This window comes from Drouetiella sp. (assembly GCF_059504425.1).
The window spans coordinates 1-88683 of the sequence record NZ_JCACIN010000009.1 but is presented as its reverse complement, the minus strand read 5'-3'; the positions used below and the strand labels follow the sequence as shown (position 1 = coordinate 88683).

The following is an 88683-nucleotide window of genomic DNA, read 5'->3' as shown; positions in this document are numbered from 1 at the left end:
GCTCCGCTCTCGCTTCGCTTCGTCCCCCCTCGACCGCTTTATCAATATAGCGGAGGTTTCCAAGCTCTGTCAACTGGTAATTGAAAGTAATTTTGCATATGCCTGGTTTTGATGAGGAGAAGCATCCTTGTGAGCGACTCATAATCGCGACTAGCCATAGATCCAAAGCAGCGATAGGTTGTGAGCCTGACTCTTCTGAACACGTATAGCTGTGTTCAGAAGAGCATGATGAACACAGCTATATCACAGAGCTTTAGAGCAAAGCAGGGAGTAGAGCATCTTGTAGCAGGGCAAACGCATACTCTCAGATAGTCAAGAGTGCATGAGAGTATAGACATTGGATTTTTATCCATCTTCCGTTGCCCCGACATCAGTCGATGTTGGCTGGCTCAGGCACCAAGCCTATGGGTTGCGCCTGAGCCATCTCCTGCTTCATAGGAAGGACGCGGGGTCTTGCCATCACACAATGATGATGGTTTCGTCTGGAATCAGGAGTGCTATCACTTTCACCCAGCCCAAGAAGCACTCCTACAGCATTTGAGGGTTGAGAGCGGCAAACAAACGCTCAATTGTGTTATGAGATTGAGATGCCGCCCGATAATGGTAGAACTTGCCGCAGCCATTCTTCCTTGGCTGCGGCAAGTTCTACCATTATTGACTCAGCTATCTCCCCTGCACGCGCAGAGGCTCAGGGCAATGACATCGAGTAATCGATTCTTTACTCGCGGGTCTTCTAGATGTTTGAAGTGCTCTATCAAAGACACAGAGGACTAAGATGGCTGGAACATGAGTGGTGTCCCAAATTATCACCACCGATCTTCACATCTAAAAGTATGCGTTTGCCCTGCATCTTGCAAGTTTTAATCAGCTGTCTCTGCTTCTTACGGTAGGATCAGTGAGGCGTGTATTTAGGGAGAAGCGATCGTGGCAAGAACTGCCTCAACAATGTTGGCATTGGGAACTTCGGCTCCTGACTTTCAATTGCCGGACGTGGTGACGGGGGCAACAATCTCACTGGCAACTTTTGCAGGGAAGAAGGCGCTGTTGGTAATGTTTGTTTGTCAGCATTGCCCCTTTGTCATTCATGTACGGGAAGAGCTCGCTAGGTTGGGGAAGGACTATAGCGATCGCAATGTTGGCATAGTTGCCATTAGCGCTAACGATGTCGCCAATTATCCGGATGATTCGCCTGACCACCTTAAGGCAATGGCAGAGACGTTGGGCTTTACATTTCCTGTTTGCTACGACGAGAGCCAGGAGACTGCTAAAGCTTACACGGCAGCCTGTACACCCGATTTTTTCTTGTTTGATGGTGAGGGCAAGCTTGCTTATCGAGGACAGCTAGATGATAGCCGTCCGGGAAATGATAAACCCGTGAATGGTCAAGATTTAAGAAAGGCGATCGATTCCTTACTGTCAGATCAGCCAACTCTTGTGGACCAAAAGCCTAGTATCGGCTGCAACATTAAGTGGAAGCCGGGAAACGCACCGGATTATTTTGGGTAAAAAACAGATTGCGAAGGCAAGCTTTGTTCAACCGAGTTACAGTTTCAGCTGAGGCAGGTCTGCAAGCAACGTTGTAGCAACGTCGGCAGCTTGCAGACCTGTGGCTTCGATCGGATAAATTTTGACGTTGCGGCGTTGCAAATCGTAGGTATAAGTCTTATCGTAGTAGCCCAGGATAATATCAAAGGCTTCCGTTAGTTGATTGGATTGAATCAGCTCGATCGCTTCTTTGGTGCGCTGCCCGCCTAGCCTTTTTTGGATGCGCATCGTAGCACTAATCAAATCTTGACGATCGGCACTTCCATAGACTTGAACTAGCGTTGATAGACGTTCTGAACGCGATCGCTTAATTTCTAGCACGGTAGCTTGATTCATCTGAAGAAACAAAGATTCGGGGACTCGGCAGGTGCCAATGCGATTGCTTTCCGCCTCAATCCAAACAGGCTGGTTGGGATCAAAGGCTGCCCAACGTACCGCAATTTCATTTTCAAATTGCTCATTTGTAGGCTGAGGCGGCAATCCTAAGCTGCCATAGCTGCTGCCTCGATGGCTGGCTAACCCTTCCAGATCCAATACCTGCGCTTTTTTGTGATGCAGAGCCGCAAGGATGTTGGTTTTGCCTGTACCCGTCATACCGCCCACGATCAGAATGGGTTTGGGTGGCTCGAAAATGGCGATCGCCCAGCGGCGAAACATTTTGTAGCCACCTGCTAGCGTGATTAACTTAAATCCTGCGGTTTCTAGCACCCAGGCGACTGCGCCACTTCGCATCCCACCCCGCCAACAGTGAATTCGGACGTGGCGATCGGGAGAGAGCTGTTTTGCATCGGCAATAAACTGGGAAAACTTGGGTCCTGCGATCGCAAATCCCAACTCCACAGCTTCATCTCGCCCCTTCTGCTTATAGCAGGTACCCACCTGGGTGCGTTCTGCATCCGTAAATAGAGGAAAACTGACGGCTCCTGGAATATGCCCTTGCTGATATTCAGCGGGACTACGCACATCAAGAATGATACCTGGTGCGCTCAAAAAACTCTCTAAAGACGTTTGAATCAAGTGAGCTAAGCTGTTCTGCTGAATGAGACCAATACTAATCTACTCATAATCTTGTACACATTGCCGATAGGCGGAAATCTGCAATTCGCGCGAGATCAATGCACCTACCAACAATCCCTCGATCGCAGTGCTAATCTCTAGATCCGAGCAAGCTCCATAGAAGCTGTTATTTAGCAACTAATATTTTCTTGTTACTGCTCTCACATAGACAGCCAAAATACTTCTAGGTAGAACAATTAATACTTGCAATGATTACTCTCGCCAATGCCGCAGCAAAAGAATCCTTTCTGCCGACCATGCGTGAGTTGGCACGGGCTTATCAGGTGTTTTCTGCCTGTTCGGAGACCCACCTGCGCCAGCTCGATCTGACTCCGGCTCAGTTTGATGTCATTGCCACATTAGGAAACACAGCAGGTATGTGCATGGGAGAGCTAGGTGAAAAGACGCTGATTACAAAAGGAACATTAACTGGAGTAATCGATCGCTTGATACAAAAACAATTAGCGGCGCGAGAAATCCCAGGAGATAATCGTCGTAGCGTCATTGTGCGGCTCACGCCAGCCGGAGAGAAGGTATTCGAGCAAGTCTTTCCAGCTCATATTGCTCATTTAAAACAGCGGTTTGAGCAGCTTGAACCTTCAGAACTGGAGCTGCTTAGGGTTCTGCTAAGTCGCCTCCGCCAAGCTTTTCAACCTGGATAGGAGCGTTGTGTTTCTTGACAAGCTCAGAAATCATGTGATAGTTTTAGACCATACAGTTCTAGTAAGTACAGTTTTAACCCGTATAGTTTTAAACAAGGATTTTCTGAAGAAGGAAGGATGTATGGAGCAATTCCCAACTTTATTTATTTCTCATGGCGCACCTGATCTATCTACCCACGAGGGGGAAGCACACAGCTTTCTGAAGCAGTTGGGTCAGCAGTTCCCAAAACCTAAGGCAATTTTGGTGGTTTCAGCCCACTGGAATACTTCTCACCCAACCGTGAGTAGGGCACTACAACCTCAGACAATCCATGACTTTTCTGGTTTTCCGGCATCGCTGTATCAACTGACCTATCCTGCACCCGGTGCACCCGATTTGGCAGACCGAGTCGCGACATTGCTGAATCAGCACAGTTTATCGGGGACAGTTCACTCTAATCGCGGCTTAGATCACGGCGCTTGGGCACCGCTACTCTTGACATATCCAGAGGCAGATATTCCCGTCACTCAGCTATCCATTCAATATGATGCAGATCCCACGCATCATTTGCGCGTTGGGAAAGCGCTAGAACCGCTGAGACGGGAAGGGGTATTAATCCTTGCTAGTGGCGGAGCCACCCATAACCTGCAAGCATTTGGCGCTAGCAGCGATGCGAATCCGCCCACCTGGGTCAAGAGGTTCGATGAGTGGCTGGCGGCGACGATCGCTCAGCATGATCTTGCTTCACTACTCAGCTATCGTCAGCTTGCGCCCTATGCCAAAGAAAATCACCCAACAGATGAGCATCTGCTACCGCTATTTGTGGCGTTGGGGGCAGCAGGGGGAACTGCAAAAGGAACCCGCCTCCACAATAGCTATACCTATAGCGTGTTTAGCATGGCAGCTTATGCCTTTGACTAGGGCTATATGGCAACCGCCAAGGCGGTTAGGACAGGGACATTTTTGGTGGGGCGCGAAGCGCCCCACCAAAAATGTCCGAAGCAAACTGGCGACAGTTATAGCTTCGAGTTTAGATTAATGGCGATCGCCTCCATCCCATTCACAGTCACCATCAGTTCGCCCTTAGCATTGACGATCATTGGCTCAGGTAAAGCTTCTTCTGCGATTAGGTTGCGATATTGTCCCGCAGGTAAGTTAGTCTGAAACGTTTGAGTTAGCAGCTGGTTCTCACGATTGATCACCACAAACCCTTGACTACCACGACCGAAGGCAATTTGATTATTGCCATTACTCCACCAGTGAGTTACGGGCGCATCAGGTGCAACCTGATTGCGAAATTTCACCATAGGGGCGATCGCTCTATGGCGATGTTCGCAGACCCACTGCTTCAAGCAGGTGGTTTGACCGTTCACGTACACTGCATCAGTTTGCCCTTGAGCATTAGCAGGAGGACCTTGATCAGAATCTGTGAAAACATAGCTAGACATCACCTGCGGCGTGCCATAGGGAAACGCCAGCATAAAGACATTGGCAAGATCGTAGAGTTTGCCGTTTTTATAGGTTAGATAGGTGCCTCCACCCGCATGTCCGCGCTGCTTGTCGTGGTTGTCGATAAAAACGATCGCCTTTTCGTTAGGCATCAGCCCCCAAGCTTCACCCAAGGTCTGGAGCTGAGACAAGGTTTGACCGCCAATGCCAAGGAATTTTGCCCCCAGAAATTTCCCATACTCAGATTCAATGACCTTGCCGTTGGGATAATATTCGCTTTTACGAACAGCTTCATTCCCAGGATCAATGACTTCCTGATAGATAAACGGCTTGACATTTGTGGCGTTTTGCAGCAACTGAACGATCGCCCCGATATCTTGCGTGTCCATGTGCTTAGCCGCATCTACTCGGAAGCCATCTACACCCAGATGCACCAAGTCTGCCAGGTAATTAGCAATTTGCCGCCGCACTTTGGGCGAACTGGTATCTAAATCAGCTAAGCCTACTAGCTCGCACTGAGTCACTTCTTTATGAATGCCGTAGTTTTTAATGTTGGCTTTACAAGTATGAAAATCACTGGGCTGATACAGACCTGGATAGTCATATTTGGTGAAAACGGAACCCGCGCTGCCTACGCCACCCTCTATACCTGCCATGTGGTTAATCACCGCATCAGCATACACTTTCACTCCTACGGCATGGCATCGAGCAATCATTTGGGCAAACTGAGAGCGATCGCCACTGCGGCTGTTGATCTTGTAACTGACAGGCTGATAGCGCTGCCACCATGGATTTTGGGGAGCCAGAATATGCTCAGTAGCGGGCGAAACCTGTACCGCACCATAGCCATTGGGCGCTAAGAAGTTCTCGCACTCTTGCGCCACGTCATCCCATTTCCATTCAAATAGGTGAACAAAGACAGAACGCTCGGAAGAAGAGGTTGGGACTGGTGAAGACACAGATGAAGATACCGCGAAGAAACCATCAAAGCTTTTGGAGGTCAGCAACAGGGGCAACACCAAAAAGCTGAAGAATAATGCACTACACCAGAATTTCTTAAACCTCATGAGATCTAGCAGTCAGACATGATAGATAGCTAAATAGGGCGATGCGTCAACCATCCCAGGTAATGCAGTATTCCCGCTCTGTAAGCTGAAATCCCATATCTTCCATTGCCATCACGAGCTTGACTAGACTGGAGAGGGTTTTGAGCCTAAATATTTTCGATACGCTGATTTTGCATTCTTTATAACGTTGCGCTTCAAAAAATCAGCATATAAAGGCTTGATATGAAGTGAATTGTAGGCAAGATGCGGCAAATCCTGACGCTTTGTGAACACTACAAATACTTCGTTGGCAAAAACAGGCGCATAGCCTTGAGTGAAAAACTTGAACAGTAAGGCCCCCGTGCGATCGCCCTTACCTTTGTGCACTACCGCCCAAGATGCCGTGTCTCCGCGTAAAAACGCATCATAGCTGACGATAGACCGAGGCACCGCAGCTCGAAAAATTAGAGGAGCAGCGATCGTTTCCTCAGCTTGGGCTTGCTGCTGAAGAAACTCAGCCGTCATTTTCCAGGCTGGAGAATCAAACGTGGAAGCCAGGGAGCTTTTTTGATATTGCAGCTTTGCTGGAAACACCTGCATATAATTGAAAGCCAGCCCTAGAATTCGGGCATCTGGATTATTGGGAAAAAGCTCCTGTAGTGAAGCAGTGCGACAAACCTGAAACGCAAATTCCGTGAAGACGCGATCGCTTTTCAGCACTGCACTAGGAATAAACCCGTGGTAAAAGCGAGAGCCTTGGTCATTATGGAGAATGTCTAGGGCGATCGACTGCCCATTGACTGCAACAGTCAGGCTATTGAGAATGTCTGGAGCCACAAGATGGGTATGCAGAACCCGAAACTCAATTACCAAGTCAGTCTCAGGGTTAATTTGCAGCGGTAGATCCAGGGTGGCGATCGTGCCAGGACCCATCCAGCGGAAGCCACCTAGCTCTGGCGATCGCTCTCGGCGCTGCCAGCCCGAACCCCGCAGAGGTTCAGCGAAATTGTAAGAAGTCTGCTCAGAGGTAGGAATCCGCCGATCTGCATAGCGCTGGTTGTAGTGCTTGTCGAGCAGTTTAGCTAGCGCTTCTGAAGAGATCGGCTCTGAAGAAGGCGGTTCTGCCTGACTCAGGTACTTTTGCCGCAAATCTTGCTCCATCTGATCAAACCGCTGCTCAAAAATATCTTTGGCGTACTGATAAAGCTCGATATCGTAAGCGCTATTTTCCTTAAGGACTTCTAGCGTTGTCGCCGGGATTTCATCTAGCGGGCTTTTAGATTTAGCAGCATTCTCTCGGCGCGTATTGATAATGGGATTCCAGCCAAAAATATAGGATAGGAGATAGAGCGAATCTTGAAACCGCTCTACCAAACCCACGAAGGCGCACTGATCTAAACTTTGCTTAGCAAGCTCAAAGATTTCGTCAGGTGGCGTTTGCGACAAATCAAACTTGATTAGCTTAGCCAAATAATAAGTTTGCAAATTTTTCTTGAGGCTGCCTGCTGGGAGCTTATGGGCAAACTCCTCTAGGGTCATGTCTTTGACAGCTTCATAAAAAGGATCTCCCGGCATTCTGCGGATGTACTCGTAGTGAGAAATGACGCGAGCGATCGGCTCTCGCAGCACAGTCACGTTAATCATCCGCTTACCAGGAGGCAGCAGTTCCGGCAGATTTGTGTAGGCTAAGTGCCCACGAAACAGGCGATATTTTGCAAACTCCTCGGATGGAATAGGCTTGATTTGCGCATTCAGAGTCGCAGGGCAGGTTTCCTCGTCCCGAAACTGATCTTCGACGATCGTTCTAAAGGTCATGCCTGCGGTTTTAGGGATGTGCGAGAAGTTCAAAACATCCTGAGGTTGCAATTGATATTGCGCCGGAAAATTTCTCATGAATCAGCCTGACACTTTTACTGAATAAACTTTTGAGCGACACAACGCTTGTCTACAAACTTGTGGTGCTGAGTTCACCTTTAGTCGGAACTCCCAAATCGACTTCTACGCCTGCCGCCTTGCAATATTGCTCAGCAATTTCATAGGGATCGCCAATCATTCTGACGACGTGATCTTCGATCCAGAGGGCGCGATCGCAAAGTTTGGCAATGCTGGCGATCGAATGCGTCACCAGCAGCAGCGTCACCCCACTTTCTTTGAAGCTCAGCATCTTCTCCTGACACTTCTTCTGAAAACGGATATCGCCAACGCCCAGGATTTCGTCGATCAGCAAAATCTCTGGATCAAGAGAGGCGACGACCGCAAAGCCCAGCCTTGCCAGCATTCCCCTAGAGTAAACCCGAATGGGGCTATCAATGAACTCGCCCAACTCAGCGAAATCAATGATCTCATCCATCTTTTTCATAATTTCGCGCCGAGTCAGACCCATCAGCACGCCATTAAGAATAATGTTTTCTCTGCCCGTCAGCTCCGGATGAAATCCTGCCCCCAGCGCCAGCAGAGGCGAAATTCTGCCTCTCACCACAACCCTGCCGCGTGTGGGTTCTAGAACTCCAGCAATCAGCCCCAGCGCCGTACTCTTTCCGGCGCCATTGTGACCGATAATGCCAAAGTTTTCGCCCTTATACACATCAAACGAGATGTCTCGTAGCGCCTCATACTGAGCATTTTTAATAGAGGCTAAGCTGCGGTGCAGATTAAAGGCAAAGTTCTTGATACCCGTAATCTGCCGATAGAAAGCATAGGACTTGCTAACATTCTGAAAACTAATGACCGGCTCTCTCACTGTCTCTCTCATATAACTTCCGCAAATTTCCAGGAAAGCTTGCGATAGACCCAATATCCGATCGCAAAAAACAGCAGGGCATAACCCAAGCTCACTCCCAAGTTCATAGGATCTAGCTTTCCCTGCAAAATCAGCTCACGCCAGCTCACCATTAGAGGTGCAACAGGATTAAGGTAAAGTGCGTCTCTAAATCGCTTAGGCAGATTTTCCAGGGGGTAGAGAATCGGCGTGATGTAGAAGACAAAGTGGAGAACAATGCCGACTAACCGCTCTAAATCTCTAAGAAAGACATTGAGGGATGCTAGCAGCAGGCTAATACCGTAAACCATGATGAACTGGATGGTCAGTAGAATGGGAAACCCATAAAGCCAGGATAGCGTTGGCGACTTGTGGAATATAAACAGAAACAGCAGGATAACCGGAATAGAAACGATGTAGTGGATTAGATGATTTAGCCCACCTGAGAGCGGCACAATCTGCTTAGGAAAGTTTACTTTCTTAATGATCGACGAGTTTCCGACAAACAGCCCAGTCGATGAGCCTACGGCATTGGTGAACCACTGCCAGGGAAACACGCCCGAAATCAGCACCAGCGGGTAGTCTTCAATCTGAACCCGCATGAAAACCTTGAACGCAATGTAATAGATCAGCGCAGAGGATAGAGGATTGGCGATCGACCACAAATATCCTAAAACCTTGTTGTTGTACCGAACTTTCAGCTCTTTTTGAACTAAAACCAACAAGAGATCTCGATAGCTCTCCCAACTCCTCTCACTGCCATGGTGCTGCACCTTACCTCTCGCAGTTGCCAGCCTGACATCTCCACTTGCCACTCACGCCACTCCTCTGAAATCGTTAATGCTCAACCACTTAATGCTGATTCTGTCTCAAACTCTCCTAGAAACCATCTCTATCGTACTCTACACAGATTTCAGTATTGGTTTTACCCGAAACCCACACATACGCCACAAAGCAAGATAATACTCTACTCTGGCAGGATGCAAAATATGTTGCAGGAGTAGTGCGTGATTGCATAGCTGTATTCACAGCAATTAGGAGGGGGACATTTTTGAGGGCGCGCTCCGCGCGCCCTCAAAAATGTCCTAAACCCAATAATTATGGCTATATGAAGCTGTATGGTCTCACAAAGACAAAGAGACGATCGCTATTTTCTAGAGTTCCAAAGTAATGATCAGCTCACCTTCCTGTTGAACACGAGAGGAGCAGGCAGCTGAGATTTAGAGGATTTCAGGCACGGTAGGGGCAGGCGCAATAGAAGCAGGCGTGGCAGGCGGCATCAAAACCGAGAAAACCGTTGCAGAGTAAAGCATCCAAAACATATTGTTCTGAATCATCAAGCTGCTTTCAGTCAAATTAGCCAAAACCATGTAGGTGAGGTAGAGCATTGGCCATACTGCCTCCGGTCGGGGATTGAGTCGTATCCAGGCGATCGCCCTTACCGCACTCGTCCAAAAACTGAACAGGAAAAGAGTAACTCCTACAGCCCCCAACATCAACCACACATCAAGCAGCCCGTTGTGCGAATCCGGAACTTCCCATCGAGCAGCCTGAGCGATGTAGGCAGACTCGTCGCTAACGCCATTCCAAAAAGCGTTGTAGCCGTACCCCAGCCAAGGACGCTTAGCAATGATTTCCACAACTATGGGCCAAAAATCGGTGCGACCTGTCAGGCTAGGATCTTTGCCCAGCAGATTAAAAAAGGTATCTGAATTAAATATCAGCAACGTGTAGGAGCCGACACTAGCAAAGAAAAGCGCAAACAAGGAAGGAACCAAAAGAGTGTATCGCCATCGAAAAGCGCGATAGATCTGTAGGGCAGCAACCAGAATTAGGGTATTGACGACGGCAGTTGTAGACTCTGCCAAAATCAGTAGAGCCACCGTAACGGCGCAGCTTCCCCACAGCAAAACCCGATATTTAGGAGTATCGATCGCCAACAGCGCAAAAACAATTACCCCAGGCACCATAATTTTGCCAAAGCCATTTTTGTGGAGATGAATGCCTCGGAATGCGCCCGCATGAACACCGCCCATAATGCCGTAATGAGGCGGAACGATCGCAAATAGAATACTCAACACGACAGAAATACCGTACATCCACGCCAAAAGCTGAAGCTGCTCTTTGAGGGTGTACCGGGTTGCGAAATAAAGCCCAAACAGCGTTGTGATCAGTAACGCAATCCAGCTGCTAATAGTTTTTGAGGGAGCTAAAGACCAGGAAAACGAGAAGATAGCAAATCCAAGCAGTAGCCATATCCAGCCGTCTTTTAAGCTAGTATGCAAAACTTTTTTCCAGCGAATAAATAGCAAAAAAAATGTCAGCAGGTAAATGACAAAAAAGATTTGTAGATTTAGAGAGTAATCAAATGAGCTGCTAGAAACGTTATCGCCCTCACTGACTCCTCTACGCAGAATCAGCGGTAGCGCTCCCTGAGAGTAGTGAAACAAGCACAGTACGGTGAGCGCGGGTTCAACCCGGTGTTTGAGCCAATTCATAGCGCGATCGTCCGGATGGATTTACCAAAGCCTCTTGGATTCAGAGTTCCCGGATCAGCCCGAATTAGCAAAGTGAGATCTGCTAAGGTTTGGGGCATATTAATTTCAGATGAAAGGGAGAATTTACATAGCTTTATGGAGTCTCGAGATGCTTTGGATGTGGACTTTAGCCGTTATCGAGAGGCGTTGTGCCGCTCTTGGATACCCGCTCTAGCAGCTTTTGTAACAACCGTGCTTCTGTCAGCCTGGTATACAACGCGGCTCAAACCTCTATACCAAGCAGATGCCAAGTTACTCTTTAAAGCAGACAGAGCTTCTGCCCTAACGGCTCTTACTAAAAATCCGCAGGACGGCGAGGCGCTGAAATCGTTGTTACAGGAGCAAAGTCCCTTGAACTCAGAAATTGAGATTCTGTCTTCTCGACCGTTACTTCAGCAGACGATCGCCAAGCTAAACCTCAAAGCCAACAACGGCAAACCGCTAGATGTTCAAGGACTGGAGGCAAGATTAAACATCAAGATTGTAGGTGCAGCAGATGTCATCCAGATGATCTATCAGGGTGAAGATCCGCAGGAGGCAACCGCAGTCATTAATACTCTGGTCGATCTTTACATTAGAAGCTCTACGCTGGCTGGTCAGTCGGAGACGGTTTCTGCGCGAGAATTCTTAGCCAGTCAGACTCCGCAATCAGAGGCAAACGTGCGATCGGCAGAATCGGCGCTACGGGACTTTAAAGAGCAGAATCAAGTCGTGGCGCTGGACAAAGAGGCAGAGTCAGCCGTGGCGATTTTAGGAAATCTGGATAGTCAAATTTTGTCTACTCGTGCCGAGATGGAAGAGACCTCAGCGCGAACCCTTTCGTTGAGGGATCAGATTGCGTTAGATCCTAGATCGGCGATCGTCGTTAGCGCCCTTAGTCAGTCTCCGGCAATTCAGAGCATACTCACCGACCTTCAGCAGATCCAGCGACAACTTGCCGCCGAACGCTCCCGCTTCAGCGATGCTAGCCCGATCGTCCTGCGTTTAAATGAGCGTGAGGCTTTGTTGCGTAGCCTATTGCAACAGGAAGTGGCGAAAGTAGCGGGCAGTCCAACCTCAGTTCCTGAAGGTCTGCTTCAGATTGGCGAATTGAAGCAAAGCCTAATTACCGCCTTTCTCACTGCTGATGTGCAGCGCTTGAGCCTAGCAAGAAAGCTGGATTCTTTACAGAATTCCAAAGCACAGTACCAACAGCGCGTTTATAGTCTACCTGAGCTAGAGCAAGAACAGCGTGAGCTAGAGCGACGGCTGACTGCGGCTCAAAACACCTACGAGGCACTCCTAGCCCGCCAGGAAGAGCTTCAAGTCAAAGAGCGCCAGGTGGCAAAAAACGTGCGGGTGATTGAACCCGCGATCGTACCCACTCAGCCCTTAGCCAGTAAAAAGATCATGGTTTTGGGGTTAGGCACCGTTGCCGGGGCGTTGCTGGGCTTGACGATCGCCCTAATCTCGGAGTTTCGCAGCACCTATGGCAAGAAAAAGCTGCCCTCCGATCGGAAATTTAGCCCTGAAATAGAGAAGCATGAGGAGAAGTTAGAAATTCCTACAGCGACAAAGCTTGAGCCGTAACACCCGCGACACCACCTGCTAACACCAGCCATGCAGAATTTACCCGATACCGAAAGATTGCTACCAAGCTAAGCAAAGCTAAAGCAACGGTGAATCCATTTATTAAAGCGGCTTGCCCCAATTGCCAGGTCACGACTGCCATCAGCCCTAGCGAAGCGGCATTTACCCCATCCAGAAAACCGCTTGCCCAGGCAGACTGGCGCAATTTGGGCACAAAGGGATTAACCAACGCCACGAAAACGAAGGCAGGGAGAAAGATGCCGAGAGTAGCCGCGATCGCTCCCCCATTTCCCGCCAGCAAATAGCCAATAAAAGTTGCCGTGGTAAACACAGGCCCTGGCGTAATTTGCCCGACTGCAACAGCATCTAGCAACTGCTGAGAGGTGAGCCAGTGCGATCGCTCCACCAGATCTCGCTGGAGGAAGGCAAGTAGCACATAGCCGCTGCCATACAGCACTGAGCCAATTTTGAGAAAAAACAGGAAAACATTAATGCTGCTGGCTGGAGCCACCGTTGGTGGAGCCTGAACTGAAACAGGTAATACGCTAGCAACAGGCAGCAACAGAGCAAAGTTGGCTCTTATTCGATCGCGATTTTTCACGAGCATGACGCTCAATCCTGCCCCTAACAGCAGCAGAATTTCATTAATTTTAAGGAAAGAGCAGAGAATCACCATCACTCCTGCCGCGATCGTCGGCAGATCCTTGAGCGCCGACTTACCCAGTTTCCACAGCGCCTGAATGACGATCGCCATAATCACAGGCTTGATGCCATACAGCAATCCTTCTACTTGAGGTAAAGTTTGATACTGAACATAAATGGCTGCGATCGCCCAAACCATCAGCGTGGCGGGCACAATAAAGCAGAATCCGGCTACTATTAGTCCTTGCCATCCGGCACGTTCATAGCCAATGTGGATCGCTAGCTCAGTTGAGTTGGGCCCCGGAATCAAATTAGTAATTCCCAACAAATCCAGCAGCTTTTCGCGGCTCATCCACTGCCGCCGCTTCACCACCTCATCGTCCATCAGCGCAATATGTGCAGCTGGGCCACCAAAGGCGATCGTGCCCAATTTCAGAAAGACTGGCACTAGCTCTTTGAGCTTCTGACGCTGTAACTTTACGAGTTCAGCAGAGTTAGGAAGGCGATTGTCCTCCATGGTTGCGACCTGTTTGCAGTTTTTACATTCAGAGCTTACCGAAGTTTTGAGCGAGTCTGCTATAGAACTTTAGATTTTGGATTTTGCAACCCTTAAGCATCACTTATGAGTTTTCGGTGAAGCTCAGTGCTAACACTGAGTTAAACACAGTAGACAGGTATAATTAGTGAATTATGTACTTGGGTTACTTGCTTAAGAAATAGCGGGTGAGCCTCTAAGAAAGAGCTTTCTCAAAATCGCTGGGGTGTATGTTATTCAATTCTTTTGAGTTTCTATTCGCATTTTTGCCGGTGGCGCTATTGGGCTTTTTTCTGATCGGTCGAGATCGACAGCCGATCGCTCAACGCCGCGCCATTTTGTGGCTAGTGGTTACTTCTCTGTTTTTCTATGCCTGGTGGAATCCGGCGAATCTGGCGCTGCTAGGCTTTTCAGTCATATTTAATTACTGTTTGTCTCGGCAGTTGGGGCAGGCGGAGCGATCGCCCAGCACCCGTAAGCTGCTGCTGTCTTTCGGAATTTTTGTTGACTTGGCGCTGATTGGCTATTTCAAATACGCCAATTTCTTTGTGGACACGGTGAATCAGACGGCTAGAACAGAGTTTCATCTGGCTAAAATTGCCCTACCGCTAGCGATTTCGTTCTTCACTTTTCAGCAGATCGCCTATTTGGTGGATACTTACCGAGGAACGGCGCAGCGATACAAATTTCTGGAATACACCCTGGTTGTCACCTTTTTCCCGCACCTAATTGCGGGGCCGATCGTTCGGTATCAAGATATCTTGCCGCAGTTTGCTAAAGAATCGGTTTATCGGTTCAGCGGACAGTGTTTTTCCATCGGCTTGACGGTGTTCATGGCAGGGCTATTCAAAAAAATGGTCTTTGCTGACCGCATTTCAGGATTTGCTAACGCTGCATTTGGGGCGGCAGCTCAAGGCGTGTCGCTTACTTTCTCAGAGGCCTGGGCGGGAGCGTTGTCCTACGCACTACAGCTTTATTTCGATTTTTCCGGCTACTCCGACATGGCGATCGGGCTAGCGTATATGTTCGGCATTCGATTTGGCATCAACTTTGACTCGCCTTACAAAGCCATCAGCATCATCGATTTTTGGCGACGCTGGCACATCACCCTTTCCAATTTTCTGCGGGACTATCTATACATTCCCCTGGGCGGCAGTCGCCAAGGCACATTTCGACGGCACCTAAATTTGATGATTACCATGCTGCTAGGCGGACTGTGGCATGGCGCAGGCTGGACGTTTGTGGTCTGGGGCGGGTTGCACGGTGCCTACCTGGTGATTAATCACCAGTGGCGATCGCTTCGGCGCAGCCTAGGGCATGACCTCCACCAAGATCCGGCATGGTTACGAGGTATGGGCTGGCTAACAACATTTCTGGCAGTCGTGATTTCTTGGGTGATTTTTAGGGCGCACAATCTCCAAACGGCAGGGGCAATTTTAGGCGCAATGTTGGGCATGAATGGCTTGGCGCTACCGCAATTTCTGGAGGCAAGACTGGGCTTTCTTCGCAGCGTCGGAGCCACCTTTGACGGGTTTACAGTCAATGTCGGCATTAGCCAGCAGTACGCCGTTTTTGGCATTGCGATTTTGCTGGCAATCGCCTGGTTTACGCCTAATACGCAGCAGTGGATGGGTCGATACAGCCCCACATTAGATCAGCCGATCGCTGCCAATCATCCTGTCTGGTTTGAGCAGTTTTGGCAAAAGTTATCTTGGCATCCCGGCAAAGTTTGGAGCGCGATCGTGGCTTTGTTGACCGCCGTTTCCCTACTTTGCTTCACGCGAGTCAGCGAGTTCCTATATTTCCAGTTCTAATTCTGTCTTCCTAAAAACTATGCACCTCAACTTTTCCACCAAGGCGCTGCTTAGAGGCATTCGACGATCGCAATCACCGCTAGAGAGGCGCGATCGCCCTACACCACCACAGGTTTCTAATCCACAGACTGCTAAATTCGACTTCTGGCTATACTCCATCATTTCGGTAATCATCTTCTCAGGAGCCGGATTATTGAACTGGTTAATTGATCCGCTTTGGTATAGCCATGGGAATCAGTTGACGAACAAAAACTTTGCGTTCAATGAACGGATTTCTAAAACAAATTTATTTTTACGAACCAAAGATTCAGGATACGATTGCCTGATCTTGGGCAGCTCTAGGGCGATCGCGCTCAGAGCCTCTGCCTTCAAAAATCAGCGCTGCTTTAACTACGCCATCAAAGGCGGAAATATCAGAGACTTTATTGCCTATGCCAAGTTTCTAAAAGAGCAGGGTTTGATTCCCAAAACAGTCTATGTTGGCGTAGATGAGTTCAACCTAGTTGCTGGACAAGAAATAGAGAAAGCAGGAGAAGATGCGGAACATATTGCCACTCCTTCTGTCTACCATGCGTTCTTTTCAGCTGATGTTTTTCTGTTCTCGCTGATGACGCTGGCAGGAGTCAGCCCGGATAAGGCTCAGTATTACGATCGCAATTTTGAAGTGGCAGATTTTGAGCATCCGCCACAATATACACCGCAGTTCACCCAAAAGCTTTCTCCTCAGCAGTGCAATTTATCAAAGGTTGGTTTATTTAATCAGCTTAGAAACATATTCCCAGATGCCAAATATGTGGGTTATGTACCACCACGATCGGCTTGGAGTGTTGTGAATGAAACCTACAGCCGCAACCTGACAGACTGTACTCTACAAGGGTTCTATCAGATATCTCAAAGCTATGACGTTTTTTATGACTTTTCAATTCCCTCAGCTGTTACCCAAGAGCCGCGCAACACGTTTGACGGCAGCCACTTCTTTACGCCTACCAACGATCGCATTGCCGCCATTCTTCAGGCTGAAAATCAGGCTTCAGCCTTTGGCATCCAGGTGAATGCATACAAATTTGAAACCTATAAAAAGCGCTACAAAGATCAAATTCAGGCGTTTTTGAAGCAGGAAAATGCACTCGATCGTTGGCAAAACTAGCTCATTTCGGTAGTGGTATTTAGGTAAGGATTTTTTTGTTGCTTGGGCTTTGCCCAAGCAACAAAAAAATCCTTACCCTTTAAGAAATACCCTCATTTCTTGTCCGAATTTGCGCTAAAGCGACCGGGCTGCATATGAGCCGGGAATCCCTTAATCGGCTTGGGCGAGGGCACCTGATAAGTTAGAGCCTTGCTGTTCTGTTTGTGCAATGAGACGATCGCCTCTGCCATTTTGACGGCTGCGGCAACGGAGTCAATCACTGGAATCCCCAGCCGTTTTTCCAGCGCGTGATCTAAGCCGCTCATCCCAGCACAGCCGAGGCAGAGAGCTTCTGCTTTGTCTTGGGCGATCGCCAACCGCCCAATTTGCTCCAGAGCGTCCGTTGTTGCCTCGCGCGCCGTTTCGGTTTCTACCACAGGAATACCCGTCGTGCGAATCGAAACGCACCGATGGGAAAATCCAGTTTTGTAAATAGTTTTCTCAATCATGTCGAGGGTACGGTGCTGGGTGGTGATCACGCCCCATCGTGCCGCAACCATATTGGCAACATACATACTGGCTTCCGCAATACCAATCACAGGCTTTAGGGTAATCTCTCTCGCTGCCTCAACACCGGGATCGCCCCAGCAGGCGATTACAAAAGCATCAAATTCGTCCCCAGATAAAATAATTTCCTCAAGAATTCCAGGAATCGCCAGATACTCGTCATAATAGCTCTCCACCGACTCTGGTCCCGCTTTAGGTTGAGTCGTGACAATTTCTGTGTCTGGAAACCGCGCCGCCTGAGCAGACTGATCGATGCCCTGTGTCATAGACTCAAAGGTATTGCCGTTAATCACTTTAATTCGCATAGATGTCTCTATAAATTGATTGTCTGCAAAGGGTGCCGTGCACCTGTTTGAAACAGTGAACATTACACCCAAGCCATTCTATGAGCCTGACCGAACAAATTCTGTCACAAATGCCAGGAAATCCCTTCGCCGGATTGCGACAAGCCGATCGCCTCTGGCAAGCCTACCGGGAAGCCAAGATTCCCCCGTCTGAAGTGGTTCAAGAAACGTCTGAGCCGCTAGCGATCGACTGGGATGTAGTCATTTGCGGCGGCACGTTAGGAATTCTCATCGGCGCAGCGCTTGCCCAACGCGGCTGGCGGGTGGCAGTTTTGGAGCGCGGCAAGCTACGCGGACGTGACCAGGAATGGAATATCTCGCGGCGAGAGTTACAAGCCTTGGTGGAGCTGGGCTTGCTGACTGAGGCAGAGCTAGAAGGGACGATCGCCACCACCTACAATCCGGGCTATGTTCGCTTTCACGAGGGTATTGAGCTACAGGTCACCGATGTGCTAAATATCGGCGTTGATCCAGTCGAGCTGCTTGACACCCTCAAAACAAAATTCTTGGCTGCCGGAGGGCAGTTGTTTGAAGACACAGCGTTTAAGGGGGCGGTCGTCCATCCCAACGGCGTCACCGTTCAGGTTGCGGAGACACTGTTTACAACCCGCCTTTTACTGGATGCCATGGGTCACTTCTCGCCCGTTACCCAGCAGGCACGACAGGGAAGGTCACCCGATGCCGTCTGTTTAGTCGTCGGCACTTGTGCTCAGGGCTTCCCTGAAAATCCTACAGGCGATCTGTTTGCCACCTTTACGACGGTGCAGAATCAGTGTCAGTATTTTTGGGAGGCGTTTCCGGCGCGGGATGGCAGAACTACCTACCTGTTCACGTATTTAGATGCCCAGCCAGAACGCCCCAGCCTAGAAACCCTATTTGAAAGCTATTTCCAGCTTTTGCCGCAGTATCAGGGGATAGAACTCGATCGCCTCCAATTCCAACGTGCCCTGTTTGGCTTCTTTCCCTGCTACCGTCAGAGTCCGCTAAAGCCCGCCTGGAATCGGATTTTGCCCATTGGCGACAGTAGCGGCAATCAATCACCCCTCAGCTTTGGCGGATTTGGAGCCATGATTCGCCATTTGAAACGGCTAACCGCTGGCATTGATGCGGCGCTGGCTGAAGATTTGCTCGATCGCTCTGCCCTTGCCCTGCTCCATCCCTACCAGCCCAGTTTGGCGGTAACTTGGCTATTTCAGCGATCGATGAGTGTGGGCATTCACCAGAAAGTTGCGCCCAACCAGATTAACGCTCTGCTGTCCGCCGTATTTGAGGAAATGCAGCAGTTGGGCGATCGGGTGCTAAAGCCTTTCCTGCAAGACGTGGTGCAGTTCTCGGCGCTGGCTCAGACGATGCTGCGTGTGGCGATCGCCCATCCCTGCCTGATATTGGCAATCATTCCCCATGTAGGCTTGTTAACGTTACTGACCTGGATGGGGCATTTCCTGGCGCTGGGTTTGTACGCGGCTTTGTGTCCTTTGGCGCTGAGGTTGAAGCCCTGGACTAAGTCACTGCCAACCGCTTGGCAATATTATGGCGATCGCTGGCTGGAGGCATTGCAGTACGGCTCTGGCAATGATTACCCCTAGATGAATAGCTCGGTACGGGCTTGGCAATGCCAAGCCCCTTCATAACTGCATGTGCCTTACAAACTGTTTCAATCGGACTTGAATTTTAGTCCGGTCAGGGATTAAAGTTTTGCGAAAAATACGTCATCGCCAGAGCGATCGAGCCTTCACAAATTTCCAGAAAAACTCCTTGACATGAAGAAAGCACTTTATATGCTGGCAGCATTCAGCGATCGCGACTTCGATTGGTTGATGACAGCGGGTCGAAAGAAATCGGTGGCAGCAGGTAACACGCTGATTCGGGAAGGCGAACCCACCGATGCGCTGTACATTGTCTTGGAAGGTGCTTTGGTAGTCTCTTTGGAAGCGGCAGGCAAGGAGATTGCTAAGCTAGGCAGCGGCGAGGTAGTGGGAGAAATGTCATTTGTCGATTCCCGCAATCCTTCGGCTACCGTCAAATCAGCGATCGATTCTCTGGTCTGGGTAATTCCGCGATCGCAGCTTGCCACCAAGCTTTCCCAAGATCGAGACTTTGCCAGCCACTTTTACCATGCGATCGCGGTGTTTCTGTCCGACCGATTGCGCGATACGATGAATCCGCAGGGCGATCGAAACAGCTCTGATGACATGAGTCCGCAAATTGCCAAGAATATTGAACTCGCCGAGGCGCGGCTGGGCTGGCTGCTCAGTCGTCTGAAGCAAACTTTCTAGCCTCCTCATTACTCGCAAGCATGAATTTTTCTCTAGGATCTTCTCTGGCACGGCAGCGCTTCTATCAAGAAATTCATCAGCCCCCTGACCAGATTGATCTGGCAAAAGCAGCCCTATATCTGGCGCAAGAGGAATACCCGGATCTGGATGTCGAGGAGTATCTGAGCGCCTTGGATGCCATGGCGGTAGAAGTGCGGGAACGTCTGCCCAGAGAGCCATATCCGCTGCGTATCATCCAAACCCTGAATCGCTATTTCTACGAAGATCTGCAATTTCGAGGCAATACCGAACGCTATGACGACCCGCGCAACAGTTATCTAAATGAAGTAATCGATCGCCGTACAGGCATTCCGATTACGCTATCCCTAGTGTATTTAGAAGTTGCGGGTCGAATTGATTTCCCCATGGTAGGGGTAGGAATGCCGGGGCACTTTCTCGTCCGGCCGATCGGCGACGACATGCAAATTTTTGTAGACCCGTTTCATCAGGGCGAGGTGCTGTTTGCGGAAGACTGTCAGGAGCGGCTTAGCCAAGTCTACGGCAGACCGATGGCGCTCCGCCCCGAATTTTTGGAGGCAGTTAGCCCACACTATTTTTTGGCGCGGATGCTGACTAACCTAAAAGGGGTCTACCTGAAGCAGGAAGATTGGTCAAGGGCGATCGCCGCCATCGATCGGATCTTGCTGCTGCTACCCCATTCCTGGATGGAGCAACGGGATCGTGGTTTACTCTACTATCAGCTCGGACGCTGGGCAGAGGCACAACAGGATTTGGAACACTACCTGATTTGTGCGCCCTCCATGGTGTCAGATGCTCCCAGGATTCGAGATCTGCTAAAACGGATAGATGAAAATAAGAAGGGATAGTTCGCTACAAGTAGCGTTATTTAATACTTAACGCCAATCTCAACGCTATTAGTAGCATAATCTTGAAATCTGTTCTACACTTAACCTGACAATTCACGCTCTATCTGGGTCGTAAGTGACCCATTTGACCTGATCTCTTACTTTTCTTAGGTTATTTTGCTTAAGATAGGCGGAGATTAGGTCAATTCCTCATCTGTACTCCTAATGGCGAATTCTTCCGAACGGACATCTGTCGATCGCTTGCATAAATGGTCAAGTCCTAGCGCCTCAGGTCATGAAGTACTAAATCAGGCGGTTTTGAGACGATCGACCCCAGGCAGTCCCATAGACTACGTTGCCATCAAAGGTCTAACTTCCTGGCTGCTTTGGGGAATTGCCCGTAGCGCCTACGGAGCTATGCGCTTGCTAGAAGGAACTCCCGCTCGAATCTTGCAGTCTGACGAGAGCTGGCAAACTGGAATTTTGCGCCTAGTCGCTCAGTTACAGGTCAAGACTCCGACGCTGTCTGACAAGTTCGATTTAGTCACACAGCAACCCCTATCAGAACTTTTGACAGACGATCGCCTGATTCAGCTCGGCGATTCTACCCTCTATCCCCAGCCGACAACGATCGCTGAGGCAGTTAATTTATTAAGTCGGCAAATTCAGATCACGACACTTGCTCTAATGCCTTTTCTGGAAGGCACCCAGACTGAATTATTGATTCCTCAGCAGCCTTGGCAACCCGCCACGCTTCACCTCAGCCTGGGGTTTGAGTTCACGACAGCGCCAACGCCTCCGGCAACCCCGGCTCAGCCCAGCCTCAAATTTACGGACGCAGCCTGGATTGAGCAGTATCGAGGGGCGATCGCTCCCCCAGTTTCAGGAATAGAGACAGCCGACGATCGCCTCCACACTGACCTGACCCTGACCAGCCGCAATTTTCTTCAGCCAGAATGGCAAACGGACGAGCTGGCGTTGCGGCTGCTCTGGTGCTTTAGCCACAGTTCTTACGAAGTGATGCAGCTGATGAGCGGCATTTCTGTGACCTTGCTCCAACCCGATCGCCCGTGGGAAATGGGAATCCTGCGTCTGTGGATTGGCTTGACGGTGCAAACGCCAGAACTAGACTGGAGCTTGGATTTGATGACAGGGCATGAGATTGGAGGCTTCTCTACCATTGAGCTACCTGAGATTGCGCCTACGGTGGTTGAGCTGAATAGCGTGGTGCGATCGCCCGATCTGTTCTGGCTTCAACAGCCCGCGTTGCTGGAAACTTTGGAGGCTCAGGTGCAGCAGCACATCGCCCAAACCACGCCTGAGCTACTGCTATTACTGCAAGGTACGGAGGTTGACCTGATAGACCAAGACGGTGAATGGCAGTCGGGATGGATGCGGCTAAGCATCAGCTTTGAATTTATGGCTAACCTGTAAGCTACCTAATGACTTAGCGACGCAATTCGTCTGAGAAACGATCGCCTTTCGACAAATCACCAAAGCTTTATCGATATCGCGCACCTTGATCGCCCGGAGCGCCGTCAGGATCGATCGGATTAAGACGACTTCATCATCGGAGAGTGTGACCATAAGTAAGTTTCCTTGGTTCCTGCCTTAGATTGATTGGACTTGATAGCTAATATACGTCATTGTGGCAGTTGCCACAATACGGTAGATGAAACATTTTGCAGCTGTGATCAGAGAGAATAACTGAGATCAATACAGGTGCCCCCAGTGGCTGCGAAGAAAAGGAAGCCAGAAATTAGAGTCTTTGTTGAGGAGGATTTAGATCGTCTCCTCAAGGCACTGGCAGGTATCAGAGACACCTCATTGAGCGGCTTAGTTAATGAGGCAATCGAGTTCTACATCAACCATAATGCTGACGTGCAAAACCTCATTGAGCGGTTTAATCTGGAAGACTTGAGTAATTTGGAAGAATGAGGGCGATCGAGCTATGGATACATCGAGTGGTAGAACAATCGCTCACATGGTAGTAACGATCGCTTGTATTTGTCCGAAGCTCACAATTGAGAGCCATCTCAAAGCAGGGCTTACTCGAAGCACTAGCCGAAAATCTGACGGATTTTTGGGTAATAGCAGGACAGATAACCGCCTCATAAACTGAGTCTGACAAGCTATGCTGAGCATAGAGTTCATGCGATCGGATGTCAGGGGTTTTCAATGGCTTGCTGAATGCAGAAAACTTGCTAGATGTAGAAAAGGTGATAGCTTTATGATTCCTCTATTACAGAAGCCGCTTTTGGTTGGCGGATTAGGTTTAACAGCCGGAGTTTGGTTGCTGGGTAGTCTAGATCCCCATATGATTGGCATGGGTAGCAGCGCTGTATGGAGTGCTGTCGCTCTAGGTTCGGGTCTATGGTGGCTTAACCAAAAGCGTAGGGTCGAGCGTCCCCTACTGTCCTTTACGCCTGTCGATCGCACGGCAGTAGAAAAGGCATTGGCGGAAGTAGAGGTGCAAATCAACCATCTCTCCACCGAGCTGAATGCCAGTCTGCCTGAGACAGCCGTTCTCATCGTGAACTTGCGCCAACAGCTAGCGGCTCTGGCAACTGAACTAGAGCGCAAAAGCATCCGCCTTGCTTTCTTAGGAGAGCGATCGGTCGGCAAAACAACGCTGACTCAGCTTTTGAGCGATAGCTCCATTAGTGTTCAAAAAACTAGCATTCAATCAACAGCTTCAGCCTTAGATCAGCCAGAGTTCTATAGCGCTGATTCTGCTGTAGCAGATGCTGAGAATGCTGATCTAGTTATGTTCCTAACAACGGGTGACATCACCGACTCTGAGTTTCAAACCCTCAAGAAGCTACTCGTTAAAAATCACCGGATTTTGCTGCTGTTTAACAAGCAAGACCAGTATTTGATCGCCGACCGCCCCGTTATTCTTCAGCAAATCCGCGATCGGATGGCAGGTCTGCTGGCTACAGAAGACATTATGGCGATCGCTGCTCAGCCCGTCCCGATTAAAGTCCGCAAGCATCAGCCCGATGGAACCTTTGAAGAGCGATTTGAGCAACCTGCCCCTGATGTTGCCATTCTTCAACAGCGGCTTCAGCAAGTCTTGACCCAAGAATCGCAACAGCTCATCTTGGCAACCGTCAAGCGGCAGGCTCAAGCCTTGAGTGCTGTCGTTCAAACTGAACTCAATCAAGTTCGCCGCCAGCGCGCTTTACCCATTATCGAGCAATACCAATGGGTTGCTGCGGGTGCTGCTTTTGCAAACCCTGTTCCCAGTCTCGACCTACTCGCTACTGCCACAATCAATGCCCAGCTTGTGGTTGACCTTGGCGCAATCTATCAGCAACAGTTCTCTTTGGATCAGGCAAAAACCGTCATGGGCAATCTAGCTAGCCAGATGGTGAAGCTGGGTCTAGTGGAAATGGCGAGTCAGGCGATCGCACCTCTCCTCAAGAGTCATGCTCTTACCTATGTTGCCGGAGGTACGCTCCAAGGAACCAGCGCAGCCTATCTGACTCGAATTGCAGGGCTGAGCCTAGTTGAATACTTTGAAGAACAGAGCCTTGACCCCGCTTTAGAACCTAACTTCAAGGTCGATCGCATGCTGCAAAAAATCAAAGCCGTTTTCGATGCCAATCAGCGATCAGAATTTCTGCACTCGCTCGTTAAGCAAAGCTTGGGTCGATTTGCTCCAAGTCCTCTAGTCCCAGCTACCACTCCTACTGTCTAGGACCCGCAAGGCCAAGACAAACTTAAGCAGGTTAATGAGAAGAGGCTCTTTCTCAGAAAGAGCCTCTTCTTTATTTGTATAGCTGTATTCATCTGGGTTAGGACGGGGACATTTTGGGTGGCGCGCTCCGCACACCACCCAAAATGTCCTAAAGAAATTGAATACGGCTATAAAAATCTCTAAAAATATTAATTATTGATGCAATTCATATCTAAGGGAGGGCATTCTTTGGTAGAAGTTCACCTAGATTTGAAATCATTGACAAGTTATTAAGGAGAAATTTTGGTGTATACCCCAGCTTTACTTGCCGCTGTTCCTAACACTCTGGAGTGGTCTCCCACAGTCGGTTTTATCATGATTGCTTGCAATATTCTGGCGATCGCCATTGGCAAGCTAACCATTCAAAAACCTAGTGAAGGACCTGCTTTACCTTCATCTAATCTATTTGGCGGGTTAAGTTTGGGCGCTCTATTGGGAACCACATCTCTTGGGCATGTTCTAGGAGCTGGAGTGATTTTGGGACTATCTAATTTAGGTGTCATCTAGGGAGATCTAGCCATATTATCGCGGTCTGTGCACTCTAGTATGGCGCGCAGACCTTCCAAACCTTTGAATAGGTTAACGAGCAGCTACCCAGCACGCTGCAAATCTGACCGAGAGATAATGCCACTCTCTAAGGAGTTACTAAACACAGCGATCTACTATGTAGAGTGCTGTGTCTCTCTGGGTCACAATTCTGCAACAACCCTTTGGCTATTGCCAACTTATTTGAACTTGTGTTAAGTTTATTTACACAAGGTTGATTTTAAGCGAGGCATAAGCAGTCATGGAAAACCAGCAAACTAAATTTGGCTTCACTCAGTTCGCTGAAACCTGGAACGGTCGTTTGGCAATGATGGGGTTTGTGATTGGTCTGGCTACAGAATTTTTGACAGGTCAAGGGATTCTTTCTCAAATTGGCCTAATGTAGAACGTAGAGCCTGGTAGCTCGGTTTGAATATCAATTTTAAGTGGGGATGCAGTACATGCGTCCCCATTTGTAGCGATAGCGAGATTCTCCACAACTCCAGTGCTCAAGAGTCTGGTATGTTTGGCAAAAGTCAAGGTACATTCGCCACTTTTGTGATTAAGATTAAGCAAACAATTGGGTCAGGTCGCTTCGTGCCCTGACCCAATTGTTTGCTTAAGTGAACTAGGGAAGAAAGCCTAAGAAATATCGCCTCCAGATTCCTCAGATTGCCAGCCGCGCTGTCGTACAGCCCTTCGCTCATTTTGGCTGCTTTCTCGTTCTCTTGGCTTCATAGCTAGAGTCGCAATCCCGCCACATGCCAAAATATAAATGGGGTTGATCATAGCGTTAAGGATGCAGTCCACCATGTACAACGTGATAATCACTGCCAGCGCTGCTGCTGATGCAACCTTGCGATTAAACCATAGGCTAGCAGGATAGCGCGTTGAGAAGAGTGCAATGACAGGCGAAAGCATTGAGGCAAAGCAGCTTATCAATCCAACTATACCGAACTGACCCAAGGCAATAACCCATAGACTATCCTGAACAGTCATACCGCCAAACTCATCAATAACGACTCTTGATCGGCTCCAGCCGCCCCAGCCAAAAATGAATCTTTCTCTGGCGTGATCTACCAAGATTTCCTCATTGTTCAATCTGAATATGTAAGATTGAATTCGATCAGGCGGAAATATATCAGACAAATAGGCAACAAGCTGATCAGAAGAATAGGTTTCAGTCCCAGCGTTGACGTAAAGGTAAACGCCCATGCCTATCATCAGGAGAAAGACGGGCAGCGCTGTACGAAATTGCTTGGCGATAAACAAGGTACCAACGCCGACAATAAATAAGGTATAGGCTCCATAGGACTTGAGCAAAGCAAAGGTGATGATTAAAATCCATACTAGCCAGGAAATGGGAATATTCCAGACTTGCTTAACCACGCCAGACTGCCAAAACCAAATGCCAATCAAAGTAGCTGCCATCATGAAGGCTGACAGCATTAGCCCTGATTCCATAAATACGTTGGGTCTATAGCCTCCATCTCGAATCATTTGAGCGAAAGAGTGAGGAAAATCTCCATAGACAATCCTGTGTAGCTGAGGACTAATTCTCACCTCAATTAGGCACAGGGGAACGTATACCAGCCCACCTATGAAGATTCCCATTGCTAGCTGCTTCAGCCCATCCAGAGTGTTGAAGTAGATGCGTCCTAGGAAATAGGGTACACCCCAACTCATTGTTTGGTCTAGAAGGGTTGAAAAGCCGTCATAAGGACCCAAGTCGTTGGTTATGGATGAGATGAATGGACAAAAACACCAAATTGCCATGGGTACATCTACCCAGCCAAATTTGAATGTGCGAAAGCGTCCAACATCAAAAATAAAGGTAGCTAGCAGAATGCCGTAGCAGGTTGCTGATATTTTGTCATAGTCTGGGATGCTAGGCAGTGTAAGGCTAGCCTGAGGCAAAAACAGCCACGCTCCTAAGAAGCTAGCAACAACTGCTTTTCTGGCAGGAAACCGTGAAAATAGGTAAAGAACGACTGGAATCCAGAGAAACATAACTATGGGAACGGTGATCGCCGCATACCCTGCTGGATTATTAGGCAATGTAAATCCCATAGTGACCTCTTTTTCACAGTTAAGTTGGTTTAAGCTTCATGTCAGGCACTGGGTTGCAAACCTGCTATCGTTTCAAAAGTAAATTTCAAAAATCAACAGCCGATCGACAACATTACTCGCAACAGGCTACCTGTCTTTAAGCAAAGCACTGGATAAAATTTCTGAGCTATGAATCCAGGGTTCACTCAGATCGCGGCAATTAATCCTTGGCAATGATGGGAAGCAGCTTCTTAATCGATGACTTGACTCGAGCGCCAATTGGCTCTTTCTCAATGTTGATTGTTTCACCAGGTCGAGCACGGAATAAAGTTGAGTGTCCAGCCCCCCCTTTACGAATTTCTGAAGCGGGTCTGCCGTTACTGTAATAGTAAAGCGCCAGAGACTTACGAGTTTCGCCTTCAGGGCAGGTTAGTGGCTCAGGGTGACCGTGGAACGAAAAATCGGTTGTAGTAAAGACCACGCATCGATTGAAGATAGGAAGGATTTTTTTGCTGCACTGAGTTACTTCTTTGTCCCACAGCTCTAAATATCCACCATACTCTTCTTCCCAATCTTTGTTGAGATAAATTAGCAGATTGAGGCGGCGATCGAGGCGCAGTCGCTCATGGCGGTTGAAGTCAACATGCATTTTCAAGAAGCCACCTGGCTCGATTTGATGTAAACCACCCCCAACGAAATGAGGATCAGGAATCAGTCCATCAACGCCAGTCAAGCGCTCTAGAAAGGTAATAAATGTGGAGGAATTAAGCTGGTACAGCAAAAAGCGAGTCATTTCTCCCATCTGGAGTTCTGACTTGGAAGCCAGTTTTTTCTCAGCCGCCGCATCAAATTTCTGCCATTCGATCGCCCCAGCTTTAGGAAATTCTTCAAGAATTGAATCCAGTAGGGTTTCCGGTAGAAAATTGTCAATCACCGCATGGGGAAAGGGTTTAGCGCTCTGATAGTCGTCCCGATATTTTTCAGCGAGGTTGCTCAGGTAATCTGAGTCGAGGTAGTACGTTGAACTTAGCTTCATATTTTTCTCCTAGTACACTTCTTTCATCACTCTTAGGGACTGATTAGCAGAATCAGAAGTATCCTAATTTACAACTTACTGATAAGTAGAGGATATCAAAGTCCTTTTCATCTCCTAGGTCAAAATTTGTTGCCTTTACGAAAACTTTGCTAGACACACAAAAAATTCAGTTTTGTCTAAAGTTGTGGCTAGGTTCAAGCTAGTGGATTCTCACTTCATGCAGCAACTAACTTTTACTGGCTAGTAGAGCGACTGCGATCGCTCCATGGCGGTGGAAAGGGCTGATTCAAACAGCTCTATTGCCATCTCTAGAGTGTAGCTTGTGGCTTTTGTGTAGGCAGTATTAGACATAGCCTTCCACTGATCTTCTGAAATTTGACAGATTTTGACGATTGCCCGTGCCATGTCTACTGGATTTTCCAGATCAACCAGCACTCCTGCCCCTCCTGAAAGTAGTTCAGGGGCAGCTCCTGCAGGGGTACCAATGACTGGGGTGCGGCAAGCCATAGCTTCCAAAATAGGCAATCCATATCCCTCAATACGGCTGCCAAAGAGCCAAGCATCACACTCAGAATAAATTTTTTTGAGCTGTTCTTGAGAGGGACTGAGGTGGAACTCTGTATCCGCAGGTAGGGGTAAATCAGGTGTAGGTTGCTCGCTACCAAAAGATACAAGGCGCAAATCAGGTATTTGCTGAGCAGCGATCGAGAAGGCTGCCAGACTAATATCACACCCCTTCCAGGGAATGTCAGAATAGGTCAAACCTACAGTAGGAAATGGCTGTTTACCACGAGGAGGAGCAAAAAATTGGGTGGTGTCAACGCTATTGGGTACCAGAGAAACATGAGGATCTTCGTACTGAGTTTTCATCAAGTCTACGAGCCATTGTGCGATCGTAATTTTGTGCAAAGGCAGTCGGTAGCTTGCTTCAACCTTTTCTTTAGGTAAATAGTCAAAAACCTCGTGATGCTGGATAAAGTACGCCTTTGCCCCCTTACCTGGAGAGAGATTGGCTACCCATTCAGCCGTTTCCCACCAAGTTGCAATCACAACATCCGCATCAGGCAGATCATTATCTCCAACCGGACCAAAGTGGTTAGTCAGGCGACAAGGAACATCTAGATGATCGAAATGAGAAGGATATTTTTTCTTATCTGGTAGCCATCCCTGACCCTTCAGGAGAGAACGTACGCGTTCAGACAATGTAACTGGGATGCGAGGGCGAGAAACCACCAGAACATCGTGACCTCGCTTGTGCAGACCTTCAGCGTAGGTTGCCACCACGCGATCTCCACCTGTGAGCGTAAACCCACTTGCCATAACAAACGTAATTTTCATAATGATCGGCAGAGCATTGCACTCAAAGTTCTCACATTAACAAAGCTTAACTTGCACCCTAGCAGACCTTACCTAATATCTCCAGGCTAAAGGTACAGCGCTCCATAGCAGGGTTTGAAGGAGGAGAGAGGCTATGCAGAATTAGTAGTGGATTGACCATAAAGTTCCCATTTAGTCTGAGAAACAAGCGGAGCTGTCTTGTGAAATACCGACTGAAACACCGATACTTACGCCTTAGCTCTAGATAGCGGCAAGGGCATTAAAGCAGACGGTAGAACAAACAGTAGACATAGAGCCAGTTGTCCGATTGTCTTAGCAACCATTGCTGTGGGCGGGTGAGTTTGGTGGGTGACTAAGATAATGAGTGCAGAAGCAGTTAGCAAGCCTAAGAGACAGCTGCGAATCAGCCCTTGCTCAGAGATTTGCCGGACTGCACTGCCGATTCTATCCATCCGAGCAGCAAGAAAAAAGCTGAGGGCAAGGATGGCGATCATCACCCAATAATATGCCGCAGGCTGAATTGCTCGCAGTCCTAGCCAAAACCCTGTGTCAATGAGGAAGTAATGGATAGGAACGATAGCAAGGGAGCTAATGCCCTTTAGCGACAAGAACCGAGGCCCAAATTGGGGGCAGAGATTGCTACAAAGCATGAGTGAAAAAGCAACACAGACTGCAAGGGCAGTAAAGCTAATGATATAAAATGCTAGGCTCACCGTTCCCCACCGGAAGAAAACGGCTCCTTTGAGCGCCAGATACACAGCAATTATTCCTGGTACGATCGCTACCGCCAGCAGACCTAGAGCTGCCCTCCATCGCTGCTCCTCAACCCTAGACCTGAAACGATCGATCGCAACACCTACCAAATATCCCAGGAATGGATAGGCAAGCCACGGAGCCAAAGGATAGGAAACACCTGGCGTAATCTCAGTTCCCAGCAGAAAGCTTAAACCCCAGATTTGCTGATCATAGCCAAACTCATGGGCGATCGGTCCAATCAGATAGCGCAGTAAGGAAACTGCACCCAAGCCAACTGCACTAGCCACAACAGGTGATTTTGAATTTCTAACACATTCCAAGATCAATATACATAGACCAATGAAACTTAAGAAATCAAGTCGCCACCAGCTGCCTCCGCTCCATGCCATCAAGAAATCAGCCAGCACTAGAATCCCAACTTTGTTAATGACGCTAAACCAGCGGCTTGCTTGTTTTTTCTGACCGGACTGAATCCCAGCCCCCACACCTGTGATAAAGAAAAACATTACGGGTGCGAAACTGCCGACAAAGAGCACTGCTTCTGTGAGGCCGCTTTCAGTATGTTGAGGACTGAGAAACTTAACGCCAACGTGATTGGCGATCATCATGACAGCGGCAATGCCTCGTAAGACATCAAGTTCTCTCCAGTGCCCTTGAACTTTGCCCTTGTCGGCTGTATCGGCATTCGATCGCGTCATATATCGCGTCATATGTAGTGAGGTGACTTTGATAGGCTGACCCAAAGTTTCAAACTGATGACTTTCAAACTGATGACATCGTGGCTATCCTAGCCTAGCCTCAAGCCAGGATGCAGCTATCTATAAACTCTTCATCAGGGGGTTGATAATTGTAAGGCGGAAGCTCATGAAATTACCTAGTGCATCCGTTGCCACCTGAATCTTGGTACTCAATCCACCTTTGGTGAAGCCAATGGCTTCTGATTCTCCCTCTTCGCGAAGCCCCGCAGGATATTGTCTGTTCAAGGGATTTCTATAGCGCTACGCGCTTAGATCCAATGAGTTATTTTTTGAGAGCCGCGCTCCGCGCGGCTCTCAAAAAATAACTCGTCCTAAACTCAATTACGTAGGGCTATATTATCAATGTCAAATATTTCGATTTGTAAAAAGTATGGAGTACTAGGCACTTTATTTGCTGATGGCTGAGCGTGAAAAGCAGACGGATAAAGGCTTTGAATTTTGAATTATTGTAAACCTGCGCTGAGTTCGACCGGATTACAGATCTATAATGCTCGTCAGTACCTCCCCAAGCCGTTGATGTTGCGCTGAGAAATCTTGGATCTGTTCTTAAGACCTAATCCAGAATCTCACAGGCGGTTAACTGCAACCCGTTTTTTCGAGAGCCAATGTAGGCTTCAGACTGATCGACGCTCCCCCCTGAGTCTGAAGCCTGCTTGGTAAGTCGCTATCATCTGATACGTTTTTAGAAAAACGCTGCTGTTAGACGCGAACTTAGGCGGTTTGGGAATAGGATTTATCTCGTCCTTGTCTAGAGAGGAGAGTCTCGAATGACAACTACCCCACGCGGGCAGTCGGAAAAGGTAAAAGTTGTGGTAGACAGAGATCCGGTACCTACTTCTTTTGAGAAGTGGGCTCAGCCAGGTCACTTCGATCGCACGCTAGCTAAGGGTCCGAAAACAACGACCTGGATCTGGAACCTTCACGCTGATGCCCACGATTTTGATAGCCACACCAGTGATTTAGAAGACATATCCCGTAAAATTTTCAGCGCTCACTTTGGTCATTTGGCCGTTGTGTTTGTCTGGCTCAGCGGCATGTACTTTCATGGCGCTAAATTTTCAAATTACGAATCTTGGCTGGCAGATCCCCTCAGCATTAAGCCTAGTGCTCAGGTGGTTTGGCCCATTTTTGGTCAAGAAATTTTGAATGCAGATGTTGGCGGCGGCTTTCACGGAATCCAGATTACGTCTGGACTGTTTCAACTGTGGAGAGCTTCCGGGTTTACCAATACCTACCAGCTTTACTGCACCGCGATCGGCGGTCTAGTAATGGCGGGTCTGATGCTGTTCGCCGGCTGGTTCCACTACCACAAGGCTGCTCCAAAACTGGAGTGGTTCCAGAATGTGGAATCAATGATGAACCATCACTTGGCTGGATTGCTGGGTCTGGGCTGCCTCGGATGGGCAGGGCACCAGATTCACGTCTCTCTGCCAATTAACAAGCTGATGGATGCGGGTGTCGCCATTAAGGACATTCCGTTGCCGCATGAGTTTATTCTCAACCCCAGTTTGATGACGGATCTCTATCCCAGTGTGGATTGGGGCTTCCCTAGCGGCTTAATTCCCTTTTTCACGTTGAACTGGGGCGCATACGCTGATTTCCTCACCTTCAAAGGTGGCCTGAATCCGGTAACGGGTGGTCTGTGGCTCTCTGATACAGCGCATCACCATTTGGCTTTGGCGGTGCTATTTATCATTGCGGGTCACATGTACCGTACCAACTGGGGTATCGGTCACAGCATGAAGCAGATCTTGGAAGCTCACAAAGGTCCGTTTACGGGTGAAGGTCACAAGGGTCTCTACGAAATCTTGACGACCTCCTGGCATGCACAGCTCGCTATTAACCTGGCGATGTTGGGTTCGGTCACGATCATTGTGGCTCAGCATATGTACGCCATGCCTCCCTATCCGTACATGGCGACTGATTATCCTACTCAGATTTCGCTGTTTACTCACCACATGTGGATTGGCGGCTTTCTGATTGTGGGTGCGTCTGCTCACGGCGCGATCTTCATGGTGCGGGATTACGATCCGGCTCAAAACGTCAATAACTTGCTCGATCGCGTTTTGCGTCAGCGAGATGCGTTGATTTCTCACCTCAACTGGGTCTGTATTTTCTTGGGCTTCCATAGCTTTGGTCTATACATTCACAACGACACGATGAGTGCTTTGGGTCGCCCTCAAGACATGTTCTCGGATACGGCGATTCAGCTCCAGCCTGTGTTTGCTCAGTGGATTCAAAATCTGCATACGCTGGCACCAGGCGCAACGGCTCCGAATGCGATCGCTCCCGCTAGCTATGCTTTTGGCGGCGGTGTGGTTGCAGTCGGCGGTAAGGTGGCTATGATGCCGATCGCCCTAGGCACGGCAGATTTCATGGTTCACCACATCCATGCCTTCACGATTCACGTCACGGTTTTGATTCTGCTAAAGGGTGTGCTGTATGCCCGTAGCTCTCGTCTGATCCCAGACAAAGCTAATCTGGGCTTCCGCTTCCCTTGTGATGGCCCCGGTCGGGGTGGCACCTGCCAGGTTTCTGGTTGGGATCACGTCTTCCTCGGTCTGTTCTGGATGTACAATGCCATCTCGGTTGTAATTTTCCACTTTAGCTGGAAGATGCAGTCAGATGTCTGGGGCACGGTTGGCTCGGATGGTACGGTGACGCACATTACGGGCGGAAACTTTGCTCAAAGTGCCATTACGATTAACGGCTGGCTGCGTGACTTCCTCTGGGCACAGGCGGCTCAAGTGATTGGCTCTTATGGATCGGCACTTTCGGCTTACGGTCTAATGTTCTTAGGCGCACACTTCATCTGGGCGTTCAGCCTGATGTTCTTGTTCAGCGGTCGGGGCTATTGGCAAGAGCTGATCGAATCGATCGTTTGGGCCCACAGTAAGCTGAGGGTGTCTCCTGCAATCCAACCTCGCGCTCTGAGCATCATTCAGGGTCGTGCGGTGGGGGTTGCTCACTTCTTGCTTGGAGGAATTGCGACCACCTGGGCGTTCTTCCTGGCTCGGATTATTGCAGTAGGCTAGCGTTGGCTGATCGCTAATCTCTCTAGATTAAGTGTGGGCATAGGTTAATCTATGCCCTTTATCTAACTCAGGGAAATTAGGCGAGAGGCGATCGCTAATTGAGAACTTCAATTAGGACTTATGGCAACAAAATTCCCAAAATTTAGCCAGGATTTGGCTCAGGACCCGACCACGCGTCGGATCTGGTATGGGATTGCCACCGCCCACGACTTTGAAAGCCATGACGGCATGACGGAAGAGAATCTTTACCAAAAGATTTTTGCTTCCCACTTCGGTCATATAGCAATCATCTTCTTGTGGACTTCCGGCAACCTATTCCACGTCGCCTGGCAAGGTAACTTTGAACAGTGGATTAAAGACCCTCTGAACGTTCGCCCGATCGCCCATGCGATTTGGGATCCTCACTTCGGTCAAGCAGCGGTAGATGCCTTCACCCGTGCAGGTGCTTCTAACCCTGTCAACATTGCTTATTCTGGTGTCTACCACTGGTGGTACACCCAGGGGATGCGGACGAATGCTGACCTGTACCAAGGCTCTATCTTCTTGCTATTCCTGGCGGCAGTGATGCTGTTTGCAGGCTGGCTGCACCTTCAGCCGAAGTTTCGCCCTAGCTTGTCCTGGTTTAAGAATGCAGAGTCTCGCCTTAACCACCACCTAGCGGGTCTATTTGGCGTTAGCTCTTTGGCTTGGACAGGGCACATGGTTCACGTTGCCATTCCCGAATCGCGGGGTGTGCATGTGGGCTGGGACAACTTCCTATCGGTGAAGCCTCATCCTGAAGGTTTGATGCCCTTCTTTACCGGAAATTGGGGCGTGTATGCCCAAAATCCGGATAGTGCGAACCATATTTTTGGCACCTCTCAGGGCGCTGGAACTGCAATTCTCACTTTCTTGGGTGGCTTCCATCCTCAAACTGAGTCGCTGTGGTTGACGGATATTGCGCATCACCATCTGGCGATCGCCGTTCTGTTCATCATTGCGGGTCACATGTACCGCACCAACTTTGGTATTGGTCACAGCATCAAAGAAATGCTGGATTCTAAGAAGGGTCTGCTCAGCGCCAAGAGTGAAGGTCAGTTCAACCTGCCTCACCAAGGTCTGTACGACACTCTGAACAATTCGCTGCATTTCCAGTTGGCACTGGCATTGGCTGCGCTGGGCGTAATCACGTCTTTAGTGGCTCAGCACATGTACTCGCTGCCTCCTTATGCCTTTATGGCACGGGATTACACGACTCAGGCGGCGCTTTACACCCATCACCAGTACATTGCTGGTTTCATTATGGTGGGGGCGTTTGCTCACGGCGCGATTTTCTTGGTGCGGGATTACGATCCGGCTCAGAACAAGGGCAACGTGCTCGATCGCGTTCTGAACCACAAAGAGGCAATCATCTCTCACTTGAGCTGGGTATCTCTGTTCTTGGGCTTCCATACGCTGGGTATCTACGTCCACAACGACGTGATGCAGGCCTTTGGTACGCCTGAGAAGCAAATCTTGATTGAGCCTGTGTTCGCACAGTTTATTCAAGCTTCCCATGGCAAGCTGCTGTATGGCTTTGATACATTGCTCTCAAACCCTGACAGCATTGCTTCGACGGCTTGGCCCAATCACGGCAACGTGTGGCTGGCTGGCTGGCTAGATGCCATCAACAGCGGCAAGAACTCTTTGTTCTTGACCATTGGACCTGGCGACTTCTTGGTTCACCATGCGATCGCTCTGGGTCTACACACCACCACCTTAATCTTGGTTAAGGGTGCGTTGGATGCTCGTGGCTCCAAGCTGATGCCCGATAAGAAAGACTTTGGCTATGCCTTCCCTTGTGATGGTCCCGGTCGTGGTGGTACTTGCGATATCTCAGCTTGGGATTCCTTCTACCTCGCCATGTTCTGGATGCTGAACACTTTAGGTTGGGTCACCTTCTACTGGCATTGGAAACACCTGGCGGTCTGGAGCGGCAACGTGGCTCAGTTCAATGAGTCTTCAGTGACGATCATGGGCTGGCTGCGGGACTACCTCTGGCTCAACTCTTCGCAGTTGATCAACGGGTACAACCCCTATGGCATGAATAACCTGGCGGTCTGGGCTTGGATGTTCCTATTTGGACACTTGGTTTGGGCGACGGGCTTCATGTTCCTGATCTCTTGGAGAGGTTATTGGCAGGAGCTAATCGAAACGATCGTTTGGGCACATGAGCGGACTCCGCTGGCGAACTTGGTTCGTTGGAAGGATAAGCCTGTGGCGATGTCGATCGTTCAAGGTCGCGTGGTTGGCTTAGCTCACTTTACGATCGGCTATGTCTTAACCTACGCTGCCTTCTTGATCGCTTCGACAGCAAGTCGATACGGTTGATCGGTCAGTGTTGAATAGATGAATGAAGTCCCCTGCTGAAAAGCAGGGGACTTTTTTACGGGGCTAAGTATTGAGTTAATCGATGAACTTGAAGTCGGCGTTTAATTGAGCATTTACTAATACCAATTTAAATTGATGAGGCAGCAGATGATTTTCGAGAGCCGCGCTCCGCGCGGCTCTCGAAAATCATCTGCCCTGTTTGGGTCTTAAATTAGTATAAGTTTTGAACAATACCAATCTGATCTCTGTTGCCAAACGCGTCTATGTAATAAATTTCAGTATCTTTGGCGCTAGCGCCAAAGATACTGAAGTGTGCTTCAGATCATATCGGCTAATTTTGCCTTTCACTTCAATTCATTTACTGGGTTTCAATCTTGGATGACTGCATAGCTATTTTCAACGTAGGAAGCGCCCCAGACACCGCCTAATATGAAGTAATCGCTACCTGTTTTGCCTCCATCAGGTTATCGAACTGTAAGTCGTTGGTTCGTACGGTGCCGTACCCATTGAGAGGATAAGTATAGGTATGGATTATTCGATCGCCCAAACTACTCTCAAGCAAGCTGATCCGATCTTGGGAACAGTGATCGATCGCGTAGGAAACTGCACGTTGAATCAGGAGCCGCACCAAGGTGAACTGCTTGACGCTCTGGCAAGGTCTATTATTTATCAGCAGCTTTCTGGCAAGGCAGCTGCCGCAATTCATCGCCGCTTTCTTCAGCTTTACCCTGAACTTAATTTGCTTACCGCAGAAGCCATCCTCAGTACCTCAGATGAGACTCTTCGGAGTGTAGGGCTGTCCCGCTCCAAAGTGCTGTACATCAAAGACTTGGCGCAAAGAATCCAGGTGGGGCTGCCGCCGATCGCTCACCTAGAAACTCTAGACAATGAGTCAATCATTCAGTTACTGACGCAGGTTAAAGGCATTGGGCGTTGGACAGTGCAAATGCTGCTGATTTTTCGTCTGCACCGCTGGGACGTTTTGCCTGTCGATGATTTGGGCATTCGCTCAGCTATCCGCAAGCTTTATGGGCTGGAAGAATTGCCAGATAAGAAAACCGTTGAGCGAATTGGACAAGTCTGGAAGCCTTACCAGACGATCGCCTCCTGGTATCTTTGGCGCAGTTTAGACTGAGGGATAGCAGCCCTCGTCTAAATCTCGTCATGAACTGTAGAGGACAAAGTTTCTGGGTCTAAGGTGGGGCGATCGGGCGCATACTCAATCAGGTCGAAGGGTGTGCAGTTTAGATGGGTGCAGAGCGCATTGAGCATATCTCCACCGATGCGCGGCATTTTGTCTTGATTTTTGAGAGATGAGATGGCATTTGGGTGAACACCAATAAGTTCGGCTAAGCGTTTGTTGGTCATACGCTGCCTTGCCATTACTTCTCTTAGTCGCCAGCGGACGGTCAATTTCTGAATCTCACAGAGATTATTAAGCTTGTGCCTACACAAATAAGAGCTGGAGGTACATAAATAATCAGCAGTAGACCAATGTTTAACTTTTTTAGTACATGGTCGAACTGTGTGATAATATTTAACCAACTAGCAAGCCAGTGCGTCCCCTGGAAAGTTCTGCACTGGCTCTAGCTCCAACTTGCAATGGAGACAATTTATTATGACCTATGAACGTCGCATCAAGCGATGGATTGTCGTGCGGATGTTGCCGAATTTGCGGCATGTCTATGTGGCTCGGTTTTACAGATTCTCGGATGCTGAGGGCTATGCCCAAGTTTTGCGGCAGCTCCATCCCCAAGCACGATATGAGGTGATGTTTGATGGGGGAGAGGGCTAGAGGTAAAGTCAGCGGCTTCCGCCCTCAAAACAACCACGATCGCCTTTCAACCCTCATTCTCCAGCCTCACAACTCGAAACTTTCGGTTTGAAGCAGAAAACTCTGGCTTTGTGTTCAATTGATCTTATACCAGTTTGAATTAGAACCACGACAGATCCCGGTATGGGCTTGGCAATGCCAAGCCCCTTCTGAGGTTCGATGTGCCCACAAATTCGTTTAAATCAGCATTACTTACAGCGAGAGAAATCTCGCTTTTTGCTCAGTCGATCGTCTTTTCAGCTAAAACAACCGCACTTCTTGCTCAAAACCGTGCCCTTACTGGGGAGCAGTTGTCACACAGTTAAGCATTCTCAACGTTGCCGCCGCTGCATAGTTGCGCTGAGCTTCCGCATTAGGGGCAAAGTTGGTGCCGATCTCGTTGTAGGGCGAAGCTACGCCGCAATAGGTAGACATGGCGCTGATCAGAGCTTCGCCCCAGTGCCCTGAAATATCGGTAAACGGCTGAGGGGCTTGGGTAGAGGGTAGATCAGGACTCAGTTGACGGAGCGATCGCCCATATTCGGCAGTGCGGCTCAAGATCGCCATCATCTCGGCACGGGTGACGGGATTGGTCGGACGGAAGGTGCCATCTTCGTAACCGCTAACGATGTTGTTGCGGCGGGCAAATTCAATCTTGGCGGCGCTCCAGCGAGTCATTTCCACATCGCCATAGGGGGCAGATGCCGCAGTGCTAGGTACAGTCAAGGTGACTCCCGGCAGCGTCTTCAAGGACTCTAACGCCATAGATACCAACTGCTCACGGGTGAGCGATCGCTGGGGACGAAACGTACCGTCCTCAAACCCAGCAATAAAGCCGAGCTGAACGGCTTGCTGAATTTCGGTGGCGTAAGTATCGCCGCCCACATCCCTGAAGGTCAGCGTGTTGGGGTTAGGCGGCGGTACAGGAGTCGGCACGGGCGCATAGGCAATCGGGCTAGGAGGGAAAGTGCCCTCATAGGTGAGATAGATATGCCCTAAGGGGCGATCGTCCAGCACACGGCGAGTAAATCGCCAGCCCGGATTGAGCCTAATCTCAGTAAAGTCAGCACTCAGTCCGTTAGCATGACCAATATCAAATTCGGGGTTGGGGCATTTACTGCGATCGGGATTGTAGCAGCCGAGCGGATCGCCCACTAGCACTAGATTTTGGTTGCGGCGAATCACGCGAACGCTATAGGCCAGAGCCAAGTCTTGACCATTGACTCGAATCGAGTAGCCGTTGGCATCGATGCTGCGTCCACAGATCCCGTTGAAGTCAAAAGTCCGCAACACCGGATCAACAATAATCGGGGTGCCCCCCAAAACATTCCAGCAGGGGCGTGTGTCCTTTACCTGCTCCAGAATCAAGAGCTGGTGAGCTGTTCCACCGGAGTAGGGAGCAGCGATCGCAATGAAACGGCTTTGCTCAACTTCTTGTTGTCCAAATCCAGCGGCAAGGGCGTAAGAGGCTGTCCAGGCGGTGCTCAAGGTGGCGACGGCAACCGCAGTTAGGCGTTGAATCAGCAGGTTCATACAGTGAGAAATTCCAGCAATTTGGCAATTGAAAGTGAATAGATGACTCCTCAGCCTTGAGAAGCTTAGCGGTCAGTCGATCAGAAGTCAACCGCAGGCGCTTCGGGCAAATAAACCACTACCGCAGTGCCAGGAGCTTGACTGGAATCTTGACTGGGAGCTTGACTGGGGGCTTGACTGGGAGACTGGTTAAGAGATTGGGGAGCGATCGGCTCATCCCCATCATTAGCTAAGCTACTGGGCTGCGTCAATGCGCAGGTGGCAGCAGGACTAAAGATCTCGATTTCGCCCTGCATTTGCAGAACCAACTCGCGAGCGATCGCCAACCCTATCCCCGACCCTGGAATATCAGTCGCTGCCTGTACCCCTCGATAGTGACGCTCAAACAGACGCTCTAAATCTTGAGGAGGAATACCTGGCCCATTGTCAAAGATAGCGATCGCCTGCCGATGACCCAAAGCCGTTGAGAATCGGTGCACCCTCACCTCAATTTTCCCGTTGGCAGGGGTGTACTTGAGCGAGTTATCAAGCAGATTACTCAACACTTCCCGCAGCGCCCGGACATCCATCTGCACCGGGGGCAGGTCGGGAATATCCGCATTGAGTTCTAGCTGTCGGTCTTGAGCGATCGCTTTTACCGACTCCAGCATCGGCTTTAGCACCTGTGCGATCGAACAAGTTTCCAGACGGATGGATGTGCCGAGCAAGATATGATTGCTAGACGGCTTATTGGGCGAGGCGCTGCCAGACGAGCTGCTACCAGACGAGCCGCCATCCGGCAAATTATCGCCGAGGGCAGCGCTGAGCAAAGGCATAGAGCGCGGGGTCAGCTCTGGACGGGTAGCATCAGGGCTTTCAGAATCGGTCGCGCTAAGCAATCGCCGCAGATCGGTTTCATCAAGATCGATGGCTGCATCAAACTCTTTCAGCAGGTCTTGTAGGCGATCGCTCTCCCGCACAATGCCCTCAGCCGCCGTGTGATTAGCATCTTCAGGGCGAATTCTTCTGGTCAGCAGCTTGCCAAACGTGCGCATGGCAGTCAACGGATTGCGAAACTGATGCAGCAGATTATCAAACAAGTCGCGGCGCTGCTCGCGAAGCAAACGCTGCTGCCGCGAATCTTGCAGGAGCCACTGCGATCGCTGATCTAGCACACACCCCAGCGCCAAAGCCTTGGCAATTTGCTCGATCTGCTCTTGTTCAGCTTCTGTCCAGGCACGATCGGCTCTTGCCGTCACCAGCAAACCCATCACAACCTCCTCGTGAATGATAGGCAGCACAACCTGCTGCTGACGTGAGAAAGATCTGTCCGTCGGTTCTAAAGGACGCTCTGAGGAAAGCGGGTCATAGTGAGAGTCACGAGCGCGATCGTCGGAGCCAGAATAGGGAGGCAACAGAGCAAACTGAGGCGAAGTATGGGGCTGGAGCGATCGCACCTCAGCATTGCCCGTGTAGCTATCGTAGGAGTGGGCACCGTAGGAGCGGCTGTCATAGGACAAATTGCCCCGCGACAGCAAAGAGAGAATTTGCTCCTCACCCCAGCCCGCGACAGCCTCTGGGTAAGCCACCACAGGCACCATTTTGGACTCTGCGACCTCCGTCAACTCTTCAGTCAGATAAATAATACTCAAGGTCGCTTTCAGCCCCTGGGTCAGCAAGGCAACCTGTGACTGGCAAAGTGCAACAAATTCCGAACTGGCGGGCATCAACATGCGATAGGTTAACCTGGCTTCAAAAAACGTTGGCTTAGTAACGTTGGCTTAGTAGCATGGGGCGATCGAATCTGCAATAATTTTTTACGATCGCCCTTAAAATCATCTCTACAAAATATTCAGCACTTTTCGCTAGCTTATACAATTTGACTTTGTAGTCTACACTACGTAATATAAGGTGCCTTTAGCTTTTGTTTCAAAAGTTTAAATGAAGTTGAAATTAAATTTTTAACTCGGTATACTTTGCTCGGTCTAGATTTTGTAACGAAGGTTACAGAGAGCCTGTTTTGGTCACTATAGACACGTTAGGAGGTGGGTTAGGTTGGCAAGAAGACGTAAGCGTAAAAGTCGTCGCCGATTAGAGGGTCGCCGCATCCTGGAATTGGTGCCTCAGTACAGCATTGAGAGCGGTGAAGATAAGCCCGTAACTGCTGCCCGTAAGTTTATTCAATCTGAGGGCATTGCGCCACCCGCACTTTTGCTGGTGAAGCGGAATGAGCATACCACGGATCGATACTTCTGGGCAGAGAAGGGACTATTTGGCGCGCAGTATGTTGAAGAAAATCATTTTCTGTTCCCAAGTTTAAGGGTTCCAGAAGATGAAGAGTCAGATACTCTGGCAGTTGCAGCTCGCTAGTTTCCACAGGTATAAGGAACTGGTTCAGATTCATTCTCCGTCTCAAATTTGCCTCTTTAGTATTCTAAACGTCCATGTATTGATATCACTATTTGATAGCGATACTGCCTCATTTAGGTCTTACTGAGATAGGTCGCCACAAAAAGGTCGAATTATTGAATGGAGAAAAGCTGAGCTGGTTCAAAATCTGAGGTTTTACAGCGTAGGTAACGTGTGCTGCTTAGGTATCGAAAGAATCGAATATTCGACCCAGCGAGCGAGATCAGATTTGACCTCGCTTTGCTGTTTTTATACGTATTAGGATTTATTGGTATTAAGATTTATAACGACAAAGTTTAGGCATACGAAAATTTAGATATCGGAACAGCGCTATAGAAACACTGGAATTAGGAGTAAGAGTCATGAACCAAATTAAAACCATTGGGCTATTGGGTCTGCTGAGCGGATTGTTTGTTGGGATTGGCTACTACTTGGGCGGAGCTAGTGGCGCGTTAATGGGGCTAGTGTTTGCGGCAGTTACGAACTTATTTTCCTGGTACTCATCCGATAAAATTGCGCTTGCCGCCTACCAGGCGCAACCCCTAGAACCTACCGACGCACCCGAACTGTATGCCAGCGTCAAGAAGCTCTGCGATCGCGCTGAACTGCCCATGCCCAAGCTGTACTTAATTCCCACCGAAGGTGCAAACGCCTTTGCCACCGGACGTGACCCGCAACACGCCGCCGTTGCCGTCACCCAAGGCATCGTCAATATGCTGCCCAGCGACGAGCTAGAAGCCGTCATTGCCCATGAGCTAACCCATGTCAAAAACCGTGACACCCTAACCCAAGCCGTTGCCGCCACCGTTGCTGGAGCCATTTCCTACCTGGCACAAGTGCTGCAATTTGGCGCGATGTTTGGCGGCATGTCCCGGAACGATCGCCAAGGCAACAGCAACCCGATCGCCCTAATCGCCACCATTTTTCTAGCCCCCCTAGCCGCCAGCGTCATCCAAATGGCGATCTCCCGCACCCGCGAATTTGAAGCCGATGCCGGATCAGCCCGGATCACAGGCAACCCCCGCGCCCTAGCTCGTGCCCTACAGCGCCTCGAAGCCAGCGCCCGTCAGATGCCGATCGCCGCCAACCCCGCCTTCGAGCCGCTCCTAATCGTCAATGCCTTACCCAAGCAAACCTTCGGCAACCTCTTCTCCACCCATCCCACCACAGAAGCCCGGATCGAGAACTTATTGAGAATAGAAAAGGAGCTGTCAGGTCAATCTAGCAGCAACCTACCTGAGTCGCCGCTGAGCTTCTAGTGATCTGTCAATTATTGGTAAAGGGGTAGAGGGGTAGATGTTTTGGAAGCCGCAGTATATTTACGCCCGATCGCCCCACGCATGCAAAGCGCCCCCTGCCGCATATCTAGTGCCTTATGTGGAGGGGGTGTGGGGGACGCACCCGTCCCCTGCCGGGGGTTTGGGGGAGACCCCCAAGGCTGTTGGCTATTTCCCAGCCCGTCCATCCCCTACAGGCAAACTCTCCACCCCAAATTTAGGCAAGGAAAGGATTTTATTTCATAACCCAACCCTTCCCCAGATAGAATAGGGCTGACAGCTAGCTATCCCCTATCCCATTAGCCTCTATGCGTACCCACTACTGCGGTCAACTTCGAGCCGAACATGTCGGACAAACCGTCACCCTGTTTGGTTGGGTCGATCGCCGCCGGGATCATGGAGGTGTCATATTCATCGACTTGCGCGATCGCTCCGGCATCTCCCAAATCGTCAGCGACCCCGAACGCACCCCAGAGTCCTACCTTCCTGCCGGAGACTTGCGGAACGAATACGTCGTCAAAATCACAGGTCGCGTTACCCAGCGCCCCCCCGACTCCCTTAACCCCCGCATTCCCACAGGCGAAGTCGAAATCTACGCCGATCAGATCGAGCTGCTCAACGCCGTCCGCAAGCCCCTTCCCTTCCAGATTTCTGTCTCAGAAACCGAGTCTGTGCGGGAAGAATTGCGTCTGAAATATCGCTACCTGGATTTGCGCCGCGAACGCATGAGCCACAACTTGCAGCTTCGCCATCAGGTGATCAAAGCCATCCGTCGTTTCCTGGAAGATCAAGAAGGCTTTATCGAAGTCGAAACCCCGATCCTGACGCGATCGACCCCCGAAGGAGCCAGAGATTATCTGGTGCCTAGCCGCGTCAATCCCGGCGAATTCTATGCCCTCCCCCAATCGCCCCAACTCTTCAAGCAGTTGCTAATGGTGTCAGGATTCGATCGCTACTACCAGGTGGCTCGCTGCTTTCGAGACGAGGACTTGAGAGCCGATCGCCAGCCCGAATTCACCCAGCTCGACATGGAAATGAGCTTCATGGATCAGGAAGAGGTGCTAGCCCTCAACGAAAAGCTCGTTTGCCATATCTTCAAGCAAGTCAAAGGCATTGACCTCCCCTCCCCCTTCCCCCGTCTCACCTATGCCGAAGCCATGGATCGATACGGCTGCGACAAGCCCGACACTCGCTACGGACTAGAGCTAGTGGATGTCTCGGACTTGATGAAAGACTCCGGCTTCAAGGTCTTCTCAGGGGCAGTTTCTAGCGGCGGTGTGGTCAAAGTGCTGCCGATTCCAGACGGCAATGCGGCGATTTCTAACGTTCGGATTAAGCCAGGGGGCGACTTATTCAGAGAGGCGGCCGAAGCCGGAGCCAAAGGACTTGCCTATATCCGGGTGCGCGAAAACGGCGAAATAGATACGATCGGCGCGATCAAAGATAATCTCAGCGAAGCGCATAAGCAGGCATTGCTAGAGCGCACGGGAGCCACCGAAGGACACCTGCTGCTGTTTGGAGCCGGAGACTCGCCTACCGTCAACAAGACACTCGATCGCATCCGTCAGTTTGTCGCCCGTGAACTCCAGCTCATCGATCCCGAAAAGATTAATCTGCTGTGGGTAACAGAGTTTCCCATGTTTGAATGGAATGCCGATGAACAGCGGCTAGAAGCCATGCACCATCCGTTTACCTCGCCATTCCTAGAAGATGCGCACGATCTGAAGACTGCCCGTGCCCAAGCTTACGACATTGTGTTTAATGGCTTCGAGATTGGCGGCGGCAGTCTGCGGATTTATCAAACTGAGCTTCAGAAGCAGGTATTTGAGGCGATCGGTCTTTCTGATGAAGAAGCCCAAAGCAAGTTTGGCTTTTTGCTAGAAGCCTTTGAGTACGGCACGCCTCCCCACGCCGGAATCGCTTATGGTCTAGACCGACTGGTCATGCTGCTGGCAGGTGAGGAATCGATTCGAGATGCGATCGCCTTCCCCAAAACCCAGCAAGCCCGCTGTCTGCTGACCAATGCCCCCTCCGAGGTCGATGGGAAGCAGCTTAAAGATCTGCATATCGCCACAATTCAAAAGCCCAAGACTTAACTAGCATGGCTTAATCGGGGGATGAATTCGAGAGGGGCACTCCGCGCCCCCCTCACACAAAAATTTACCTCTAAAATTAGCAACGCCGCTTAACTTACCAAAACGACTCAAGATTAAGGAAAAACCCTGCCAGAACTGCCTCACCCGACAAGGTAACTGGCGCTTCTAAAACTTCCTTCTCGCGATTTGACCTGTAAATTTCAACCTGTCGGTCTTGATAGTTGAAGAGCCAACCCAAGCGCGCGCCATTGTCGAGATATTCCTGCATTTTGTCTTGCAGGGGCTTGAGGGCATCGCTAGGAGAGCGGAGTTCAACCACAAAATCTGGGCAGATGGGCGGAAATTTCTCCTTCTGCTCTGGCGTGAGAGTATTCCAGCGCTCGCGGGCAATCCAGGCAACATCAGGCGATCGATTGGCTCCATTAGGAAGCGTGAAGCAGGTAGAGGAGTCAAAAACCTCGCCCAGTTCAGTCTGTTCATTCCAAATGACAAATCGAGCCGTTAGCTTGGCGTTACGTTTGCCCGTTTCCCCTCCGGTAGGCGGCATAAGGATCAACTCTCCGATAGCAGTACGCTCGATTCTCAAGTCACGATTGATCTGACACAGCTCATAAAATTGCTCGTCAGTCAGTTTTGCTGAGGCAGGAACGTTGAGCGTGAGGGACATCATAGGATTAATGGATTTTCACCTATCAGTTTTAATGTCTTGTCTCTTCTATCCATTGTGTGATTCCCTCCGCGATCGCATCCGCCAATTTCTCCTGCTCCTGAGGATTGGTAATCCACTCAAACTCTTCAGGGTTGGTCATGAAGCCCAGCTCTAGCAAAACGGCAGGAGCGACCGTAGGGCGGGTGAGCGCCAGGTTGTCCCAAAAGATGCCATAGGACGGGCGATCGAGACGGGTAACTAACATATTGTGCAGAGAATCCGCAAGGCTATGTGCCTGAGTGTTGTACCAAAATGTGCTGACACCGCGAGTGTTTCGGGCATCACCGCTGTCGGGTAAGGCGTTGTAGTGGAGGCTAATCGCGATCGTCGGCTCCATCTGATTAATCAGGTTAGCGCGATCGTTTGGATACAAATCAACATCCCCCTCACGAGTCATGTAGACCGTTGCGCCCTGGGCAATCAGGCGATCGCGCACCAAATTCGCCATGATCAGCGTCACATCCTTTTCGGGATAGCCCGTCGGCCCTCGCGACCCCAAATCTTCAGGCCCTCCATGCCCTGGGTCAAGCAAGATACTGACACCGGATAGGGGCTTCTGATGGGTCAGTTGGGGCAGATGCTTCAGCGACAGAATCAGCGTGGTGCCTTCGTAGCGCAGCTTGTATCCCCAGGGCTGCGTCTTAAGCTGAAAGGTATACTGTACCTGCCCAGGGGCGATTTGTTGCCAGTCGAGTCGGGCGATCGCCGGATCGGTTTCCAGGGCAATAATATCGGTCTGAGCCGTGGTGTTGTAGAGGGTGAGGGTGAAGGTGCGATCGCCCTGCTGCACGCTCAGCGGCACCGGAACCTGGAGCGGAAAAGCAATTTCCGTCCAGTCGCCCTCTTGGCTAGCACGGACGCTACGGATCAGGGTTTGGGGCAAGACGGCATTAGGAATAATCTGAGTTTCAGCCGCCTTGATCCAGCCGCCGTAGTCGAGCCGCAGCCATTCGCCTTCTTGGGCAGTCACCGCCGCGCGAGTACCTTTAGGTAAGGGCGTGAGCCGGGAGTAATCAGTGCTGGCCCCTGTACGAGCCGTGCCGGATTCGGTAATCACTTCCACAACGGGCAGTGTGGCGGGGGACAGGATTTCGACTTTGCCTTTGCCCTGTTCCCTTACTGTTTCGCCATTGAGCGCAAGCTGAAACAGCGGATAGCCCAAATCGAGGCTCGTAAGACGGTTCCCTCCACTGCTGCTCGCCACGTTACCAGCCTCATACCAGAGTTCGCCCGTGATGCAGCCTTGATAGCTTTGGGCTGTGGTCAGAGTAGGCTGATTTTGCAGCGTCAGAACGGCAGAGTTAGGGGGCAGTTCTGAGATGTTGGACTGCGGAAAAAGCGGGATAGTCTGTTGGTTAAGGGTAACGGCAACCTGGGCATTGGGAGGGGCGATCGCTCCAAAGCAAATTGGCTCACGGGGCAGGCGGGCTATATCAACGGCAGGAGTGAGAGAGCCTTCTGCAAAAGTTCCTACAGGCACAGCAGCACTATCCGCTAACCGCTTGACGCGCAGAGTGACAGCCTGATTTTGATACTTCAGCGTAAACAGATTCTCGCCCACTTGCAGCGGCAAACTAGGGGCAAAATGTCCAGCAGGGCTACGATCGATCGCCATGCCATTGACCGTTACTTCACCTTGAGCCGGAGCCGTGCCAATCAAAAAAATCTGAGCCGAGGTGGTTTCGTGCCCATCGGGTGGGTAAGAAACGAAAAGGGGCTGCTCTGCCCAAGCGGCTGAGGTGATGCCGATCGTACCCATCATTAATCCACTGCCGAATCCTATCCATTTCAAGCCGTGAGTCATGAGGTCGTGCCTTACAGCGCTTTGCGCTTGGTTAAGTATGGGTTATTTTTTTAGAAGCCGCGCGGCTTCTAAAAACAACTGCGGTTTATGCAATTAAAAATTGCTGTGGGAGTTTGCGGTCGCTAAGTCCGTATATCGAGACAGTATACGGGACGGAAGACGGCTATTTTGGCAGTTCCAAGGCTGATTTTCAACTCTTGATCCTGTTTGAGGAGGCGCGATCGAAGCCAAATCAGTTAATCTGATGATGCGCTTGAGAAACGCTATACCCCAGAAATTTCTGGAATGGATTGCTGAAAATGCGATCGCTCAATTGCTTCTGAGCCTAAAATTCTAGACCTAAGACTGCCGAACCTAGACGCATTGCTGTACTTCAACGGATAAATCTCATGAATTCTGATAACCTACTCCAGCTTGCTCAAAAAAGCCTGCGCGTTACTCTAGGCGCAACGGCAACATTTATCGAAACGCTACAAGACCCGCAACAGCGAGATGTTAATCTGGCAAAGCTTAAAACAGAGCTGAGCCAACTCACGGAAGAATGGGAGGCTAAAGGCGAAAGCGCAGAGCGAGAAGCGCGTGGATTTGTAGATTCGCTGATCAATCAAGCTTCTAGTCGAGTCAGCCAACCCAACGCCACCAGCACAGTCTCCACGCTAGCGACTTCAGTTTCACCCGCCGCACAGCAAGACTTACAAGAGCTAACTGAACAAATTGCCGCCCTACGAGCCGAAATAGAAAAGCTACGAGCACAAGACTCATAGCTTCTTCCAAATGGGTACTCTAGATCTTGCCATCTAGTTCTTAGATAGCTGATCGACATATATAGCAACCGCTAAGGCGATTAGGACGGGGCATTTAGGGTGGGGCGCGAAGCGCCTCACCCTAAATGCCTTAAGCAAAAAGTGCCCTAAGCAGGCTGCGACAGCTATAAGCAGCAGATATAGAGTTCTTCTAATCCGCTGAGAAATCCAGACTTTGGAAATCAGCGGAATTTTTGTGCAAAGTTTTGTCTAGTCATTTGTCCAATCTTCACGACCGATCAAATCGCCGATTCGATCTCTCAGAAGGTAGTCATTGTTCTCTAACACGCACTCCACACAAGACCATTCTCGAGCTGGAATATATTTGCAGAGAACATAGATAGGCTGCTGGCGGTTAACTACGCCTGTCTGCACCAACTGACGTGCCTCATCCTGAATCAAACTCATTGAATATTGAAGTACATTAATCATGATTCACCCTCCATTTATCAGACTTGGAAACTGCGACAGAGTGAAGAGTAGAGCTAATGTCTACCCCCGAAAGCTGCCTAATATTTAATTAAATGGCTCACTTTGTGATCCGGTATACTGAATAATTTCTATTCTTGCGCCACTACCCTCCTGATTATATTAATAAACATTGCAAAAGTCACTGAACCTTGACAATGTGATAGCCCCGAAGAAAATTTAGAGGTGGCTGATCTGAAGAATTGCCTGGGATGCTCCCATCTCAGCGATCGGCACGATGAACCCAGACCCTATGTTGAGATCATAGATCTGCATTGTGCAGAGATGCCTCGCGTTAATAGATGCACTTCATGAACAATCGCGGTAACAGTTTGCAGGTGCAGTACCAGATCGCAGTAGGAGGCGTAATGAACTCAATTGCTAATGTCAAAAGTATACAACGTAACTAAATTGAGCGGGAATTTGGCTCAAGCCCCTTCTCCAAATCCAGATTAGTTTCGTATTGAGGCAACACACGGAGGAACATTCTTTGGCATCGCTGGCTTTATGTGTTTGAAAGGGGCGCTCCGCGCCCCTTTCAAACACATAAAGCCAGATTCAGCACGTTTCTTGAGCTTTAGTCACGTGATTGTTAAACCATTCAAACCTTCAAAGCAGGAAGCCCCTAGCCAAGGAGTAAACACAGTTTTGAAGTGCAACATACCGCTTCCACCGTTAATATTGCACTTCAGTGGAAGTTTGTCTTCAGAGGGCTGCCTGAATTTGGCAACAAACTGTATCTTGGCATCCGTAAGATTACGGTTGTTAGACAGGACGAGTCATGGATGCAATCGTCTCCCCACCGCGTACAAGCCGCTGTTGAGTTAGCTCTGCCGCCAGCAAAATAGCCGATTTCATGCTGGTCGCATCGGCAATTCCCTGTCCCGCAATATCAAAAGCCGTCCCATGATCAGGAGAGGTACGGACAAAAGGTAGACCAATCGTTGTATTCACTGCTCGATCGAAGGCCATCAGCTTCACAGGAATTAGCCCCTGATCGTGATACAGCGCTAGGTAAGCATCATGAGCCGTCTTAGAAACTTTCTTAGAGTCGGCACTGCCATACCAAACTTGCCCTGGGCGCACCCAAAGGGTATCAGGGGGCACAGGGCCTTGCAGCGAGGCATCTGGAAATCGATCGCCCATTTGTCGTATCCAAGGAATTAGCCAATCTTGTTCTTCTCGTCCAAGCTGCCCCTGTTCGCCGCTGTGGGGGTTGAGTCCAGCGATGGCAATGTGGGGATGCTGAATGCCAAAGTCTTGCTGCAAACAGTCCAGGAGCAGCTCTAGCTTGCGGGTGAGCAGATCGGGCGTGAGCGCCTCTGGGACTTGCCGCAAGGGAATATGAGTCGTTGCTAGCAGCGTTCGCAATGTCCAGCCTGTATGGGGCGATCGCGCCACAAACAGCATCCCATAGCGCTGCACCTCCGATCGCTCTGCCAACAGCTCCGTTTGTCCCGGATACAGATGCCCTGCTGACTTCCAGGCAGATTTAGAAATGGGTGCCGTGACAATGCCTGAGACTTCCCCTGCGAGAGCTTGAGCGATCGCCTTCTCCAGAAAACGAAAGCTTGCCTCTCCACTAGCTACATTTTCCTGACCTGGAGCAATTGTGTTAATCGCCGCCGCATCCAGAGGCACGTCCACAATGGAGAACTGTGTTGGGTCAGCCAAAGAGACACCTGCACCGAGCCGTTGAGACAACGAGGCATAGGACTGGCAGAGCAGCGATCGATTGCCTACCAGCACTACGTCACAGCATTGCGTTACTGCCGGATCGCTCAATGCCTTCAGCGTCACCTCAGTGCCAATTCCGGCAGGGTCGCCTAGAGCGATCGCTAACTTAAGACGAGAAGGCAAGGAGATCGAAAGCGGAGTTGAACTTGCTGAATGCGCCATAGATGGCTGAATATGTCCTAAAAGTGCGTGATGGAACTTGGGGAGAGGGCGATCGCGGCACACTTGCCTTTGTGTTGCCCTAAAATTTGCACCCCGAACTGTTTTACAATGCTCTAAACGGTTTTATTAAAGACTTGCCCATCTACTTGGCGCTGTTGCACCTTGCCGCCACAGCAGCAAACAAAGGGAGATAGATAAAGTCTTAATTTTTGTAAAACTTCCACCTTGGAGAATTTCACCCCATGAATATCGAAATTTTTAGAGCTGCAATCCTGTCTTCATCCTTAATTTTAGTGGGTCTTAGCTTGGGCTTCTTAATGCTCAAAATTCAAGGCGGTGAAGAGTAAGCGCAGTTTTTGGGGTCTACTTCAGACCTCTAAGCAAATTTCCCAGAATCAGAAAGCCATGCAAAGAGGCAGCTTGAGGAATTTTTAAGCTTTCAGGGTTTAAGCCTCTAATCTTCTGGCTCATCTAAGTGCTCCGCAACTTCTCGATATAGATTTGCGACATGGCTATCTTTCAGGTAGTAGAAGACATTTCGCCCCTGCTTACGGTAGCTTACTAGCCGCATAGCCCGCAAAGCCCTAAGCTGATGAGAAACTGCTGACTCTGTCATCTTTACGACGGCAGCCAGATCGCAAACGCAAAGCTCCTGATGGGTTAATGCTGACAAAATCCGCAGACGGTTGGCATCTCCCAACAGGCTAAAAAACTCTGCCATTCGCTGAGCTTTCGCAACATCTAGAATATCTTGATGGACTTGACGGACATTGTTGAGATCAACCGGATGCTGAACCTCACAGTTTGGAGCGGAATCAGGAGTTGTGGAGGCAAAATTCATAATGCAGAATCAACTCAAGTGCAGAATCGACATCGCTCAAGGTACAGGGTGCCTTTCGAAAAGGTGAAACCCCGATGGCACCCTAAGCCTAACATCTATTACTACGGCACTTGATTCAGCACTTACAGCGCTTTGCACTCGGTTAAGTGTGGGTTATTTTTGTAGAAGCCTCGCTCCGCGAGGCTTCTACAAAAATAACTGTGGTTTACGCAATTGAAAATTGCTGTAATGGTTGAGGCGCTTCCAAGACTGAGGCAGATGCAGTCAAGATGCAATCAAAACCGCCTTGTCAAAGCAGGTGCATTTCAGGGTATCTTGTATATTAACGAAGTTTAACAATTCTTTACGGTATCCCTCATGAATATACTGGTTGTCGGTGCCACTGGGACTTTAGGAAGGCAAATTGTTCGCCGCGCGCTGGATGAGGGATTTCAGGTGCGGTGTTTGGTGCGCAGCTTTAGAAAAGCATCTTTCTTAAAGGAATGGGGTGCAGAGCTAGTTCAGGGCGATCTACGTTACCCAGACACTCTGCCTCCTGCTCTAGAGGGCATGACAGCTGTGGTTGATGCTGCTGCCGCCAGACCTACAGATGCCTCTATTCGCCAGGTGGATTGGGATGGCAAAGTGGCGCTGATCCAGGCAGCAAAGGCGGCAAACATCGATCGCTTCATCTTTTTCTCGATTTTGGATTGTGAGAAATACCCCCATGTGCCGCTGATGGAGATTAAGCGCTGCACTGAGCTGTACTTGGCAGAGTCTGGATTAAACTACACGGTCTTGCGACTCTGCGGCTTTATGCAGGGATTGATCGGGCAATATGCGATCCCAATTTTGGAAAAGCAGGCAGTTTGGGTGATGGGGGACGGTGCGCCCACGGCTTACATGGACACGCAAGACATCGCCAAGTTTGCGGTGCGATCGCTCCAGGTGCCAGAAACTGGGAAGAAGTGTTTCCCTGTGGTGGGTTCACGAGCTTGGGGAGCCTACGAAGTCATTCGACTGTGTGAACGGTTGTCGGGGCGAGAGGCAAAAATTACCCGAATGCCGATCGGAGTCTTGCAAGCTGTGCAAAAGATAGCTCGCTTCTTCCAGTGGACTTGGAATGTTGCCGATCGCCTTGCCTTTGCGGAAGTCGTGGCTGCCGGACAGCCTCTAACGGCATCCATGGATGAGACTTATACCGCGTTTGGCATCGATCCTAAAGACACTACTACGCTCGAAACCTATATGCAGGAATACTTTGGGCGCATTACCAAGAAGCTGAAGGAGCTAGAGTACGAGCGCGAAAGAGCGAAAGAACGCAAAAACAAGAAGCGGAGTCCGTTTAAGCCCATGAATGCTAAAGAGGCGATCGCTAAATCTGCTGCTGCCCGATCGGCAACTCAATCGACTGCCATTAGCGATCCGACCAAAGAAGAGTCCTAGGGGATTGAGAGGGTTTCAGATGGAAGGGGTAGCGGTGTAGCTTTACGCCTAGCCCCTAATCTACTCCTTCGTTGACGGGGAAGCGATCGATCGCCCGAATCGCCAACTGTGCGCTTTCTTTCAGCTCACCTGGGAGGTAAGGCGCATGGGGCACCTGAGAGAGGAAGTCCACCGTCCGCCGCAGGATTCTGACGATATCGCCCTCATCTAGGCTCGTGTTACTGCACAGCTCAATCCAGTCGGCTCCCATCGCCCATTGCTCTACCAGGGCGACCCAGTCCGCCTCTAGCCAAATGGGTAGCGCCACCTGGTAGCGACGCTGGAGCTTAAACAGCTCTCGGCGCAGCCCTCGCAATCCGCCCAAAGCCTCATCAATTTCTCCAGAAGCTTCGTATCGCGTCCAGCTATCGGGGCGCGAAACCTCTGTCACCAGCGCTGCACAGGCGGCAGCTAAGTGCTGCGGCTCTAGGCGATCGAGTTCCCCAGAAGCTAAGGCTAGACCCAGCCACAGCTCATTATCGCCTCGGATGGCAGCAGCGATTTCGCCTAATGAAGTTGGCTGCCACTGTTCGCCCGATCGAGAACCGATCGCCTTGGCGGGGTTGCTGTCTCCCGGCTGATCCTCAATTTCAACAGGTCTGAGACAGCCAAAGTAGCGCAGGATTTCCATGAGATTGAGGAATTCTTGCCAGTAGCGCTGAGAATACTGATTCAGCTTTTCCTGACGATCCTGAAGATCTTTTTGCAGCTTGCTGACTCGGCTGTAGCGTTTTAGCAAGTTACCTGGATCGCCAAACTGTCGGAGCGGATGGGTCTGAAGCTGGGTTTCTAAGGCGTTAACTCGTCCTTGCTGCGTTCGGACTTCAGGCGGCAGATCTAGCTCGGCATCTAGCGGCGGAATTTGTTGAACGATCGCCCTTGTGACTTCATCCCCTTTACGGATCGATCCAGCTCTAGGGGCTAGCTCTAGAGGGGGCACTAGCTCATCGGCTTGCACCAATCTGGGAAACTCAGCATGCAGCCCCACCACATCTGAAACCGTCACCACATACCAGCGGTTGTCTTGCCCTAGGCAAACCAGATGAGGAAACTGCCCAGAACCCTGCATTTTCATCACCAGAATGGCGGGTAACGGGGCAGATAGGGGCACATGCTTACCCTTAAGGCTCACCACCGTTCCGGCAACCGCATAGGAAATGGCGATCGCCATATTGTCGGCGGTAATCTCTAGAGCCTGCTGCTGCAAGACCTTTAGCAGCCGTCTTTCTTCCTTCAGGCGATCGTTTAGCTTCTCATAGCTGCTCAGCAGAGCCGGGTCAACGGCATCAATCTGAGTCTGCTGCTGGCTCAGCTCGGCATTAAGTCGGGCGATTTCCTGCTGCTGCGGACGCAGATGAATCGTGGACAGATAATGTCCAAAGCTTCGCTCTACGAGATTTTTAGCTTCTTCCAGCGTATGGGTTTGCAGCAGATTGAGCACCATGCCATAGCTGGGCGTAAATTGGCTGACCAGCGGATCGGCTTTAGAGGTCGCCAGATAGGCTGCTTCCGAGGCTCCTTCAAAAGGCGTTTGTGCCGTGACCACATAGCCAATCTCATCCATGCCTCGCCGCCCCGCCCGTCCTGCCATTTGCAGAAACTCAGATGCGGTTAGAAGCCGATGTCCGCGATCGGTGCGCTTGGACAGGCTGGAAATCATCGTGGTGCGGGCAGGCATATTGATTCCTGCTGCCAGGGTTTCTGTGGCAAAAACCACTTTAATGAGTCCCTGCTGAAATAGCTCCTCGATCAAGGTCTTCCAGGCAGGCAACACCCCTGCATGGTGCGATGCAACGCCTCGATAGAGCGCCGAAACATGACCATTTCTTGCCGCTTCGGGGTTGCGCTCCAGAAAAGCATCAATTTGTTCTTTAAGAATGGCGGCTTCGCGATCGCTCACTAAAGAGAAGTTATTCATTTCCTCCACCGCCTTATCGCATCCTCGACGGCTGAAAATGAAATAAATGGCGGGCAGCATATCTCGCTGCTGAAGCTGGCTGACAGCAAAGCCAATATGGGGCGGCTCCTGCCTGCCGCGCTGCTTACCGCCTTTAGGCTTCAGCCGAGCATTGATGCCCTTGCCGCTGTCATTGAGCAGAGGAAACAGCCCTTTGGGACTGCAAAAGTGAAACTCTAGGGGCACCGGGCGAAAGTCCGAATAAATCAGCTTTGCCGAACCATGAACCTGGTTGATCCAGTCAGTCAGCTGGTCGCTGTTGGCGATCGTGGCAGACAGCGCCACAAGCTGAATTCCGGGCGGCGCATAGATAATTGACTCTTCCCAAACGGTGCCGCGCTGACGATCGTTCATGTAGTGACATTCGTCTAACACGACGGCTTCTACATCCACCATCGAGGCTCCCACCTGCCCGATCGGCGTGCCGTAAAGCATATTGCGAAAGATCTCGGTAGTCATGACCAGGATCGGTGCGTCTCGCTGCACCGACATATCTCCCGTCAATAGCCCCACGCGATCAGCCCCAAATCGATCGCGGAAGTCTCGCAGCTTTTGATTGGAGAGTGCCTTCAATGGCGTGGTGTACAGAACCCGCTTGCCTCTAGCCAACGCCCGATGAATGGCATATTCACCAATCAGAGTCTTTCCAGAGCCAGTTGGGGCACACACCACAACCGATCGATCAGCATCTAGTGCCTCGATCGCTTCCCTCTGGAAGTCATCTAGCGGAAAAGGAAACAGCCTGTTTAAGTCAAGTCCAGGCGAATCATGTCCAGGCAAGTCGAGTTCAGCATTAAAACCAGAATTGGGGGAAACACTCACAAATTTAAGGATGCGATCGCAATCATGAATCAGACAAAATCACATAGACACCGCTATTGTAACCCTGGATTCAAATTCTCCTCATTTCGGGCGATCTATACGTATAAGCTGTCTGGGTTTGGGCGTTGCTGGTTAACGGTGTGTAATTTTAAAAAAAGGCGCCGATCGCCTCTTTCAAAAAAATCATACCCAGATTCAGCAATGCCTGGGGATGATGTCTGAAATTTAGGAGTTTTCAGTCTTTTGGGCGATCGATACAGCCAGTCCATGATACCGACGCGGATCTCCCTCTGCTAACACAAGCCGCTCTTGCCCTTTGCGGCTGTATAACCCTTCTAAAATGACCTGCCAATCTGTAGAAGAGAGAGGCGATCGGTCCTCAACAGGTGGCACAATAGCGCCTGCCTGAATCTGCTGTTGCGCCATCCAGACGCGGGCACGCACTGCTGCACTCTGATCATGATTCGCCATGTACTCAAATTGAGAGTGAATGCGCGATCGCCACTCTGAATAAGTCTCGTCAACGGCACCCGTCAGCGACTGCAAACCCACCACGGCAGCATAACGCACCACCCATTCATCATCCTGCTGAGCTACAAACAGCAGGGCTTCTAGCACCTCCTCCTGGGCAACTTCCAGCAGATCGGCAGGGAACCAGTGCCATTTCATCATGCCCAGCCCACGAGCCGCCGCCCGTCGGACGCTGAGGGAAAAGTCGGCGGTTGCCACTCCCAGCAAAGTCACCAGCCCTCTGGGATCGCCAATGCCTGCCAAAGCGCGAATTGCCCAAGAGCGAGCGGTATAGTTGTGCAGATCAAGCAGCTCAATCAGCGCAGGAACGGCTGGCTCTCCCAGATGAATGAGTCCTTCCACTGCCGCCACTGCCGCTCCCGGATTGTTGTAGCTCAATGCCGCAATGAGCGTAGGAATAGCACCTGTCTGACGAGCTGCCGCCAAATTTTGCACCGCTTCTGTCAATAGCGTAGAAGAATCTGCGGCTTCTACAGCCCGAATCAAAGGGGAAAGAGAGTCAGACATGGCAAGGAAAACGATCGATAAATCCTGTCTTCATTGTGACTCCTGCTACAACAATTCATCCATAATTGTCATGACTTTAATCGCGCCCGGAGACAAATGGGGTGGCGAAGTCAACAACACCTGTTTTTCTAGCAAGCCCTTCAGCGAAATTAGCTTCAGGCTATTCTCGGCCAGAGTCTGAGCAATAGCATCAGCAGCACCCAGATAGCCGATCGCCCCCAAATCTGCCAGCACAGCGCGACGGAGCTGCAAGTCATCGTGAGATAGGGCTTGAACCAAGCGATCGCCGTATTCGTCCGCCATTCCAGGTTCAGATAACTGGTACATGGCGCGCGCGGCTGCATACTGAACGCGCGGCACAAAATGGTCTAAGAAGGGGCGAATATCCGGAATTGCCTCGACTGCGCCCAAAGTCCCCAACGCCTCCAAGATGGCATCGAAGGGTTGAGTCAGCTGAGGCGGTTCGGGAGCAGGATGCGTTCCGGCAACGCGATCGTTCAACAGCTCCACTAACAGGGAAATACTGGAGCGATCGCCTAACATTTCCAAAGACTGCGCCGCCGCCTCTCGCACATAAAAATCTGAGCAGGTCAAAGCATGGAGCAACACGGGAACCGCACGACGATCGCCCAATTTTCCCAATGCCCTTGCCGCATTGCGCCGCAGCGGATAGCCGCCCGTATGGGTGCGATCGTCCTCATCTTCCAGAGCCGCCATCAGCACATCGATCGCTTCTGGCGCATCGACTCGAAACCGCCCCAGCCACCAGGCCGCATAGACTCGCAGCCCCAGATCTTCTCCCTGAAGATTGGCGATCGCCTGTTCTATGGTGAGTTGAGTATCGTCCTGAATCCCAGATTCGCTGTTCATGTTGAGCCGTAACAAAGTCTGTGCTTAATAGCTTGCCATTTTTTTAGCAGGCTGCCTCTTTAAAGACGATGCCCGGAAGCGTAAACAAAGACCAACCTGAGCTGGCTACTGCTTACCCCTCCGGGCAAAATCGTTCACTTAATCGGCTTCATGCCAACCCAATACCTAGCTCAGCGCATTGATTGCGTAGTCGAGGTAGGAATTTGCTTCAACAGCAGGGTCGCCGCTCAAGCCGTGGTTAGCCTTGATGTGCTTCAAAGCTTCAACATACCAGCTAGGAGACAGATCGAAAGTGCGGTTGATTTCAGCAATGCCGCCGATCAGATAGTCATCCATGGGACCTGTGCCGCCCACAACTAGGCAGTAGGTGACCATGCGCAGGTAGTAGCCGATGTCACGCACACACTTGTCTTTGCCCACTTGCGTAGAAGCAAAGTTAGGCCCAGTCATGCTGGTGGTGTACGGAAACTTTTGGTACACAGCATTTGCCGCGCCAGAAGCCAGGGTCGAAGCCTTAGAGCTTAGAACTTTTGCTGCTTCCAAACCAGCAGAAGCCTGACGGAAACGACCAAATGCAGTTTGGATCTCGGTGGAGCTTAAGAAGCGTCCTTGGGAATCAGCAGCAGAAACTGCTTCGGTTAAGGGGGTTTTCATGTTCAGATTCTCTCCAGTTAATCTTGTATTTTGAAATGACCTCAGGCAACTATCTCAGATGCCAACGGACTGAAAAACTTGAGGCGCAGCTTAAGCAACCGCAGAAGCAGCCTTGTCAAAGTAGCTAGCCACTTCACCCATTAGGCTGGCACAGTCGCCTTTGGTCACGCCATCAGGATTGTTGGCGATCGCCAAAGCAGCATCCTTCATTTTCTGAACGCCAACTGCCACAGAAGCGCCGGGGGTGCCCAGAGCCAAGTAGGTTTCTTTCAAACCATTGAGGCAGCGATCGTCCAAGATGCTGGCATCTCCTGCGAAGATTGCGTAGGTGATGTAGCGCAAGATGATCTCCATATCGCGGAGGCAAGCTGCCATCCGACGGCTGGTGTAGGCATTGCCGCCGGGGGTGATGAGCTGAGGCTGTTCTGCAAACAGCGCACGAGCTGCATTTGCCACGATTGTCGATGAATTGCTGGTGATCCGGTTAACGGTATCCATGCGCTTGTTGCCTTCAGCAACCATTGCGCTCAGAGCGTCTAGCTGATTGGTGCTGAGGTACTCGCCCCGTGCATCAGCCTGAGAAACCACCTTTGCAAATGCGTCTAACATAAACTAAATCTCCTAGTTTGTTTGTAATGAAACGGTTTCCTTATCTTCCAATGAGGAAGCTTGGAATATTTTACAATTCTTAAGCGATTTGAAGAACCTGCCTCATCAGATAACAGGTAGCCCGCATCTGCTTTGCACAACACTTCAACATCTCTGTTTATACTATGTCGTTGGATCGTTATTTATTACAAATTGTCAAGGATAGTGCCTTTAAGCCGAGAAGTCTCAGATTTGCAGGTCGCCCTTAAACACTCAATAACCCGCCCATTCAGGTGATTAGGGGCATTCTTTCCAGCGCTACAGAGGGGTGCGCTTTTCCAACATGCGGAATTCAAAGCCTCAGAAAAATAATTGAGAATATGAAGAAGTGTTAACAATCTAAATTCTTTATTAAGGGCATCAGCGGCTAAGCACCCTCTTTCTTTCTAGATCGAACAAAAATCCGTGGATATATTCCTCTGTCCATTCAGCGCCATAGAAGCGCGTCAGCATTCCCCTTGCCGGATCTTTTTCGGCTCGATAGCGAAGGTAGCGGAGTTGCGCTTGCTCTATGTCTGCTAGGAGCTGAGGCTGGGTGACGGGCTGTGCCTGCTCGACAAAGTTTAGATAGGTCTGAAGATAATCTTTGAAGGCAGCAAACACATAGGTTTCTACATCTTCAACTTGCTGGGGGCGCGTCCAGAGAAAGGCAGGTGAGAAGAAGGGACGAGCCTCATCTGGGAAGTCGCCACCCCAAGGCAGATGCGATCGATGAGCCTCAAACATCGGCAGAATCGGCTGGGTATATTTTGCCTGGTAGCCCTCATCATCTCGAAACAGCGGCTGCATATCTATCGCGATCAGATGTCCGCCCGGTAGCGTCACCAAATCCGCGCCAAAGAAGGGCAGATCGTAATTGAGATGAGGAAAAATTACAAAATTTAGCACTTGAAACGAGTTGCTCTGGACATGGGCTGCCCGGATTTGCCGCAGTTTTTGCGTTTGGTAGGCATAGCTAGTGGTCAAGATCTCATCCTGATGCTTGCCTTTGCCGACGATCGCCGACTTCGTTTCAAACCCAGCCGGAATCGGGTAAGGCTGTAGGTCTGGGCATTCTTGCAGAAGGGCGATCGCGTAGTCGAGAAAGGGCTGATAGAGGGTCATGGAGTATTTTTAGTAACAGATTAGACCGCCGCAGTCGCTAACGACACGGCATCTTCAAACAAAAAACCATGTAGGAAGCGCTCTGACCAGTCCTGTCCGAAGTAGCTGCCAAACAAGCCTGATGCAGGGTCGCGTTCAGCGCTGTACTGATCGTAGTCCTTCTGCGCTTTGACAATTCGCTGAATATCTTCAGGATCGGTTAAGGGTTGCGCGTTTTCCAGCATTTGCCAGTAAAGATTCAAATAATCCGTGAACGCCTCAAACACTCTGGTTTTCACGGTTTCGGCATCAGTTTTGGCAAACAGCAGATATTTCGAGAAATACTGGTTTGCGTCGTAAAACTTCATTTCCAAGTCTTGCGCCAGGTCTGGATATTTTTCATGCAGCACCTTCAGTGGATGAATATATTTCTTCAGATAGGCTTCATCTTGGAACAGCGGCTGAAAGTCCATCACAATCAAGTTTTTGACCTGACCAAAAGATAAAAAATCAATGCCCAGCAGGGGCAAATCGTAGTGGCATCCAGGATAAATTACGCTATTGAAGATCTGAGCGCTTGCCCCGGCATCAATGTAGGTGTAGCGAATTTTCCGAAACTCTGGACATTGGTAGCACCAGCTTTGAATGGTAGCGGGGTTGCGACCGCGATCGCTCACCCGATACTCTAGCCCTGCTGGAATCGAGCGACTCTGCAAATCAAACTTTTGAAACAGCGATCGTTCCAGATGCTCAAGAAAAGGTTTGTACATGAAAAGATTTGTATACGGGTCTATAGGGAGAAGATTAAGCTTGATATCTCAGACCCCTGACATTACGGGATTCATAATCGGCTTGTCCCGAATCAAGCAGAGAAAGTAACGATTTTTAATGTATGTAGCTGATGGCACAAAATTACTGACTCATTTTGCAGCTTTATAATTTAGCCTTGGCACCTCCTTCCTCCTAATGCTTTTCCAATGTCTATCATGGATTGTATGTTTCCTGATTGAGGCTGCTGCATGAGTCAAATCCATAAGCTTGATACGGTTTACTCAGAGGCAAAGTCCGACCCAGATTGTCTCGATTTAGAGGTAGGACAGCCTCGTCAAGCTTTCATGGGAGCCTATAATCTTCATCTGTCGGATAATCTCTTGCATCTGAACGAGCAAAAGTTTTTTAAAGCCTTTCAAGAGTCCTCCCAACTGACGGCTCTGCTAGATGCCTTTGGCACGGTATTAGAAGCCAATCGAGCTTTGCTGAAGTTTGTGGGCGTGCCGATCGCCGAAGTTGTGGGGCAACCTTTTTGGGAAGTTTGCGGTGGGTCGGAGTCTACTGCTCGGACGCAGCTACAGCAGGCGATTGCTGCCGCCGTGAGCGATGAAGCCGTGTCTTGCGAAGTTGATCTCGTGGCAGGCGATCGGGCAATGACGATCGATTTGTCGCTCAAGCCTATTTGCAGCGACGAAGGCGTAGTCTTGCTGCTGCTAGCAGAAGGCAAAGATATCACTCAATATAAAAAAGCGGCTGAAGCAGCTGCCCAAGTTACCCCATGTACCCCAGCGGAAATGCAGCTTTACACAGATATTGTTCAAGCGATGCAGGTTGGGGTACATGTTTGGCGTTTAGCCGATCGCGCTGATCCCTATTCGCTGGAGCTAGTCACCTCTAATCCTTTGGCTGAGCAGATGGCAAACCGCCCGACTAAAACCCTGGTGGGTAAGCGGATAGCCGATTGTTTTCCCGCCATTCCTCCAGAAGATGTCGAGATCATTGCCAGAGTTGCCCGATCGGGCGTTGCAGAAACCAAGCCCGAAGCTGAGTATAGCGATGATCTTGTCAGCGGTATCTACAGTTTTAGAGTCTTTCCATTGCCTAATCAATGTGCTGGGGTAGCCTTTGAAAATATTATGGAGCGCAAGCAAACTGAGAAAGCCCTTCAGGAAAGTGAACTCTTGTTTGCGACGTTAGCGCAACGCTCTCCAGTGGGCATCTTCCGTACTGATCCCCTAGGCAAGTGCCTTTATGTCAACCAGCGCTGGCGAGAAATCTCAGGATTTTTAACGGGTGATATCGAAGGCGAGGGTTGGACGAATGCCCTCCATCCTGACGATCGCGATCGCGTAATTTGGGAATCGCAGGAGGCAATGAGTACCAAGCAGGCGCTTTATACCGAGTGTCGCTTTCAGCATCCCGATGGGCAGGTTGCCTGGGTATTAGGTCAGGCTTTCCCTGAAACTCTGGAGGACGGCAGAGTGGTGGGCTATGTGGGCACCATTACTGACATCACCGATCGCAAGCAAACCGAGCAGGCTCTGCGGGAAAGCGAACACCGCTACGCCAACTTGGCGCGGATGTCTCCGGTGGGCATCTTCAAAACCGATCGCAATGGCAAATACCTCTACGTCAACGAACGCTGGACAGAAATTGCGGGATTGACCTTTGCCGAGGCAAGAGGCAGCGGTTGGCGGCGAGCCATCCACCCCAACGATCGCCGTTCGCTCGTTAAAAACTGGTATGAAACCGTGCGCGCCCGTCTGCCGTTCCAGGCAGAGCTGCGGTTTCAGCACGCTAACGGTGAGCTAGCCTGGGTGGTCTGTCAGGCTTTGCCCGAAATGTTGGATAACGACGAGATCATTGGATATGTGGGCACCATTACAGACATTACCGATCGCAAGCAAGCCGAAGAAGCTCTCCGGGAAAGCGAACGCCGCTACGCTACGCTCAACCAGATCTTACCCGTCGGCATGTTTCGAACCGATCTCGACGGACGAGCCACCTACCTCAACCAATACTGGGCAGAAATTGCCGGAGTGCCAATCTCGGAAGGGCTAGGAGAGGGCTGGCAGCAATCGATTCACCCCGACGATCGGCAACACATGGTGACAGAGTGGCTTGCCTCGGTTAAGAATCGATTGCCCTATCAGGCAGACTACCGCTATCAGCGACCAGACGGCAGCTTTACTTGGGTCGTTTGTCAAGCGCTGCCCGAAGTTCTCGAAAACGGCGAAATGATTGGCTATGTGGGCACCATAACGGATATTACCGATCGCAAGCAGACCGAGATGCAGGTTCAAGAACGTGCCAATGAGCTATTTCAGGTCAATGGTTTGCTGACAAGCACCACGCTGCTATTGGAAGAGCGCAACCGCGAACTTGATCAGTTTGCCTATGTTGCCTCCCATGACCTGAAAGCCCCTCTGCGAGCGATCGCCAATCTCTCAGAATGGATTGAGGAAGACTTAGGCGATCGCCTCCCTGATGAAAATCAGCACCAGATGCAGCTTTTGCGGGGGCGCGTTCACCGCATGGAGTCTTTGATCAACGGGCTGCTGCAATACTCACGAGTGGGGCGTACCCAGGTTGCAGCCGAAACGCTGTCTGTCCAGACTTTGCTCAGTGAAGTGATTGATTCTCTGGCTCCACCCGAATCTTTCACGATTCAGGTCGCGCCAGATATGCCGACTATTCTCACCAAACCCCTCCTTTTGAGACAGGTTTTTTCTAACTTAATTAGCAATGCTATAAAGCATCATCCCCGCGTTGACGGATCTGTGGCGATCGCCATTCAGGACAAAGGCTCAATGTACGAGTTCACGGTCACTGATGACGGTCGCGGCATTGCCCCTGAGCACCACGAGAAGATCTTCGCGATCTTCCATACGCTTGAGTCGAGAGATATCAAGGAGAGTACAGGGATCGGGCTATCGATCGTCAAAAAAATCGTGGAGACAGAAGGGGGAAGCATTCAGATTGAGTCTCAGTTGGGTGCGGGCACCACTTTCCGATTTACCTGGCCCAAGCGTCCTAGAGGCTGAGTTTAGAAGATGTGAGGCGATGCCTGAATAAGCGTTGCCTGAATAAGCGTTTACGGGGGTAAGCGAATGGAGTTGTGAGGCTAGGTGGGCGGTTGCACAGAGGTTATGGATGTATAAAATTCCTGGAAAGGGCTTAACTAATTTTTGGGCAAAGCTGCCCACTCGTCAGAGGGCAGCAATTGTCATTGCCATTCCGGCGGTCTGTATTGCCATTACGCTAGCAGGCTGGATCTGGTCAAGAGACAGCAATCTCATGGTGCAGCAGCAGTCAGATTCTACCGAGCAGGTCATTGTTGAGAGCAATACCCTCCTGCTAGAAATGCTGAATGCCGAAACGGGTGCGCGGGGATATATCATTACCCGAAACGAAGATTTTCTAGCCCCTTATAACCAGGCGATCGAGCAGGTGCCGATAGAATTGCAGAAGCTAGATGCCTTACTGCCAGACGATACCTCAGCACAGAGTCAGCGATTGCAGACGATCAGTCAAATGTCGCAGCAACGCCTTGACATCGTGACAGAAGCTATTCGCCTCATTCAAAATCAAACTTCATCCGATTCATCACAAATCATTCAACGGGTGTTTGAAGGCAAAGTGGCGATGGATCAGCTCCGGTCTGCCATTGGTGAGTTTCAAGCCGATGAACGGGCGCTGCTTGAGCAATACAAGTCAGACAAAAACAATGTGCAGCAATTTACTAACACGCTGCTGTGGTCGGCGGTGCTAGTTAGCATCATGGGCACGGGGTCTGCCCTGTTTTTGTTTAGCAACCTTGACCAAGAGCTAAGAACTCGCGAGCGACTGCTCCGCGAAAGTCGATCGATGCTTCAAGCGATCGCTACCCACGTTGTGGATGGCGTAATTATTTTGGATGATGATCGCGAGATTGAGCTTTTCAACCCGACGGCTTCCAAAATGTTTGGCTATGAGGCGATCGAGGTTAAAGGTAAGCGGCTCAATATGCTGTTTGCCGATCCAATTTTAAAGAGCTATGAGGAAGATAAGAAAAGGCGCTTTGTGGGCAGTCAGCAGTCGAAGACGATGGGGTTGCGTAAGGTGGGTTCTCCTTTCCCGGCTGAGATTTCCATTAGCGATCTTCAGGTAGAAGATCGGCTGATTGTGATTATCCGAGACATTTCTGTCTTTGAAGACGCTCAAGCTAAGCTGCAAAGCCGAGCAGATGAGTTAGTCCGACTGGCATCTGTCTTGGCTCAAACCAACAATACTTTGGAAGATCGCAACAAGGAGCTAGAGCAGTTTGCCTACGTTGCCTCCCATGATCTGAAAGCACCCCTAAGGGCGATCGCCAATCTTTCGGAATGGATTGAGGAAGACTTAAGCGGACAGCTTCCCCCCGAAAATCAGCACCAGATGAAGCTGTTGCGGGGGCGAGTCATGCGCATGGAGGCGTTGATCAACGGTCTGCTGGAATATTCGCGCGTTGGACGCAGCAAAACTCCAGTTGAAACGGTAAATGTTAACGATCTGATTGTGGAGGTGCTAGATTCTCTCGACCCGCCGCAGCTTTTCAATATCAAAATTCAGTCCAATATGCCGCAATTCAAGACAAAGCGCATCTTGCTCCGCCAGGTTTTCGCCAATCTGATCGGCAACGCCATCAATCACCATCCCCGTGCCGATGGCTCGATCGATATTTCTTGCCGAGAGCAGGATAAATTTTACGAATTTGCCGTCTTAGATGATGGGAGCGGCATTGCACCTGAGTATCACGAGCGCATTTTTACTATCTTCCAAACACTACAACCTAGAGACACAAAGGAGAGTACCGGAATTGGCTTAGCGATCGTCAAAAAAATCGTGGAGACGGAGGGCGGCATGATTTGGGTAGAATCTCAGGTGGACAAAGGCGCAACGTTTTACTTCACCTGGCTCAAAGAATCTCTCCCATTCCCAATAGAAACTTAAAAATTTGCTTAAAAATCGGTTGAGCGATCGGGTAAATACATAGAAGTCATACAAAAACTCATACAGACCGTATAAGTTGCGTGATTTCAACAAGTTGTGCAAGATTCGTCCAGGCTGAAGCTAAATATGGGCGATCGATAGAATGTCCTTCCCCAAAGCTTTCTAGCTATAATTGGCTTATTGCGTTCTGGATAAGAATGTATAAGTTGTATAAGAATATGGTCTACTTACATAAGTTAAGCCAATATCTAACTCATGGGCTAGAAAAAAGGTGATGCTTTTAGATATCTTTTATACATAGAAACTTAATTAACTGGGTTAAACGTTCTTTTTCAAGTGTGATTTAATGATCTTCTCAAAGTGTTCTCAATGTTAGCCCAAGTTAAAAAAATGCAGGAGCGACTTATTAATATTCTCCTTGTCGAAGACGATGAAGTGGATGTGATGAACGTTCAACGAGCCTTCAAAAGACACAATATTGAAAATCCTCTCTACGTTGCCTCCAACGGATTAGAAGCTTTAAGTATGCTTCGTGACCAAGGCAAGGGAGCTATTCCAGCCTCTAGGCGCTTAGTATTATTAGATTTAAATATGCCTCGGATGGGCGGCATTGAATTTCTCTATGCTCTGCGATCGGATGCTGAATTACGAATGACTCCTGTGATTGTCTTGACGACCTCTAATCAAGATAGAGATCGGGTAGAAGCATACAACTTAAATGTTGCAGGATATATCCTGAAGCCTGTGACCTTTAGCAAGTTTGCAGACACCATGGATGTTTTGAACAAGTATTGGGCACTCTGCGAAATGCCTGTTGAATAAGCCTTGTTGAGTAAGCCTTACTCAATCAGAGTCAAACTCTGGAAGTTCTCTCTATGGGAGGACATTTGATAAAAATACCGACTGTTGTGCATTTGTCCCCGACTCTCCAGTTTTGGGGGCTTCTATTTGTCTGCATATGCAAAGCACAGCTGGCTTGAAATAGCATTAGGCATTCTCTAAAAGTCATCTGCACAAAGGTCAAGTTTGTAAAAAAACGTCTTTTTACCGACAGCATTGAGTAGAGATATCCCCCAATCCCAAACAGAGAATCTCTGAGAGAATGAGCTTAGCGCTGAAGTTAAGCGCTTCCATCTAACGATTCACAGTGATTGAGTTGTGCAAGTTGTTCTAATCTGTGCGTTGTTCTAAAGCTTCGATGTCTTTAGGAGGTTAGTTTTTGCTGTGGTTTGCGATCGACCCACCAAAGTTACAGCCGTACGCCATAAAAAGAACAGGCTACAGAAATATTTTCGGCGGAGATCTCCTTGAGCGCTCTGTCAAACCCACTGAAAAAACTGTATTAGGGTAGGAACTGCGTTAGGAGGGTTGACCTCAAATTCTTATTCCATGAGTTACCTATATGGATGAAATTCTCAAGATTCTGATTGTAGATGATGATGAAGTCGATCGCATGGCATTGCGTCGTCTTTTGAAGGCGGCAGGTGTAGCCATAAAAGCCGTAGAAACGGTTGACTGTGGAGAGGCGATCGCTATCCTCAAAGAGCAGATCTTTGACTGCGCGTTTATCGACTATCGCCTGCCCGATATGACTGGGCTAGAGCTGGTGCAGGTACTCCGAGGAGACAGCATCAGAATCCCGCTGATCATTCTTACTGGACAAGGTGACGAACAGATCGCTGTCGAACTGATGAAAGCGGGAGCATCCGACTATATTGCCAAAGGACGGCTCTCGCCCGAAGCCCTGGCTCAAGTGTTGCGCAATGCCGTTCGTATCCACCAAGCAGAGATGCAAGCCGCACTCGCCGAACAGCAGAAAGAGCAGTTAGCACGCCAGCGCGAAGACTTTGTCTCTCGGCTAACCCACGACCTCCGAACGCCGCTAGTTGCTGCCGATCGAACGCTTAATCTATTTCAAGAGGGAGCATTTGGCGACATTTCTCCAGATATGCAGGATATGCTAACCGTGATGATCCGCAGCAACCAGAACTTGCTGCACATGGTCAACACCATTCTGGAAGTTTATCGACATGATGCAGGTCGCAAAACCATGTCTTTTGAGTCTTGCAAACTGTATCCCCTGGTTAAAGAAGTGGTGCAGGAGTTAGCGCCCTTGGCACAAGAGCGCGGACTGAAGATCGCCATAGATGCAGCCATTGACACCACGATCGCCGCCGACTGCATGGAGATCCGGCGGCTGCTCACCAACCTGATTGGTAACGCCATCAAATTTACCGATCGCGGCTCGATCACGATTCGATTGGACAAAGCCACTCAATCCACAGCTCAACCTGGTCTGGTGGCGATTGAGGTAGAAGATACAGGTTCGGGTATCTCTCCAGAAGATCAGGCGACTCTATTCGATCGCTTCCGGCAGGGCAACCACAAGCGATCGGGTAGTGGGCTGGGTATGTACCTGTCCCGCAGAATTGTAGAGGCTCATAATGGCACGATCGCCGTTAAGTCAGCGTTAGGGCAGGGCAGCCTGTTTATTGTTCAATTGCCGATCGTTCAGAATGCAGAGTAGCCCTACAGCTGATTTAGGATTGCTATGGAGCCGTTAATGTCCATCAGATCTCGCCAATCTAAAATCCACATTCCCCCGCCATGACTGAGCCACAGAATATTGACTCAGCCCCCGACTCATCATCTGGTCAAGGCTTCATGCGCTACTTGCCGATCGATCGCCTTACTCAAACGATCGTTCAGTGGTTCAGCGTCAGCGAAACTCAGGTTGCCGAAATTCTGGAAACGGTGCGGGCAAACCTGCCCACCACCGAAGCTCTGCTCATCGGCAAGCCCCAAGCCGGAAAAAGTTCGATCGTTCGGGGGCTAACGGGAGTTTCTGCCGAAATTGTCGGTCAAGGGTTTCGCCCTCATACGCAGTACACCCAACGCTATGCCTATCCGTCTGACGACCTGCCGCTGCTGATTTTTACAGACACCGTGGGCTTAGGAGATGTCAATCAGGATACGCAAACTCTGATCCAGGAGCTAGTAGGCGATTTAGAGCAGAAAAGTAGCCGCGCCAGAGTCTTGGTGCTGACGGTCAAAATCAACGATTTTGCGATCGATACCCTGCGGCAGATTGCTCAGGACTTGCGGCGGCAGTATAGAGAGATTCCCTGTCTGCTGGCAGTTACCTGTCTACATGAGGTCTATCCGGCTGAGGCAATCGATCATCCATTCTATCCGCCCAATTATGAGGCGGTGAATCGCGCCTTTGCCGAGCTTCAGCAGGCTTTCAGCGGATTATACGATCGCGCCATCTTACTAGATTTCACCCTAGAAGAAGATGGCTACACTCCGGTGTTCTACGGTCTAGAAACGCTGAGAACAGCCTTGGCGGATTTGCTGCCCGAAGCCGAAGCCCGCGCCATTCATCAGCTCTTAGACGAAGGCATCGGCGGACAGCTAGGCGATCTTTATCGAGATGTTGGGCGGCACTACATTTCGGCTTTTGCCATCATGGCAGCCGCGATCGCCGCCGTCCCGCTACCCTTTGCTACCATGCCTGTATTGACTGCTTTACAAGTCTCAATGGTGGGTCTGTTGGGCAAGCTCTATGGGCAAACCCTGACTCCCTCTCAGGCAGGAGGTATTGTCAGCGCCATTGCCGGAGGATTTTTGGCACAGGCGATCGGGCGAGAGCTGATTAAATTTATTCCAGGGTTGGGTAGCGTTATCGCTGCCTCTTGGGCAGCCGCCTATACCTGGGCATTAGGGGAAGGAGCCTGCGTTTATTTTGGGGATCTGCTGGGCGGCAAGAAACCCGATCCCCAGCGCATTCAAGCCGTCATGAAAGAAGCCTTTTCCACGGCGAAGGATCGCTTCAAGGGATAATTTATTTCTCAAGTTTGTATGGCTGTCGCTAGTTTTCTTAAGAATTCTAACCGCCAAGGCGGTTGCCACAGCCGTATTCAATTTAGGACATTTCGGGTGGCGCGGAGCGCGCCACCCGAAATGTCCCTGTCCTAACCCAGGTAAATACAGCTACATATAGCATCACGTAGTTGAGTTAGGACAAGTTATTTTTTGAGAGCCGCGCTCCGCGCGGCTCTCAAAAAATAACTCATTCGATCTGAGCGCGTAGCGCTATATCTCACCCGATCGGGCGATTCTCAATTCTTCTTTTCAAACAGTATAATCATATACAGAACAAAGTAACGTTCATCCTAAATGGCTAAGCCAAACAGGACGGAAGTAAGGGTAAATCCTGAAGGAACGCGCTTCTCTCCCCTCTCAACACCACGCTTTTTGGAGAAGCGAAACCATGAAACTGATTTATCGCGGTCAAACTTACGAATATACTCCCGGAGTTTTCAACACTGGAAACGCAGGACGACCTGCTAGACAGGCTCACCGTTCTCAGGCACCCTACAGCCTGACCTACCGAGGAGTCACTTTTGAAGTTGATCCCAGTGTGCCTCAAGAAGTAGCGCAGCTACCCACCCACTACAATCTAAGTTATCGGGGCGCGACCTACCACGTTGGTCGCGATCGCCAAAGCATAGCGACGATCGCTCCTCAAGTCGCCAATGCCGCCTCTGTGTCCATTCCTTCTACGATGCCTCGCCACTACATTGGTAAAGTGCATCAAGCTAACCTGCTAGAAAATGTGCAGCGCCGCTTGAAAGTCGCCCAAAGTTTAGGAGATCAGCGTCTTGTTGAGCTATTAGAAGCTGAGCGTCAGCAAATCACAGCGTAGACTGCTCAGGGCAGATTAATAAAGGGATAGCGAATCGTGTGGGTGGACAATGATGTCCACCCTTTTTATTGGCTGATTTTATTGGCTAACTTTATAGAGAGCCTTACAGCACTTTGCGCTGGGCTGTAGCTGTCGCCAGTTTGCTTAGATCCAATGAGTTATTTTTTGAGAGCTGCGCTCCGCGCAGCTCTCAAAAAATAACTCATTGGATCTAAGTAGCGCTATGTGTGGTGATGCAATTGAAAATTGCTGTAAGAAAGGAATCAAATTAGGAAATGCTGCAACTAGGACTCTTTTTGCTGGGCGTAGTCATTGGGAGCATAATCACTGGAAGCACAATCACTGGAAGCATAATCACTGGAAGCACAATCACTAGAAGCTTCGTGATGACGCTATTGCGGCGAATCCAACAGCCCAACGTCTGGCTTAATGCCCTTCACCCCGAAGCTCCTCTACAAGCTGCGGAACAGAACCCTGCTGTGCTCGGTACTGGACAGACTATCCCTAACTCTAAGCAAGCAGCGGTAGAACTTCGCCGCAGCAAAGACTTGTTTGAAGCCATCTTTGAAGAATCAGCGGATGCCATTTTCCTGGTAGATGCGACGGCTCATCTGACCCTAACCTGCAATCATCGAACTCTAGAACTGTTTGAAGCAGACGGTCTGAAAGAATTAATTGGGATTCGCGGCTCTGCTGTCTTGCACAAGCATCCCTTCACGCCAGCAGAATCGGCAGCAGTGAAGACGGCGCTAGAGCATCAAGGAACCTGGCAGGGAGAGGTTGAATATCTCACCCGTCAGGGCAATACTTTTTGGGGCAACGTTGCCTGCAAACGGATTGAGGTGGCGGACAAACCCATGGTTCTAGTGCGGATTACAGATATTAGCGATCGCAAACGCACCGAAGCCGAACATCAGCAAGCCGTCGCTGCATTGCGCCAGAGTGAGGCTCGGTTTCAGCACCTCGTTGCCAACATCCCCGGCATTTTCTATCAATCCCTGATCCGGGCGGATGGCTTGCGCCAGTTCAATTACGTCAGCTCCGGTTTTCAACGCCTGTTTGAGCTTGAACCAGCCCAGCTCATGGAAGATGCAATGCTCTTTTGGACTATGGTTCATCCCGAAGATGTAGAGCCTCTGCGGGCAGAAATGACTCGCACTTTGGTCACTCAAGAACCCTTTCAGTTGGAGTATCGAATTATTCCTGCATCGGGTCGCATCAAGTGGATTCACAATGTCGCCAGTCGGCAATACTTGGCAAACGGCGATATTGTCTCGGATGGGGTGGTGCTTGACATTACCGATCGCAAAGTCGCCGAAGCCGCGCTGCAAATCTCAGAACAGAATCTTCGCACCATTATCAACAATGTCAATAGTCAAATTTGGGTTCATGATGCTGATGGCACTATTTTGGATGTCAACGATCGTGTGCTAGAACACTTTGCCCTAGAGCGAGAACAAATGCTGGAACGCTCGCTGCTCGATGTTATCCCACCCGAAGCTCATGCCTTTCACCAAAGCCATTGGCAACGGGCGATCGCTGGGGAAGAGAAAGAAGTTCGCTTTGAGTGTCAAATTCCAAACTACGACGGCAGCAACTTTATTGATCTAGATATCATTCTCAACCGCATCATTTGGGGTGGCAAAGCAGTTATCCTTGGCTCTGTGCAGGATGTGAGCGATCGCAAGCAGGCAGAGCTACGGCTTAAACGGCAAGCAGAAGCGGATCAGCTATTGGCTGCGATCGCCCAAACCATTAGCCAATCCATCCAGCTCGATGAAGTTTTGGAAACTTGCCTAGAGCAAATCCGGCAATTTTTGCAATGCGATCGGATCGTGATCTGCCGCTTTGATAGCGACTACAACATCGTGATTGAGCGCGAAGCCGTTTCACAACCAGAATTCTCTCTTTTAGGTAGAGCCATGGAAGACTCTTGCTTTGGTCAAGCCTGGGCTGAACGCTATCAGCAAGGTTACACCACGGTTCGGAGCGACACTCAAGCTGGAGACCTAGTGGCTTGCCATGCTGAATTTCTCGATCGAATCCAGGTGCGAGCCAATCTGGTAGTTGGAATTTTGCAGGCCCATCAAATTTGGGGGTTACTCATTGCCCACCACTGTAGAGAACCCCGTCAGTGGCAGCCCTTCGAGGTTGATTTATTGAAACAACTGGCACTGCAAGTTGGCATTGCGGGTCAAAAATCAGACCTGTACACCCAGCTTGAAGCCGAACTCACCACCCGCCGCCAGACCGAACAGGCGCTTGCCCAGCAGGTGCAGCGAGAACGAGTGCTGCGAACCCTTTCTCAGCAAATTCGGCAGTCGCTTCGCCTCGACGAAATTCTGGCAACGACCGTTACAGAAGTGCGGCAACTGTTGGAGGCTGACCGGGCAGTTATCTTTCAACTGAATGGCGATCGCCCCGGCACCGTAATCCAGGAATCCTGGCTAGATAACCTGCCTGTAACCGCAAAGATGCACCTTGCCGACCCGCATCTTTCTCAAGAATTCTACGATTTTTACCTGCAAGGGCGATCGTTTACTGTCAATGGAGTAGAGAAGACTCACGCTAGCTGTCCAGCGACACTTGAGGAGCAGATTGGCGTTAAGTCCAAAATTGTTGCTCCCATCCTCCAAACACTGGAAGATAATACCCCGACCGTGTGGGGGCTGCTGATTGTCCAGGCTTGCGCCGACGATCGTCAGTGGCAACCCGCCGAAGTGGATCTCCTCCAACAGCTTGCCACCCAGGTCGGCATCGCCATTCAGCAGGCTGCCCTATACTCTCGGATCGAAAATCAACTGGCACAGAAAGAAGTTTTGTTCAAGGAAGTTCATCACCGAGTCAAAAATAATTTACAGGTGATTTCCTCAATGCTGTGGTTGCAGACCGAAGCAGCGAATCATCCGGCGGTTTCCAGAGCGTTGGCAGATACACGCAATCGATTGCATACCATGTCGCTAATTCATGAAACCCTTTACCAGCAAGGTGATCTCGGTCAGATCAATTTTCATGATTACATCCGACGCTTAACCAACAGCATTTTAGCCGTCTATGCCACCCGACCGGATCAAATTGCCCTACGCTTCCATCTCCAACCCGTCACTTTTAATCTGGAAACGGCAATACCCTGTGGTTTATTGCTCAATGAATTGGTTACTAATGCTATTAAACATGGGTTTCCCAACGGGCAGCATGGAGAAGTCTGCATCACTCTAGAACATGTAGCCTACCCGGAGCACATTGCTGCAACACCATCAACGTCACCGAATTCGCTGTCTTCCCCCAAAGTGCTACAGGCCAGCTCCCAATATATTTTGACCATTCAGGACAACGGCATCGGCATCCCAGCAACCTTGAACCTCAACAGGCTGCAATCTTTGGGGCTGAAGATTGCCTATGATCTGGCTCTACAGCTTGAGGGCAGCTTAGAACTTGAACGCACCCATGGCACCCGATTTTGCCTAACTTTTTCGGCACTAGCGTACGGGAAGCGCCTCTGAGGGAATGATTAAGAAGATTCCTATATTCCTATCAAGCCTCAGCACTTTTCCCATATATTTCTCATATATCTCTCGGATTTAATCATAAATACGCCCAGCGTAGAATCGTCGCGCTGATATTCACGATCAACTTCTGCACACTGCGTTTTCATCCCTGTCTTCGAGCAGAAGCCACCCTAAAGTGTGTCTGACAGACAAAACCCATGGTAAATAAGAGAATTTTAGTGGTAGAAGATGAGATTCTAGTCGCGAGAGAAATTGAGGGGAGTCTCCATAAGATAGGGTATTGCGTTGTTGGCATTGCGGCGAGCGCAGAAACGGCTCTAGAACAAATTGCTGAGCTACAGCCCGATCTAGTCTTGGTTGATATTGTGCTTAAGGGAGAGCAGGATGGAGTTTATGTAGCTCAACAGGTGCGCGATCGCTTCCATATTCCGGTCGTTTATCTCACGGCTTATGTTGATGACCTAACCTTAGAACGGGCAAAGCTCACCTCTCCATTTGGCTATATCCTGAAGCCCTTTGGTCAGCATGATTTACGAGCAACTATTGAAATTGCACTGGCTCAATATCAAGCAGGATTAGCCGAAAAAAGCACAATCATTGAGGACACAAACTCTCGATCCTTCGAGTATCTCTCCATTCTCTCCCACGAACTCCGTAATCCTCTCTCAGCCATCCAGCTTTCGATCGCTATGTTAGAGGACAGTCATTACGTCGTAGATGAGGCCAAAAAGCAACAGCTGCTATACCGCATCCAATCTTCAGCCGACTGTATGAATCAGTTAATTGAAGATGTGTTGACAATGGGACAGACAAACTACGATACAACCCTGTTTAATCCTGAAATGACTGATGTTGTAGAGTTCTGCCAAACTTTGCTAGAACCCTTGCGATGGAATCCAGATGAGCAGCACCCCATTACTTTTTCACACAACCCTAGCTGTATCTATGCCAACGTAGATCAAAAGCTGCTTTGGCACCTTTTCAATAATCTGATTGGCAATGCTATCAAGTATTCACCAGAGGTCAATCCGATTCTGCTGAGGCTTTATCGCAGGGATGAAGCGGTTTGCTTTGAAATCCAAGATCAAGGCGTTGGCATTTTACCAGAAGACTTGAAGTATTTGTTTCAGCCCTTTCGACGTGGCAGAAATGTAGGCAAGCTGCCAGGAACCGGATTGGGGCTGGCGATCGCCAAACGGGTGGTAGAACTACACAATGGCAAAATCACAGTCGATAGTCAGGTGGGTCGTGGAACCACGTTTACTGTCAACTTGCCCTTGCCGATCGACGCCAAGATAACCCAAGGCGGTTAGGACGGAGACATTTTCGGTGGGGCGCAAGCGTCCCGCCAAAAATGTCTTAAGCAAACTGGCGACAGCTACATGACACAATCAGCCCCGTTTAGCAAAGTACCCTTGAGGGGAATATCGCTTCATAGGTGCATTCTTCACAATGGAACATAAGGTCTTTAGAAAACAAGGTCTGCTGATGTTCAAAGAAGATGGAATATTCAATAGCGGTCTCTAGCTCAAGGGCAAGTGTAGTTGTTTTGTAGTATACTGTAGTATAGTAACCCAGCAAGCTTTGCGGACATTCTTAACGGAAGGATGAAATGAGCCTGGTACTTAAAACACAGAGGTTACTCTTAAACCCAATCTTAGAGAGTGAGCTTAATGTACTCCACAGCATCTTTATTGATCCATCCGTTAGAAAGTATTTGTGCGATGACAAGGTGTTTACCCTACAGCAAGTTGAAGAGATGTTGACGGAGAGCCAAAGGCTCTTGGATGAGAAAAAGTTTGGTCTTTGGTTTATTGAAACTCAGGATGAGAAAGAAACGATCGGATTTGTGGGTCTTTGGTATTTCTTTGAAGAGGAGCAGCCTCAATTAGTTTATGCTTTGCTGCCCCATGCCACCCAGAAAGGTTACGCCACCGAAGCTTCAGCCAAAGTATTGGAATACTGTTTTAGCGAACTTGACTATTCGTATCTGGTGGCAAGCTGCGATCGCCCAAACCTGAGTTCACAGAAGGTGGCAGAAAGGATAGGGATGGAAAAAATAGAGGAAAAGCTCGTGAGCGGTAATCCCATACTCTTCTTCAGAATTGAGAGGTCGCAAATGAAATAGGAATAGAGATGGGTAGAGAAGGTTTGATTTTGAGTTCTATATTTTCACCCTAATTTCATTCAAGCAGTAGACCTATTTTTGCGTCTTTAATCACCTGTGATCACCGCTATCCGCTCTAATTTGCGCCCTATGAATACGCTAATTGTGCGCTCCTACGTTGGGGAAACTGATTTAGAACCGATCGCCCATCTCCTGAATATCTGCGCCAAGTTCGATCGCAGCGATCGCTACCACTCTGCCTCTGGGTTGAGCGCAGAATATGCTGAGCCTGGATTTGATGCGGCACGGAACCTGCGCCTGTGGGCAGATGCCGAGGGTAAGCTAATTGCGATCGCGAGTCTTTGGCTGCCTGAAGTTTCAGAAAATCTGGAAGCGTCAGGCTGGCTGATGTTTCACGTTCATCCTACCCAGCGCGATCACGGACTGGAGTTTGACATTATTGCTTGGGGTGAAGTACGGATGCAGGCCCTCGCAGCTGAGCGCGGACTGTTTGCCAAGCTGTATTTAGCCTGTCGAGACGATCAGGTCGATCGCGTTGCGTTATACGAAGCCTGCGGCTATGAGTTGGAGCGACGATCGCTTCGCATGGCGAGATCGCTGTCAGAACCAATTGCCGAGCCGCAGTTTCCCAATGGCTTTACGCTGTCCCATAGTCGGGGCGCTGAGGATGCGGCAGCTTGGGTTGAAGCCCATAACGAAAGCTTCAGCGATCACTGGGGCACTTATCCTATGACGATAGCCGAACATTCCTACTGGTTGAGCCAGCCAGACTACCTGCCAGAACTGGATCTGGTGGCGATCGCCGACGGTAAAGTTGCGGCTTTCTGCTTTTGCCACATCGACTTAGAAGACAATCAGCACCGCCATTGTCTAGAGGGGTGGATTAATATTTTGGGGACAAGGCGCAGCTTTCGTCGTCAGGGCTTGGGGCGGGCTATGCTGTTGGCAGGGCTGCGAAAGCTGAAGGCAAAGGGCATGGAAACAGCGCGCTTAGGGGTCGATGCCGAGAACGCTCACGGAGCGCAAGCGCTGTATGAATCTGTTGGATTTCGTCAGCTCCATGTCAAGCTTTCTTTCACCAAGAGCTTAAGAGATAGCAACTGCCAAGGCGGTTAGGACGGGGAAATTTTGGGCGGGGCGCGAAGCGCCACCCAAAATTTCCTAAGCAAACTGGCGACCGCTATAGCTTGGCGCTGGCGATAGGAAGTTCAATCACAAATTCTGTGCCTTGACCCAGTTCTGAGTGGCAGCTCAGATGTCCACCGTGGGTTTCTTCAACAATTTGACGGGCGATCGACAATCCCAGTCCTGTCCCTTTCCCCACCTCTTTAGTAGTAAACAAATGACTGAAGATCCGCGATCGAATCTCTTCAGGAATACCTATACCATTATCTCGAATCTGAACCACAACCTGATTTTGATCTGCCGAAAGTGCAGTTTTAATCGTGATGGTCTGATTCTCTAGTGAATCCGTTAAGTCGTCCTGATTACATTCATCTAAAGCATCGATCGCATTTGCCAGAATATTCATGAATACCTGATTGAGCTGTCCTGGAAAGCATTCAACTTTGGGTAAATCGCCATACTGCTTAATCACCTTAACGGCACTACGATTTTCGTTTGCCTGTAGACGATACTTGAGGATGAGCAGGGTACTTTCTATCCCCTCATGAATGTCACAAGCCACCCGCTGATCGGTATCCAATCGAGAAAATGTGCGTAAACTCGTGCTGATGTTGCGAATCCGCTCGATCGCCCCTTTCATGGAGCTGAGCATTTTCGGCAAGTCTCTTGCTAAAAAGTCTAGATCGATTTCTTCTGCGTGATTTTGCACCGCTGGTGAGGGATCAGGGTAGCTGCACTGATAGCAATCCACATGAGCTAGCAGTTCCTGGATGTATTCTTCTGCATTGCGTAAGCTGCCCTTGAGGAAGCCAACCGGGTTGTTGATTTCATGGGCAACACCCGCAACCAAATTTCCTAAAGCCGCCATTTTTTCGTTTTGCACAAGCTGAAGCTGGGCTTGCTGAACCTGCTGGAAGGAGTCTTGAAGCTGTTGAGATTTTTCCTGCTCTCGCGTGTAGAGATAGGCATTTTCAATGGCAATCGCCGCCTGTGTCGTCAGGAGTCCAAGCAGCTCTAAGCGATCGCGGCTAAAGGCTCCTGCAATCAAATGATTCTCAAGATAAAGAATGCCAATCAGCTTCCCCTGATACAGAATAGGATTGCATAAAATTGATTTAGGCTGATGTTGAATAATGTAGGGATCAGCCTCCGAAATAGGGTCACGAATCGCGTTTTTCAGAACGAGCGACTGTCGAGTTCTAGCCACATAGCTAATGAGAGAAGCAGGCAGATCGGGGCTGGTTTCCACTGGAACAGATTGCAAAACGATCGCGCTCTGGTTGGCATTATGGGCGATCGCTTCAATTAAAAGCTGTCCGTTTTTTTCAAGAATCAGCGCCCCGGTCTGAGCTGCCGCATTTTCTAGAATAATGCCTAGCAATTTCTCTAGCAATTGATGGAGATTCAGTTCGCTAGAGATAGTCTGAGCTGCCTTCATCACCGTCGTTAGATCTAAAATATTCTGGCTATTGGTAGAACCGTTAGCAGAGTAAGATCGATTCGCCACCAAAGTCTCGGTTGCCTGAACGGGTAGCGCAGTCTGCTGAGTGCTGACAATCAGAGGGGCGTATTTCTCTTCAAGCTGATGAACTTTGGCGATCGCCCCCCACCGGATATAGCCATAGTAGGCATCCGTCATGTAGCCTTGGGCAATATGTTTCTTGCCTTGAGCTAGATAGAATTTTGCGGCAAGCTCGCTAGCAAGGGCAGCTTCTGGATAGTAGCCGTAGGTCATTGCGCCCTGAATTGCTAGATCGTAGGCTTGCATTGCCTCATATTTCCGGTCTTCAATTCGCGCAATCTCTGCATTTACCAAGTCATACTTATGCTGGTAATTCATAGGTGCAGATTCAGCCCACTTTTGCATCACCTGCTGATGAGCGATCGCTTCCCCTAACCGTATCCCATCTGCATCGCTATCTGCCAACAGCGCCAGAGCATGATAAAACCGATAGACCGCAGATAGCACCAGTCCGGCTCCACTTCCGGCATACTGCTCTGCCAAGGCAGCCTTCTCGACGGCTCGCGGATACTGCTCAAAGGTGTAGTTCAGAATGAGCTGTGCGGTGTAAAACGCAAACAGCGACTGCTGGTTTTGTGCAATCTGTAGGCGAGGCAGGATAATCGTTTCATCAAAACTGTCGCCCATGAGCCGACAGGGATCGATCGCCTTGCCCTGGAGATTCAGCATGACCTGCTGCCAAAGCTGCATGTAATAAATTTGAAATTCTTGCTTGAGTTTCAGAAGCAAATCAATGTAGTGCGACTGAGTTTTAATCACACTCTCTAGAGAATTGCCGCTGAAAAACAGATGGGTGCCCAAATTCATGGCGGAGTAGCTGACATAGCCAATATCTCCCGTTTCTAGCCCAATGTGAATCGACTTTTGTAATGGGGCAAACGTCTCTCGAATATGTTCTTTTTGGTGTTTAACGAAGCTTTCAAAGAGTTGGTAGAAGCTGCATTCTAGCTCCTTTGCTTGAAACTGTTCAATCAGCTTCAGGGCAATTTGTCCAGAATGGTAGGCGCGATCGGACATCTGAATTGCCCCACAAAACCAGGCATAGGCAGTGTAAGCAAAAGCTGCTAAAGCCGAATGCCCATATTCGACGCAGAGTTCGAGCTGGGTCAAGACAATCCAGCGGTAGATTTCTGGCTGGGTTTGGTAGGCGGCTGAGGTCAGCGTCGAGAGAATTTGTAGGGCAGCAAGCTTGATCGGATCAGTCATTTCTGGACTGTGTTCCAGCTCCGCCAAATCTGGCAACCGAATTGAGTCATGGGGTCGCCCCATCTCACAGGCGATCGGAATCCCCAGCATTGCCAGTGTGTCTAACCCTAGGGCGATCGCTTCCCACATTTGCAGTTGAGCAATATGGCACTGAATTTTGAGTTCGTAGGCTTTGACTTTATCTAAGGTACTGGCGGCGTGGTGTTCAATCTGGTGGAGCCATTGGGTCGATCGCCCATAGTCAGTGCTGAGATACGCCGCTTCTGCCGCTTCGGTACAGAGTGCCAAAGTCAGCGCATAGTCTGTTCGCCAGCTTTCGGAGGGCAACAGCGCTATGCCCTGACTCAGATAGCTCACAGATGGATCATAGGCTGCGGCAGCTTTGGCTTTCTGTCCGGCAATCAGATTCAGTCGAGCTAGCTCAATTCGCTCCGTCGGGCTGTCCATCAAATCGGCACCGCGATTCAAGGCGTTAACGATCTCAAAAACCTGGGCTTCTAGCTCCTGTGGCGATGTGCTTTGCAGTAAAAGCCGCCCCATTTTCAGGTGGGTTATTTGCTTGTCAGCATCGGGAATCAGGGAATAGGCGGCTTGCTGTACCCGGTCATGCAAGAATCGATAGGTAACTTTGGTCGGGTCAAAGCCCCATAGATCAAGTTCATCATCGGCAAACAAAAGCGGAATTTTGTAGTCATTGTTCAGCGGCAAAACCAGACCCGATTGCAGGGCGGGCTGTAAGGCTTGAGCCATCTCTAGAGCAGGGGTTTCGCTGACGGTTGCCAGCACGTTGATATTGAAGCGATCGCCCACGCAAGCCGCCAGTTTTAGAGCCGTCTGCGTGACTTCGGGCAGTTTCTCAATATTTCCTGCCATCAGATCCACGACGCTCTTATCAGCGATGCCCGTCGTCTGAATCTTCTCCAGATTCCATTGCCAGATGCCCTGAGCAAAATCAAAGGTGAGCAGATGCTCTTGGTGCAGGGTTTTGAGGAGCTGTGTTAGAAAGAATGGGTTGCCCTGCGTCTTATTAAACAGCAATTCTGCTAAAGCCTGCGTCGGCTGCAAATGGCTGAGGGTGTCTGCCACAATTTGCTGGACGTGGGCGATCGTCAGCGGACTCAGGACGATGTTGTTGACCGCTACTCCAGCCTGCTGAATGTCCTCCAGGGTTTTAACGAGGGGATGGATGGGGCTAACTTCGTTGTCGCGATAGGCTCCAATCAGCAAAAGATATTGACTCGCTGGATCACTCATCAGCACCTGAATCAAATTCAGCGAAGCCGAATCTGCCCACTGCAAATCGTCCAGGAACAGGACTAGCGGATGTTCTGGCTGCGTGAAGACCTGAATAAACGACTGAAAGACGCGATTAAAGCGATTTTGCGCCTCCGATGCTCCTAGCTCCGGCAGTGGCGGCTGTGAACCGATGATTAACTCCACTTCGGGAATCACGTCGATGATCACCTGTCCATTGCGACCGATCGCCTTCAGCAGATTGTCCTGCCAGCGTTGCAGGCGATCGGCTGGCTCGGTCAGCAGCATTTGCATCAAAGACTGAAACGCCTGAATCAGCGACGCATAGGGAATGTTGCGCTTGAACTGGTCAAATTTCCCAGAGATAAAGTAGCCGCGTTGCCGCGCGATCGGCTTGTGAACTTCATGCACCAGGGAAGACTTGCCAATACCCGAATAGCCTGAAACCAGCATCAGTTCGCTGCGAGGCTGGAGGGCTGGTTCGCCAGAGATTCGCTCAAATGCAGCCAGCAGCTCAGCAACTTCTGGCTCCCGTCCGTATAGCTTTTGAGGGATGAGGAACTGTCCGGCGCGATCGCGCGCTCCAGGAATCAGCTCTGGGATATCGCCCCCAGATTGCCCCCCAGATTGCAGCCAATCGAGACAAAATTCTAGATCAACCTTCAGTCCAGCAGCGCTTTGGTAGCGATCTTCTGCATTCTTTGCCATCAGCTTTTCGACGATCGTGGCGATCGCCAGCGGCACCTCTGGATTCAGATGCCGAAGAGCAGGCGGCGGCTTGGCAATGTGAGCATGAACTAACTCCATCGGGTCAGATCCCTGAAAAGGCAATCGCCCCGTCAGCATTTCGTAGAAAGTAATCCCTAGTGAGTAAAAATCGCTGCGATAATCCACAGAGCGATTCATCCGCCCCGTCTGCTCAGGAGACATATATGCCAGCGTCCCCTCTAGCTGATTGGGATTCGTGAGCAGAGGCATTTCTTTGTCAAGGCGGGAAGCAATGCTGAAGTCTGTCAGTTTGACCTGCCCTGTCTCAGGATTAAAGATAATGTTTGCGGGCTTAATGTCTTTGTGCAGAATGCCGTGCTGGTGTAGCGAAAGCAGGGCTTGGGCAAGTTGAACAGCAATTTTGAGAAAGGCGATCGGCGGCAGAGCCTGCTGTTTTAGCAGCCGTTTGAGAGATTGCCCGCCAAAGTCTTCATAGACCAGAGCAAGACGATTTTGATAGCTGTGCAGCTCATAAACTCTGACAATGCCCTCTAGGATCAGCGATTCCGTTATTTTGTACTCTTGCTTGAGGCGGCTAATCTGCTCAAGGGTCGGGTATTCTGCTTTGAGGATTTTTAAGACAACGGGATGAAGCTGCGTTTGCGGAACTTCTGCTTTAGGCTGAAGATTTTTTTGGGGTGCTAGTTGAGAATTTTGTCCGAAGGTTTGCCCTCGATAGACGACCGTGTTGACTCCTTCATGAAGGACTTCGGTTAGGTCATAGCCTGAAAAAGTCAATGCAGACACCATACTCCCCCTACCTCGCCGTAGATTAGCCAAAATCTATGCCTAATGTTCCCAGTTTTTGGGATGAAAGAATCAGGCGCAACTGTTTGAATGATTGGTAAGCGGAGATGCGATCGAATTTAAGTCAGGAGATCCTCATTTTTCTAGTCCAAATCCTTGTCCTACGGTAGGGAAACAGAGCTAAAGCAGCAGCGATGCAGTCGATATTAATTATCAATAGCATTATTCTACTGAACAATCGTTTTGCCCAGAATAAAAATTTCTGAGCTGGTCTAGTGGACGGATAGCCCTGGCACGTTAACCCGAATTTTATAGACTGAATGCTGTGCCGTGATGTAGAGCGTCTGATGATCGGCATCTCCCCAAGCGCAGTTGGAAGGCGCATCTGGAATAACGATCGTCCCCAAATGCTCTCCTTGCGGATCGAGTACCCAAATGCCGCCCGGAGCCGTGCTGTAGATCCGTCCTTCAGCATCCACTTTCAAGCCATCGGGGAGACCTGCCTTGGGCACATCCATAGAACAAAATAGGCGATCGTTTCCCAAGCTGCCGTCGGGCTGCACCTCAAACACGCGAATATGGCGGCGACTGGAGTCGTCAATGTAGAGCAGACGCTCATCTGGCGAAAAGGCAAGCCCGTTAGGGGTCTCAAAATCTGTCGCCACAACGGTCAGCTCTCCCTCTGGTGAGAGCCGATAGACTCCTTGAATCGGCTGCTCCTGTTGCTCTGCTTTGATGCCGTAAGGAGGATCGGTGAAGTAGATTGCGCCATCGCTTTTAACCACAAGATCGTTAGGGCTATTGAGAGGCTTGCCTTGGAAACGATCGGCAAGGACGGTAATAAAGCCATCTAGCTCTATGCGGGTGATTTGGCGCGCGCCTTCTTCGCACATGGTTAGACGACCCTGGCGATCGTAGGTCAAGCCGTTAGCTTTGCCGCTAGGATGCCGAACGACGGAAACCTCGCCATTCTTCAGCTTCAGGATTTTGCTGGCTGGAATGTCAACAAAGTAAAGCGCTTGTTCTGTGGCATTCCAAACGGGGCCTTCTAGAAACTGAAACCCAGTTGCAACCTGTTCAAGTCTGGCAGATTTGGGAAATAGCGTCTTGAATTGCGGCGACTTGGCGATGAGATCGCCTGTGAGCTGCCTTTTAATCTGCCGTTTGAACTGTTTAAGGGATTGCAACATCGGTGCCTGTTGAGAGTTGAGACGCTTACACTCAGTATCCCTCACTGTAAAGGCAAAACAGCGATCGCCACCTTATTTTCAGGGGGCTTGACGGTGAGTTTAAATCCCGGTAGCCAGTTCAAAGTTTTAGTAAAAGCGATCGGCTCCTGAACTCTACAGATCCGGCTGCATGGAGTGCGGACATCCTGCCGCGCGGACAGAATGCCTGCACTGCGGTATCTCAACTTTCCTCTTGAGATATTGAAAAGCTCAGCTCAACATCAAGTTTGACGTTTTCAATCTTTAGGCAGGCTCAGATGTAATCAGATTTTGCTGAAGCGAAACCCATGCATTAGAACTCAAAATCAAGTTCGATATTTTCAATATCAAGATCTCCTTTCCACCCAAATCGAGATGTTATACGGAAACTTTCGGTATACCTGCCTTCTCTAGGGTGTTATACGGAAACTTTCAGTCTAATAATAGTTAGCTGGCTTCGGTCATTGGTTGGGTGTAACCGCAAGGTTGTTCATGGGGTAATGTAGAAACAAAGCTTAACTCTCATAACAAACATGCAAAACTGCATTACTCTTGCGTAGCAATGATATGAGTAGTCAGTATGAAGATTGTTCAAGAGATTTCTTTGATTAGCATTGGAAGCTTTGAGGAATCAAGCGATTGGTCTATTATTCGAGCTGAGATCCGTGAAGCTATTTCCCTGATCGTTCATCCTCCTGGTACATCAAACTTTACAATCAATCCAGCCAGACACGGTAATGGAGTCAAGCCGATTAAAGAAGCCTGCATGATTGCTTTGAGGGAGCGGTTTGGATGGGGATTGGAAACTCCGATTAACTATGCAACTCGATCGCCAGGAAAAATTGATGCAACAAAAGTCCTTGATAATCATCTTTTCGCTCTTGAGTGGGAAACGGGCAACATCTCCTCAAGTCATCGAGCAGTCAATAAGATGGTTCTCGGATTATTACGAGGTGTCTTTCTAGGTACTGTCCTGGTGCTTCCGAGTAGAAAACTTTATCCTTACCTAACCGATCGTATTGGCAACTATGAAGAGCTAGAGCCATATTTTGATGTTTGGCGGGCAGTTCGGATCGAAGAGGGTTTTCTTGCGATTTTTGTGATTGAACATGACCAAGTAGATAGTAAAGTACCAACGATCACCAAAGGAACAGATGGTCGCGCATTAGTCTAAACGTTTGTGGGCAAAAGCTATGTAGAGTAAGGAATGGGCAGTTGCGAGGCATTAGTTTTGCGCTGCTTAATTTTTTTGTTTCCCCTTGCTGTTTCCCACTGCTCAATGATTCCGTTTGTCAGATCAGTCAACCGTTCTATTGCTGGCTCGGTATCCCCGATTTCTGCGCCGATCCAATAACGGTGTAATTTTTCTGCTGCATAAAACGTGGTACCTGAACCACCGAATGGATCAACTATAATTTGACCTGGATTAGATGCCATAGCGATGAGCCGTTCCAACATGATAGGAGCGAGTTCGTTAGGAACCCGTTTTTTATGCCGACGATGCCGAACAGGTGGAATATCAGTCCACATTTCCTCGGCTAATGTCCATAACACTTCATTAGAGTCTGTTTCAGAGGTATCTTCCCAAACATCCTCTGGCATATCCCAGACATCCATCAAATTAATACCTTTTTCATTGAGGCTTTTGCGATGTCCACCGTAATCACGAACTTCTCCGCCACAATGCCGACAAACTTGGATGGGTGTGTAGACTTTATTAAAGACTGCTGGTTCACCTTTTGTGTAGTAGATTAATCCATAGTGGGCAGGAGACATCTTTTTACCTCTAGGAAAAGCCTTCGGCATTCTACAAGCAATCCAGTGTCGGAAACACATTTCTTTTTGATTGAGATATGCACCATAATCTATGCACCATTTGGGCAAGTTGAATACAAATAAACTTCCACCTGGTTTAAGCACTCGAATGCTTTCGTCAAGCCACTGTTGCGACCAACCTAAGTACTCATCGACCTCCATTTGATCGCTGACACCTTTACCATATTCCTTTCCAAGGTTAAAGGGTGGGTCAGCAAACACAATATCTACAGACTCACTAGGCAATGCCGACAGAAGCTTAAGACAATCTCCTTGATAGAGAATGCCGTGATCACTCATATAAACCTGTTGCAATCCTTGCTGAGTTGCAACGTCAGGGGCGATGGCTTGAAACGGGAGCATTGGTTTAGCCTTTAGTCCGTTAGTATGATTCGATATTATAAACTCTATTGACAATTGTCAATAGAGTTTTCTTGAGAAGTTGTGCGTGGTTGATAAGGTTTTCCAGTAGGTTGATTCTTATATCTCTCCAACTCGGTTACCTCTATGTAGTAGTAACGCCCAAGTTTGTGAGCTACAATCTGACCATTCTTAATCAGGTCGTGAACTCGCTGACGAGTTACATCAAGTAGCTTTGCTGTCTGAGCTACAGAGAGTAATTCAGGGTCGTTATTTGAGCCGGAGTCTGTCATATGATAGAAGTGCTTGAGTCATCGAGCCAGTTTTTCGCGCTGCATTCTCAAGGGTAACTCAAGTTCTGCTGGAGAGATTTCAAAAGCGCCAGCCAGCTAACACTGCGCCGCAACGGGCGGCATATAGATCTCGGTAGTGTCTCAAAAGTTACCTGCCGCCGTTGAGCTTCACCGTTAGGCGGCTTCGGTTATTGACTAAGGACAGTTTTTGAAAGTTATCTACAAGTGCAAAAGCTAGCTGAGCTAGGATGAGCAAAGTAATTCTAAAATGCTCTAACCAGGAGTGCCAAGCATGAGTTCAATGGCTGGTAAAGTTGCAATTGTGACGGGAGCAAGCTCTGGTATTGGTCGTGCAACTGCGATCGCATTTGGCAAGGCTGGAGCAAGGGTTGTGGTTGTGGCTCGCCGTGCAGACAAGGGAGAAGAAAGCGTTCATCTTGTCCAAGAAGCAGGTGGCGAAGCAATATTTGTTCAAGCAGATGTCACGAAAGCCGCTGATATTGAAGCAATGGTTCAAAAGACGATTGAAACCTATGGTCGCCTTGACTACGCATTTAACAACGCGGGTTCTGGAACTTCTGGCAAAATTGCCGACTTGTCAGAAACCGATTGGGATTTTGAGATTAATGCAAATCTCAAGTCGGTTTGGTTATCTATGAAGTACGAAATTCCTGTGATGCAGCAATCAGGTGGTGGCGCGATCGTGAACATATCTTCTCAAGGCGCACTCCTTGGCGTTGCAAATTATGGAGCTTATGGAGCTGCAAAAGCCGGAGTTATTGCCCTCTCTCGTGCAGCTGCGGCTGAGTATTCAGCTGACCGCATTCGGATTAATACCGTTAGCCCTGGCGCTGTGAAAACCGACTTATGGGCAGAAGCGCCCCCTGAAATGCTTGATCAAGTTGCTGCTGGAATTCCATTACAACGTATTGGGATGCCAGCAGATATTGCTGAGGCAGTAGTTTGGCTTTGTTCTGATGGGGCTGCGTTTATAACGGGTCATAACTTAATCATTGATGGTGGATTTACAGCCGTACAGAAGTAGCCAACCCCATAACAGCCGGGTCGGAGAGGACTTCAGAAAAATCCGCGTGTTGAGTTCAAGGCTATTTGAAGCCACTCAAGTGAACTGTGTGCGATTCGTTCATCCTAAATGGGTAGCGATACTCAGGGACGGATGGCGAGGATAGAACCTCGACAACTGGTGCGATTCGTTGTGTGGCGAATCAATAACCACACCAACCATTATGGTTGAACTCTCAGCTTGATGTGGGTGCAAGCCCCACTAACCAGACTCAGGTTTAACTCCCTATCTGCCCACGCCGAACCGACTCGGAGTACCTACGGGGAAATCGGCAGAGCGAAGCTGGGAACAGGGCACAATCAGACATCCGTTGTGGGGTGACACTGGTGCTAATGGGGAGTTCCTACGGTGAAACAGAACCTAGAAAAGCAACCTACGAGGAAGCGGTGGCACAACATAAAATCCCCGACTTTACTGGAGCAAGAATTCCCGCCGAATTTTCGAGTTGGATATCGGCAAGAGTCCAGGGAATCCAGTGGTTGAATTGGTTCCACCTAACGGAACAAACAATCGAACTGAGGGAACGAATAAAAACGAACTGAGGGTCTAGGGGAAGGTCGAACCCCAAGTAGGCTAGACGAGCAGCAGAACTCCCTGAGTTCGGGTAGGACACGGCGTAATTGCCGCGAGGCGTTCAGAAGACACAAACTAAAGCTGTGAAATGTCAATTACATAGGCGTGTGAATTTAAAGGCACTTTCTTCTCTTA

General features: G+C 49.7%; 69 protein-coding genes and 1 riboswitch. Of the genes, 36 read left to right on the top strand and 33 right to left on the bottom strand.

Annotated elements, in window-relative coordinates:
• The first annotated feature begins 924 nt into the window (after nt 1-924).
• Nucleotides 925-1506, top strand: coding sequence for a thioredoxin family protein (locus AC5JMP_RS02245; RefSeq protein ID WP_495849798.1), 582 nt, complete (start codon nt 925-927; stop codon nt 1504-1506).
• Between the two features lie 36 nt (nt 1507-1542).
• On the opposite strand, the gene mnmH is transcribed toward AC5JMP_RS02245, so the two are convergent.
• On the bottom strand, nt 1543-2562 hold the full coding sequence (mnmH, locus tag AC5JMP_RS02240; RefSeq protein WP_495849797.1) for a tRNA 2-selenouridine(34) synthase MnmH: 1020 nt from the start codon (nt 2560-2562) through the stop codon (nt 1543-1545).
• Between the two features lie 248 nt (nt 2563-2810).
• Between mnmH and AC5JMP_RS02235 the strand changes: the two genes are divergently transcribed.
• Together AC5JMP_RS02235 and AC5JMP_RS02230 are read left to right on the top strand one after the other, a co-directional pair.
• Entirely contained in the window at nt 2811-3263 is a 453-nt protein-coding gene (locus AC5JMP_RS02235) for a MarR family winged helix-turn-helix transcriptional regulator (protein WP_495849796.1), read from the top strand.
• Between the two features lie 121 nt (nt 3264-3384).
• Nucleotides 3385-4164, top strand: a complete 780-nt coding sequence (locus tag AC5JMP_RS02230) for a DODA-type extradiol aromatic ring-opening family dioxygenase (protein ID WP_495849795.1) — start codon at nt 3385-3387, stop codon at nt 4162-4164.
• Between the two features lie 95 nt (nt 4165-4259).
• Here the strand turns inward: AC5JMP_RS02230 and AC5JMP_RS02225 are convergent, their stop codons facing one another.
• The 5 genes from AC5JMP_RS02225 to AC5JMP_RS02205 form a co-directional block, all read right to left on the bottom strand.
• Nucleotides 4260-5651, bottom strand: coding sequence for an alpha-amylase (locus tag AC5JMP_RS02225; RefSeq protein ID WP_495849794.1), 1392 nt, complete (start codon nt 5649-5651; stop codon nt 4260-4262).
• A gap of 231 nt (nt 5652-5882) precedes the next feature.
• Entirely contained in the window at nt 5883-7631 is a 1749-nt protein-coding gene (locus AC5JMP_RS02220) for a hypothetical protein (protein ID WP_495849793.1), read from the bottom strand.
• A 52-nt stretch (nt 7632-7683) separates the two neighbouring features.
• Nucleotides 7684-8478, bottom strand: a complete 795-nt coding sequence (locus AC5JMP_RS02215; RefSeq protein WP_495849792.1) for an ABC transporter ATP-binding protein — start codon at nt 8476-8478, stop codon at nt 7684-7686.
• 8 nt (nt 8479-8486) lie between these two features.
• A complete protein-coding gene (locus AC5JMP_RS02210; protein ID WP_495849791.1) occupies nt 8487-9311 on the bottom strand; it encodes an ABC transporter permease in 825 nt (274 codons plus the stop codon).
• A 405-nt stretch (nt 9312-9716) separates the two neighbouring features.
• Complete coding sequence (locus AC5JMP_RS02205) at nt 9717-10994, bottom strand: O-antigen ligase family protein (protein WP_495849790.1); 1278 nt, start codon at nt 10992-10994, stop codon at nt 9717-9719.
• Between the two features lie 135 nt (nt 10995-11129).
• On the opposite strand from AC5JMP_RS02205, the gene AC5JMP_RS02200 reads away from it, so the two are divergent.
• Nucleotides 11130-12602, top strand: coding sequence for a GumC family protein (locus AC5JMP_RS02200; RefSeq protein WP_495849789.1), 1473 nt, complete (start codon nt 11130-11132; stop codon nt 12600-12602).
• Here AC5JMP_RS02200 and chrA read toward each other — a convergent pair.
• Nucleotides 12577-13761: a chromate efflux transporter gene (gene chrA / locus AC5JMP_RS02195; RefSeq protein WP_495849788.1), complete on the bottom strand. Its 1185-nt coding sequence runs from the start codon at nt 13759-13761 to the stop codon at nt 12577-12579. The genes AC5JMP_RS02200 and chrA overlap by 26 nt on opposite strands.
• Before the next feature lie 248 nt (nt 13762-14009).
• Here chrA and AC5JMP_RS02190 point away from each other — a divergent pair, with 248 nt between their 5' ends.
• Together AC5JMP_RS02190 and AC5JMP_RS02185 are read left to right on the top strand one after the other, a co-directional pair.
• Complete coding sequence (locus AC5JMP_RS02190) at nt 14010-15593, top strand: MBOAT family O-acyltransferase (RefSeq protein ID WP_495849787.1); 1584 nt, start codon at nt 14010-14012, stop codon at nt 15591-15593.
• A gap of 19 nt (nt 15594-15612) precedes the next feature.
• The gene (locus AC5JMP_RS02185) at nt 15613-16740 is read left to right on the top strand and encodes a hypothetical protein (protein WP_495849786.1); all 1128 of its coding nucleotides are present in this window, start codon (nt 15613-15615) and stop codon (nt 16738-16740) included.
• A 92-nt stretch (nt 16741-16832) separates the two neighbouring features.
• Here the strand turns inward: AC5JMP_RS02185 and AC5JMP_RS02180 are convergent, their stop codons facing one another.
• Nucleotides 16833-17591 (bottom strand): aspartate/glutamate racemase family protein, encoded by a 759-nt coding sequence (locus AC5JMP_RS02180; protein WP_495849785.1) that lies wholly within the window; start codon nt 17589-17591, stop codon nt 16833-16835.
• A gap of 80 nt (nt 17592-17671) precedes the next feature.
• Here AC5JMP_RS02180 and AC5JMP_RS02175 point away from each other — a divergent pair, with 80 nt between their 5' ends.
• The 4 genes from AC5JMP_RS02175 to AC5JMP_RS02160 all read left to right on the top strand — a co-directional run bounded on the left by AC5JMP_RS02175 (nt 17672) and on the right by AC5JMP_RS02160 (nt 22185).
• Nucleotides 17672-19216: an FAD-dependent oxidoreductase gene (locus AC5JMP_RS02175; protein WP_495849784.1), complete on the top strand. Its 1545-nt coding sequence runs from the start codon at nt 17672-17674 to the stop codon at nt 19214-19216.
• A gap of 174 nt (nt 19217-19390) precedes the next feature.
• A complete protein-coding gene (locus AC5JMP_RS02170) occupies nt 19391-19906 on the top strand; it encodes a cyclic nucleotide-binding domain-containing protein (protein WP_495849783.1) in 516 nt (171 codons plus the stop codon).
• Nucleotides 19907-19926: 20 nt separating this feature from the next.
• Nucleotides 19927-20772 carry a SirB1 family protein gene (locus AC5JMP_RS02165; RefSeq protein ID WP_495849782.1) on the top strand — a complete coding sequence of 282 codons (846 nt, stop codon included), beginning with the start codon at nt 19927-19929 and terminating at the stop codon, nt 20770-20772.
• Between the two features lie 204 nt (nt 20773-20976).
• Nucleotides 20977-22185 (top strand): hypothetical protein, encoded by a 1209-nt coding sequence (locus AC5JMP_RS02160; protein ID WP_495849781.1) that lies wholly within the window; start codon nt 20977-20979, stop codon nt 22183-22185.
• On the opposite strand, the gene AC5JMP_RS02155 is transcribed toward AC5JMP_RS02160, so the two are convergent.
• On the bottom strand, nt 22150-22338 hold the full coding sequence (locus AC5JMP_RS02155; RefSeq protein WP_495849780.1) for a hypothetical protein: 189 nt from the start codon (nt 22336-22338) through the stop codon (nt 22150-22152). The genes AC5JMP_RS02160 and AC5JMP_RS02155 overlap by 36 nt on opposite strands.
• A 144-nt stretch (nt 22339-22482) precedes the next feature.
• Here AC5JMP_RS02155 and AC5JMP_RS02150 point away from each other — a divergent pair, with 144 nt between their 5' ends.
• The 4 genes from AC5JMP_RS02150 (at nt 22483) to AC5JMP_RS02135 (ending at nt 25424) form a co-directional block, all read left to right on the top strand.
• Nucleotides 22483-22689: a hypothetical protein gene (locus tag AC5JMP_RS02150; RefSeq protein ID WP_495849779.1), complete on the top strand. Its 207-nt coding sequence runs from the start codon at nt 22483-22485 to the stop codon at nt 22687-22689.
• A 292-nt stretch (nt 22690-22981) separates the two neighbouring features.
• The gene (locus tag AC5JMP_RS02145) at nt 22982-24454 is read left to right on the top strand and encodes a slr1306 family protein (RefSeq protein WP_495849778.1); all 1473 of its coding nucleotides are present in this window, start codon (nt 22982-22984) and stop codon (nt 24452-24454) included.
• Between the two features lie 285 nt (nt 24455-24739).
• The gene (gene psaK, locus AC5JMP_RS02140) at nt 24740-25000 is read left to right on the top strand and encodes a photosystem I reaction center subunit PsaK (RefSeq protein ID WP_495849777.1); all 261 of its coding nucleotides are present in this window, start codon (nt 24740-24742) and stop codon (nt 24998-25000) included.
• Nucleotides 25001-25280: 280 nt separating this feature from the next.
• Nucleotides 25281-25424, top strand: a complete 144-nt coding sequence (locus AC5JMP_RS02135; protein ID WP_495849776.1) for a high light inducible protein — start codon at nt 25281-25283, stop codon at nt 25422-25424.
• Nucleotides 25425-25660: 236 nt separating this feature from the next.
• Here AC5JMP_RS02135 and AC5JMP_RS02130 read toward each other — a convergent pair whose 3' ends face one another.
• From AC5JMP_RS02130 to AC5JMP_RS02115, 4 genes are all read right to left on the bottom strand, one after another.
• Nucleotides 25661-27088, bottom strand: a complete 1428-nt coding sequence (locus AC5JMP_RS02130) for an O-antigen ligase family protein (RefSeq protein ID WP_495849775.1) — start codon at nt 27086-27088, stop codon at nt 25661-25663.
• 199 nt (nt 27089-27287) lie between these two features.
• Nucleotides 27288-28103 carry a 2OG-Fe(II) oxygenase gene (locus AC5JMP_RS02125; RefSeq protein ID WP_495849774.1) on the bottom strand — a complete coding sequence of 272 codons (816 nt, stop codon included), beginning with the start codon at nt 28101-28103 and terminating at the stop codon, nt 27288-27290.
• Between the two features lie 240 nt (nt 28104-28343).
• Complete coding sequence (locus AC5JMP_RS02120; RefSeq protein WP_495849773.1) at nt 28344-29441, bottom strand: glycosyltransferase family 4 protein; 1098 nt, start codon at nt 29439-29441, stop codon at nt 28344-28346.
• Nucleotides 29442-29668: 227 nt separating this feature from the next.
• On the bottom strand, nt 29669-30907 hold the full coding sequence (locus AC5JMP_RS02115) for a heparan-alpha-glucosaminide N-acetyltransferase domain-containing protein (protein ID WP_495849772.1): 1239 nt from the start codon (nt 30905-30907) through the stop codon (nt 29669-29671).
• 815 nt (nt 30908-31722) lie between these two features.
• Between AC5JMP_RS02115 and psaA the strand changes: the two genes are divergently transcribed.
• The 3 genes from psaA (at nt 31723) to AC5JMP_RS02100 (ending at nt 37474) form a co-directional block, all read left to right on the top strand.
• Complete coding sequence (psaA, locus tag AC5JMP_RS02110; RefSeq protein ID WP_495849771.1) at nt 31723-33990, top strand: photosystem I core protein PsaA; 2268 nt, start codon at nt 31723-31725, stop codon at nt 33988-33990.
• A gap of 120 nt (nt 33991-34110) precedes the next feature.
• Nucleotides 34111-36339, top strand: a complete 2229-nt coding sequence (psaB, locus tag AC5JMP_RS02105) for a photosystem I core protein PsaB (protein WP_495849770.1) — start codon at nt 34111-34113, stop codon at nt 36337-36339.
• A gap of 526 nt (nt 36340-36865) precedes the next feature.
• Nucleotides 36866-37474, top strand: coding sequence for a DNA-3-methyladenine glycosylase family protein (locus AC5JMP_RS02100; RefSeq protein ID WP_495849769.1), 609 nt, complete (start codon nt 36866-36868; stop codon nt 37472-37474).
• A 17-nt stretch (nt 37475-37491) separates the two neighbouring features.
• Here the strand turns inward: AC5JMP_RS02100 and AC5JMP_RS02095 are convergent, their stop codons facing one another.
• Nucleotides 37492-37752 (bottom strand): helix-turn-helix domain-containing protein, encoded by a 261-nt coding sequence (locus AC5JMP_RS02095; protein WP_495849768.1) that lies wholly within the window; start codon nt 37750-37752, stop codon nt 37492-37494.
• Between the two features lie 205 nt (nt 37753-37957).
• Here AC5JMP_RS02095 and AC5JMP_RS02090 point away from each other — a divergent pair, with 205 nt between their 5' ends.
• Nucleotides 37958-38134, top strand: coding sequence for a hypothetical protein (locus AC5JMP_RS02090; RefSeq protein WP_495849767.1), 177 nt, complete (start codon nt 37958-37960; stop codon nt 38132-38134).
• 315 nt (nt 38135-38449) lie between these two features.
• Here the strand turns inward: AC5JMP_RS02090 and AC5JMP_RS02085 are convergent, their stop codons facing one another.
• A complete protein-coding gene (locus tag AC5JMP_RS02085; RefSeq protein ID WP_495849766.1) occupies nt 38450-39685 on the bottom strand; it encodes a DUF3747 domain-containing protein in 1236 nt (411 codons plus the stop codon).
• An 80-nt stretch (nt 39686-39765) separates the two neighbouring features.
• Nucleotides 39766-41391: a GAF domain-containing sensor histidine kinase gene (locus AC5JMP_RS02080; protein ID WP_495849765.1), complete on the bottom strand. Its 1626-nt coding sequence runs from the start codon at nt 41389-41391 to the stop codon at nt 39766-39768.
• Nucleotides 41392-41719: 328 nt separating this feature from the next.
• Here AC5JMP_RS02080 and AC5JMP_RS02075 point away from each other — a divergent pair, with 328 nt between their 5' ends.
• The 3 genes from AC5JMP_RS02075 (at nt 41720) to aspS (ending at nt 45446) form a co-directional block, all read left to right on the top strand.
• Nucleotides 41720-42034, top strand: coding sequence for a DUF3155 domain-containing protein (locus AC5JMP_RS02075; protein ID WP_495849764.1), 315 nt, complete (start codon nt 41720-41722; stop codon nt 42032-42034).
• A gap of 401 nt (nt 42035-42435) precedes the next feature.
• Nucleotides 42436-43332 carry a M48 family metalloprotease gene (locus tag AC5JMP_RS02070; protein WP_495849763.1) on the top strand — a complete coding sequence of 299 codons (897 nt, stop codon included), beginning with the start codon at nt 42436-42438 and terminating at the stop codon, nt 43330-43332.
• A 326-nt stretch (nt 43333-43658) separates the two neighbouring features.
• On the top strand, nt 43659-45446 hold the full coding sequence (aspS, locus tag AC5JMP_RS02065; protein ID WP_495849762.1) for an aspartate--tRNA ligase: 1788 nt from the start codon (nt 43659-43661) through the stop codon (nt 45444-45446).
• Between the two features lie 94 nt (nt 45447-45540).
• On the opposite strand, the gene AC5JMP_RS02060 is transcribed toward aspS, so the two are convergent.
• Nucleotides 45541-46116: a Uma2 family endonuclease gene (locus AC5JMP_RS02060; RefSeq protein ID WP_495849761.1), complete on the bottom strand. Its 576-nt coding sequence runs from the start codon at nt 46114-46116 to the stop codon at nt 45541-45543.
• 28 nt (nt 46117-46144) lie between these two features.
• Nucleotides 46145-47959, bottom strand: a complete 1815-nt coding sequence (locus AC5JMP_RS02055; RefSeq protein ID WP_495849760.1) for an N-acetylmuramoyl-L-alanine amidase — start codon at nt 47957-47959, stop codon at nt 46145-46147.
• 389 nt (nt 47960-48348) lie between these two features.
• Here AC5JMP_RS02055 and AC5JMP_RS02050 point away from each other — a divergent pair, with 389 nt between their 5' ends.
• Complete coding sequence (locus AC5JMP_RS02050) at nt 48349-48723, top strand: hypothetical protein (RefSeq protein ID WP_495849759.1); 375 nt, start codon at nt 48349-48351, stop codon at nt 48721-48723.
• Between the two features lie 249 nt (nt 48724-48972).
• On the opposite strand, the gene AC5JMP_RS02045 is transcribed toward AC5JMP_RS02050, so the two are convergent.
• Nucleotides 48973-49194, bottom strand: a complete 222-nt coding sequence (locus tag AC5JMP_RS02045) for a DUF4327 family protein (RefSeq protein ID WP_495849758.1) — start codon at nt 49192-49194, stop codon at nt 48973-48975.
• 801 nt (nt 49195-49995) lie between these two features.
• Nucleotides 49996-51129 (bottom strand): 4-hydroxythreonine-4-phosphate dehydrogenase PdxA, encoded by a 1134-nt coding sequence (gene pdxA, locus AC5JMP_RS02040; RefSeq protein WP_495849757.1) that lies wholly within the window; start codon nt 51127-51129, stop codon nt 49996-49998.
• A 242-nt stretch (nt 51130-51371) separates the two neighbouring features.
• Here pdxA and petM point away from each other — a divergent pair, with 242 nt between their 5' ends.
• Entirely contained in the window at nt 51372-51476 is a 105-nt protein-coding gene (gene petM / locus AC5JMP_RS02035) for a cytochrome b6-f complex subunit PetM (protein ID WP_495849756.1), read from the top strand.
• A gap of 107 nt (nt 51477-51583) precedes the next feature.
• Here the strand turns inward: petM and AC5JMP_RS02030 are convergent, their stop codons facing one another.
• Nucleotides 51584-51970 (bottom strand): ArsR/SmtB family transcription factor, encoded by a 387-nt coding sequence (locus tag AC5JMP_RS02030; RefSeq protein WP_495849755.1) that lies wholly within the window; start codon nt 51968-51970, stop codon nt 51584-51586.
• Between the two features lie 357 nt (nt 51971-52327).
• Between AC5JMP_RS02030 and AC5JMP_RS02025 the strand changes: the two genes are divergently transcribed.
• Nucleotides 52328-53395, top strand: coding sequence for an SDR family oxidoreductase (locus AC5JMP_RS02025; RefSeq protein WP_495849754.1), 1068 nt, complete (start codon nt 52328-52330; stop codon nt 53393-53395).
• A gap of 55 nt (nt 53396-53450) precedes the next feature.
• On the opposite strand, the gene AC5JMP_RS02020 is transcribed toward AC5JMP_RS02025, so the two are convergent.
• The 7 genes from AC5JMP_RS02020 to AC5JMP_RS01990 all read right to left on the bottom strand — a co-directional run bounded on the left by AC5JMP_RS02020 (nt 53451) and on the right by AC5JMP_RS01990 (nt 61276).
• Nucleotides 53451-56213 carry a DEAD/DEAH box helicase gene (locus tag AC5JMP_RS02020; RefSeq protein ID WP_495849753.1) on the bottom strand — a complete coding sequence of 921 codons (2763 nt, stop codon included), beginning with the start codon at nt 56211-56213 and terminating at the stop codon, nt 53451-53453.
• A gap of 225 nt (nt 56214-56438) precedes the next feature.
• Complete coding sequence (gene cpcF / locus AC5JMP_RS02015) at nt 56439-57251, bottom strand: C-phycocyanin alpha-cysteine-84 phycocyanobilin lyase subunit CpcF (RefSeq protein WP_495849752.1); 813 nt, start codon at nt 57249-57251, stop codon at nt 56439-56441.
• Nucleotides 57252-57296: 45 nt separating this feature from the next.
• A complete protein-coding gene (cpcE, locus tag AC5JMP_RS02010; protein WP_495849751.1) occupies nt 57297-58121 on the bottom strand; it encodes a C-phycocyanin alpha-cysteine-84 phycocyanobilin lyase subunit CpcE in 825 nt (274 codons plus the stop codon).
• A gap of 165 nt (nt 58122-58286) precedes the next feature.
• Nucleotides 58287-58775, bottom strand: coding sequence for a C-phycocyanin subunit alpha (gene cpcA, locus AC5JMP_RS02005; protein WP_495849750.1), 489 nt, complete (start codon nt 58773-58775; stop codon nt 58287-58289).
• A gap of 90 nt (nt 58776-58865) precedes the next feature.
• A complete protein-coding gene (cpcB, locus tag AC5JMP_RS02000) occupies nt 58866-59384 on the bottom strand; it encodes a C-phycocyanin subunit beta (RefSeq protein ID WP_495849749.1) in 519 nt (172 codons plus the stop codon).
• A 399-nt stretch (nt 59385-59783) separates the two neighbouring features.
• Nucleotides 59784-60527: a phycoerythrobilin:ferredoxin oxidoreductase gene (locus AC5JMP_RS01995; RefSeq protein WP_495849748.1), complete on the bottom strand. Its 744-nt coding sequence runs from the start codon at nt 60525-60527 to the stop codon at nt 59784-59786.
• A 20-nt stretch (nt 60528-60547) separates the two neighbouring features.
• Nucleotides 60548-61276: a 15,16-dihydrobiliverdin:ferredoxin oxidoreductase gene (locus AC5JMP_RS01990; protein WP_495849747.1), complete on the bottom strand. Its 729-nt coding sequence runs from the start codon at nt 61274-61276 to the stop codon at nt 60548-60550.
• 249 nt (nt 61277-61525) lie between these two features.
• Here AC5JMP_RS01990 and AC5JMP_RS01985 point away from each other — a divergent pair, with 249 nt between their 5' ends.
• From AC5JMP_RS01985 to AC5JMP_RS01940, 10 genes are all read left to right on the top strand, one after another.
• The gene (locus tag AC5JMP_RS01985) at nt 61526-64321 is read left to right on the top strand and encodes a PAS domain-containing sensor histidine kinase (protein WP_495849746.1); all 2796 of its coding nucleotides are present in this window, start codon (nt 61526-61528) and stop codon (nt 64319-64321) included.
• Between the two features lie 109 nt (nt 64322-64430).
• Nucleotides 64431-66248, top strand: a complete 1818-nt coding sequence (locus AC5JMP_RS01980; protein ID WP_495849745.1) for a sensor histidine kinase — start codon at nt 64431-64433, stop codon at nt 66246-66248.
• Between the two features lie 390 nt (nt 66249-66638).
• The gene (locus AC5JMP_RS01975) at nt 66639-67070 is read left to right on the top strand and encodes a response regulator (RefSeq protein WP_495849744.1); all 432 of its coding nucleotides are present in this window, start codon (nt 66639-66641) and stop codon (nt 67068-67070) included.
• Between the two features lie 580 nt (nt 67071-67650).
• The gene (locus AC5JMP_RS01970; RefSeq protein WP_495849743.1) at nt 67651-68775 is read left to right on the top strand and encodes a sensor histidine kinase; all 1125 of its coding nucleotides are present in this window, start codon (nt 67651-67653) and stop codon (nt 68773-68775) included.
• 137 nt (nt 68776-68912) lie between these two features.
• A complete protein-coding gene (locus AC5JMP_RS01965) occupies nt 68913-70091 on the top strand; it encodes a GTPase family protein (protein WP_495849800.1) in 1179 nt (392 codons plus the stop codon).
• 322 nt (nt 70092-70413) lie between these two features.
• Nucleotides 70414-70479: riboswitch (Glutamine riboswitch) on the top strand.
• Between the two features lie 42 nt (nt 70480-70521).
• Complete coding sequence (locus AC5JMP_RS01960; protein ID WP_495849742.1) at nt 70522-70956, top strand: DUF4278 domain-containing protein; 435 nt, start codon at nt 70522-70524, stop codon at nt 70954-70956.
• Between the two features lie 386 nt (nt 70957-71342).
• Nucleotides 71343-74459 carry a PAS domain S-box protein gene (locus AC5JMP_RS01955; protein ID WP_495849799.1) on the top strand — a complete coding sequence of 1039 codons (3117 nt, stop codon included), beginning with the start codon at nt 71343-71345 and terminating at the stop codon, nt 74457-74459.
• Between the two features lie 203 nt (nt 74460-74662).
• Nucleotides 74663-75778, top strand: coding sequence for a hybrid sensor histidine kinase/response regulator (locus tag AC5JMP_RS01950; RefSeq protein ID WP_495849741.1), 1116 nt, complete (start codon nt 74663-74665; stop codon nt 75776-75778).
• Between the two features lie 299 nt (nt 75779-76077).
• Nucleotides 76078-76593 (top strand): GNAT family N-acetyltransferase, encoded by a 516-nt coding sequence (locus tag AC5JMP_RS01945; protein WP_495849740.1) that lies wholly within the window; start codon nt 76078-76080, stop codon nt 76591-76593.
• A gap of 129 nt (nt 76594-76722) precedes the next feature.
• On the top strand, nt 76723-77709 hold the full coding sequence (locus tag AC5JMP_RS01940; RefSeq protein WP_495849739.1) for a GNAT family N-acetyltransferase: 987 nt from the start codon (nt 76723-76725) through the stop codon (nt 77707-77709).
• A gap of 64 nt (nt 77710-77773) precedes the next feature.
• Here AC5JMP_RS01940 and AC5JMP_RS01935 read toward each other — a convergent pair whose 3' ends face one another.
• The 3 genes from AC5JMP_RS01935 to AC5JMP_RS01925 form a co-directional block, all read right to left on the bottom strand.
• Entirely contained in the window at nt 77774-83218 is a 5445-nt protein-coding gene (locus tag AC5JMP_RS01935; RefSeq protein WP_495849738.1) for a trifunctional serine/threonine-protein kinase/ATP-binding protein/sensor histidine kinase, read from the bottom strand.
• A gap of 269 nt (nt 83219-83487) precedes the next feature.
• Nucleotides 83488-84405 (bottom strand): SMP-30/gluconolactonase/LRE family protein, encoded by a 918-nt coding sequence (locus AC5JMP_RS01930; protein ID WP_495849737.1) that lies wholly within the window; start codon nt 84403-84405, stop codon nt 83488-83490.
• A 41-nt stretch (nt 84406-84446) separates the two neighbouring features.
• Nucleotides 84447-84629: a hypothetical protein gene (locus AC5JMP_RS01925; RefSeq protein WP_495849736.1), complete on the bottom strand. Its 183-nt coding sequence runs from the start codon at nt 84627-84629 to the stop codon at nt 84447-84449.
• Between the two features lie 374 nt (nt 84630-85003).
• Between AC5JMP_RS01925 and AC5JMP_RS01920 the strand changes: the two genes are divergently transcribed.
• A complete protein-coding gene (locus AC5JMP_RS01920; protein ID WP_495849735.1) occupies nt 85004-85597 on the top strand; it encodes a restriction endonuclease in 594 nt (197 codons plus the stop codon).
• 17 nt (nt 85598-85614) lie between these two features.
• Here AC5JMP_RS01920 and AC5JMP_RS01915 read toward each other — a convergent pair whose 3' ends face one another.
• Both AC5JMP_RS01915 and AC5JMP_RS01910 read right to left on the bottom strand, forming a co-directional pair.
• Nucleotides 85615-86601 carry a DNA-methyltransferase gene (locus tag AC5JMP_RS01915; RefSeq protein WP_495849734.1) on the bottom strand — a complete coding sequence of 329 codons (987 nt, stop codon included), beginning with the start codon at nt 86599-86601 and terminating at the stop codon, nt 85615-85617.
• 44 nt (nt 86602-86645) lie between these two features.
• Complete coding sequence (locus tag AC5JMP_RS01910) at nt 86646-86891, bottom strand: helix-turn-helix domain-containing protein (RefSeq protein ID WP_495849733.1); 246 nt, start codon at nt 86889-86891, stop codon at nt 86646-86648.
• Between the two features lie 292 nt (nt 86892-87183).
• Between AC5JMP_RS01910 and AC5JMP_RS01905 the strand changes: the two genes are divergently transcribed.
• The gene (locus AC5JMP_RS01905; protein WP_495849732.1) at nt 87184-87936 is read left to right on the top strand and encodes a glucose 1-dehydrogenase; all 753 of its coding nucleotides are present in this window, start codon (nt 87184-87186) and stop codon (nt 87934-87936) included.
• The last annotated feature ends 747 nt before the right edge of the window (nt 87937-88683 follow it).

Coding starts and splice junctions, on each gene's coding strand:
- AC5JMP_RS02235 (WP_495849796.1), top strand. CDS start 2,811: ATGATTACTCTCGCCAATGCCGCAGCAAAAGAATCCTTTCTGCCGACC.
- AC5JMP_RS02230 (WP_495849795.1), top strand. CDS start 3,385: ATGGAGCAATTCCCAACTTTATTTATTTCTCATGGCGCACCTGATCTA.
- AC5JMP_RS02220 (WP_495849793.1), bottom strand. CDS start 7,631: ATGAGAAATTTTCCGGCGCAATATCAATTGCAACCTCAGGATGTTTTG.
- AC5JMP_RS02205 (WP_495849790.1), bottom strand. CDS start 10,994: ATGAATTGGCTCAAACACCGGGTTGAACCCGCGCTCACCGTACTGTGC.
- AC5JMP_RS02200 (WP_495849789.1), top strand. CDS start 11,130: ATGGAGTCTCGAGATGCTTTGGATGTGGACTTTAGCCGTTATCGAGAG.
- chrA (WP_495849788.1), bottom strand. CDS start 13,761: ATGGAGGACAATCGCCTTCCTAACTCTGCTGAACTCGTAAAGTTACAG.
- AC5JMP_RS02190 (WP_495849787.1), top strand. CDS start 14,010: ATGTTATTCAATTCTTTTGAGTTTCTATTCGCATTTTTGCCGGTGGCG.
- AC5JMP_RS02185 (WP_495849786.1), top strand. CDS start 15,613: ATGCACCTCAACTTTTCCACCAAGGCGCTGCTTAGAGGCATTCGACGA.
- AC5JMP_RS02180 (WP_495849785.1), bottom strand. CDS start 17,591: ATGCGAATTAAAGTGATTAACGGCAATACCTTTGAGTCTATGACACAG.
- AC5JMP_RS02175 (WP_495849784.1), top strand. CDS start 17,672: ATGAGCCTGACCGAACAAATTCTGTCACAAATGCCAGGAAATCCCTTC.
- AC5JMP_RS02170 (WP_495849783.1), top strand. CDS start 19,391: ATGAAGAAAGCACTTTATATGCTGGCAGCATTCAGCGATCGCGACTTC.
- AC5JMP_RS02165 (WP_495849782.1), top strand. CDS start 19,927: ATGAATTTTTCTCTAGGATCTTCTCTGGCACGGCAGCGCTTCTATCAA.
- AC5JMP_RS02160 (WP_495849781.1), top strand. CDS start 20,977: ATGGCGAATTCTTCCGAACGGACATCTGTCGATCGCTTGCATAAATGG.
- AC5JMP_RS02155 (WP_495849780.1), bottom strand. CDS start 22,338: ATGGTCACACTCTCCGATGATGAAGTCGTCTTAATCCGATCGATCCTG.
- AC5JMP_RS02145 (WP_495849778.1), top strand. CDS start 22,982: ATGATTCCTCTATTACAGAAGCCGCTTTTGGTTGGCGGATTAGGTTTA.
- AC5JMP_RS02135 (WP_495849776.1), top strand. CDS start 25,281: ATGGAAAACCAGCAAACTAAATTTGGCTTCACTCAGTTCGCTGAAACC.
- AC5JMP_RS02130 (WP_495849775.1), bottom strand. CDS start 27,088: ATGGGATTTACATTGCCTAATAATCCAGCAGGGTATGCGGCGATCACC.
- AC5JMP_RS02125 (WP_495849774.1), bottom strand. CDS start 28,103: ATGAAGCTAAGTTCAACGTACTACCTCGACTCAGATTACCTGAGCAAC.
- AC5JMP_RS02120 (WP_495849773.1), bottom strand. CDS start 29,441: ATGAAAATTACGTTTGTTATGGCAAGTGGGTTTACGCTCACAGGTGGA.
- AC5JMP_RS02115 (WP_495849772.1), bottom strand. CDS start 30,907: ATGACGCGATATATGACGCGATCGAATGCCGATACAGCCGACAAGGGC.
- psaA (WP_495849771.1), top strand. CDS start 31,723: ATGACAACTACCCCACGCGGGCAGTCGGAAAAGGTAAAAGTTGTGGTA.
- psaB (WP_495849770.1), top strand. CDS start 34,111: ATGGCAACAAAATTCCCAAAATTTAGCCAGGATTTGGCTCAGGACCCG.
- AC5JMP_RS02100 (WP_495849769.1), top strand. CDS start 36,866: ATGGATTATTCGATCGCCCAAACTACTCTCAAGCAAGCTGATCCGATC.
- AC5JMP_RS02090 (WP_495849767.1), top strand. CDS start 37,958: ATGACCTATGAACGTCGCATCAAGCGATGGATTGTCGTGCGGATGTTG.
- AC5JMP_RS02085 (WP_495849766.1), bottom strand. CDS start 39,685: ATGAACCTGCTGATTCAACGCCTAACTGCGGTTGCCGTCGCCACCTTG.
- AC5JMP_RS02080 (WP_495849765.1), bottom strand. CDS start 41,391: ATGCCCGCCAGTTCGGAATTTGTTGCACTTTGCCAGTCACAGGTTGCC.
- AC5JMP_RS02070 (WP_495849763.1), top strand. CDS start 42,436: ATGAACCAAATTAAAACCATTGGGCTATTGGGTCTGCTGAGCGGATTG.
- aspS (WP_495849762.1), top strand. CDS start 43,659: ATGCGTACCCACTACTGCGGTCAACTTCGAGCCGAACATGTCGGACAA.
- AC5JMP_RS02060 (WP_495849761.1), bottom strand. CDS start 46,116: ATGATGTCCCTCACGCTCAACGTTCCTGCCTCAGCAAAACTGACTGAC.
- AC5JMP_RS02055 (WP_495849760.1), bottom strand. CDS start 47,959: ATGACTCACGGCTTGAAATGGATAGGATTCGGCAGTGGATTAATGATG.
- AC5JMP_RS02050 (WP_495849759.1), top strand. CDS start 48,349: ATGAATTCTGATAACCTACTCCAGCTTGCTCAAAAAAGCCTGCGCGTT.
- AC5JMP_RS02045 (WP_495849758.1), bottom strand. CDS start 49,194: ATGATTAATGTACTTCAATATTCAATGAGTTTGATTCAGGATGAGGCA.
- pdxA (WP_495849757.1), bottom strand. CDS start 51,129: ATGGCGCATTCAGCAAGTTCAACTCCGCTTTCGATCTCCTTGCCTTCT.
- petM (WP_495849756.1), top strand. CDS start 51,372: ATGAATATCGAAATTTTTAGAGCTGCAATCCTGTCTTCATCCTTAATT.
- AC5JMP_RS02030 (WP_495849755.1), bottom strand. CDS start 51,970: ATGAATTTTGCCTCCACAACTCCTGATTCCGCTCCAAACTGTGAGGTT.
- AC5JMP_RS02025 (WP_495849754.1), top strand. CDS start 52,328: ATGAATATACTGGTTGTCGGTGCCACTGGGACTTTAGGAAGGCAAATT.
- cpcF (WP_495849752.1), bottom strand. CDS start 57,251: ATGTCTGACTCTCTTTCCCCTTTGATTCGGGCTGTAGAAGCCGCAGAT.
- cpcE (WP_495849751.1), bottom strand. CDS start 58,121: ATGAACAGCGAATCTGGGATTCAGGACGATACTCAACTCACCATAGAA.
- cpcA (WP_495849750.1), bottom strand. CDS start 58,775: ATGAAAACCCCCTTAACCGAAGCAGTTTCTGCTGCTGATTCCCAAGGA.
- cpcB (WP_495849749.1), bottom strand. CDS start 59,384: ATGTTAGACGCATTTGCAAAGGTGGTTTCTCAGGCTGATGCACGGGGC.
- AC5JMP_RS01995 (WP_495849748.1), bottom strand. CDS start 60,527: ATGACCCTCTATCAGCCCTTTCTCGACTACGCGATCGCCCTTCTGCAA.
- AC5JMP_RS01990 (WP_495849747.1), bottom strand. CDS start 61,276: ATGTACAAACCTTTTCTTGAGCATCTGGAACGATCGCTGTTTCAAAAG.
- AC5JMP_RS01985 (WP_495849746.1), top strand. CDS start 61,526: ATGAGTCAAATCCATAAGCTTGATACGGTTTACTCAGAGGCAAAGTCC.
- AC5JMP_RS01980 (WP_495849745.1), top strand. CDS start 64,431: ATGTATAAAATTCCTGGAAAGGGCTTAACTAATTTTTGGGCAAAGCTG.
- AC5JMP_RS01975 (WP_495849744.1), top strand. CDS start 66,639: ATGCAGGAGCGACTTATTAATATTCTCCTTGTCGAAGACGATGAAGTG.
- AC5JMP_RS01970 (WP_495849743.1), top strand. CDS start 67,651: ATGGATGAAATTCTCAAGATTCTGATTGTAGATGATGATGAAGTCGAT.
- AC5JMP_RS01965 (WP_495849800.1), top strand. CDS start 68,913: ATGCGCTACTTGCCGATCGATCGCCTTACTCAAACGATCGTTCAGTGG.
- AC5JMP_RS01960 (WP_495849742.1), top strand. CDS start 70,522: ATGAAACTGATTTATCGCGGTCAAACTTACGAATATACTCCCGGAGTT.
- AC5JMP_RS01955 (WP_495849799.1), top strand. CDS start 71,343: ATGACGCTATTGCGGCGAATCCAACAGCCCAACGTCTGGCTTAATGCC.
- AC5JMP_RS01950 (WP_495849741.1), top strand. CDS start 74,663: ATGGTAAATAAGAGAATTTTAGTGGTAGAAGATGAGATTCTAGTCGCG.
- AC5JMP_RS01945 (WP_495849740.1), top strand. CDS start 76,078: ATGAGCCTGGTACTTAAAACACAGAGGTTACTCTTAAACCCAATCTTA.
- AC5JMP_RS01940 (WP_495849739.1), top strand. CDS start 76,723: ATGAATACGCTAATTGTGCGCTCCTACGTTGGGGAAACTGATTTAGAA.
- AC5JMP_RS01935 (WP_495849738.1), bottom strand. CDS start 83,218: ATGGTGTCTGCATTGACTTTTTCAGGCTATGACCTAACCGAAGTCCTT.
- AC5JMP_RS01930 (WP_495849737.1), bottom strand. CDS start 84,405: ATGTTGCAATCCCTTAAACAGTTCAAACGGCAGATTAAAAGGCAGCTC.
- AC5JMP_RS01920 (WP_495849735.1), top strand. CDS start 85,004: ATGAAGATTGTTCAAGAGATTTCTTTGATTAGCATTGGAAGCTTTGAG.
- AC5JMP_RS01915 (WP_495849734.1), bottom strand. CDS start 86,601: ATGCTCCCGTTTCAAGCCATCGCCCCTGACGTTGCAACTCAGCAAGGA.
- AC5JMP_RS01910 (WP_495849733.1), bottom strand. CDS start 86,891: ATGACAGACTCCGGCTCAAATAACGACCCTGAATTACTCTCTGTAGCT.
- AC5JMP_RS01905 (WP_495849732.1), top strand. CDS start 87,184: ATGAGTTCAATGGCTGGTAAAGTTGCAATTGTGACGGGAGCAAGCTCT.